The sequence below is a fragment of the Luteimonas sp. e5 genome, assembly GCF_054031035.1.
In genome coordinates, this window is record NZ_JBSTRX010000003.1 from 378,997 (window position 1) to 489,068 (window position 110,072).

Genomic DNA, 110,072 nt, shown 5'->3' on the forward strand with positions numbered 1-110,072 from the left:
AACTGCGGCAGCTCACTCACACGGCATCTCCGTAATAGGCGCGGCACCATTCGACCACTGCCGGCATGCCGTGTTCAATCCCGATCCCGGGTGCGAAGCCGAAGGCCTCGCGGGCGCGCTCGATGTCGGCCATGGTCTCGAGCATGTCGCCCGGCTGCATCGGACGGTAGAAGCGCTCGACACGGCGCCCGGCGGCGGCCTCGATCACCTCGATGAAGTGCTCCAGCGGCACCGGCACGTGATGACCGAGGTTGAACACCCGATGCGGCGGGACAAGTCCGTCCGGCGGCGCATCCAGTGCGCCGAGCACGCCGGCGACGATGTCGTCGACATGGGTGAAGTCGCGGCGCATGCGGCCATGGTTGAACACCTCGATCGGGCGACCGGCCAGCGCCGCACGCGAGAACAGCAACGGCGCCATGTCCGGCCGGCCCCACGGCCCGTACACGGTGAAGAAGCGCAAACCGGTGGCGGCCAGGCCATGCACGCTGGCCTGGCTGTAGGCCATCGCCTCGTTGGCGACCTTGGTCGCGGCATACAGCGAGCGCGGGCGATCGATGCGCTGCGCCTCGGAAAATGGCGGGCTGGCGGCATCGCCGTATACCGAGGACGAGCTGGCATAAACCAGATGCGCCACCGCGTGCCGCCGGCATTGCTCGAGCACGTGGCCGAAGCCGACCAGATTGCTCTGCACGTAGTCCTCGGGATGGGTCAGCGAGTGGCGCACCCCGGCCTGTGCGGCGAGGTGGATCACGCGCGCGGGCTTCACTTCCTCGAACAGGGCAGCCAGCGCCTGGCCATCGGCGATGTCGAGCACGCGGATGTCGGCCTGCGCGCACAGTGCGGCGACGCGATCGCGCTTGAGTTGCGGCGGGTAGTACGCGTTGTAGCTGTCCACGCCGAGCACGTGCTCGCCGCGCGCGAGCAGCGCGCGCATCACGTACGCACCGATGAAGCCGGCGGCGCCGGTGAGCAGAATCGGGCCAGAGTTCATGCGTGGATTATCGCGCCTTGTCGTGGCCGGCGAATGCCTGCGCACGTGCCTGCGCCGGCCTCAGGGCGCCTTGCGCAAGCGCTCCAGCACGCCGTCCAGCGCATCCAGTGAACCGTAGTGGATCACCAGCTTGCCGCGGCCACCGCGTCCATGCTGCACCGCGACCTTGCTGGCGAGCAGTTCCGAAAGCTCGTTCTCCAGTGCCGCGATATCGGCCGATGGCAGCACACGGCTGCGCTTCCTCGTCGTGCCGGTGGGCAACGTGCCGGCGGCCAGTTGCTGAACGCGATGTTCCACTTCGCGCACGCTCCAGCCTTCGTCGGCCGCCTGCCGCGCCAGCGCGATCGCCGCCTGCGGGGTCAGCGACAGCAGGGCGCGGGCATGCCCCATCTCGATCGCCCGGGCCTGCACCAGGGCGCGGATTTCCTCCGGCAGCTCCAGCAGTCGCAGCAGGTTGGACACCGCCGCGCGCGAGCGCCCCACCGCCTCCGCCGCCTGCGCGTGGGTCAGGTCGAATTCGTCGATCAGGCGCTGCAGGGCCTGCGCCTCTTCCAGCGGATTGAGGTCCTCGCGCTGGATGTTCTCGATCAGCGCCATGGCGACCACGGTGCGGTCGTCCAGCTCGCGTACCACCGCCGGGATTTCGGTCAGGCCGGCGAGGCGACTGGCGCGCCAGCGGCGTTCGCCGGCCACGATCTCGTACTTGTCCTTACCGATCGCGCGCACCACCACCGGCTGCACCACGCCCTGCGCCTTGATCGATTCGGCCAGCTCCGCCAGCTTGGCATCATCCATGGTCTGCCGCGGCTGGTACTTGCCCGGCTGCAAGTGCTTCAGCGGCAACCGCTTGAGCCGGTCGCCGGGCTGCGCCTCCAGTGCTTCGCGCGGCGCAGCGGCATTCGGCCCGAGCAGCGCGTCAAGTCCGCGGCCCAGCCCACGCTTGCGTGCCGCCGCCTTGGCGGGTGCCTTCTTGACCGGGGGCTTGGCGGCGGGACTCATGCGGCATGCTCCTTGGCTTCACTGGCCGTGCGTTCACGCTGGCGGCGCAGCACTTCGCCGGCCAGCCCGAGGTAGGCCACGCCGCCACGCGAGGCGCGGTCGTAGCTGACGATGCTCTGCCCGTGGCTGGGTGCTTCGGCCACGCGCACATTGCGCGGGATGATGGTGCGGAAGACCTGCTCGCCGAAGTGCTGCACCAGCTCGGCCGACACCGCATTGGACAGGTTGTTGCGCACATCGAACATGGTGCGCAGCACGCCCTCGATCTCCAGCTTCGGGTTGAGCCGCTGGCGCAGCGCATCGATGGTGCGCAACAGCGCGGTCAGGCCTTCCAGCGCGTAGTACTCGCACTGCATCGGCACCAGCACCGAATCGGCCGCGGTCAGTGCATTGAGGGTCAGCAGGGACAGCGCCGGCGGGCAGTCGATGAGGATGAAGTCGTATTCGTCACGCAGGTCTTCCAGCGCGCGCTTGAGCCGCTGCTCGCGGCCCTCCTCGTCCATCAACGCGATCTCGGCTGCGGTGAGGTCGGTATTGCCCGGCATCAGGTCGTAGCCTTCCTCGCTGGCCATGATCGCGGCTGCGGCGCGGATCTCCTCCAGCAGCACGTCGCAGGTGGAATGCGCCACCTCGTGCTTGTCGATGCCGCTGCCCATGGTCGCATTGCCCTGCGAATCGAGGTCGACCAGCAACACGCGACGATTGCTGGCCGCCAGCGCGGCGGCCAGATTGACCGAGGTGGTGGTCTTGCCCACGCCCCCCTTCTGGTTGGCAATCGCGATCACTCGCGCCATGTGCGGGATTCCGTCATCGCGGCCGCCGGTGCGGCCACAGGACGCTCCATTATGCCCGCGCCGTGCCGGGCGTACCCGCAGCGCGTGCCACCACCGCCAGACGCCGGGTCGCGGCCAGGCCCGGCACCTGCAATTCGTGCGTCTCGCGCAGCACCCAGCCCGGTGGCAGCTGCGCGGCCTCGGCCTCGATGCTGCCGGCCTTGAGTGCCAGCAGCACCCCGTCCTCGGCCAGCAGGTGGCCACCGACCTCGATGATCCCGGCCAGCGTCGCCAGCGCGCGCGCGGTGATCGCCGCATAGGCTCCCGGGCGCTGCAGCCGCTCGGCGCGGCATTCGGCCACCTCGGCATTGCTCAGCTGCAAGCGGCGCAACGCCTCGCGCAGGAAGCGCGCCTTCTTGCCGTTGGACTCGACCAGGGTCACCTGGCAGCCCGGCCGCGCAATGGCCAGCGGGATCCCCGGCAGCCCGGGCCCGGTGCCCAGATCAGCCAGCGCGGCATCGGGCACGAAGCGCGCCATCGCCAACGAATCGAGGATGTGGCGGCTGACCATCTCGCGCACGTCGCGCACCGCGGTCAGGTTGTAGGTGGCGTTCCAGCGTTGCAGCAGCGCCAGATACTGCAGAAGCGGGGGCGCCAGCGTGGACGACAGGCCGAGTTCGGCCAGGCCCGAGCGCAGCAGGGGCTCGATGTCGGCTGGCAGGGCATGCGCATTCATGGCGGCAGTATCGCAGCCTGCGGCGCCGGCAGGCGGTGCCAAGCCAGTGCCGCGTGGAAGCCGGGGCGCGGGCTCCATTCATGCAGCTGCCAGTTGCCCGCACAACCAAGCCGCGGGTCGCAGTCCGCCAGCTCCAGGCCGTGCGCACCCTCGATCAGGCGCAGCCGCTGCAGACCGAATGCCAGCCCGCGGCCATAGGCTTTCAGCAGCGCCTCCTTGGCGCACCACAGGCGCAGGAAGGTGCGCTCCGCCTGTTCCTGCGGCAAGCGATCCAGCCACGCGGCTTCATCGGCATGGAAGAAGCGCTGTGCCAGCGCGCGCGCGTTGGGCCGTGGGCGCACATGCTCCAGGTCGCAGCCCAGACGCAGGCCCTCGCCGCCGGCGAGCAGCAGCCAGCCGCCGCTGTGGCTCCAGCCCAGGTCCAATCCGTCCAGCGGTGCCGCCAGGCGCGGGCGACCATGCGCATCGCGCCTGACCGGCACTGCTTCTGCCGCCCGCCCGACGCGTGCGGCGAACCATTCGCGCGCCAGGCGCTCGGCATCCGCGGCCACCGGCAGCGGCAACAGGGCATGGTCGGGTACATCGGGCATCCCTTCAGCTTAGCCGCCCGCGGCACTGGCTAACATGGGCGCCCCGCCGCCCTGATGCCCTGCCCCGGATGAGTGTCGACGCCCCACCCCTGCTGCCCGGTGACGACAATCACCTGCTGTTCTGCGGTCCGCAGGCGATGACCCGTGGCGAGTTCCGCGCACGCGTGGCGGCGCTGGCCATGCGCCTGCCCGCGGCACCGGCGGCGATCAACCTGTGCGAGCGGCGCGACCATTTCATGCTCGGCTTCTGTGCCGCCCTGCTGCGCGGACAGGCCACGCTGATGCCGCCCTCGCGTGCACCCGAAGCCGTTGCCGAAGTCGCCGCTCGCCACCCCGGCAGCCACGTGCTCGGCGATGCCGATGGCGAAGGCGTGTTGCGCGTGGACCTGGCCGGCGGCGAAGCCGACCTGCAGGCTTTTGATTGGCATATCCCCGCACAGCGCGTCGCGCTGATCGCCTACACCTCCGGCTCCACCGGCGCGCCCTCGGCCAATGCCAAGTCGTGGGGTTCGCTGCAGATGACCGATGCCGGCAACCGCCACGCGCTCGGCACGCTGTTCCCGCAGGCTGGCGGCATCCTCGCCACGGTGCCGCCGCAGCACATGTACGGCATGGAGATGTCGGTGCTGATGCCGCTGCTCGGCAGCTGGCAGGTGCATCCGGGGCGGCCGTTCTTCCCTGAGGACATCGTGCGCATGCTGGCCGAAACCACGATGCCGCGCCTGCTGGTGACCACCCCGGTGCATTTGCGCGCGCTGCTGCAGGCCGGCGTCGAGCTGCCGCGGCTGCAGGCCATCGTCACCGCCACCGCGCCCCTGCCGCGCGAACTCGCCATCGCCGCGGAGGCGCGCTTCGGCTGCGAACTGCATGAACTGTTCGGCGCCACCGAAGTCTGCGTGTTCGCCCATCGGCGCAGCGCCCGCGAAACGCATTGGCGGCTGTACCCGGACACCCGGCTGCAGCCGCTGGCCGATGGCACGCGCGTGCATCGCCCCTCGCTGGTGCAGCCCAGGGAGCTTGCCGACATCGTCGGACTGGTCGATTACGGGCGCGGCTTCATCCTGCGCGGACGGCAGTCGGACTTGCTGGAAATCGCCGGCAAGCGCGCCTCGCTGGCGGATCTTGGCCGTCGCCTGCTGGCGATCCCCGGCATCCGCGATGCGGCGATGCTGCAACTGGATGCCGACGACAGCGGCATCGGCCGGCTGCTGGCACTGGTGTTCGCCGATCCCGCGCTGGAGGATGCCGCCATCCTCGCCGCGTTGCGCCGCGGTTGCGACCCGGTATTCCTGCCACGCCGGATCCTGCGCGTGGACGCGCTGCCACGCAACGAAACCGGCAAGCTGCCGCGCGAGGCCCTGCTCGCCCTGGTCGAAACTGCGGAAGCGGCGCAGCCGCCGCGCGCCTGAGCCGCCGCGCGGCGGCATTTTCGTCCTGCAAATCCCGGCATCGGCGTGCATCGAGGCCACATCGATGCGCCATTCACGCTGCATCGCAATATTCACATGATGCGCAACTTGCTGAATTGATTAAGGTTTTCTGATGGCTCTATGACGGTGCCATCACGGACCACTGCGCAGACTGCAGACGCTCCCGGCGACACGGGGAAGCGCCAAACCCAAACTCCCAAAGGTTCGGAGAACTGCATGAACATCATCATCTGGTTGATCGTCGGCGGCCTCATCGGCTGGCTGGCCAGCATCATCATGAAGCGCGACGCGCAACAGGGCATCCTGCTCAACATCATCGTCGGCATCGTCGGCTCCTTCCTTGGTGGCTTCCTGATTGCCCCCTTGCTGGGTTCGGGCACCGCCAACACCGGCGACTTCAGTGTCATGGGCCTCCTGGCTTCGCTGATCGGCGCGATCATCCTGCTCGCGATCGTGAACCTGTTCACCCGCGGGCGCGCGCGCTGAGCGAGGCTCCGCACACCCCGTGCGGCACAGGGACGTGCCGCTCCCGAGGCCCGGCGCATGCCGGGCCTTGTCATTTTCCGCGCCCCGCCTCGGTCTGGCGGTGCATGCACCGCGCTGCGTCGACCTGCCTTCAGGCCTCGAGCCTGACCCAGGCCGGCGCGTGGTCGCTGGGCCGCTCCCAGGTGCGCGGTTCGCGGTCGATGCCGGCCTCGGCCAGCTGCGGCTTTAGTGCCTCGGAAACCAGAGTCAGGTCGATGCGCAGGCCCATGTCGCGGCGGAACGCGGCCTGGCGGTAATCCCACCAGCTGAAGATGCCGCCTTCGTCGGTATGCAGGCGGAAGGCATCGTGCAGACCCAGTGCCTGCAGCCGCTGCAGCGCGGCACGCTCCGCGGTCGAGGTCAGGATGTGGTCCTCGTTCCAGATCGCCGGGTCGTGCACGTCGCGCGCATCCGGCGCGATGTTGAAGTCGCCCATCACCACCATCCGCGGATGGTGCACCAGCTCGGCCTCGATCCACGCATGCACGGCGTCGAGCCAGCGCAGCTTGTAGGCGTACTTGTCGCTGCCCACCGACTGGCCATTGACCACGTACAGATTGACGATGCGGATGCCATCGACGGTGGCCGCGATCACCCGCCGCTGGTCGTCCTCGAAACCGGGGATGCCCATCTGCACGTCGTCGATCTCGCGCCCGCGCGCCAGGATCGCGACCCCGTTGTAGGTCTTCTGCCCGTGGAAGGCGCAGCGGTAGCCGGCCTCGACCAGCGCCTCGGCGGGAAAGCGGTGATCCTCCAGCTTGGTTTCCTGCAGCCCGACCACATCCGGCGCCGCCGCCTGCAGCCATTGCAGCAGATGCGGCAGCCGCACATTGAGTGAATTGACGTTCCAGCTGGCGATTTTCATGCCCGCGAGTGTACCCGCGTACACTGCGCGCATGAATGCGATCCGTCCCTATCTGGATCACCTGCCGCAGCTCGGCGAGCGGGTGTATGTCGATGAGGCCGCGCGGGTGATCGGCGATGTGGTGCTGGGCGATGACGTCTCGGTGTGGCCGTTCACCGTGATCCGCGGCGATGTCAATTTCGTGCGCATCGGCGCGCGCACCAATGTGCAGGACGGCACCGTGGTCCACGTCAGCCACGACGGCCCGCATGCCAAGCTCGGCGGTTTCGCCACCGTGATCGGCGAGGACGTGACCATCGGCCATCAGGCCATCGTGCATGCCTGCCGGATCGAGGACGCCAGCCTGGTCGGAATGGGCGCGCGGGTGCTGGATGGCGCGGTGATCGAGCGCCACGGCTTCCTCGGCGCGGGCGCGCTGCTGGCACCGGGCAAGGTGCTCGGCAGCGGTGAGATGTGGCTGGGCAGCCCGGCGCGCTTCGCACGCAAGCTGTCCGATGCCGAAATCGAGGCGTTGTTCTATTCCGCCGGCCACTACGTGCGACTGAAGGACGAGTACCTCAGCGGCAAGCGCCGCGAGCCCTGAGCGGGCCGCTGGCGTTTCAGGCCTGGCCGGGGGTCAGCCGCAGCTGCGCGTAGATCGGGTCGGTGTCGGGGCGCTGCCCGTGCCAGATTTCGAATGCATCGGCCGCCTGTTCCACCAGCATGCCGAGGCCGTCGAACGCGTGCTGGCAGCCATGCGCATGTGCCCAGGCGAGGAAGCCCATCGCCGCGGCGCCATAGTTGAGGTCGACGCAGACCGTGTCCGCGCCCGGCACGAAGCCGGGCAGTGCCGGTGCCTCGCCCTGATGCCCGGCGGACGTGGCCTGCACGACGAGGTCGAATTCGCCCATCGCGGCCACTTCGTGCAGCACGCAGGCGCGGGTGCGCGTGTCGTCCTGCAGCCGGTCCATCAGGTCGACCGCACGACTGCGACTGCGGTTGGCGATGACCAGCTGGGCGATGCCCGCTTCCAGCAGCGCCGGTGCCACGCCCTGCGCGGCACCGCCGGCGCCGATCAGCAGCACCCGACTCTGATACAGCTCCAGCCCGCGACGCTGACGCAGGTCGCGCAGCAAGCCGCTGCCATCGGTGTTCTCCCCCAGCCAGCGGCCGTTGTGCAGGCTCAGGGTATTGACCACCCCGGCGCGACGCGCGCGATGCCCCAGGGTATGACACAGGGCCGCGGCCTCGGCCTTGTGCGGCACGGTGACGTTCGCACCCACGCCACCGGCGGCGGCGAAGCGCTGCAGGGTCGCGGCGAAGCCGACTGTGCCGGTGTCCAGCGCCAGGTAGGTCAGCGCGATGCCGCACTCACGGGCGAACGCCGCGTGGATGCGCGGCGAGAGCGAATGAGCGACCGGATGGCCGAGGACGGCGTAATGCGGCAGTGCCATTGGCACATGCTACCTGCAGCACGAACGCCGCAGCAGCCGATCGACCGCGACGCGCTCTGCTGCCGGCCGTGCGTTCAGCCTTCGCGCAGCCAGCGCGCGGCGTCCAGCGCGTAATAGGTGAGGATGGCGTCGGCGCCGGCGCGCTTGATGCCGAGCAGCGCTTCCATCGCGGTGGCGCGCTCGTCCAGCCAGCCATGGCCGGCGGCGGCCTTGAGCATCGCGTACTCGCCGCTGACCTGATAGACGAAGGTGGGCACGCCGAACTCGTCCTTGACCCGGCGCACGATGTCCAGGTACGGCATGCCGGGCTTGACCATGACCATGTCGGCACCCTCGCCGATGTCGGCATCGACCTCGCGCAGGGCTTCGTCGGAATTGGCCGGGTCCATCTGGTAGGTGAACTTGTCGGCCTTGCCCAGCGCCGCGGCCGAGCCGACCGCGTCGCGGAACGGGCCGTAGAAGGCGCTGGCGTATTTCGCGCTGTAGGCGAGGATGCGGGTGTGGATCAGGCCCTCGGCCTCCAGCTCGCCGCGGATCGCGCCGATGCGCCCGTCCATCATGTCGCTGGGCGCGACCACGTCGGCGCCGGCGCGGGCATGCGACAGCGCCTGCTTGACCAGCACTTCGACGGTTTCGTCGTTGAGCACGTGGCCAGCCTCGTCCAGCAGCCCGTCCTGGCCATGCGAGGTATACGGATCGAGCGCGACGTCGGTGATCACGCCAAGCGCGGGGAAGCGCTGCTTGAGCGCACGCACCGCGCGCTGGGCAAGGCCCTCCTCGTCCCAGGCGGCAGCGGCATCCAGCGACTTGGCTTCCGGCGCAGTGACCGGGAACAACGCGATCGCGGGGATGCCCGCCTCGCACAACGCCTCGCCGACCTTGAGCAATTCGTCGATCGACAGGCGCTCGATGCCGGGCATCGAACCCACCGGCGCGCGCCCGGCATGTTCGTGCACGAACACCGGATAGATCAGGTCATCGGTGGTGAGGACGTTCTCGCGCATCAGGCGGCGCGAAAACACGTCGCGGCGCATGCGCCGCGGGCGGGCGAAGGGATAACTGCTCATGCCGCCATTGTAGGCGCGCCGCTGCGCGTCGTCGGTGGTGCACGACCGGACGTCGCGCCGAGGCGCGGGCCTCAGCCGTGCACGCCGTCGATTTCCACCGCCAGCTCGCGACGGCAGATCGCCGCATGCAGCAGCAGCCGCGGCACGCTGGGCCCGAAACGCTCGTCCAGCGCCTGCGCCACCAGCGGCAGGTCGGCGGCATCACGCACGTAGACCTTGAGCCGGGTGCCGTCGCCGAAGTGCTGCGGCAATGCCGGCTGGCGCATGCGCGCGACCGCCAGCAGCGCATCGAAATTGGCGAAGGTTTCGTCCAGCTGCTTGAGCAGTTCGCCCTCATGCTGCGAGGCATGGCCGACCACGGCGGCCGTGCCCGAAAGCAGCAGCGGCATGGTGCGCGCGCTCGGCGGCAGCATCGCGCGGGCGAAGCTGGGCGATTGCGGGCCGTATTGGCGCGGATAGCGGTAGGCGGCGACCTGGCGCGGGTTTTCCAATGGCTGCCCCGGGCTGCGTGCGGCAAGCCAGTACACCTGCAGCACGCGTTCGCCGTCGCAGCGGCCGATCGCGGTGGCCGCGGGCAGCGCGCCGACATCGAAATCACCCAGGCCCGCGGCGCGGCCGATGCAGAATTCGCGGTAGCGCTCCGCATCGCCCTCACCCAGGGTGATGTCGTCGAGGTAGTTCCAGACCCGCAGCAGATGCGGGAATCCGCGCGCCCGGACGAACTCGCTCATCGCCGCGTAGGCCTGCCGCGCCGCCTCGCGGATGTCACCCTCGCCCTCGGCCACCTCCACCGCACCGAACAGCAGCGCGCCATCACTGGCGTACTGGATGGCGCCGTCGCGGCCCGTTTCCACCGGCCCGTGCGCGCGCCAGATTTCCACCTGCGGCGTGCCCCACGGCGCCAGCGGCACGCGCAGCCAGCGCGCATCGCCCCGCCGTGGCGCGCCGGGGCCGAAGCCGAAGGCGGCCAGCAGGTCGGGGCGCGCCAGCCACTCGTCCAGCGCGTCGACATCGACGTATTCCACGTGCAACTGCGGCGGATGCTGCTCCTGCATGACTGCTGCCATCATTCCTGCAAAGTCTCCTCGCGCATTTCGATCGCCACCTGGCGCCGGCGCCGGCGCCACGCGCGCCACGCGTCCGGCGCCATGCCCAGCGCGGTCAGCGCGTAGATCACGCGGAACACGCGCAGCCGGCGCCGCACCTGGCGACCACTGAAGATATCGCCGATCAGCATCGACACGATCGCCCGCTCCACCCCGAGCACGTTGCGCGGTTGCGCGAACAGCGCACGCATCGCCGGTGAAGTGAAGCGGTAGATGAACCACTTGAATTCGTCCAGTCCGGAGTCGAACTCGCGCTGGAAGCGCCGCTGCAGGGCGGCTTCGCGCGCGGGCTCGCACAGCGCGGCATCGACCATGTGCGCGGCCTGCTCGGCACTGTGCATGGCGAGGTAGACGCCGGAGGAAAACATCGGATCGACGAAGGCATAGGCATCGCCGATCAGGGTCCATCCCGGGCCGTGCATGCGCCGGCATTCATAGGTGTAATTGCCGGTGACATGCACCGGCGCGACGCGTCGCGCACCCTGCATGCGCTGCGCCACGTCGGGCACCGTGGCCAGGGTCTGCATCAGGAACTCCTCCATGCCGCCACGACGCGTCTTGAGGTAATCCGGCCAGCACACCGCGCCGACGCTGGTGGTGCCGTCACGCAGCGGAATCATCCAGATCCAGCCATGCGCATGGCGGCAGATGCTGACATTGCCGGCATCGCGCCCCGGCCGGCGCGCCACGCCCTCGAAATGGCTGAACACCGCTGCCGAGGCGTGCTTGGGATTCTTGCGCTTGAGCTTGAGCTTGTTGCCGAGGAAGGTGTCGCGGCCACTGGCATCGAGCACATGCCGCGCCAGCCACGCGCGGCCCTGGTCGTCGAACACGCACAGGCGGCCATCGGCGCCTTCCTCCGCCCGCACCACGCGTACGCCGTCATGCGCATCGGCACCGCATTCGCGCGCATGCTCGAACAGCACCTGGTCGAACTCCGAGCGCCGCACCTGGAACGCGAAACCGGGGTTGGGCCGCAACGCGCGGCGGAAGTCGAACACGTTGTAGCCGCCGTCCACGCCGGGGAAATCCGCGCCCAGCTTGAGCAGGCCCACTTCGCGCACCTTCTCCAGCGCACCGATGCGCTCGAGGATCGGGATGTTCATCGGCAGCAGCGATTCGCCGATGTGGAAGCGCGGGTGGCGATCCTTTTCCAGCATCGTCACCTGCCAGCCGCGCGCGGCGAGGATGCTGGCCGCGCAACTGCCGGCCGGGCCGCCGCCGATCACCAGCACATCGGTGCGGATCGGCTCGGTGTGGACGGCGGGGACGGAGGCAGGCGACATGGCGGCAAACTGAAAACATTCGGATGCGAATGGCGGAAGCGCCCGCATCGGGGTGGCGCGGATGATAGCGCGGGCTTACTCTAGCCGGCTCGGGCGTGCGCGGCAGCGCGCGCCGCCGTCATTTTCAAGGATTCCAATGATGTCCGAGCAAACCCCAGCCGAACGTGAACTGGCCGAACTCCTGGTCGAGAGCCTGAACCTGGAGGACGTCAGCGCCGCCGAGATCGATCCCGAGGCGCCGCTGTTCAATACCGGGCTGGGTCTGGATTCGATCGACGCACTGGAACTGGCACTGGCGATTTCGCAGAAGTACGGTTTCCAGCTGCGCTCGGACAACGAGGACAACCGACGCATCTTCGCCTCGCTGCGCGCGTTGTCGGCGCACATCGAGGAACACCGGAGCGCCGCCTGAGCCTTGCAACGCCGCCAGATGAGGCCCCGTCCGCCGGCCTCAGCGCCGCCCTGCGCCTGGGACTGATGCTGGTCTATCCGTTGCTGGCGCAGCTTGCCAGCATGCGCCAGAGCGGCGTGCTGGCAGCGCTGGCGGGGCTGGACATGCTGCTGTTCGTGCAGCTCGATTCCTTGCTGCGTGGTCGCCTGCGCGACTGGCTGTTGCTGGCGCTGGCCTGCGCCGGGCTGGCGTGGCTGGCGAGCTCGCGCTTCGCCCTGCTGCCACTGCTGCTGGCGCCGCCGCTGTTCATGGCGATGATCGGCTGGCTGTTCGCGCGCAGCCTGCGCGCCGGTCACACGCCGTTGATCACGCGCATCGTGGCGGCGATGGATGGCAGCACGCCGGCCACCCTGGAACCGGCGCTGTACCGCTATTCGCAGGCCCTGACCCGGCTCTGGGCCGGCGCCTTGCTGCTGCTGACGCTGCTCAACCTCGGCCTTGCGATGATCGCGGTACCGCGCGGAATCCTTGCCAGTTTCGACATCCGAAGCCCGCTCGCGATCACCGATGCGCAATGGTCCTGGTTCGCCAACTGGTGCACTTACGGTCTGATCGGCCTGCTGTTCGTGGCCGAATACCTGTACCGCAAGCGGCGCTTCCCTGGGCGCTACCGCAATGCGCTGGATTTCGGCCGCAAACTGGTCGCGCTGGGACCGGGTTTCTGGCGCGACCTGCTGCGGTAAACGTTCGATCATGTTCAGATGCAGGCGTTATGCTGCGGGGCACCACATGGAATGAGCGCGACACGGATGCCTCCGGCTTTCAATTACGCACGCCCGGAAACGGGCTGGACCCTGTTCGGCGGCTTGCAGTTCGCTTTCGTGATGCTGTGGACGGCGTCCTGGATCAGCCTAGCACTGCTGGTGCGGCTGCTCACCGGCAGCGCGCACTGGCCGCTGCGCATGGGCGCGCGGCTGTGGGCTCCGGGCCTGATCCATGGTGCCGGCGCGCGGCTGCGGGTGGAGGGTGCCGACGCGATCGACTGGTCGCAGCCCTACCTGGTGGTCAGCAACCACCAGTCGATGATCGACATCTGCGCGCTGTTCCGGGCGCTGCCGGTGGCGCTGCGTTTCGTGCTGAAGAAGGAAATGACCCGGGTGCCGTTCGTCAGCGCCTATGCCCGTGCCACCGACATGCTGTTCATCGACCGCGACAACCCGCGCAGCGCGCCGTTGATGCTGCGCGGCGCGGCGCAACTGCTGCGCGAGGGTCATTCGGTATGCATTTTTCCCGAGGGCACGCGCAGCCGCGACGGGCGCATGGACGAGTTCAAGGCCGGCCCGTTCCAGTCCGCGGTCATGGCCGGGGTGCAGGTGCTACCGGTGGCCTTGCAGGGCACCGGTGCGGTGCTGCCGCCGACGCCGTGGTTTCGCGCCTGGCCGGGCACCATCCGCGTGCAGCTGGGCACGCCGATCGACAGCCAGGGCCTCGACCGCCAGGCGTTGGCGCAACGCGCACATGACGCCGTGCGTGCCATGCTGCCAGCGGAATGACTGCCCGCATCTTCTCCATTCCCGCCGATCACCCCGCCCTGCCCGGTCACTTTCCCGGGCATCCTGTGGTGCCGGGAGTGATGCTGCTGGACGCGGTGCTGCAGGCGATCGAGGCCGAACATGGCCCGCAGCCGCCGCTGTGCCTGCCGCAGGTCAAGTTCGTGCAGCCGCTGCTGCCCGGCGAAGAGGCCGAAATCTCGCTCGAATCCCCGGTCCGCGGCCGCTGGCGTTTCCGCGTGCACCGCGGCGAGACGTTGCTGGCCAGTGGCGAGATGGCCACGCCATGACGCAGGCGCGGGACTGGAAGGCGCGCCCCGAGGGCGGCGGCTATGCGGCGCTGTGGCTGCTGCGCGCGATCGCGCGCGGCTTCGGGCGCCCGGTGGCGCGCCTGCTGCTGTGGCCGATCACGCTGTATTTCCTGTTCAAGCGCGGCCCGGAGCGACGCGCCTCGATGGCCTACCTCGAGCGTGTGCTGGATCGCCCGTCGCGGCTGCGCGATGGCGCGCGCCACGTGCATGCCTTCGCCTCGACCATCCTCGATCGCGTGTTCCTGCTCGGCGGCGACCTGGAGCGCTTCGACGTGCGCGTGCATGGGCTGGAGGAATTGCACCAGTTGCTCGACCAGGGCCGCGGCCTGCTGCTGTTCGGCTCGCATCTGGGCAGCTTCGACGTGCTGCGGGTGCTGGCGACGCGGCGCCCGGACTACATCATCCGCGTGGTGCTGGACAAATCACAGAGCCCGGCACTGATGCGCCTGCTCGATGCGCTCAATCCGACCATCGCCGCCAGCGTGATCGACGCCGCCGATGACGGCCCGGCGGTGGCGATCGCGATCAAGCAGGCGCTGGACGAAGGCGCGCTGGTGGCGATGCTGGTCGATCGCGCGCGCCCGGGCGAGCCGGCACTGCCGGCGCCGTTCCTCGGTGCGCCGGCACGCTTCCCGACCTCGCCGTGGCTGATCGCCGCGGCGGTCAAGACCCCGATCGCGCTGGGCTTCGGCCTGTACCGCGGCGGACGCCGCTACGACCTGCACTTCGAAACCTTCTCCGCGCAGCCGCTGGAGATCCCGCGGCGCAACCGTGCCGCCGCGCTCGCCCTGCTCATCCGCCGTTACGCATCGCGGCTGGAAACTATGACCCGCCATGCACCCTACAACTGGTTCAATTTCTATGATTTCTGGGCAACGCCCCCCGCGGACGCGGAAGCCCGGCTGGACGATGCGGCTGTGCAGCGTCGCACTGCTGTGCGCGGCGGCACTGCCGGCGCTGGCGCAGAGCGCGAACACGGTTGACGCCGCCTGGATCCTGTCGCGGCTGGCGCAACCGGCGCCGATGCGCACCGATTTCGTCGAGGTGCGCGAGTCGCCGCTGCTGAAGAACCCGCTGCGCATCAGCGGCGAATACCGCCGCCCCGATGCCGATACCCTGGTGCGCGAAGTGCGCGTGCCGTATGCCGAAACCACCACCATCCGCGGCGGGCAGGCGCGCATCGAGCGCCCCGGGCGCGCGGCACGCAACTTCGCCCTTGCGCGCGCACCGCAGCTGGCCAGCATCGAGGCCGGCTTCGGCGCCTTGTTGCGCGGTGACCAGCGCGGCATCGAACGCGATTTCGAAGTGCAGGTCGAAGGCAGCCGCAACGACTGGCGCATGCGGCTGAATCCGCGCCAGGAGGCCTTGCGCGCGCAATTGCGCGACATCACCCTGTACGGGCGCGGCAGCGAACTGCGCTGCATCGAAACCCGCATCGCGCGCGGTGGCGAAGTCCAGCGCACGCTGCTGGCCAGCGCCGCGCGCGCGCTGGCAGCCGATGCCGATGCCGCACGGCTGGAGGCGGCCTGCCGCGGCAGCCGCGCCTGAGCCGGGCGCCGCGGCGGCTACCATGGCCGCTTCGCCGCCCCCACGCTGCACCGGATGACCCCTCCCCGCCGTTCCGCCCGCATCGCGCTCGCCCTGGCCTGGCTCGGCCTGCTGGTGCTGGGCGCGCTGTGGCTGTCGACGCGGCTGGTGGTCAGCGGCGATCTGCGCAAGTTCATGCCCGCGCCACAAACCGACGAACAGCGTCTGCTGATCGACGAGCTGGGCGAAGGCCCGGGCTCGCGCCTGTTGCTGATCGCGCTCGAAGGCGCGCCGCCCGCCGAGCTTGCCCGGCAGTCGCAGGCACTGGCCGATGCGCTGGCCGCCCAGCCCGACTTTGCACTGGTATCCAATGGCCGGCCACAGGAACTGGACGCGATTCCCGAACGCCTGCGGCCCTGGCGTTACCTGCTCACTTCAAGCTTCGACCATGCGCCGCTGGATCGCGAGTACCTCGCCGCGGAACTCGCCGCCCGGGTGAGCGATCTCGGTTCGCCCGCCGCAAGCCTGCTGGAGCCGCTGATCGGCGCCGATCCCACGCTGGAAACCCTGAAGCTGGTCGAAGCCTGGCAGCCGCCCGGCGGGCCGCAACTGCTGCACGAGGTGTGGTTCGATCGCGCCGACAAGGCTGCGCTGCTGGTGGCCGAGACCCGCGCCGCCGGCTTCGATCCGCAGGGCCAGGCACGCGCGGTGGCCGGCATCCACGCCGCGTTCGCCAACGTGCGTGGTGACAGCGGCTCACGAATGTCGCTGGGCGGGCCGGGTGCGATTTCGGTCGAGATCAGTCAGCGCACCGCCGGCGAAGCCAGCCGCCTCGGCCTCATCGCCGGCATCGGCGTGCTGCTGGTACTGCTGCTGGCCTACCGCAGCTGGCGCCACCCGTTGGTGGGTGCGCTGCCCTTGGCCAGCGCGGGTGTGGTCGGCCTCGCCACGGTGAGCCTGCTGTTCGCCGACATCCACGGCATCACCATCGCCTTCGGCTTCACCCTGCTCGGCGTGGCACAGGACTATCCGGTGCACCTGTTCTCGCAGCAGCGCCCGGGCCTCGCGCCGCGCCTGGCCGCACGCGCGATCTGGCCGACGCTGGCCACCGGCGTCGTCTCCACCTGCATCGGCTACCTCGCCTTCCTCGCCTCCGGCGTGGACGGCCTGAAACAATTGGCCGCGTTCACCGTCAGCGGCCTGCTCACCGCGGCGCTGACCACGCGCTTCCTGCTGCCGCTGCTGCTGACCGAGCCACGCCACGACCTCGCCACGCAGCCGATGCTCGGGCGCCTGCAAGGCGCGGTGACGCGATTGCCGCGCCTGCCCGGCGTGGCGCTGGCCGTGCTCGCGCTGGCCGCCATCGCCGTCGCCATGCTGGCGCCCGGGCCGTTCTGGGAAAACGATCTTTCGCGCCTGACCCCGGCGCCGGCCGATCTGATCAGCCGCGACGTGCGCCTGCGCGACGAACTGGGCGCACCCGACGTGCGCTACCTGCTGGCACTGGATGGCGCCGACGTGGAAGCCGTGCTGGAAGCCGGCGAAGCCCTGCAGCCGAAGCTGGAAGAACTGCGCGAAGCGGGCGTGATCGGCGGCTGGGACATGGCCGCGCGTTACCTGCCCTCGGCGGCACTGCAGCGCGCGCGGCAGGCGCGCCTGCCTGCACCCGCGCAGTTGCGCACGGAACTGGACGCCGCACTCGCCGACAGCCCGTTCCGTGCCGATGCCTTCGATGACTTCCTCGCCGATGTCGAGACCGCGCGCACCGCGCGTCCGCTGACCCTGGCCGACCTGCGCGACACCGCGCTCGGCCCGCTGCTGGACGGCCTGCTGCGCGAGGGCGATGGCCGTGCCACCGCGCTGGTATCGCTGTCGGCGATCAGCGACGACGCACGCTTCCTCGAAGCCGCGCACGCGGCCGGCCTGCATCCGCTGGATCTGAAGACCACCTCCGAATCGCTGGTCGCACAGTACCGCGAACGGGTGCTGTGGTCGCTGCTGGTCGCTGCGGTGCTGCTTGCCGGCATGGTCGCGCTGATGCTGCGCGATGCCCGCCGCAGCGTGGCGGTGCTGCTGCCGATGCTGTTGACCACGCTGCTGGTGGTGGCGCTGCTGCGCGCGTTCGGCGTCGAGCTCAACCTGTTCCACCTCGTCGCGCTGATCCTCGCCGCGGGGCTGGGCCTGGATTACGCGCTGTTCTTCAACCACGCCGGCGATGACGGGCGCCAGCAGCGCCGCACCCTGCATGCGCTGCTGGTATGCGCGGTGACCACGCTGCTGGTATTCGCCCTGCTGGCGCTGTCGGCGATCCCGGTGCTGCGCGCGATCGGGCTGACGGTGAGCCTGGGCGTGGTGTGCAACTTCATGCTCGGCCTTCTGCTCACGCGCCGACCGGCCAGCACCATGGAGCCGGGCAGTGCCTGAACCCGTTCCCCTCGACCGGCTCGACATCCGCCGCCTGGTGCCGCATCAGGGCGCGATGTGCCTGTGGCAGCGCGTACTCGCCTTCGATGCCGAACATGTGCGCGTGGCCACCGATTCGCATCGCGACCCCGGCAACCCCTTGCGCCGTGGCGCGCTGCTGCCGGCCCTGGCACTGGTCGAGTACGGCGCGCAGGCGATGGCGGTGCATGGCGGTCTGCTCGCGCAGCCCCTGCATGCCGCCACCGGCACGCCGCGGCGCGGCATGCTGGTGGCGCTGCGCGAGGTCGAGCTGCAGTGCACGCGGCTGGATACGCTGGCGGGCGAGATCGAAGGCCATGCCGTGTGCCTCGCCGCCGGTGCCGACAGCCAGCAATACCGCTTCCGCATCGAGCATGCCGGCCGGGTGATCGCCCACGGCCGGGCGACGGTGCTGTTGCAGCCGGCGGGCGAGTGAACCCGGCACGGATGGATTGGGAATCGCACACGCATCGGCCACAATGCGTGCACTCCATCCGGCTGCAGGTGCTGAAGTGATCAAACGCGCGCTCGTTACCGGCGGCAGCGGCGACATCGGCGGCGCGATCTGCCGTGCGCTGGCCGCCGATGGCCACCACGTGATCGTGCATGCCAACAGCGCGCCGGCGCGCGCCGAAGCCGTGGTCGAGGCGATCCGCGCCGAAGGCGGCCACGCCGAAGCCTGCAGCTTCGATCTGTGCGATGCCGATGCCGCGCGCGCGGCGATCGAGGGCCTGCTGCATGCCGGGCCGGTGCAGATCCTGGTCAACAACGCCGGCATCCATGACGATGCCCCGTTGGCCGGGATGAGTCCGGCGCAGTGGCACCGGGTGATCGATGTCTCGCTGCACGGCTTTTTCCATGCCACCCAGCCGCTGCTGCTGCCGATGGCGCGTGCGCGCTGGGGCCGCATCGTCAGCATTTCCAGCGTCGCCGCCGTGCTCGGCAATCGCGGCCAGGCCAATTACGCGGCGGCCAAGGCGGCGCTGCACGGCGCCAGCAAGTCGCTGGCGCGGGAGATGGGCAGTCGCGGCATCACCGTGAACGTGGTCGCCCCCGGCGTGATCGCCGGACGCATGACCGACACCCTGTTCGATGCCGCGCAACTCAAGGCGATGGTGCCGGCGGCACGGGCCGGCTCGCCGCGCGAGGTGGCCGCGCTGGTGGCCTTCCTGTGTTCGGACGCGGCCGGCTACATCAACGGCCAAGTGATCGGCGTGGATGGCGGCATGAGCTGAGGCTCAGGCGATCGGCTCGGGGAACCATGCCTCGGGCAACAGGCGTTCCGCCGGCGCGGCGACGCCTTCCAGCAACGCCTGCAACGCGCCGATGCCGAGACGCGGATGGCGCCGCCGCACCTGCTGCACGATTTCCGCCGCCAGCACCTGCATCAATTCGACGTTCGCACCGATCCGCGCGGCGAACGCATCCTCCACCTCGACGTCGGCCAGTGCCCGGTTCAACTCATGGAACCAGGGCAGCCGGTACTGGTCGAGCAGGCGGCCATCCTCCGGCGTGCCGTAGGTGGAGCATTCGCCCCAGGCGCGCAGCAACGGCTGCATCGCCGCATTGAGCGCGGCGGCGCGCTCCATCGCCGGGCGCAGCCGGGCCAGCATCGACAGTGCGGCGATGCGCCCGGAGATGTACAGCGGCGCCAGCAACCCCCAGTAGAAGGTGTAATCCCAGATCACCTTGACCGGCATCACCGCGGCATTGCCGAACAGCCGGTACTGGTCGCGGTACAGCGACATGGTGTTGTCGTAGAAGCCGCGATACAGCTGCTGGTACAGCGCCGCCTGCATGGTGATCGATTGCCCGGCACGCTCGGCCAGCACCAGTTCGGTGACGTAGTGGTTGGAGATCGCGATCAGGTCGCTGCCCGGCGAATAGAACGGATCGGCGAAGTAGCCCGACTCCCCGGTCAGCGCCCAGCGCCGCGGCGAGAACACCTCTTCGCATTCGTAGGAGAAGTGGCGCAGGAAGCGGAAATCCATGCGCTCGTGGCGCGGCTGCGCGAGCGCCGCGGCCAGCGCCGGCTGGTGTTCCTGCAGCCATGCCGCGACCTGCTCCGGCGACTTGAGCGAGGCCAGCGGGTGCACCGCTTCGTCGGCGACGATGCCGATGGAATGCGCATCCGAGGACAGCGGGATCATCCACAGCCAGTAGCCCTCGCCGCACAGATGGTTGGTGGAGCGCCAGCGCTCGGGTGGGTCACAGCGGTCGAGCCAGGACGCGTCGTCACTCCAGGCATTGGGATCGACATGGCCGCGCACCCGCCACCAGACCGCATTGATGTCGTGATCGTTGTCGCGGGCAAGGCCGAGCTGACGCTTGAGCACGCCGGCGCGGCCGCTGGCATCGACCAGCCAGCGCGCCTCGAGCTGATGCTTATTGCCGCCGCGCACATAGTCGATGCGGTGCGCACCCTCGCCCTCGGCCAGCTCGATGCGGCGCACCGCGGCATCGTCGATGAACTCGATGCCGCGCTCGGCCAACCGCTGGCCAAGGAAGTTCTCGAAACGGCCACGGTCGATCTGCCAGGACGGCGTGGGCAGCTTGCGGCTGACACCCAGCTCGGTGCTGCGTGCGAAATCCCGTGCCCCGTCGGAAAAGAAAAAGCGGAATCCGAACTTGCGGATGTGCTCGCCATCCAGGTGCTCGCGCAGGCCCAGCACGTTGGCGAAATAATGCGCGCCGATTTCCACCGTCGATTCGCCGACCTTGTGCGCGGCCTCCGGCACCGGATGCGCGCGGCGCTCGAGCACGCGGATGTCGAGCTGCGGATCGCGCTGGCGCAACTGCAGGGCCAGGGTCAGGCCGGCAAGTCCGCCGCCGACAATGGCGACATCGCAATGCGCCGTGCTCATGCCACCCGCTCCCGCGCTGCATGCGGCACGGCGGCATCACCGTCGTCGATCCGCGGGGGGTTCGCGCGGGTACGCCGGTATTCACCCACGATGTCGCCACGTGACCACACCTGACGCACCACGTGCGAGGTGATGCGCCACAGGTCGCGCAGCGGGCGGAAATGACTGCGGCGGAACTCCTCGCCGGAGTGCACGCTTTTGTAGCGCGCCTCGATCGGCACCGACACCACGCGCATGCCGAGCTGGCGCGCGCAGGAAATCAGCATCTGCGCTTCGTACACGAAGTCCTCGCCCGGGATGTCGCCCAGCGCGCAGGCCGCGGCCGGGTACAGGCGCTGGCCGCTCTGCGTGTCGCGGATGCGGAAACCGCAGCCCCAGCTGATGCCCCAGTCGCCGAAGTCGTTGCCGATGCGGCGGTAGAACGGCTGCTGCTGGCGACGACGGATGCGCGCGCCATTGATCACGCAGCGCGGATGACGATTGGCCGCGGCGATCAGGCGCGGCACGTCGCTGGCCACATGCTGTCCGTCGCCGTCCATGGTCACCACCGCGGCCTTGCCCTGGCGCAGCGCCTCGGCGAAGCCATCGCGCAGCGAGGCGCCCTTGCCCATGCGTCGCTCGTGGCGCAGCAGGGTCAGCGGCAGGTCGCGCAGGCAGTCGCTGGTGCCGTCATCGGAACCGTCATCGACCACGATCACGCAATCGACCACCGCCAGCGCACCTTCCACCACTTCGCGGATGCGCAGGCGCTCGTTGAGCGCGGGGATCACGATGGCAGTGTTGTGGCGGTCGTACTGCATGGCTCAGGCGATCTCCACGCGCAGCACGCGCCCGCTGCCGGCCTTGAGCGTGCACGTGCCATGTCCCTCGGCCAACTGCTCGAACAGCGGCAGCATCGGTGCCATCGCATTGCCCGCCTCGCGCGTCGCCAGCGCGCCGCCAGCGCTGATGGCCTCGCCGTCTTCCAGCCGCGCGCGCAGGCGCGGGCCCTTGCCGGTGCGCGCCAGCAACAGCGCGCCACCAAGCAGGCCCCGGCTTGGCGATATCTCTGCCAGCGGGCCGGGAGCGTCGGCGTCGTAGGCCACCAGCAGCACCGCTTCGGTGCCGGTGGCCAGTTGCACCAAGGCCTCGATCAGACCCTGCGCGAAGCTCGCATCGAGCGCCGACAGCGCAGTGGCCGGATGCAGGCAGCCGGCGCCGATGGTCCAGTACCCCGCAGCCGCGTTGTGCACCGAATTGTGGAAGCGGGTCGGCGAAATCGAGGCCGGATCCGGCCCGGCCAGGGTCCGACTCATGTAATCGGTGATGCCGAGGTCGCCGTGGGTCGAGGTGAATACCGAGGGCAGCGTGGCCGGATCGCGTCCGGCCATGTCGCAGGCCGCCAGCGCCACTTCCAGTGCCACCGCCACTGAAGACGGCGCACGGCGGCGCTCGTTCGGTGCCAACAGGCGCGGTGCGGGCCGCTTCGGCGCGTCCTCCACCGCCACTGCGTCGTGCAGCCAGCGGCATGCCTCGGCCCAGCCGGGCAAACCCGGGGACCAGTAGCCGATACCCTCGACGTGCGCCTCGAGCACGCTCATGCGGCGCGCCCGAACAACAGCGAGCAGTTGTTGCCGCCGAAACCGAAGGAGTTGTTCATCGCATGCCGCAGCGGGCGCTGCTCGACATCGAAGCGGATCTGCGGGCCGCAGGCGGGATCGGGCTGATCGCTGTTGAGCGTGCCGGGCAACAGGCCGTGCTCCAGCGCCAGCAGCGCGATCACCGATTCGACGATGCCCGCGGCACCCAGCGTGTGCCCGGTCCAGCCCTTGCTGGAGCCGGCATGCAGCGCCGCGGGGAACAGCGCGGCCACCGCGCGCGCCTCGACACTGTCGTTGGCCGGGGTCGAGGTGCCATGCAGATTGAGGTAATCGACCTGGTCCGCGGCCACGCCGGCGCGCGCCAAAGCATCGCGCATCGCCAGCCGCGCACCGAGCCCTTCGGGGTGTGGCGCGGACATGTGATGGGCATCGCTGGATTCGCCATAGCCGAGCAGGTGCAGCGGTGCATCCACTGCATCCTGCGGGCACTGCAGCAGGGCGAAGCCGCCGGCCTCGCCCAGCGACAAGCCGTCGCGACGCGCATCGAACGGCCGGCACGGCTCGCCCGAGACCAGCCCCAGCGCGTTGAAGCCGTAGAGGATGCTGCCGCACAGGCTGTCCACACCACCGACCAGTGCGGCATCGACCACGCCAGCGTGGATCAGCCGCGCAGCCTGGGCGAACACCTTGGCGCTGGAGGAACAGGCGGTGGCCACGGTCACGCACGGCCCGCGCAGACCGGTCGCGGCCTCGAGGAAGCCGCCCAGCGAATGCGGGGTATGCACCTGCGAGCGGGCGAGATCCGGCGGGAAACGGCCATCGACCAGCCGCGCGTAGGCCTCCTCGGTGGCGCCGATGCTGGAGGTCGAGGTGCCGACCACGATCGCCACCCGTGCCGCGCCGTGACGTTCTCGCGCCGCCGCGACTGCCTCGGCCATGCCGTCCTGCTGCAATGCCAGCCAGGCCAGGCGGTTGTTGCGGCAGTCCCATTGCGCCAGTTCCGCGGGCAGGGCAAGGTCTTCCAGCCCGTCGACGCGGCCGATCCAGGTTGCCAGCGGCGCACCCTCGTGCAGCGGGCCGAAATCATTGCGGCGCAGGCCGCTGCGGCGCTCGCGCAAGGCCTTGAGATGCGCCTCGCGACCACGCCCCAGGGCACTGCTCGCGGTGCAGATGGATATGGCCAGCGGCGGCATCGGGGCAGGCGGTGGAAGCGGGGATTCGGGCACGGACAGGGGTCGGGCAGGGGTGGCGGGAAGTGGCTGCAGTATATCCAGCGAAGCTGAAGCCCCGGTCATCGCAAACCCTTACAATTCAGCTCCATGGGGAGTCGCACGGCCCATCGCCTCCGGCTTGCGCTCGATCGCGACGTGCTGCACGTGGCGGCCGTGGCGTTGACCGTGTGCACGCTCAGCGCCGGGCTGGTCTACGTGGCGTATTTCGCCCATGTGCTGCGCATCGCGCGGCGCGCCGACTGCCAGCCACAGGAAGCACGCTGCCTGCTGCTGTTCGGCAAGCACGCGCCGGGCGGACGCATGGATGCGGACTTCACCGCGCGCATCGAGCGCGCCAGCCTGGTATGGACCCAGCATGCGCCGGAGCGGATGTTCCTGCTCGGTGGCGGCCCCGCCGACGCGCCCAGCGAAGCTGAACTTGCACGCGAGGCGCTGCGCCTGCGTGTCACGCTGGATGAATCACGCCTGCATCTGGAGCGCGAATCACGCGACACCCTGCAGAATCTGCGCAATGCACGGGCGCTTCTGCAGCAGGCGGCCCATCGCGGCCCGGTGCTGCTGCTCAGCAGCCGCTACCACCTCGCCCGCTGCGCGCTGTTTGCGCGCCAGCTCGGCCTGCAGGCCGAGTTGTGCGCCGCCGAGCCGCACCTGCCCTGTAACGCGCGCACCCTGCTGCGCCTGATCGGTGAAGCCGGCTATGTCTGCCTGGCCGATGTCGGTGCGCGCTGGGCGCGCCTGATCGGCTCGCGGCGGATGCTGGCACGCCTGAAGTGAGCGCGCCCTCGCACTCCACGCCTGCCGACGCGCTAGCATCCCCGGCAAGCCTGCCTGCCCGGAGTCCTGCATGCCCTTCCGCCGTCGCCTGCCTGCACTGCTCGCGCTCGCCCTGCTGCCGGCCATGAGCCACGCCGCACCGCCGCGCCACGCGCCCGCCGAACTCACCACGGCGGACTATGCACGCGCCGAGGCGACCCTGGCGCACCGGGTCAATCCGCTGGTCGATGGCGCCGCCGAGGCGCTGGCCTGGCAGGACGATGGCCGCGTGTTGTGGGTGGAAAGCCGGCATGGCCAGTCACGCCTGCGCGGCTTCGACCCGGCCGGTGGCGGCCAGTTCGAGGTGATCGACGGCGCAACCCTGCGCACGGCGCTGGCAGCGGCTTCTGGCACGACCATCGACGGCGATGCCTTCCTCGCCCGCCTGCGCGGCGTGCGTCTGGAACAAGGCCGCTTGCATTTCACCCATGCCGGGCGCGACTACCAGTGCAGCCTGCCCGAAGGCGAATGTCGTCTGGCCGATGCCGCGGAAGGCAAGGCCGCAGGCGCACCAACGGTGAAGTCGCCCGATGGCCGCCGCGAGGTGTTCATCCGCGACTGGAACCTGTGGCTGCGCGAAATCGCCAGCGGCAAGGAGACGCCGCTCACCCGCGATGGCATGCAGGACTACGGCTACGCCACCGACAACGCCGGCTGGGTGCACAGCGACCGCCCGATCGTGCTGTGGTCGCCGAACTCGGACAAGATCGCCACCTTCCGCCACGATGGCCGGCGGGTGAACACCATGACCATGGTCGGCACCAATGTCGGCGCGCCAAGCGCGCAGGCATGGAAATACCCGTTCGTCGGCGACGAACACGTGTTCATGATCGAACGCGTGGTAATCGACCTCGGCGGCGAGCAGCCACGCCTGATCCCGCTGCGCATGGCGCCGGACGTGCACCGCTCGACCAGTTGCGACCACGTCAGCTGCAAGGGGGGCTGGGAAGACGTGCAATGGGCGCCGGATGGGCGCAGCCTCGCCTTCGTCAGCACCGACCGCGGCCACAAGTCGGCGCAGCTGCGCGTGGCCGATGCCACTGATGGCAGCGTGCGTGACGTGTACCTGGAACGCGTCGCCACCCAGTTCGAAAGCGGCATCGGCGGCGTGGTCAACTGGCGTTACCTGCCCGAAAGCGGCGAGTTCCTGTGGTGGACGCAGAAATCGGACTGGGGCCATCTGTACCTGCATGACCTCGCCGATGGCCGGCTCAAGCGCGCGGTGACCAGCGGCGAATGGAACGTCAGCGAACTGCTGCGGCTGGATCCGCAATCGCGCACTGTCTGGTTTTACGGCGTCGGCCGCGAAGCCGGTCGCGATCCGTATTTCCGCCATTTCTACCGCGTCGGGCTGGACGATGGTCAGGTGCGCCTGCTGACTCCGGAGGACGCCGACCACCGGGTGCAGGTATCACCCGATGGCCGTCATTTCGTCGATACCCATTCCACCACCTCGACGCCACCGGTGACGCGACTGCGGGCGATGGACGATGGCCGTGAAATCGCCACCCTGGCGCGCGCCGACATCAGTCGCCTGCTCGCCAGCGGTTGGCACGCGCCGGAGAAGTTCACCGCCAAGGCACGCGACGGGCGCAGCGAGGTCCATGGCATGCTGTGGAAGCCCTCGCACTTCGACCCGAAGCGGCGCTACCCGATCGTCAACTACATCTATCCCGGCCCGCAGACCGGCTCGATCCGCAGCCGCGGCTTTGCCGCCGCACATGGCGACCACCAGGCATTGGCGGAGCTGGGCTTCATCGTGGTCGCGATCGACGGCATGGGCACGCCCTGGCGCAGCAAGACGTTCCAGGACGCCTATTACGGCAACATGATCGACAACACCCTGCCCGACCAGGTCGCGGCAATGCGCGAGCTGGCCGCACGGCATGCCTGGATCGACCTCGGGCGCGCCGGCATCTGGGGCCATTCCGGCGGCGGCAACGCCACCGCCACCGCGATGTTCCGTTACCCCGAGCTGTTCAAGGTCGGCGTGGCGCAAGCCGGCAACCACAACAACCTGAGCTACGAGGACGACTGGGCCGAGCGCTACCACGGGCTGCGCGAGGTGCGTGCCGACGGCACCAGCAATTACGACGGCCAGGACAACGCCAGCCATGCCGCGGGACTGCAGGGCAAGCTGCTGCTGGTGCACGGCATGCTCGATGACAACGTGCCGGTGCAGAACACGCTGCTGGTGGTCGATGCGCTGGTCAAGGCGAACAAGGATTTCGACCTGCTGCTGCTGCCGCATGGCCGCCACGGCTTCGGCACCGGCGCGGACGGCATGTACGTGATGCGCCGGCGCTGGGATTATTTCGTGCGCCACCTGCTCGGCGCCACGCCACCGCCGCAGTACACGATTTCCCCGCCCGATCCGTGAGCGGCTCCTCGCCCGCGCATGCGCGTTTGCGCGCGGCCACGGCACACGACCATGCACGGGTCGATGCCTGTTTTCCCGATGGCCTCGCCGATGCCGCCAGCTACCGTCGCTACCTGCGCGGCATGCAGGTGCTGCTGGCCACCCTGGGCGAAGCCGACCCCGGACTCGCCGAGGATTTTGCCGGCCTGCTCGAGGCGCTGCGGCAGGACCTCGGCCATTCCGTGCCTGCATCCTTGCCGCCGGCACCGCGCATCCCGTGCGCGATGGCACGGCTCGGAGTGCGTTACGTGATCGACGGCTCGGCGCTCGGCGCGCGCCTGCTGCTGCGTCAGGTGCACGCGCTGGGGCCGAACGCCGGCGCGGGCACCGCATTCCTCGCCTATCATGTCGAACGCAGCCAACAGGCTTGGCCCGCGCTGCAACACGCCCTGGCCTCGCAGGATCCCGCCAGCCCCCCGTTCACCGTGCTGCTGGACAGCGCCCGCAACACCTTTGCACTGGCCGCGGATTGCTTCAGGCGCGAACAGGCAGAACCTCCCGGAGGGCCATCGTGCTGATCAACCCGCCCCCTGAAAACGCACTGGAACAGGCCCTGGCGGCGTGCGCCGACGAGCCGATCCGCTTCAGCGCCGCAGTCCAGCCACACGGCTACCTGCTCAGCTGCGATGCCGACAGCGGCATCGTGCGCCATGCCTCGGCGAACTGCGAGGAACTGTTCGAGGTCGCTGCACAGGAATTGATCGGCCAGCCGCTCGATCAACTGATCCACATCGATCTGGCCGGACTGCTGGCAAGCCCGGATGCCGCACGCTTCCGCCGCCTGGCGCAGTACGTGGCCAGCCTCAACATCGGCCCGCAGGCGCGCTTCTGCGACCTCAGCCTGCATCTTGCCCAAGGCCTGGCACATCTGGAGATCGAGCCACAGGTGCATGCCGGGGCGCAGCTGTCCGCCGCCGAGCTGGCGCACGACATGATCGCGCGCATCGCACTGGACGGCGACGATGACGACGGTGCACGGCTGCACGCGACGATGGCCGAACAGGTGCGCCGCCTGACCGGCTTCGACCGGGTGATGATCTACCGCTTTCTCGACGACGACAGTGGCGAGGTGATCGCCGAGTCGCTGGCCGATGGCGTGCCCTCCTATCTCGGCCTGCGCTACCCGGCCTCGGACATCCCGCCGCAGGCGCGTGCGCTGTATCTGGTCAACCGCGTGCGCGTGATCGCCGACACCGGTTACGCGCCGACCCCGATCCTGCCGCCACGGCATCACGACGGCCACGCGCTGGATCTTTCCCTGCACGGCCTGCGCAGTGTCTCGCCGGTGCATCTGGAATACATGCGCAACATGGGCATGGCCGCTTCGATGTCGATCTCGATCGTGGTCGATGACCGCCTGTGGGGCCTGGTCGCCTGCCACCACCGCCGGCCGCGGCAACTGCCGCCACGGCATCGCACCGCGGCCGACCTGCTGGGCATGTTCTATTCGTTGCGCGTGGCCTCGATGCAGCATCTGGCCACTGCCGCACGCAAGAGCTATGCGCGCTCGATGCGCAACCGCATGATCCGCGCGCTGGACGCTGCGCGCGATCCGGCCACGGTGATCGCCGAACTGCTGCCCGACCTGCGCGAAGTGATCGGCGCCGATGCCGCGCTGTACCTCGGCCCCGACGGCATTCATGCCGATGGCGATGCGGTGGAAGGCGCCACCCTCGACGCCGCATTGGCATGGCTGGCCACGCAGTCCACGCCGATCGCCGCCAGCGACGAGGCGCGGCAGTGGCGCGGCGCCGATGCCGATGCCGCGGGCGGCCATGCCGGCGTGCTCGGCCTGCAGCTCTCACCGCAGCACCGCGTGCTGCTGCTGCGCCGGGAACAGGTCGACGAAGTGCGCTGGGCCGGCGAGCCGCTCAAGGACCTGATCAAGACCGACGACGGCATGCGCCTGGCGCCACGTCGCAGCTTCAATACCTGGCGCGAAACCATGCGCGGCCATTCACTGCGCTGGAGCGCCGACGACCTCGACGAGGCCGAGGCCAGCACCATCGTGTTGCGGCGCGCACTGGCCGGGCATCGCCCGCCGACAAGCGACTGAGGCAAGCCGCCGAACGCGTGGTTCAGCCCGGGCGCGGGCCGAACAGGATGCGTCGCGCGGCCTCGCTCATCGGCCCGGAAGGTCGCTCCACCTCATCGGCACGCGCATACGCCCGCGCGGTGGCCGGGCGCTGCGCGATCGCCTCGTGCCAGCGCGCCAGTGCGCGATAGGCGCTGCGGTCGATCGGCGCCTTGGCATACACGTCGATCCACGGATAGCAGGCCATGTCGGCGATGCCGTACGCACCGCCGGAAAGAAACTCGACCTGCTGCAGGCGCCCGTCGAGCACGCGCAGCAGGCGATCGGCCTCGCGCGCGTAACGCTCGCGCGCATAAGCGATCGGTTCCGGTGCATAGACATGGAAATGGCCGTACTGCCCGGTCATCGGCCCGAGGCCCGCCATCTGCCAGAACAGCCATTGCAAGGTGTCCGCGCGCCCACGCAGATCGCGCGGCAGGAAGCGGCCGGTTTTTTCCGCCAGATACAGCAGGATCGCGCCGGACTCGAACAACGGCAGCGGCGCACCGCCATCGGCCGGCGCATGGTCGATGATCGCCGGGATCTTGTTGTTCGGCGAAATGGCGAGAAAGTCGGGCTCGAACTGTGCCCCGCTGCCGATATCCACCGGATGCAGGCGGTAGTCCAGCCCGGCCTCTTCCAGCAACAGGGTGATCTTGTGGCCGTTGGGCGTGGGCCAGTAGTACAGGTCGATCATGCGCGGATCTCCATCGACAAGCGGTTCTGCTCGGTATCGCCGTGCAGGCGCCACCGGCGGGAATGACGGTGTGCGGGCACGCGCAGCCTGCCCGTTACACTAGCGCACATGGATGTTTCCCACCTGCTCGACGGCCTCAACGCCGCCCAGCGCGAGGCGGTGAGCGCGCCACCGGGCCACCTGCTGGTGCTGGCCGGGGCGGGGTCGGGCAAGACCCGGGTGCTGACCCATCGCATCGCCTGGCTGAACGAAGTCCACCAGGTACCGGCGCACGGGATTTTCGCGGTGACCTTCACCAACAAGGCCGCCGGCGAGATGCGCCAGCGCGCCGATGCCCTGCTGCGCCACGGCGCGCGCGGCATGTGGATCGGCACCTTCCACGGCCTGGCTCACCGCCTGCTGCGGCTGCACTGGCAGGATGCGCGCCTGCCCGAAGGCTTCCAGATCCTCGACAGCGACGACCAGTTGCGTCTGGTCAAGCGCGTGTTGCAGCAACTGGAGTTCGACGACGCGCGCTTTCCGCCCAAGCAGGTGATGTGGTGGATCAATGCGCAGAAGGACGAGGGCCGACGGCCGGCGCACATCCAGCCCGGCGGCGACGAATGGGGCGAGGTGATGCTGAACAGCTACACCCTGTACCAGGAGCGCTGCGAGCAGGCCGGGCTGGTCGATTTCGCCGAGATCCTGCTGCGCGCGCACGAGCTGCTGCGTGACACGCCGGCACTGCTGGCGCATTACCGGCAGCGCTTCGGCCACCTCCTGATCGACGAGTTCCAGGACACCAACGCGATCCAGTACGGCTTCGTGCGTCTGCTTGCCGGCGATACCGGGAACGTCTTCGTGGTCGGCGACGACGACCAGGCGATCTACGGCTGGCGCGGCGCGCGGGTGGAGAACGTGCAGCACTTCCTGCGCGACTTCCCCGCGGCGCGCACCCTGCGCCTGGAGCAGAACTACCGCTCCACCGCCAACATCCTCAACGCCGCCAATGCGGTCATCTCGCACAATCCCGAGCGCCTCGGCAAGCAGCTGTGGACCGATGCCGGCGCCGGCGAGCTGATTGATTTTTACACCGCCTACAACGAGGTCGACGAAGCCCGCCACGTGGTCGGCCGCATCCGCCAGTGGGTCAGCGACGGCGGCAGCTGGGGCGATTGCGCCATCCTCTACCGCAGCAATGCGCAATCGCGCATGTTCGAAGAAGAACTGCTCGCCGCGCAGATCCCCTATCGGGTGTACGGCGGCATGCGCTTTTTCGAGCGCATGGAGATCAAGGACACCCTGGCCTATCTGCGCCTGATCGCCTCGCGCGCCGACGACGCGGCGTTCGAGCGCGCGGTCAACACCCCCAGCCGCGGCATCGGCGAACGCACCCTGGACGAGGTGCGGCGCAGCGCGCGCGGCGCCGGAGTGCCGCTGTGGCAGGGCGCGCGTCTGGCGATCGACGGCGGCGGCCTCAATCCGCGCGGACGCAATGCACTGGCCGGCTTCCTGCAGTTGATCGAGCAACTGCAGGAGGAAACCGCCTCGCTGTCGCTGCAGGACAAGATCGACCACGTGCTGGCACGCTCCGGCCTGCGTGCGCATTACGAACGCGAATCACGCGGCAGCATCGATTCGCGGGTGGACAACCTGGACGAGCTGGTCAGCGTGGCGGCGCGCTTCGTGCGTGGCGATGACGAAGCCTCGGCGCAGCTTTCCGAGCTGGTCGAATTCCTTGCCTATGCCTCGCTCGAAGCCGGCGAAGGCCAGGCCGATGCCGGCGAGGACGGGGTGCAGCTGATGACCCTGCACAGCGCCAAGGGGCTGGAGTTCCCGCTGGTGTTCCTGGTCGGGCTGGAGGAAGGCCTGTTCCCCAGCGCGCGCAGCATCGAGGAATCCGGGCGGCTGGAAGAAGAGCGCCGCCTGGCCTATGTCGGCATCACCCGCGCCCGGCAGCGGCTGGTGCTGTCGCATGCCGAATCGCGCCGCCTGCACGGGCAGGAGATGTTCGGCATGCCCTCGCGCTTCCTGCGCGAGATTCCCTCCGAACTGCTCAACGAAGTCCGTCCCCGCGTGCGTACCGCACGCGCATTTCCGACCGCGCGCCCGCGCATGCATGGGCATGCACCGCTGGAAGAGCCGGGCATCGCGCTCGGTGCCCAGGTACGGCATGCACGCTTCGGCACCGGCACGGTGACCGATGTCGAGGGCAGTGGCGCGCATGCGCGGGTGCAGGTCAATTTCGACCAGGTCGGCAGCAAGTGGCTGGTGCTTGCCTATGCCGGCCTGGAGCAGGTCTGAGCGCGACGCGTTCACCCGCCCGTGCCGCGCCTGCGCGCACCATCGAACGCCCGCCTGGAGCACGAACGATGAAATGCGACGTCTGCGGCAATGACTACGACAAGGCTTTCAGCATCGAGATGGCCGGCAAGCGCGGCGTGTTCGATTCCTTCGAATGCGCGATCCACGCCATGGCGCCGACCTGCGCACATTGCCAGTGCCGCGTGATCGGGCACGGCATGGAAGCCGGTGGCGTGTTCTATTGCTGCGCCCATTGCGCGCGCTGCGCCGGCGTCAAGGGGCTGGACGACCGCGTCTGATGCGCCATCGGCAACCGCCGTGCGCGGCGCGCTACCAGCTGTAGAGCTTGTAATACACCGCCGGCAGGTCGTGCGGCCGCTGATCCAGGCGGCCATCGCCATTGCGATCGACAAGGTAATACGGCACTCCGCGCACCGGGGTGATCTTGACCATGCGCAACACGCCGCCGACGCGGTATTCCTCGATCACGTCGCCATTGGCTTCGGTGCGCACCGCCAGCTCCGCGCCCTCCGGCGGTTGCGGTGGATGGCTGGCGCAGGCGGCCAGCAGGACGAGTGGCAACAATCGCGGCAACAGCTTCATCACGGTCCTCCTCGGGGCCTTGGCGCATTACACCACAGGGCGGAATCACCCCGGGCGTAGAATCGCGGCATGAAGAAGCTCGTGCTGATCGATGGTTCGTCCTATCTGTATCGCGCCTTCCACGCGCTGCCGCCGCTGACCAATGCGGCGGGTGAACCCACCGGCGCGCTGTTCGGCGTGGTCAACATGCTGCGCGCGCATATCAAGCAGGCACCGGACTACATCGCCTTCGTGATGGATGCCAGCGGGCCGACCTTCCGCGACGAACTGGACCCCGAATACAAGGCCAACCGACCGCCGATGCCGGACGAGTTGCGCGCGCAGGTCGAGCCGTTGATGCAGATCGTCGCCGCGCTCGGCCTGCCGATCCTGCGCGAGCCGGGGGTCGAAGCCGATGACGTGATCGGCACCCTCGCGCTGCAGGCCGCGCAGGCCGGGGTGGAAGTGATCGTCTCCACCAGCGACAAGGACATGGCGCAACTGGTGCGCCCGGGTGTCACCCTGGTCAACACCATGAGCGGCAGCCGCCTGGACAGTGCCGCGGCGGTGCAGGAAAAGTTCGGCGTGCCACCCGAGCGCATCGTCGATTACCTGTCGCTGGTCGGCGACAAGGTCGACAACATCCCCGGGGTGGACAAATGCGGGCCGAAGACCGCGGCCAAGTGGCTGCACCAGTACGGTTCGCTGCAGGGCGTGATCGAGAACGCGGAGGCGATCAAGGGCAAGGTCGGCGACAACCTGCGCGCGGTGCTGCAGCGCCTGCCACTGAACCGGGAACTGGCCACCATCCGCACCGATCTTGCGCTCGACGAGGATCACGCCAGCCTCGCCCCGCGCGAGCGTGACGAGGACGCCTTGCGCGCGCTGTACCGGCATTACGGTTTCAACCAGGCCCTGCGCGAACTCGATGGCGACGACGCTGCGCCTGCCGCACGCGTCCCGACGCCCGCGCGCGGTTTCGTCGCCGCCCCGGCCACCACCGCAGAGGCCGACATCGATCCCGCGCTCGCCGTCGCCGGCGAGTACGAAGCCGTGCTCGAGCGCGCGCAGCTCGATGCCTGGCTGCAGCGCCTGCAGGCGGCCGAAGCCTTCGCCTTCGATACCGAAACCGACAGCCTCGATCCGCTGCGCGCGACCCTGGTCGGCATCAGCCTCGCGCTCGAGCCCGGCCACGGCTGCTACATCCCGCTCGGTCATGACTACCCGGGTGCGCCGGCGCAACTGCCGCTGGACGAGGTGATCGCCGCCCTGCAACCGCTGTTCGCCGATCCCGGCAAGACGCGCATCGCGCAGAACGGCAAGTACGACCTGCACGTGCTGCAGCGCCACGGCCTCGATGTGCATGGCGTGGAGCAGGACACCTTGCTGCAGAGTTTCGTGCTCGATTCGAGCCAACGCCACGACATGGATTCGCAGGCCAAGCGCCTGCTCGGCATCGACACCGTGCGCTACAGCGACGTCGCCGGCAAAGGCGCCAAACAGATTCCGTTCACCCAGGTCGCGCTGGAGGATGCCACCGGCTATGCCGGCCAGGACGCCGACATCACCCTGCGCCTGGATCGCGTGCAGCGGCCGCGGCTGGCTGCCGAACCTTCCCTGCAGCGCATCTATGACGAAATCGAGATGCCGCTGCTGCCGGTGCTGGCGCGGATCGAGGCCAACGGCGTGCTGATCGATGCCGAGGAGCTGCGGCGGCAGTCCGCCGATCTCGGCAAACGCATGCTCGAGGCGCAGCAGCAGGCCACGCGGCTGGCCGGACGCAGCATCAATCTGGATTCGCCCAAGCAACTGGCGGCCCTGCTGTACGACGAGCTCGGCCTCGAAGCGCGGGTGAAGACCCCGGGCGGCGCACCCTCCACCAACGAGGAAGCGCTCGAAGCGATCGCCGACGAGCACGAGCTGCCGCGCACCATTCTCGACTACCGTGCACTGGCCAAGCTGCGCAGCACCTATACCGAGAAATTGCCGGAAATGATCAATCCGGATACCGGTCGGCTGCATACCAGCTACCACCAGGCCGGTGCCGCAACCGGCCGCCTGGCCTCCTCCGATCCCAATCTGCAGAACATCCCGATCCGCAGCGAGGATGGCCGACGCATCCGCCGCGCCTTCATCGCCCCGCCCGGCCGCGTGCTGCTGGCCTGCGACTATTCGCAGATCGAGCTGCGCATCATGGCCCACCTGTCGCAGGACCCGGCACTGATCAGCGCCTTCGAACGCGGCGAGGACATCCACCGCGCCACCGCCGCGGAAGTGTTCGCCACGCCGCTGGCCGAGATCGATGCCAACCAGCGGCGCGCGGCCAAGGCGATCAACTTCGGGCTGATCTACGGCATGGGGGCATTCGGCCTGGCGCGTCAGCTCGGCATCAGCCGCGGCGAGGCACAGGACTACATCTCGCTGTATTTCTCGCGCTATCCCGGTGTGCACGACTACATGGAGCGCACCCGCGCGCAGGCACGCGAGCAGGGATACGTCGAAACCGTGTTCGGCCGCCGCCTGTACCTGCCCTACATCCACGCGCGCAGCCAGGCGCAGCGTGCCGGCGCCGAGCGCGCCGCGATCAATGCGCCGATGCAGGGCACCGCCGCGGACATCATCAAGCGCGCCATGATCACCATCGATGCCTGGCTCGGGGCGCACCGGGAGCAGGCACGCATGCTGCTGCAGGTGCATGACGAACTGGTGTTCGAAGCCGATGCCGGGTTCGTCGACGAACTGCAGCAGGCGGTCAGCGCACGCATGGTCGAGGCCGCACAGCTGCGCGTGCCATTGCTGGTCGACAGCGGAACCGGAGCCAACTGGGACGAAGCGCACTGAGTCGGGCCATGGCGTGCGCCGTCAGCTAAACAGAAGGTGAATATTCCCCGGAAACAACACTTTCTTAACGGCCCGGTTCAGGAACTATCCATCTAGAAAATGCTCAACTAACACCCGTGGCAGGTGCAACGCCTGCCACCGATCGCTCCCCTCCCCTGGAGTCGATCCCGGGACACGGCATCCCTCCCCAGATCCGTTCCCAACCCCGCCCCGCCGGTCCCCCCTCCGGCGGGGTTTTTATTGCTCCTTTTCCGGCTCCGGCGCCCAGCGTGGCAGCAGCGCCAGCACCATCAGGGCCAACACCGTGGAGATCAGCGCCAGCAGGTTCTGGCCAAGCCCCGCGCTCATGCCGATGGCGGCGGCCAGCCAGATGCCGGCCGCCGTGGTCAGACCGTGCACGCGCTCGCCGTGCCGGCTCTTGAGGATGGCACCGGCACCGAGGAAGCCGATGCCCTGCACGATGCCCTGCATGACACGGGTCACCGGCGCGCCATCCACGCCCATCAACAGCGGCGCCATCACGAACAGCGCCGAGCCCATCGCCACCAGCATGTGCGTGCGGAAGCCGGCGGGGTGACCGCCCCGCTCGCGCTCCCAGCCGATCAGCCCACCGAGCACCATCGCACTCAACAGCCGCACCAGCACCCGGGTCAGACTGTCCGCATCCGGCAGCGAGAACTCCTCCGCCAGTACCTCGATGACTTCGTGCACCATGTCCATGGCCCGATCATGCCATGGCGCTTTCCTGCGTCAGGTGGAGGCCGCTGGGCCGGGTGCGCATCTCACAATGCGCCCTCGTGGATCGGTGATTGCATGCGCACGATCGCGGTGCTTTCGATCGGCAGGCGGAAGGTGGCACTGGACCATGGGCTCCAGTTCCGTTTCAGCGAGTTGTCCGCAGTCAATTCCGTGGGCGGGATCAGGCTGTCGGAGCGGATCACCCTGGACAAGCCGGCCAGCACGCGGTCCACGAACGGAACGATCAGCGGATATTCGTAGGTGACCTTGATCTTCAGGATGTTCGCGTCCTGCACGTTCATCCCGCTGGCGCTGCCCACGCTGCGCGAACGGAAGGCGAGATTGTCATTGGGCAGTGCCCAGCGACCGTCATGCTGGCGTTCGCGGTGGTCGTTCCAGGCGGCGCGCGTCGGGCTGATCACTTCGATGCGCGGCTTGTGCAGCAGGAAGTCCTGTTCCAGCGCCAGGCGTGCCTTGGCCAGCCCCGCCGCGCCCTTGCTGGTGGTGTACAGCGGCATCAAGCCCTGCTTCAGCCCCTTGTGCATTTCATCCATGCGCGCACCGTGCACCGCGCCGGCACGCGCCGCTTCCAGCGCGGCATAGTCCAGCGTCGCCTTGGCGCGATACAGCAGCACCATCTGCACGATGCCCAGGATCAGCAGCAGCAGCACGGGAACCACGACGAGGAATTCGGTGGCCGACTGGCCCCGCTGGCGATACGCGGACGGCGTGCGGAGCCGACCCGGCGCGGTGCGATGGCGAATCATGCGAAATGCTCCTTTCGGGATTGCCAATGCCACGGATGGCCGATGCCCGGCTGCAGCCGATCAAGGGCCCCGGCATTGAACTCGATGACATGGCGTGCCTTGCGACAGGCGGCGAATCGTCCCGGGCGCACCCGCTCGCGCCAGCCGCATACGCGCCGTTCGCGGTCGAGGAACACCAGGTCAAGCGCATAGCCCATGCCGAAGGTATGCACCGAGCCGCACGGGTGGATCCACAGCGCCTCGCGCGCCTCGGTGTGCAGCGGTCGGCGACCGAGCAGGCCGCGCATGCGCGAATGCCAGCGGTCGGCCAGCCACGCCGTCGGCACGATCACGCGGCCCCCATCGCCGGCAGTGATCGCCCCGACCTTCACAGGATGCCTTCCTGCAGCATCTTCAGATAGATGAAGTAGCCGATGAACAGGAAGATCAGCGGGAAGAAAAACATCACCAGTGGCAGCATCATCTTCACCGGTGCCTCCAGCGCGAGCTTCTCGGCACGCAGGAAGCGCTCCTCGCGTCGCTGCGTGGCCTGCGCGCGCAGCGTGTCGCTCAGATTCGCGCCGACCTTGTCCGCCTGGATCAATGCGCTGGTGAAATTGGTCACCTGCGGCACATCCATGCGCGCGGCCATGCGCTTGAGCGCTTCGGCCCGCGGCAGGCCGGCACGCAAGTCGCGCAGCATGCGCGAGAACTCGTCACCCATCGGCCCCGGCGGCCCTTTTTCCACCGATTTCTCGATCGCGCCGGTGATGTTGAGTCCGGCTTCCACCGCCATGGTGATGAAGTCCAGATACACCGGCAGTTCGCGCACCACCCGCCGCTCGCGCACCTTGCGCCGGTCGCGGACCCAGATCAGCGGGTAGCTGACCCCCAGCACGGTACCGAACAACACGCAGAACAACACCGTGACAAACGACCACTTGCCCAGCATCAACACGCAGAACAGCAGCATCAGCACGGCGATGATGGCGCTGACGATGCGCATGCCGTACAGCTCCTCGGGCGTGAGCAGGTAGTCCTGCCCGGAGGCCTGCAGCAGGCGGTGGGTCTTTTCCAGTTGCGTGGTCTTCAGCCGCGGTGCGACGAAGCGGGTGGCCATGGTCACCAGTGGCCACAGCATGCGCAGCGGTGCCGGCAGCGGGTCCTGATAGCTGCGGTCGTCAAGCTCGACCTCGCGCACGATCCCGCGTGAAGCAGCGAGGATCAGGAACACCGCGATTCCGACCAGCAGCGCAACGACGATGGGCAGTACGGTCATCATGTCAGACGTCGATGGTCATGATCTTGCGGCACAGGCGATAGCCGAGGTACTCCATCACCGCGCAGATGCCGATCACCAGCCAGCCATGCCAGGAATCGAACATCGGCTGCATGGTGTCGGAGTACATCAGGGTCAGGTAGGCGATCAGCATCACCGGCAGCAGTGCCATCACGATGCCCTGCAGTCGGCCTTGCGCGGTCAGCGCCTTGACCTTGTTTTCCATGATCAGGCGCCGCCTCAGCGTCTCGGCCAGGGTGGACAGGCTCTCGGCCAGATTGCCGCCGATCTCGCGCGAGATGTTCACCGCCGAAACGAACAGCTTGGCGTCGACGATCGGCACGCGCTCGCTGAAGTGCTCCAGTGCCTCCTCGGTACGCACGCCCATGTGCTGCTCGCGCAGCACCAGCGCCAGTTCCTGTGCCAGCGGTGCCTGACCATCCTTGACCAGCACTTCCAGCGCCGGGGCAAACCCCACCCCCGCGCGCATGCTGCCGGCCAGCATCTGCAGCGCATCGGGCAACTGCTCCTGGATCTTGTTCAACCGCCGCTGGCGCATCCACACGTACAGCTTCTTCGGCAGCACCAGCAGCAGCACCAGCGCGATGCCGGCAAAAAGCAGGCTGCCGGTGAACAACAGCACCAGCAACGGCACCACCAGCAGGGCGACGCCATTGAAGATGAACAGCTGCGTGGTATCCATGAACATGAACATGTCGGCGAGGTTCAGCCGCGCCTGGTCCATGAAGTTCTCGCGGTAGCGCGCCATGAAGGTTTCACTGGCGCGCGCCACCAGGAACATCGCCAGTGCGATGCAGACGAACACCGCGATGCCGATGACCCAGGGCGACATCAGCGTTCCTCCACCTGGTTCTTGAAGATGTCGAGGTTGACCGCCACGCCGCGCTGGGCCAGGTCTTCGTAGAACTCCGGCACCGCGCCGGTGGCGATGAAGCGGCCTTCGACCTTGCCGTTCTGCCCGTGATAGGTGCTGGGCTTGAACAGGAACACGTCCTGCATCTGGATGGTGCCGCTTTCCACCCCGGTGATCTCGGTGATGTGGCTCACCTTGCGCGAGCCGCAGGGATAACGCCGCTGGTGCACGATCAGGTCGACCGCCGAGGCGATCTGCTCGCGCACCACCACCATCGGCAACTCCATCCCCGCCATCATCACCATCACCTCCAGACGGGACAGCGTTTCCCGCGGATTGTTGGCGTGCGCGGTGGTCAACGAGCCTTCGTGGCCGGTGTTCATCGCCTGCAGCATGTCCAGCGCCTCGCCGCCGCGACACTCGCCGACCACGATGCGGTCGGGGCGCATGCGCAGGGCATTCTTGACCAGGTCGCGGATGGTGATCTGGCCGCGCCCTTCCATGTTCGCCGGGCGCGCTTCCAGCGCGACCAGATTGGGCTGCACCAGTTTCAGTTCGGCGGCATCCTCGATCGTCACCACGCGTTCGTGCTCGGGGATGAAGTTCGACAGGATGTTGAGCAAGGTGGTCTTGCCCGAGCCGGTACCGCCGGACACCACGATGTTCTTGCGCTCGCGCACGGCGATGATGAGGAACTCCAGCATCTGCCGGTTCAGCGAATCGAACTTGATCAGGTCCTCGCCGACCAGCTTGCGCTTGGCGAACTTGCGGATGCTGATGCTCGGCCCGCGCAGCGCCACCGGCGGAATCACCGCGTTGACGCGCGAGCCGTCCTTCAGGCGCGCATCGACCAGCGGCGAACTTTCGTCGATGCGCCGGCCCAGCGGCGTCACGATGCGCTCGATCGCGGCCAGCGCGGCACGCTCGGTGGTGAACGTCACTTCTGAACGCTGGATGCGTCCATCACGCTCGACGAAGATCTGGTCATGCGCGTTGACCATGATCTCGGTCACCGTCGGATCTTCGATCAGGTCTTCCAGCGGCCCCAGCCCGATCGCCTCGTCCAGCACTTCCTTGGCCAGCTTGCGCGGGTTGATGCTCTTGGGCAGGTCGGCGAAATCCTGTTGCAGGATCTCGCTGATCAGGTTGATGGTGGTATCGCGCAGCGATTCCTCGCTCATGCTGCGCACGTCCACCCGGCGCAGGTCCATCTGTCGCACCAGCGCCGCATGCACGCGGCTGCGCCACAGGTTGACCTCCGCCTCATCCACGCCGGCCTTGGTCAATGCGATGGCACCCCCCGCAGCCGGCTCCTGGCCGGACGCCGCCACGGCCGCATCGGCCACCGCGGGCTGCGCCGCCGGAGGCGCTGCTGCAGGTGGCCGTTGCTCGCGCGTGCGCTCGCTGTTGCTGCTCACGCTCAGACGGTAATCGCCGATCTGGATCAGGTCGTTGGCCGAGATCGGTCCATGCCGTTTCACCACCCGCGTGCCATTGATCAGGATCGGTGCCTTGCCCCCCAACGGCAGCAGGTAGACGCCGGTTTCGTCCTTGCTCAGCGTGGCGTGCTTGGCGGCGATGGTCCAGCCTTGCAGGATCACCAGATTGGCATCGTCACGCCCGATGCCGCACTCGGCATGCATGCATTCGATCCTTCGCCCCTCGCCACCGGGCACCTGGATGTCGATCTTGAACATCTCAGCGCTGCCTCTGGATCATGCGCTGCTGGCGCCGGCTGGTGCTTTCTTCCAGGCTGCGGCGGATCTCCTCGCCACGCTGCAGTCCGTCCTGGTTCTCCTGCGATCCGGGCATCACCACCCGCGGGGTGACGAACACCACCATTTCGGTGCGGCTGCCGCGGAAACCGTCGGAGCGGAACAGGCGGCCGAGGATCGGAATGTCACCGAGGAACGGGAACTTGTCCGCCGACTTCGCCGCATTGGTATCGACGAGGCCGGACACCACGATGGTTTCACCTTCGCGCACGTTCAGGTGGGATTCGGTGCGCCGGGTCAGCAGCCCGGGCACGCCCTGCACCGTCACCGAGGGATCGATGCGGCTGACCTCGGCCATGATCCCGGTGGAGATCTCTCCACGCTCGTTGACCACCGGCTGGATTTCAAGGCGCACGCCGTATTCCTTGAACATGATCGTGTTCTGGCCAAACGGCCCCGGAACCGGAATCGGCACCTCGCCACCGGCAAGGAACTTGGCCGACTCGCCGCTCTTGGAACTCAGCTGCGGCTCGGCCAGGATCCATGCCTTGCCCTGGCTCATCAGCAGGTTGATGCTGGAGGCGATCGAGGTGGCGATACCGAAGTAGGCCTGGGTGCCGGGCAAGCGCGTGGGCAAGGTGTCCTTGAGGTCCTGGAAGGTGTCATCGCCCTTCGGCATCACGCGGAAATACGGGTTGGTGGTGGTGTCCTTGATCAACGCGCCCAGCGGCCCGGCAATGGCGGTGTCCCAGCGGATGCCCAGCTCTTCCAGTGCATTGCGGTTGAACTCCATGATCTTGACGTCGAGCCGCACCATCGGCTTCATCGCCACCGGATCGGTGGTGCCGAGATTCACGATCTGCGGATACAGCTTGCGCAAGGCGTCAACACGTTCGACCAGACCCTGATCCAGATCGCGGCCCGACACCACCACGTTGGCGCCGATCGCCGCGACCGTGACCCGCTCGTCCGCCAGCAGTTCGCGCACGGTCCGCGCCAGCTGGCTGGCACTGCCGGTGGACACGCTGACCGTGATCGAGCGCTGGCTGCCATCGGCCATCCACAGGTGCATGTTGGTTTCACCCGCGGAGGTGCCGATCATCACCACTTCGTTGCGACCGACGGTATGCACCGCCAACACGTCGCCATTGCCGATCGCCACGCGGCGAATGGTGCCGCTCACGCGATGCACCCGCGCTTCGCCGGCATACAGGTCCACGTGGTCGGGCATCATGCTGGCCTGCGAGGCCACGGCCTCGCCTGCAACTGTCCGCGAGCTGCGCGCGGGAAGCTCCTGGATCATCGGCTGGCCGATGTTGCGCAAGGCCTCGCCCAGCTTCTGCTCGGCCGAAGCCGCGGCCTGTGCTTCCGGTGGCGCCTGCTCGGGACCGGCATACGGCATTTCCGCCGCCCACACCGGGAGCGGCAACGCAAGCAACGCGATCAGGCATGCGCTGCGCAAACGGCGACGCGTCCGCGCACGTGCGGCACGGGATTCAACGTGTTTCATGTTCAACCTTTGGAACTTCCGATGATGAATTCAACGCTGCGCACCGCACGGCTGCCGGCACTGCGCCCGGGCATGCCCTCGCCCAGCGAGTGCAGCAGATCGCGCTCGGTCAGGCCGTTGGCGGTACCGGGCGAGTCGTCGTCGAGCTTGCGCAACAGCACGCGCAGCGCACCGGCCTTGCTGGCCACGGCCAGTTGCTTGGCCTGGTACTGGTCAAGTTCGAGCGTGAGCGTGGAATAACCGTCCTGCTCCTCGTCGCTGCCGCTGCCGTGCACCGCGTCCCTCACCTTGACGCCGGTGGCGAGCACGCGGATTTTCTGCAACAGCGGGAACAGCCGTGCGCCACGCCTGTCATCGGCACCGGCGCTGCCATCCTTGAGGAAGAAGATGTCGATCCAGTCGCCGGGGGCGACCATGCCGGAGATCGAGTTGTTCTCGTCGACGCTCAGGTTGTAGGCAACCTTGCCCTCGGGGATCAGACTGGAAAACGTTTCGTAAAGCGGTACCAGCGCACCGCTGCTGATCGGCACCCCGCCGCGGATGTCCGCACGCAACATGCGCCCGGTGAAGCGATCGTAGTTCTCGGGTGTCAGTGCGTTGCTCGGCACCAGGTCGGCCGGAACACTGCGCAGGGAAAGCATCTCCGCGGTCAGCACGGTGCCGGCCGGCAGGTCGTCGTTGGGTACCGCCACGTCGACGGTCACGGTGTCGTCGCGGGTTTTCTCGGCCACCGTTTTCTGCACATAGGTCATCGCCAGCATGGAGGCGATCCCGGCCAGCACGACGGCGCCGATGATGTACAGCAGGTTGCGGCTTATCTTGGGTTTCTGCATGGAAGTCAGCGGATCAGGTGAACGGGATGGAAGAAAGGGAAATGGCGTAGACGAAGGCCTCGTAAACCGACTTCATGGCCTCGACCAGTTCGGTGATCACGTCCGGCCGCGCCAGCAGCACGATCACGACGGCCGCCAGCACCACGGTGTATTCGACGACCGCCTGACCGGTCTGCCGCCTGTTCGAACTTTTCATGCATTCAGTCCTTGCGGATCACCATGACCATGGTTTCCCGCTCGTTGCGGATGGTGGTCACCGATGCCTGTCGGTCGCCTTTCTGGTAATGCGCGACACAGGTTTCGCTGCTCACGCTGCAGCGCGCACCGGCACTCGCGTCGGCATAGCCTTCGCGCAGGTACTTGCGCCGATAGAACTGCTGGTTCTGGTACGGCGAAAGGCGGTTGCCCATGCGCAGGGTGGCCGGATGACCGGCAATGTCGCGGTACACGATTTCCTCGTACACGCGGGTATCACCCGGCTTTTCGAAGCCCTGGCCGGCAGGCCTGGGCTGGCGCGCGGGCATCTTCATGATCCCGATCTGGCCTTCGGTGCGCCCGGCAAGCGCCGACAATTCCACGGTGACGAAGTGCGAACCCTGCATGTAGCCGAGCACGGTCTTCTTGCCGATGCGGTTTTCCACCAGCTTGTCGCCACGACGGCGCCGATAGAAGTCGAGCACTTCGGCCAGCGGTTGCTGCAGACGAACGCGATAGGCCTGCATCTGCAGCCCGTTGTAGCGCATGTCGCTGGACACCCATTGCACGCGCGCCCCTTCCGGCAGCGGCACGTCGACCCAGCCACTGGCCGCCAGCGCCGACGGCATGGCAGCCAGCATGCCGAGCGTGACCAGCACCGCGGCGGCGGCTGATTCAAGGCGAGCGCGGCGCATAACGCTTCAGCCTGTCTTCGGGCACGATGTCCGGCTCGACATAGCCGAGGTCAAGGTCATCGAGCCTGCCGATGATCGGCAGCGGGATGCTGCCGATGGCATCCAGGCCGCGGTTGATCTCGCGCAGGTTGCTCGCCGGCACCAGGGTGTCAACCTGGCGCATCACGCTGCGCCGATGGTTGCTGCCGGTCTGCCCGACGCCGCTGCCGGCTGCGTTCCAGGCATCCACGAACAGCACTTGCCGCCCGTTCATCTGCAGGCCGAGGTTGTCGAACGGCGCCAGATAGCGTGCCGGCTGACCGTCTCGGCCTTGCAGATTGCGCACATCGATGCGCGTGGTGACCTCCACGTAACCGTTGCGGTTGGGCGGGAACTCGCCGGGCAACTGGCTGGGCAGTGCCCCGAAAATCCGCGCCAACAGACCGGGCCCTTGCCGTTCACTGGCACCGGTCACGTGCAGGTCTTCGCGCAACACCAGCTTGCGCCCGGAGAAGGTGTTGAGCATGAGCGACTCGAACTCGTCGCCCTGATCCTGCTCCGGCGTGCTCCTGATCGGCCGGTCGGCACGCGCAAAGTTGCGATCCACCGCCTGCGCCCGCAGTTGCTGCGCGCTTTCCAGCGAATGCGAATCGCTGGCGGTCATCGCCCATGCGGCGTTGCGCGTGGCCTGTTGCGACTGTTGGCGGATATGGCCGTACTTGGCGACGATCGGAATCAGCAGGAACAGCGGCACCAGCACCACGCAGGCGACCGCGAACTCGGCCATCGCCTGACCGCGCTGGCGATAACGGGTATTGGCGGGCGCTTTCATTCGGCCCCCCTCGCCGCTGCCTGCCATTGCGAGGCATCCAGCGGCTGACCGAGCTCGATCGATTCGACCTTGAATTCGCAATGTCGCTTCTCCTCGGCCTGGACGTGCTCCAGGGCCAACGTCGCTTCGACGCCGGCATCGCCGGTCATGGCGCAGTTCTCATGCACGCGCACGTCGTCCACGAACCCGAGCTGCGGGGCGTCCAGCAGGCAAAGCCGGTTTCCACCCTTCACCCAGACCACGCAGGGCTGGCCCAGCACGGTCTTGACGCCCTCCCGGGTCCAGCCCGCGGCGATGTTCTGCTGGTGGATCGATGCCAGCGTGTCGGCAGCAACGGGATGGATCTCCCAGCTCGCATCCAGTCCATCGACGGTCTTTTTCTCCTGCAGGGAGAACTGGCAGGACGCCGCAAGGCTGTCGCCCGGTGCCGATGCCAGTTCCCAGCCATGGGTCACGACCACGTTGCGCTGCGCGTCCATCCAGCGCTCGTAGTGCTGCTTGCCGAGCTTTTCGACGTCACTGTCCGAAAGCGGCTTGACCCCGAGGCCGGCGGCCTGACAGATGCGCACCCTTTCGTTGTAGCTGCGGATCGCGTCAGGGTCGCCATCGGCACGTACCCAGCGACCCCAGTACACCGCATGCAGGCTGTTGCCCTTGCCGGAGTTTTTCCCCGTGCCCGTATCCGTGCCGCTGGCGATATCGGCATCGACAGCTGCCGCAGGCGCCTGCGCCGAGCAGGCGGCCAGCGCGGCAGCCGCCGCAATCAACGGACCGAAGATCCGCGCCTGTCCTGCAGTCATGGCATCACCCCGCCGACCAGGTTGAATTCGTTCTTGATCGCGTCGGGCGTATCCACCAGCCGCGCCTGCCAGTAGGGGCTGAACAGGCTGCCCATCTCGTAACGATCATCGCGCCGACCGCGCACGAAGCGCTGGAACATGCGGCCATCGCGGAAGTGCAGCGGACGGTTGAAATAGACCTGTGCGCTGGACAGCGCCTTCAACCGGTTGCCGCGGCTGCCGTCGGGCATCTCCATTCGCCCCGCAGGCATGCCCTCGATGCGATCGCTGGTGCGCACCTGGCTGCTCCGGGTCTCCACTTCGACGGTGAACACGGGACCTTCGCCCGGCGTCGTGGCCCGGTCGCGGCGCAGGTCGTGGTAGTCGTGTGCGATGCCGTTGTTGTAGCCGGTGAAATACGCATGCTGGCGCTGGCCGCCGACCAGCGAACCGCCGGGATCCCTTTCCGCCAGGCGTGCGGCCACATCCCGGCTCCGCAAGCCGCCATAGGCAGGCAAACGCCGGCGCTGGAAGTCCGAATACCAGCCGCGGCCATTGTCCATGCCGGGGAAAAACGGTGTCGTGGTACCCCAGTTCCTTGGCAGAGCCTGCGCGCCCGCCCAGCCAACCGGAATCTTGAAATCGATCACCCACAGATCGACTTCGAAATTGTTGGTGTCCACCGCCGACCAGCGCCGGTAGTCCACCATGTCGGTGCCGCCATAGGCGCGGAAGCCGAAAATGCCGAACAGCATCGCATCATCACGCCGGGAAACGGTGAATCGGTCGCGCGATTCCATCACCAGATTGCGGTAGCGCTCGCCGCCGGTGGAAACCGCACCCCGGGTACCGGGGACCTTGAACTCTTCCAGCCAGTCGGATTTCGAGGCTTGGACCTGCTGCATCAGTCTGGCCATCGAGTGCGTGGATACCTGCGCCTGGGGCGAGTTCCTCTCCACCACGTCATTCGCCACGAACAGGGCATCGGCGGTGGAAACGTAGTCGATCGCGATTTCCGCGGTATGCGCGTAACCGCTGTTGAGTTGATCCAGAAGCGTGATCAACGGGTCGGACCCTTCACGCAGGACCTGGCGCAACGGGCGCATCACCTGGCGATCGGCGATCCTGGCCACGCGCGCCAAGGCACGGAAAGCGGCCCCCACATAGGGCACCGTGCTCAATATGTTGGAGACCAGCTCCACGTTGTAGGCGGTGACGTTGATCTGCGTCGCCCACGAATTGAGGCTGACCAGCTGCGCCACGGTGACTTCATTGGCGATGCGACCGCGATTCATGTACGCCGCCGTGTTCCAGGCGCGCGCCTGCTGCACGGCGACGCTGTAGGCGGCGGCATCCGCGGTATTAGTCAGCTCGACCTTCTTGTTGACGATCTGGCCGGTGTTGAATACCACCAGCAAGCCGATGCACAGCACCAGCAGGAAGATCAGCACCAGAGGCAGGGACTGGCCCCGCTGCTGGCGGCGATGCACGCACGTTGTGTTCATGGCAAGCCCCGGGGGAAAGGCTCGCGCCCGGGGCCGGCATCCTGCCGACCCCGGGGCGGGGGTATTACTTGGCTTCGTTGCCGTTGTAGCTGTTCAGGCCCTTCTTGGCATCGGACTGGGCCTGCGCCTCGCCCGCCTGATTCTTGGCACGGTTGATCTGCTGCTGGGTCTTGCTGGTTTCACCCGCCAGTTCCTGGGACATGCCCGACATCTGCGCACGGATGGTGCCGCCGAACGCGGTGAACACACCGATCGCGGCGATCGCGATCAGCGCCACGATGATGATGTACTCGGTCATGCCCTGGCCGCGTTGCCGGCGGCCGCCAATGATGCGGAAGTTGGTTTTCATGATGAGTCCTCGAGGAGCAGTATTGGGGGATCTGTGCCAATCGCGCACAGGCCTCGGACTCTAAGCAGCTGTTGTGACAGTTCGATTTATCCGTTGACAGCACCGTGCCGGCTTGCGGCACGAAGCGCCAACGACGTGCCGCAGAACGTGCAGGTCAAGGCATGCCCTGACCTGCACGGGCACTTCTGCGCGATCAGCGCTTGACCAGTTCGACCCGGCGGTTCTTCGCCTTGCCTTCCGCGCTGGTGTTGTCGGCCACCGGCTGGCGATCACCGAAACCCTCGGCGGACAGGCGCCCCTCATCGATGCCGCGCTCGACCAGCAAGGCCACCACCGCGCGCGCGCGGCCTTCGGACAGCTGCTGGTTGTGCGCCGCATCGCCGCTGGCATCGGTATGCCCATGCACGCCCAGACGCAGCTGCGGATCGTCCTTGAGCAAGGTGGCGACCTGCTCGATCTGCGGCATGGAATCGGGCAGCACCTCGGTCTTGTCGGTGGCGAAGTTCACCTGCAGCGCGACCTTGCCCTGGGCATCGATCTGCTTCTTCAACTCCGATGCCGGCAACAGCTGCGCGCTCTGCCGGAACGTGCATTCCTGGCCCACGATGAAGCCGCCGCTGCGCGCATCCACCGCCAGGTGCAGCCAGATGTTGCCGTCTTCGCGGCGCACCAGGTAGGTGCGCACCGGATCGCTGTAGACCGGGCCGAGGCCGTGGATGAAGCCTTGCGTGATTTCATCGCCCCAGGTGTCGATTTCCTGCGCCGGCACCCGGCCCTCGGAAACCTTCACCCCGCCCATCTGCTCGATCAGCGCATCGAAGTTGCGCACCACTTCCAGTGCGGAGAATTCACGCCCGTCTTCGGCATAGAAGGTCTGGCCGTGGAAGCGCCCTTCGACCCAATGCGCCTTGCCATCGATCCAGAACGGGAAGCGGGCAAACTCCTTGTCGGTGCGGCCATAGCGTTCGTTGCTGTAACCCGCAGGCAAGGTCACGTGGGGGAAGTCGCCCAGCGCAACCGTCGACACCGGCACCTTTTCGATATCGAAGCCGGCGGCGGCGGTTTCCGCTTCGCTCGGGGTCGCCGCTTCGGTCGTGGCGACGGGCGGGGCCTCGACCGCATCATCGGCCTTGTTGCAACCGGCCAGCAAGGACAGGGCCACGGCGGTGGCGCTCAGGAGGGGAATCGGTTTCATCATCTTTCCTCGGCATGGGCCGGTCGGCGAGCACCGACCGGCTGGAACAACCCGGTACGGGCGCTGACTCAGCGACCCTGCGCCTTGAGCTTGGCTTCGAGCTCGGCGGCGGCTTGCTGCAACTTCTTGATCTGATCGGGATCACCCAATTGCCGCATTTGTGCGCAGCTCTTCTGTGCCTTCGCCGGATCGCGGCTTGCACGTGCCTTGGCTTCTTCCAGGCTGCCGCGATAGACCTGCTCGACCTCGGCTGCGGAACCACCCTGCGTGGTCGCTTCCCTTTTCAGACTTTCCAATGCGGCATCGGTTTCACCCGACTTGGCGAGGCCACAGAATTCGGTCATCGCCGTCATCGCCGCGGCCAGCTTGACCATTTCCCGCGCCTGCGGCGGCAACGCCACCTCGGTGTCCGCCGGGTCGGTGGTGTCCTGTGCACCGGGGGTTTGTGCGACAGCCGGCGCCTCAGCCGCGGCTGCGACCGGATTGACGGCGGGGGCGGAGTCGGCCTGCTGGCAGGCCATCAGCATCAGCGGGGAGAGCAACAACAGCATCGATCGCATGGGAGTCAGGCTCCGGTTCGGGGGAGCGCGGAGTCTAGCAAGCGACCATGGCAGTCCGATGGCGTCAGCTGCGCATGCCGGTGCCGCGTTTGAGCAGCCACAGGCCATAGCCGCCAAGCAGCACGATGAACACGCCCATCAGCACGAACGCCTTCCACACCGCCACGTCGGATATGCCCAGAAGACCGTAGCGGAACGCGTTGACCATGTAGAAGATCGGATTGAGCATGGTCGCGGTCTGCGCCCATTCGGGCAGCAACTTGACCGAATAGAACACGCCGCCGAGATAGGTCAGCGGGGTCAGGATGAAGGTCGGGATGATGGCGATGTCGTCGAACTTCTTGGCATACACCGCGTTGACGAAGCCGGCCAGCGCGAAGATGATCGCGCCCAGCAGCACCGAGGCGATCATCACCAGCGGATGCGGCACCCGCACCGGGGTGAACAGCATGGCGATGCCCATCACGATCGCGCCCACCATCAGCCCGCGCAGCACCGCACCGGCGACATAACCGGTGAGGATGACCCAGTTCGGCATCGGGCTGACCAGCAGTTCCTCGACGTGGCGGCCGAACTTGGCACCGAAGAAACTGGAGCTGATGTTGCCGTAGCTGTTCTGGATGATCGACATCATCACCAGCCCCGGGACGATGAACGCCATGTAGTCCACGCCATCCATCTGCCCCACGCGCGAACCGATCAGGCCACCGAAGATGAGGAAATACAGCGTCATGGTGATCGCCGGCGGAATCAGGGTCTGCGTCCAGATGCGCAGGATGCGCATCACCTCGCGGCGTGCGACGGTGCCCAGCGCGACCAGGTCGGCATTGCTCATCCCCGTGCCTCCGACGGTTCGGCGACCATGCGCACGAACAGTTCTTCCAGCCGGTTGCTGCGCGTGCGCATCGAGCGCACGCGGATGCCGGCAGCGTCGAGCGCGGCGAATACCCGGTTCAGATCCATCGCGCGCGGCATGTCCAGCTCCAGGGTGTGGTCATCGCGCGCGGCGAGCTGCGCGCCTTCGATCAGCGGCAGCGTCGGCGGCAGCGTGTTCTCCACGTCGAGCACGAAACCCTCCACGTCCAGCCGCGCCAGCATCGATTTCATGCTGCCTTCGGCGACGATCTCGCCGTGGTCGATGATCGCCAGATTGCGGCACAACGCCTCGGCCTCTTCCAGGTAATGCGTGGTGAGGATGATGGTGGTGCCCTCGGCATTGATGCGACGCAGGCTGTGCCACATGCCGCGGCGGATCTCGATGTCCACGCCCGCGGTCGGCTCGTCCAGGATCAGCAGGCGCGGCCGGGTCATCATCGCGCGGGCGATCATCAGCCGCCGCTTCATGCCGCCGGACAGGGTGCGGCTCATCACCTCGGCCTTGTCCCACAACTGCGCCTCGCGCAGCACCTCTTCGGCACGTGCCAGTGCCTCGCTGCGCGGCATGCCGTAGAACCCCGCGTAATTGACGCAGATGTCCAGCGGCTTTTCGAACATGTTGAAGTTGATTTCCTGCGGCACCAGGCCAAGCTGGCGCATCGCCGCGCTGCGCTCGCGTCCGATGTCGATGCCGAACACCGCGACTTCGCCCGAGGTCTTGTTGACCAGCGAGGAGACGATGCCGATCAGGGTCGATTTGCCGGCGCCGTTGGGCCCGAGCAGGGCGTGGAAGTCGCCCGGCTCGACATCGAGGTCGATGCCCTTGAGGGCTTCGACACCATTGTCGTAGGTCTTGCGCAGGTTGCGTACGCGCAGCGCAGGCAGCGGGACGGAGTCGGACATGAACGGGACGGAATCGGCGAAGCCGCTAGTATAAGCATCCGTTTTTCACCGGCCGTCCGCGGCCGCGCGCCGCATGTCCTCAATGTTCCCCATCCGCCTGACTGCACGCCGCCTGGCGGCCCCGGGCGTGCTGCACCTGTCGTTCGTGCGTGACGATGGCCAGCCGCTGGACTACACCCCGGGCCAGTTCATCCAGATCCACTTCACCCTGGCCGATGGCAGCCCGGCACGGCGCAGCTATTCCTGCGCCACCCGGCATGACCACCATATCGAGGTCGGTGAAGCGGTCGAGTTCATCGCCAGCTGCGTGCCCGGCGGCGCGGCCACCGCGCTGTTCCAGGGCATGGCAGTGGGCGAATGCCTGCAGGCGACCGGCCCGCTCGGCCTGTTCACGCTCAAGCCCGAGGATGCCAATTCGCGCTACCTGCTGGTTGCCACCGGCACCGGCATCGCCAGCTACCGCTCGATGCTGCCGCAGCTCGATGCCCGCCTCGCCGCCGACGCCGAACTGCGCATCGTGGTGCTGCACGGCGTGCGCAGCCCGCAGGACCTGCTGTTCGGCGACGAGTTTGCCGAGTTCGCCCGCCGCCATGGCGCGCGCTTCCGCTACCTGCCCTGCTTCTCGCGGCAGATGCCGGAGGCCGACTGGCCCCTGGCCGATGCCGCCGAGGCGCACCAGGGCTATGTGCAGAGCGTGCTGCCCGAGCTGGCGCCCGATGCCACCGGCGACATCGCCTATCTGTGCGGCAACCCGCAGATGGTCGATGCCGGCGTCGCCGTGCTCAAGGAGTTCGACCTGCCGATGAAGCACATCCGCCGCGAGAAATACGTCAGCCTGAAATAGCGGATTGCGAAGCCGACCGGCAATGTCAAGGATGCTTGACACCCAAGTGCATGCGGCGTATCTTCGATGTCAAGCTCACTTGACACCGGGATGCGTCATGGAACAACGATCACGAAAACCGGCCAAGGGCGCAGGCGCCGGCCTGCTGGCCGTCGGCATCGCCTTCATGGTGCTCGCCTTCAGCGGACAGCCCGCCATGCTCGGGGTCGGCCTCGTCTTCCTCACCCTGGGCGTGGTGTTCCTCGCCCGGTCGCACAAGGAACCGTAACCGGTGACCCTGCGCCGCTTCATGTGGATCTTCGCCGCCATCGGCCTCGGTTCGCTGCTGCTGGCCGCGGCCGGCCAGTGGTGGCTCGGCTGGGGCCGCAACGGGGTCCACACCTGGCTCGCAATCGGCGCGGGCTATCTGCTCGGTGCCTTCATGTTCCTGCTGATGCCTCGCTGGTGGCGCGAGCACTGCGACGAAAGCTATGCGACGCCCGCCGGCCGCCGCTACGTGCGCGCGCTGCTGCCGATCCTGCTGCTGTATTCGCTCACCCTGTTCGCCTCGCTGTGGCTGATCAGGCGCGGCATCGAATCCCTGCCCCTGCGCGCGCTCATCGCCATCGTGCCGGCGCTCAGCATCGCCGGCTTGATGTGGGCCGGCTTGCGCTACCTGCGCGAGATCGACGAACTCGAACGTCGGATCGAAACCGAGGCGATCGGCGCCGCCGCGCTGCTGGTGTCTTTCGTGTATTTCGCCGGCGGGCTGCTGGAAAAGGCCAAGGTGATCGCGATGGATGCCGCGGTGGTCATGCTGTGGGTGTTCCCGCTGCTGATGCTGGCCTACGGCATCGCCAAGTTCCTCGCCGTGCGACGCTACCGATGAACAACCGCCTGCGTGAGCTGCGCGAAGCGCAGGGCTGGTCACAGGCAGCGCTGGCCGAGCGGCTCCAGGTGTCGCGGCAGACCGTCAATGCGCTGGAAACCGGCAAGTACGATCCATCGCTGCCGCTCGCCTTCCGCATCGCCCGCCTGTTCGGCCTGACCATCGAATCCATCTTCATCGACGAGGAATGACCACATGCACATGCCTGCACACCGGCGCGGCGCCATGCTGCACCTGATCCACGGAGACTACCGATGACCCGCCTGCTGCTCACCCTGCCATTCACCGTGATGCTGCTCGCCGGCTGCGGGCAAGCCGACCAGACCACGCGTGATACCCGACTCATGCTCGGCCAGCTTGCGTTCGAGCCGTGCTCGCTGGATGCGCCGCTGGGCCGCCCAACCGCGATCGAGGCGCAATGCACCACCTTCGAGGTGCCGGAAGACCGCGCCAATCCCGATGGCCGCAGGATCGGGCTCAACATCGCCTGGATCCCGGCGGAGAACCATGCCGACCCGGCGCCGGACCCGGTGGTGTTCCTTGCCGGCGGCCCGGGCCAGGCCGCAGTGGCGACCTTCCCCACCGTGTTGCCGGCATTCAAGGACGTGATGAAGGATCGCGGCATCCTGCTGATTGACCAGCGCGGCACCGGCAAGTCCAATCTGCTCAACTGCAAGCGCCCCGAACAGGAATCGCCAGCCGACGACCTCGCCGCCTACCGCGCCTACATCCAGGCCTGCATCGAGGAACTTTCGACCCGCGCCGACCTGCGTCACTACACCACCACCGATGCCGTCGCCGACCTCGAGGCCGTGCGTGAAGCCATCGGTGCCGACCAGCTCAACCTGATCGGGGTCAGCTACGGCACGCGCATGGCGCAGCAATATGCGCTGCGCCATCCCGGGCGCGTGCGCACCCTGACCCTGGATTCGCCGGTGCCGAACACGCTCGGCCTCGGCAACATCTTCGCGCGCAACCTCGACAATGCGCTGCAAGCCCAGTTCGCGCTGTGTGGCAAGGACCCCGTGTGCAGCGAACGCGTCGGCGATCCGCGCGCGGAGCTGCAATCGTTGCTGGCGCGCCTGCGCGCCAACCCGGTCGAGGTGACCTATCACGATGCCAATACCGGCGAACAGAAAGTCGGCACCCTCGATGGCGACAGCGTGGCCGGCCTGGTGCGCATGTACGCCTACATGCCGATGGCCGGTGCGCTGCTGCCGCAGCTGATCCACGAAGCCGGCCAGGGGCGCTACTCGGGATTGATGGCGCTGGTGGAAATGCTCAAGCAGGACATGGCCGATGCGATGGCGATGGGGATGCAGATGTCGGTCGTCTGCAGTGAGGACGAGGGCAGCTTCATGGCCCGCGCCGAGGACGCCGATACCGTGCTCGGCAACCGCCTGACCGAAGCCATGGGCAGTGCCTGCGAGTTGTGGCCCCGGGGTGCCAAGCCGGCCGATTTCAACACCCCGCTGACGGGCGAACTGCCGACACTGGTGCTGACCGGCGAATTCGACCCGATCACGCCGCCGGCCTACGGCGAGGAAATCGCCGCCACCCTGCCCAGGGCGCGTTGGTTCAACCTCAAGGGCCAGGGCCACAACGTGATCGGCGCCGGCTGCATGCCCAAGCTGTTCGCGCAGTTCATCGAAAAGGCCGATGCCACGGCGCTGGATGGCGCCTGCCTGGACCAGCTCGCCTACGTGCCGCCGTTCACCAGCCTCAATGGCTGGGAACCGTGAGCGCCCGCACCCACAAGGAACCCACTCCATGATCCTCGCCGAACACCTGCGCAAGACCTTTCCCGGCAAGGGCAGGAAGGCCGCCCCCGTGATCGCGGTGGACGATGTCAGCTTCACCGCCCACGACGGCCAGATCACCGGCCTGCTCGGCCCCAATGGCGCCGGCAAGACCACCTGCATGCGCATGCTTTACACGCTGATGAAACCCGAAACCGGCCGCGTGCTGGTCGATGGCATGGACGTGGCCCGCGAAGCCAATGCGGTGCGCCGCGCGCTGGGCGTGCTGCCGGATGCGCGCGGGGTGTACAAGCGCCTGACCGCACGCGAGAACATCACCTATTTCGGCGAGCTGCACGGGCTGTCCGCGGCCACCATCGCCGAACGCACCGCGCTGCTTGCCGACGCGCTGCAGATGGAGGACTTCCTCGACCGGCAGACCGAAGGCTTCAGCCAGGGCCAGCGCACCAAGACCGCGATCGCGCGCGCGCTGGTGCATGACCCGAAGAACGTGATTCTCGACGAACCCACCAACGGCCTGGACGTGATGACCACCCGCGGCCTGCGCCAGTTCCTGCGCCAGCTGCGTGCCGAAGGCCGCTGCGTGATCTTCTCCAGCCACATCATGCAGGAGGTCGCCGCACTGTGCGACCGCATCGTGATCATCGCCCAGGGCCGGGTCATGGCCGAGGGCACGCCGGAGGAACTGCGCGCGCTGGCCGGCATCGACAACCTCGAGGACGCTTTCGTGCGCCTCATCGGCAGCGAGGAGGGCCTGCACGCATGAACATGGACCTGCGCACCGTGTTCACGGTGATGAAAAAAGAGCTGCGCGACTTCCAGCGCGACCGCAAGACCTTCCTCATGACCATGCTGCTGGCGCCGCTGATGTACCCGCTGCTGATGCTGGGCATCGGCAAACTGGCCGAAGCGCGCACCACCACGCAGCTGGAAAAGGCGCTGACCATCCCGGTGGCCGGCGGCGAACATGCACCCAACCTGCTCGCGCACCTGGCCAGCCAGGGCATCTCCGTGCGCGCCGCCAGCGAAGCCGAGGTGGAAGCCGCGGTACGCAACCAGGACGAGGAGGTCGGCCTGGTCATCGACGCCGACTTCCGCCAGGACTGGCATGGCGGCAAACCGGCGCGGGTCGACGTGGTCACCGACTCCACGCGACGCAATTCCGATGTGCCCGCAGGACGCGTGCGCACGGCGGTGCAGGCCTATGCGCAGCAGGTCGGCGGTTTGCGCCTGCTCGCACGCGGGGTGAATCCGATGGTCGGCATGCCGGTCATGGTCGGCAACCGCGACATGGCCACGCCCGAAGCCAAGCGCGGCATCCTGCTGACCATGATCATGCCGATCATCCTGATGATCTTCGCCTTCATCGGCGGCGCGCATCTGGCCATGGACACCACCGCCGGCGAGCGCGAGCGGCAGTCGCTGGAGCCGCTGCTGGCCACGCCCGCCTCGCGCGGCGCGATCGTCAGCGGCAAGATGCTTTCGGCCGCGGTGATCGGCATCAGCGTGATGGTGCTGATCATGCTCAGCTTCAAGCTCAGCGCGGCGCTGACACCGGGCATCGGGCGCATGCTCGACGTCAGTCTCAGTGCCATCGGCAGCCTGCTGCTGGCCTTGCTGCCGCTGGCGCTGATCGGCACCGCCCTGCTCACCCTGCTCGCCGCCGGCTCCAAGAGCATGAAGGAAGCGCAGGTGCACATGACCTGGCTGATGTTCCTGCCGATGCTGCCGGCCTATGCGCTGATGGTGTATCCGATCAAGGACACCGCGCTGTGGCAGTACGCGGTACCGTTCCTGTCGCAGAACCAGTTGATCCAGAAGATCACCCGCGGCGAAGCGCCACTGGCGTCGCAATGGGCCGTGTACCTGGCCTGCTCGCTGGCGCTGGCGTTGGTGCTGTGGCTGCTGGCGGTGTGGCGCTATCGACAGGAGAAGCTGGCGATCTCGTCCTGAGCGCCTCGCGCAGGCCATGAACGAAACGCCCGGCCATGGCCGGGTGTTTCACTTTGCGCACGCGCTCGCGGCGCGATCAATTGTCCGGCGAGAAGCTGATGGTGCGGCGGCTGGTCACCGGCGCGGCCACCGGCTGGAAGCGCCAGCGCCGGACCGCGTTCAGGGTTTCGTTGTTGAACACCCGCGGCGGACTGGCATTGACCACCCGCGCCGAGGTCACCCGGCCATCCACGCCGACGGTGAACTCCACCTGCACCGTTCCGGACTGGCCGTTGCGCAACGCTTCCACCGGATACCGCGGCTGCGGTGTGCTGATCGCCACCAGCTCGCTGCTGGCGCGTGCAGGGGCGGGCGCCGGGGCCGGCTCCGCCGGGCGCGGGGCGGCAGCGGCGCGGCGCGCGGCTTCTTCCTGCTGGCGCTGGCGTTCGCGCTCGGCTGCCTCGCGCTGCGCCTGCCGCTCGCGCTCTTCCTCGGCGGCGCGCAAGTCGGCCACACGCTGCTCTTCGATGCGGCGCGCCTCCAGTTGCTGCGCCGCCTGCTGCTGCATGCGTTGCTGCTCCTGCTGACGCTGACGTTCCAGTTCCGCCTGGCGCGCGGCATTCTGCTCGGCATTGGCGGCATCGGCGCGGCGCTGCGCCAGGGTGTTTTCGGCATCGGCGATGCCCTGCTTCAGGCGCGGCAACGCAGGTGCGTTGGCATCGGTCTTTTCCAGCAATGCATACAGGCGCCGCGCCTCGGCGAAGTCATCGCGGGTGATCGCCTGCTCGGTGGCGATCAGGGTGTAAGGCTGCAGATCGACCAGCGCGCCGGTGACCCCGGCATCACCCGGCGCCTTGTCGCGCAGCGCCAAGTAATACTCCATCGCATTGTCACCGGCCGGCGCGTACAGGCGCTGTTCGCTGACGGCCTTGCCGGCCGCTTCGCGCAGCTGCTCCGGCGACATCGCCGCGACCTCATCGGACACGGCCTGTGCCGGCGTTTCCACCACCGGCTGCGGGGTGTCGGCACCCGCTTGCGGTGCCTCCTTCTTGCCGCAGGCCAGCAAGGCACAGGCCAGCGCGGCAGTCAGCGTCAGTCGCCCGAGGCGACGGCTCGAAGAAACGCGGTACGACATCGATTTTCCCCTGGGCAGCATCAGACGTGCATCATGCCGCATATGCGCCGACCATGTCTGCAGTTTGTCAACCTCCGGCACGCCCGGGTCGCCGCTTTTGTGACGCCGGCCTAACCCGTGCGGCGCCCGCGCGGCACGTCCTCGGCCCAGCCATGCGCGATGCGCCCGAGCTGGGCCGCATCCAGCAGTTCGAGCTGGCGGCCATGCACGTCGATCAGGCCATCGTCCTCGAGCCGGGTGAAGCCTCGGCTGACCGTTTCCAGCGCCAGACCGAGGTAATTGGCGATGTCGATGCGGCTCATCGGCAGGCGGAAGCGCAGCGGGTCGCGCCCGATCGCCTTCAGTCGCTCGGAAAGTCCGTGCAGGAACAGCGCGATGCGCTCGTTGGCCTGGCGCCGCACGAGGATTTCCTTGTGGTCCTGATCGCGATCGACGCTCATGCCGATCACCCGCATCAACTGCTGCTGCAGACCGGGAATCCCGGCGGCGATCTCGCCCAGGCGCTCGAAGGGGATTTCACACAGGCTGGTCGCGGTCAGCGCCACGGCCTCGCAGCGGTGCTCGCCATTGGCCAGCGCGTCCAGGCCGATCAATTCGCCGGGCAGGTGGAAGCCGACGATCTGCTCGTCTCCCGCCTCGCTGTAGGTGACCGTTTTCACCGCGCCGTCGCGGGTGACGAACACGGAATCCATCGCATCGCCCATGCGGAACAGGTGCGCGCCTGCCTCCAGTGGCCGGCGTACGCGGATGATTTCGTCCAGCCGGCGCAGATCGCTTTCACTCATCCCGCCGGCCAGGCACAGTTGCTGCAGCGAGCATTGCGCGCAACTGCGGCGCAGGCCCGGCAGGTCGATGACGGTGGCAGCATCCATGGGCGGCATTATGCAGCATGCGCCCAGCCACCGACCGGGTTCAGGTCATGCTGCGGCAGCCAAGTGCCCCGAGCAGGCCGTGCAGCACCGGCACCTGCATCAGCCACGGCGCCGCCAGGGTGACGAGCCCGGCCAGCAGGACCAGCACGCCCAGTGCGGGACGCAAACCGCGACGCCTGAGCAGGGCACTCACGCGCGTGCCCGACCAGGTCAGCGGCACCATCAGTGGCAGCGTGCCAAGGCCGAAGGCGAGCATGGTCAGCCCGCCATGCCAGGCCGATGCCTGCAACCACGCCGCCGCCAGCATGGTGGTGCTGAGCCCGCAGGGCAGCCAGCCCCACAGCATGCCCAGGGCGAAGCGTTTGGGCACGCTGTCGGCCGGCATCAGCCGCTGCTGCAAGGGCTGCAGCCAGCGCCACAGGCCCTGGCCCGGACGGGCCAGGAAGCCGAGGCGTCCCGCCGGCAACAGCAGGCGCAGCGCAGCCACGACCAGCACCGCACCGACCAGCATGCGTGCGCCGCTGGCCAGCCAGTCGATGCGCGCGGCCGCGAGAATGCCGCCACCGATGCCGCCGGCGATCACCCCGGCCAGCGCGTACCCGGCGACACGCCCGCCATTGACCAGGAACGCATCCACGAGGCCGCGTCGCGCGCCCACCCCGAAGCCGGTGGCGATGCCGCCGCACATGGCGACGCAATGCACCCCGCCGAGCAATCCGGTGAGCCAGGCCGAACCCAGCACCAGCCAGTCAAGCGGCATCGTCGTCGCGATCCTCGTCCGCCGCGGGCATCTCCTGCGGCGGGCGACGTTCATGCGGGTCGTCGCGCAGGATGTCCAACGCCGGGGTATCCAGATCCTCGAACTGGCCGCGCTTGACCGCCCACACGAAGGCGGCCACCGCCAGACCCATCAGGATCAGGCTGATCGGCACCAATACCAGCAGGATGCTCATGGGCGCGGGGTCCTCGTCAGGCGCAAGGCATTGAGGGTCACCAGCAGCGAGGAAGCGGCCATGCCCAGCGCCGCCATCCACGGCGTGACATGGCCGGTCGCCGCCAGTGGCAAGGCGATCAGATTGTAGCCTGCGGCCCAGGCCAGGTTTTGGCGCACGATGGCGCGCGTGCGCCGCGCGATGTGCAGCGCCTGCGGCACCCGCGACAGGCTCGGCGAAGTGATCACCAGGTCGGCCGCGCGCTGCGCCAGCGCCGCGCCCTCGCCCATCGCCAGCGAGACGTCGGCCGCGGCCAGCACCGGCGCATCATTGATGCCATCGCCGACCATCGCCACGCGATTGCCTTCGGCCTGCAACGCGCGCGCGCGAGCCAGCTTGTCCTCCGGCGACTGCCGTGCGGAATGGCGGGCGATGCCGAGGCGCCCGGCCAGCGCGCCGACCGCGGTGGCGCCATCGCCACTGGCCAATTCCACTTCGACCCCGGCCGCGCGCAGCGCCGCAAGCGCCTCGGCGGCATCACTGCGCAGGGTCTCGGCCAGCGCGAAACGTGCATGCGGCTGCTCGCCATCGCCGAGCCACAGCGCATGCCCCTCATCGCTGGCATTCGACGCGGCGAAATCGGCACGCCCGAGCTTCCACGCTCGCCCTTCGACCATGCCCTCGATGCCCTGCCCGGGAATCTGTCGGACTTCGCTGGCCTCGAGCCGCGGTCCCGGCGGCAAGGCATCGAAGGCGCGTGCCAGTGGATGCCGACTGTCGCGTTCGAGCGCACGTGCAATGGCGATCGCGTCCTCGCCGCTCAGCCCGTTCATGGTGTCGATCGCCTCGATGCGCGGACGCCCGTCGGTCAGGGTGCCGGTCTTGTCGAACACCACGGTGTCGATCGACGCCAGCCGATCCAGCGCATCGCCGGCCACGCCGAGCACGCCGATCTTCGACAGCGCGCCATGTGCCGCCGCCAGTGCGGAGGGAATCGCCAGCGACAGCGCGCAGGGACAACTCACCACCAGCACCGCGAGGGTGACCTCGAAGGCCCGCGCCGGGTCATGCACGCGCCACCACAGGTACACACCCACGGCCGAGAGCAGCAGCACCACGACGAAGACATGCGCGATGCGATCGGCCACCCGCGCCAGCCGCGGCTTGCGCGCCTGCGCCTCCTCGACCAGCCGCGCCAGCTCCGACAACCGGGTGTCGGCACCGATGCGTGTCACCCGCACCCGTGCCGGAATCTCGGCGCACAGGCTGCCGGCATACACCGTCTCGCCCGGCTGCTTGCGCGCGGGGGTGGATTCGCCGGTGAGCAGCGCTTCATCGAAGGCCCCGGGCTCGTCCAGCAGGATGCCATCGCCCGGCGCCGGCTCGCCTGGCGCGATGCGCACCACGTCGTCCACCGCCAACTGGGCGATCGGCACCTGTTCGCGCTCGCCCGCGGCATCCTCGCGCGTGGCGAGGATCGGCCGTGCACGTGCCAGCGCATCGACCTGGGCGCTGGCCGCCTTGCGCGCGCCCTGTTCGATCATGCGTGCGGCAAGCAGGAAGAACACGAACATCACCGCGGCGTCGAACCACACGTGCACGCCATGGCGCACGGTTTCCACGATGCTGGCCGACCATGCCAGCAGCACCGAGGTCGCGATCAGGGTGTCCATGCCCAGGCGGCGATGGCGCAGTTCGCGCCACATGCCCTCGAGGAACGGCCAGCCGGAATAGAACACCACCGGCGCGGAAACCGCCGCGGTGATCCAGCGGAAGAAATCGCGCGTGGGCGGCGGCATCTCGCCGGCGGTGTCCAGATACAGCGCCTCGGCGAACATCATTGCCTGCATCGCGCCCAGCGCGGCGATGCCCATGCGCAGGATCCAGCGGTTGCGCTCGCGCCGGCGCGCGTCCTCGCGCTCCAGCCCGGTGGCAAGGTACGGGCGATAGCCGAGTGCGGCCATGCGCGCCAGCGGCTGCGACAAGGGCGTGGCCGCGCCGCGCCAGCGGATGCGCACGCGGCCGGTGACCGCGTTGGCGATCACCTCCTCCACCCCGTCGTGCTGGCGCAGCGCCTTGTCGATCAGCCAGGCACAGGCCGCGCAGCGCATGCCGTCGGTGAGCACGGTGATTTCGTCCAGTCCGTCCTCGCCATGACGCACATGCCCGGCGACGATGTCCTGGCGATCCCAGATCGCGAAATCACCCAGTTCCTCGCCGACCTTTTCCCCGGCTTCGCTGCGCAGACGGTAGTAATCCCCCAGCTCGGCTTCACCGATCCACTGCGCCGCGGCGCGGCAGCCATCGCAGCAGAAGGCTTCGTCACGCCCTTCGATGCGCGCCCGCACCGGGTTTGCAGGCAGGGGTTCGGCGCAATGGAAACAGGCAGCCGGCGAGCCGGCGCGGGACACGCTGGCGATGGCCTCAATCCTCCCCGAGCGCCGGCGCCAGCACCACCGAGCGTTGGCCGCGGGTCAGGCGTCCGCGCAGGCGCCAACTCTGGTCGCCGGGGCCGAGGCTGAATTTCCAGTCGTGCTGGTCAAGTTCGCTGAACGGCTGCTGCGAGACCCAGCCCGCGCCGCCGGGCGGCAGGCTCAGGCTGCGGTCCTGCGCGCTGTCGGTGGGGTGTTCGGCCAGCAATTGCAGTGCGCGCTGGCGCGAGATCTTGCCGGCCATCGGCAGCACTTCGAGGTGACCATCGTGCTCGCGCAGCAGCACGCGCAGGCCCAGCGCATGTGCACGCTGGTCGGGGCCGAGGTCGGCCTGCTGGATTTGCCCCATGCGCCAGCCGGGGTTGGTGACCGAGCCGCCACCGCTGTTGGTGATGGCCAGGTACAGGGTGATGAAACCGGCCACCACCACCAGTGCCGGCAAGCCGACCACCAGCCATACCATCGGCTCGCGCCAGGCCTTGCGTGCGGGCGTGTTCATGCCGGCCCCTGCGACATCGGCAAACCCGGTTGCCGCATCAGGTCGGCCCGAAGAAGCGACTTTCGGTGCGCACTTCGACGCTGCCATCCTCGGCCTGCACGCTGAAGCTGACCGGATGGCCACCGCGCACCGAATCGGGCGCGCGCAGCAGCACCGGCAGGGTCAGCACTTCCTCGGGTGCGACCTCGACCCGCACCGGGCCGCGCAGCATGCGGATGCCGCCACTGCCCTGGACGTCGACGATGAAGGTCTTCGCCACACGATCCTTGTTGACCACGCGCAGGGTGTAGCCATTCTCGACCTCGCCCCCGTCCACCATCTGGTACAGGGCATTGCGATCGCGCATCGCCTCCACGATCAGCGGCGTGCGATGGGTCACGCCCCACAACCAGGCGGTGAAAATCCCGCCCAGCAGCAGACCGTAGAGGATCACCCGCGGGCGCAGCACGCGCGTGCTCTGGTTGTCGATGGCATTCTGCGTGGAATAGCGGATCAAGCCCCGCGGGTAGCCCATCTTGTCCATCACCTCGTCGCAGGCATCGATGCACGCGCCGCAGGCGATGCACTCGTACTGCAGGCCGTTGCGGATGTCGATGCCGGTCGGGCACACCTGCACGCAGATGGTGCAGTCGATGCAGTCGCCCAGCGCATCGGGCGGGAACTTCGGCAATGGCTCGCGCTCCTGCACCCGCTCGAGCACGGCAAGGCCATGCTCGCCATGGGCCTGCGCCGCGGCATCGGCGGCCACTGCATGGCCGGAGGCGCGGAACACGTAATCGTAGGCGGCGATCTTGTCCAGCAGGCCGCGGCCGCGCTCCAGCACGCTGCCGAGGCCGCGCCGGCGCGGGCCACGCGGCTCGCCGCGCATCGGGTCGTAGGCGATAATCAGCGTGTTGCGGTCGAACATCGCGCTCTGGAAGCGCGCGTACGGGCACATGTACTTGCACACCTGCTCGCGCATGAAGCCGGCAAAGCCCCAGGTGGCGAGTGCATAGAAGAACACCCAGAAGGTTTCCCAGCCGCCCCATTGCCAGCCCGACGCGATCAGCGGCGCGCGTGCGAACAGATCGCGGATCGGGGTGAAGAAGCCGACGAAGGTGAACCCGGTCCACAGCGCGAACAGGGCCCAGGCCAGGTGCTTGCCGCCCTTCTTCAGCACCTTCTCGCGGTTCCACGGCATCTTGTCGAGCTTCATGCGCTTGCCGCGATCGCCCTCGATCGCGTTCTCGATCCACATGAAGATCTCGGTCCATACCGTCTGCGGGCAGGCGTAGCCGCACCACAGGCGGCCGGCCAGCGCGGTGACGAAGAACAGGGTCAGGCCGGCCATGATCAGCAGCATGGCCAGGAAGATGAAATCCTGCGGCCAGAACGCCAGGCCGAACACGTAGAACTTGCGCGCCGGCAGGTCGAACAGCACCGACTGCCGCCCGTCCCAGTTCAGCCACGGGAACACGTAGAACATGCCCAGCAGTACCCACACCGCGATCTTGCGCAGGGTCTGGAAGCGGCCGGAAATCTCGCGCGCGTAAATCTTGCGCTCGCTGACGTAATACGAGTTGCCGACCTCGTCGACGACGTCCAGCGGGATCTTCTTGCTCATCCGCTCGCCCTCATTCGCGCGGCAGCGCGCGGTTGAAGCGGCTGCCCGGTCGCAGCAGGATCCAGGTGAACAGGCTGGACGAAGCGGTCGCCAGCCAGAACATGAAGAAGCCGATGCTGTAGCCCATCGCGCGGCTGATCTCCATGTCGGGGAAGGTCATGTCGCGCAGGGTCAGCGGATCGACGAAGGCGAAGAACACCAGCGTCGCCACGCAGGCGGCGAAGAAGCTCGGCCACAGGATCGCGCCGATCCGCTGGCTCAGCGGACGCGGCGGATGATCGAACTGCGGCTGGGTGAAGTCGGGCATTACTGCGCGCCGGTGGCCGGTGGTGCGGCCGCGGCCTGGCCATGCGACAACGACCAGACATAGGCACCGACCAGGCGTGTGCGGGTGTCGCCGAGCAGCTCCAGGTGCGCGGGCATCACGCCATGGCGGCCATTGGTGATGGTCTCGCGCAGCGACTCGGTGCTGCTGCCGTACATCCAGTAGCCGTCGGTGAGGTCGGGCGCGCCGAGCAGCGCGTTGCCCTTGCCATCGACACCGTGGCAGGCCACGCAGACGCCGTCATACAGCTTCTTGCCCTGGCTGGCCATGAAGTCGCCCTGCAAGTTGGCATTGGCCTGCGCCAGGCTGCGCACGTAGGCGATCACCTGGTCCACCGCCTGCTCGCCGCCGCTGCTGGTGAGCACGTCACCCCACGGCGCCATCACGCCCTCGCGGCCGTTCTGGATCGAAGTCAGGATGTCACTCGGGCTGCCACCCCAGTGCCAGATCTGGTCGGTGAGGTTGGGATAGCCGATCGCACCCTGGCCGCTCGAGCCATGGCACACCGCGCAGGTGTTGTTGAAGATGCCGCGACCGAGCGCCACCGCCCTGGGATCGCCGGCGAGCTGGTCGATCGGCTTGCCGGCGAACGGGGCAAACGTGGCCTCGAGCTTCTCGTTCTCGACGGCCTGCTCCTTGCGCATCTCGTCGGCCGAGGTCCACTTCGAGGTGCCGGCAAACGCGCCGAAGCCCGGATACCAGATCAGGTAGCCGATCGAGAACACGATGGTCAGCCAGAACAGGTTGATCCACCACTTCGGCATCGGCTTGTTGTATTCGGTCAGGTCGCCATCCCAGACGTGGCTGGTTTCCTCCGGCGCCGGGTCGCCCGGATGGCGCTTGGAGTTGTGCCACAGCAGCCAGACGCAGCCGACGATGTTGATGACGACCAGGGCGATGATCCAGAGCGACCATCCGCTGGTGATGGAAGAGGTCCAGTCGTTCACGGGGTGTGCTCCTTGTTGCGGTCGCCGGCCTCGGGCCCGGCATCGGGTTCTTGGTCATCAAGCGGAAGTCGCGCAGCGGCATCGAAGCTGCGCTTGCGCTTCGGGCTCCAGGCCCAGATCCAGCCGGCCACGAACAGCACCAGCAGGATCGCGGTGACGATGCCGGAAAACACGCCGGCGCTCATCTCAGCCTCCCTTCGGCGCGGCCTTGCCCAGGCCTTGCAGATAGGCGACGACCGCATCCATTTCGGTCTTGCCGGTGACCTCCGCGGGCGCGGCGTCGATTTCTTCCTGGCTGTAATACGGCGTGGAGCGCATCTTGTTCAGGGTGCGCATGTTGGCCTGGATCACGTCCGGGTTGATGGTGGCGTCGTTCAACCACGGGAACGAGGGCATGTTCGATTCCGGCACCACGTCGCGCGGGTTGGTCAGGTGCGCGCGGTGCCAGTCGTCGCTGTAGCGACCGCCCACGCGTGCCAGATCCGGCCCGGTGCGCTTGGAGCCCCACTGGAACGGATGGTCGTAGACCGACTCGCCGGCCAGCGAGTAGTGGCCGTAGCGCTCGGTCTCGAAGCGCAGCGTGCGCACCATCTGCGAGTGGCAGTTGTAGCAGCCCTCGCGCACGTAGACATCACGCCCGGCCAGCTCCAGTGCCGGGTACGGCTTGACCCCCGGCAGCGGCTTGACCGCCTCGGCCTGGAACATCAGCGGCACGATCTGCGCCAGGCCACCGAAGGACACCGCCACGGTGATCAGGATCGCCATCAGCGCGACGTTCTTCTCGATCTTCTCGTGGGTGAAGCCGCTGTTCTGGTTCTCGTTGCTCATGGTGAGGTCCTCAGGCGCGGGCTTCGGAAGCATGCGGCGGCAGCACCGGGTTCGGCGCGGTGGCCTTGGCCGACTGCAGGGTCTTGACCACGTTCCAGATCATCACGCCCATGCCGACCAGCACCAGCAGGCCACCGAGCAGACGGCCCAGGTAGTACGGATAGGTCGCGTTGAGCGATTCGACGAAGCTGTAGGTCAGCGTGCCGTCGGCATTGGTCGCACGCCACATCAGGCCCTGCATCACGCCGGCGATCCACATCGAGGCGATGTAGAACACCACGCCGATGGTGTGCAGCCAGAAGTGCAGGTCGATCGCCTTCACCGAGTGCATGGTCTTCTGCTGGGTCAGCCACGGCAGCAGCGCGTAGATCGAGCCGAGCGAGATCATCGCCACCCAGCCCAACGCGCCGGCGTGGACGTGGCCCACGGTCCAGTCGGTGTAGTGCGAGAGCGAGTTGACCGTCTTGATCGACATCATCGGCCCCTCGAAGGTCGACATCATGTAGAAGCTGATGGAGACGATCAGGAACTTGAGGATCGGGTCGGTGCGCAGTTTGTGCCAGGCACCGGACAGGGTCATGATGCCGTTGATCGCGCCACCCCAGGACGGCGCCAGCAGGATCAGCGAGAACACCATGCCCAGCGACTGCGCCCAGTCGGGCAGCGCGGTGTACTGCAGATGGTGCGGGCCGGCCCACATGTAGATCGAGATCAGCGCCCAGAAGTGCACGATCGACAGGCGGTAGGAATACACCGGGCGGCCGGCGACCTTGGGCACGAAGTAGTACATCATGCCGAGGAAGCCCGCGGTCAGGAAGAAGCCCACCGCGTTGTGCCCGTACCACCACTGCACCATCGCATCCACCGCGCCGGAATAGACCGGATAGGAGTGCGTCCACGAGCTCGGGATGTGCAGGCTGTTGACGATGTGCAGCAGCGCCACGGCGAGGATGAAGCCGCCGTAGAACCAGTTCGCCACGTAGATGTGCTTGACCTTGCGGATGGCGATGGTGCCGAAGAACAGGATCGCGTAGGACACCCAGACCACCGCGATCGCGATGTCGATCGGCCAGATCAGTTCGGCGTATTCCTTGCTCTGGGTGAGGCCCAGCGGCAAGGTGATGACCGCGGCGACGATGATCGCCTGCCAACCCCAGAACACGAATGCCGCCAGCTTGTCCGACAACAGTCGCACGTGGCTGGTGCGTTGCACGCACCACAGGCTGGTGGCGAACAGCGCCGAGCCGCCGAAGGCGAAGATCACCGCATTGGTATGCAGCGGGCGCAGGCGGCCGTACTGCAACCACGGAATGCCATCGGTCATCGTCGGCCAGTACAGCTGCGCGGCGATGATCACGCCGACCAGCATCCCGACGAAGCCCCAGATCACGGTCGCGATGGCGAACTGCATCACGACCTTGTCGTTGTAATAACCCTTGGAAGTCGTATCCATTGCGGTGTCCTTGCAGGCGCTTGGCATTTTTGGCTAGGGCATCGGCCGCGACATTGATCGAAGTCAATTCGCGCGAATCCATCCCACAGGCATGCATAGTGTACGCCGGCGGCCGGGGCTTGTCCCTTCCGCCGTGGCTACTTGCCGACGCAGAAGGTGGCGAAAATCGCGCCAAGCAGGTCGTCGGGCAAAGTGGGTCCGGTGATCCCGCCCAACGCGTCATGCGCCAGGCGCAGGGATTCGGCGGCCAGTTCCGGAGCCTGCATCGCGAGCGCCTGTGCCGCTTCGCCAAGATGCCGCGCGGCCTCGTCGAGCGCGGCCACGTGGCGTGCGCGTGCGGTGAAGGTGCCCTCCCCCGCCGCCAGTTCGGCCCCGGCGATGCGCTGGATCGCCGCCTCCAGCTGCGCCAGGCCTGTTCCTTCGCGCGCCGACACGCGCAAGGCACCCTCCGTCGCGGGCGGCGCGTGCGCCGGCAGCATGTCGGCCTTGTTGTGCAGCACGATGTGCCGTGGCACCGCGGCCAGCGCCTCGCGCAAGGCGGGTTCGAGATCCGGCTGGCGCGCATCGACCACCACCAGCGCAAGGTCGGCATGGGCCAGCTCGGCATGCGCGCGGCGGATGCCCTCGCGCTCGATGCGGTCCTCGGTTTCGCGCAGCCCGGCGGTATCGACCAGGGTCAGCTCGATGTCGCCCACGCGCACGGTCTCGCGCAACAGATCGCGGGTGGTGCCGGCCACGTCGGTGACGATCGCCCGCTCGCTGCGCGCCAGGGCATTGAGCAGCGAGCTCTTGCCGGCATTGGGCGGGCCCACGATCACCGCATGCAGGCCGTCGCGCAGACGCTGCCCGGCCTCGGCGCGCGTGCGCAGATCGCTCAGATCCGCCTCGATTCCGGCCAGGGTTGCGCCAAGGCGGGCTTCGGACAGGGTTTCCAGCGGCTCGTCGGCGAAATCGATCGCCGCCTCGGCCTGCACCCGCAGCGCCAGCAGCCGCGCGGCGATGGCTTCCACCTCGCGCGAGAAGCCGCCTTCCAGCGCACGGCGTGCGGCACGCGCGGCCTGCTCGCTGCCGGCGGCGATGAGGTCGGCGATCGCTTCGGCCTGGGCCAGATCGAGCTTGCCGTTTTCATACGCGCGCTGGCTGAACTCGCCCGCCAGTGCCTGGCGCGCGCCCAGCGCGAGGGTCGCTTCCAGCACACGGCGCAGCAGCAACGGACTGCCATGGCCCTGCAATTCAGCCACGTCCTCGCCGGTGAAGCTGGCCGGCGCGGGAAACGCGATCGCGATGCCGTCATCGAGCACCTCGCCATCGGCGCCGCGGAAACGCGCGTAGCGCGCCTGCCGCGGCAGCAACTCGCACCCGCACAGGGCTTGCGCGATCGCGATCGCACGCGGTCCGGACAGACGCACGATGCCGACCCCGCCGGCACCGGCGGGCGTGGCGATCGCGGCAATGGTGTCAGGCATCACAGCGAGGAACGAGTGCAGAGGAACGAGAAGTGAGAGGGAAAAGCGGGATACGAACAAGTGTGGCGGGGGCATTGTGATTGCCCGGTATCTTGACGGGGACTGATCGCCCCGCTGCTGCGCGGCGTCGCTCTTCTCTCACTCCTCACTCCTCTGCACTCACTCCTCGCCCACACTCGTTCCTCGTTCCTCTGCACTCGTTCCTAGCTCTTCTCCCCGTAACGCTTCAGCATCCACCACTGCTGCAGCAGGCCGAGGCCGCCGTTGGCCACCTGGTACAGCACCAGGCCCGCGGGCAGGAACGCCAGCAGCACGCCGAACACCACCGGCATCGCCTTCATCATGCGCTGCTGCATCGGGTCCATGCCCGGCGCGGTCGGCATCAGTTGCTGGGTGGCGAACATGATCGCCGCGTTCAGCACCGGCAGGATGAAGTACGGATCGCGCGCGGTGAGGTCGTGGATCCAGCCGATCCATGGCGCATGGCGCAGTTCCACCGCCTCGGCCAGCATCCAGTACAGCGTCATGAAGATGATGATCTGCGGGATGATCGGCAGACAGCCGCCCACCGGGTTGATCTTCTCGCTGCGATACAGCTCCATCATCGCCTGCTGGAACTTCTGCTTGTCGTCGCCGTAGCGTTCCTTGAGCTGCTGCAGGCGCGGCTGGAACTTGCGCATCTTCGCCGCCGACTTGTACTGCGCATTGGACAGCGGGAACAGCGCGATCTTCAGCAGCACCACCAGGCCGATGATCGCCCAGCCCCAGTTGCCGATCAGGCCATGCAGCCTGGACAGCACCCAGAACAGGCCCTCGCCGAGCAGGGCGAAGATCGAAAAGCGGCTGTAATCGACCGCACGCTCGAGCTTGGGCACTTGCGTGGCCTGGATCAGCTCCACCCGCTTGGGTCCGACCCACAGCCGCGCGCTGGTGCGGGCGTCCTGCCCCGGGGCGAGGCTGAATTGCGGCCCGGTGGCGGCGATCGAGGCGACCTGGCCCTGCTGGTCCAGACTGTACAGCGCGGGCTGGTCGGCTTCGGGAACCCAGGCGCTGAAGAAGTGATGCTGCAGCATCGCCAGCCAGCCGCCTTCGATGGTGCGGTTCAGGCGGCCATCCTTGAGGTACTTTTCGCCATCGAAGCGGCGGCGCTCGTAACCTTCTTCACGGCTGTACCAGGTCACCCCGCGGAAGGAATAGGACTCGGGCTGGAACATGCTCGCCTTGACTTCATGCGGCACCCGCTGCAGCTGGCGGTAGACATAGCCCGACCACGGCGCGCTGCCGCCGTTGTGCACGCGATCACGCACGTCGATGACGTAGCTGCCGCGCTGCAGCACGTATTCGCGTTCGATCACCACCCCGTCGGGACCGCGCCAGATGAACGGAATGCGCAGGCTGTCGCTGCCTTCGGCGAGGCGGTAGACCTGCTCCGGCTGCAGCGGCACGAAGCCATGCGTGGCATCCGGCGCGGCACTGCCGCCCTGCCCGACCCAGCCGCTCTGCGCCACGTAATGGCGCGCCGGATCGGTATCGAACAGGCGTACCGGAGCACTGCCCGGCTCCAGGGTCTGCGGGTAGAGCAGCAGGTCGGCCTGGCGCACGCCGCCGCCATCGAGCACCAGCTTGAGCACATCGGTCTGGACCTGGACCGAACCGGCGACCTCGGGCACGGCGACCGCCGTGGGCGCCTGGCCCGGGGCAGCCGGCACCGCCGCGGACGGAGCCGCCGGCACATTGGCCGCGCCCGGCGGGCCCGGGACGGTGCTGGCCGGCGGCGCCATCACCGGCTGCTCCACGGCGGCCGGCTGGCGCAGCGCCTGCTGCTCCTTGCCCCATTCCATCCACAGCAACATGGCCAGCATCAGCCAGGCAAAGATCAGGAACAGGCGGGTTTGGTTCATTGCGGCATGCTCGGCTCGGGCCGCTCGGGCGACCGCGGGAGAGAGGAAGGGGATTGGGCGCGCATTGTGCCGGCTGCGTCGGTTGCCGGCAACGCGCCGCAGCGTTGCAACAGCTCGGTGAACGCCCGAGACAGTTGCGCATTGGCCAACGTGGCGGCGGGTGCGCGCGCCACCACCACCAGATCCAGCGGGGCCAACTGCGGCTGCAGTCGGCGGAAGGTTTCACGCAGCACGCGCTTGATCCGGTTCCGCACGCGGGCGCGCGGGTCGACCTTGCGCGAAACCGCCAGGCCCAGCCGCGGCCGGCCAGCGGGCGCGGGCGCGCGATGCAGGACCAGCGCCGGATGCGTGGTGCGCCGGCGTTGGGCAAATACGCGCGCGTAATCGGCAGACGAACGCACCCGCGCCGTTTTCGGGAAACGGGCGGGTGCGGGACGTTTCATCAGCATTGCGGGATGCCGCTGGGCATCCCCGGCCGGCGGCTGCCGGCGCCGCTGCTCAGGCGGACAGGACCTTGCGGCCCTTGGCGCGGCGGCGGGCGATGATCTTGCGGCCGCTGGCGGTCCTCATGCGCGCACGAAAGCCGTGATCGCGCTTGCGCTTGAGGTTGCTGGGCTGGTAGGTGCGCTTGGTGGCCATGACGGACGACTCTGGCGTGGTTTGATGAACGGAACCCGTAACTGTACCTCCAATCGAGCGTTCGGGTCAAGCCTGCCTTGGCTGGGCCGCCGCCATCGCGCGCGGGTGCTAACCTGATCGGTCCCGTTGCCCGCTTCCGTCCGCGTGAGGTTGTCGCCTGTCCATGAATGCCCCCGTTGCCCCGCCCCTGCCCGCTTCCGATGCCTGGCCGCAGTGCATGCAACGGCTGAGCGCGGAGTTGCCGCTGGAAGACGTGCACATGTGGCTGAAACCGCTGCAGGCGAGCCCGCAGGCCGACGGCATGGTGCTGTATGCGCCCAATGCCTTCGTGGTCGAGGCGGTGCGCGAACACTACCTGCCGCGCATCCGCGAACTGCTGGCGCACTATGCCGGCAACCCGGCGGTGCAGCTGGAGATCGGCACCCTGCCCGAGCCGACGCCAGCCCCGGCCGCGACGGCCAGCACCACGCGCAACGCGCCGGCAACGCCCGCCGAGGCTCCCTTCCACGGCAATATCGACAGCCATTACAGCTTCGAGAACTTCGTCGAAGGACGCAGCAACCAGATGGCGCGCGCGGCGGCCTGGCAAGCCGCGCACAAGCCCGGCGAACGGCTGCACAACCCGTTGTTGCTGTATGGCGGCACCGGGCTGGGCAAGACCCATCTGATGTTTGCCGCCGGCAACGAGATGCGTCGCCTGAACCCGGGCGCACGGGTGCTGTACATGCGCTCGAACGAGTTCTACAACGAGTTCTTCCGCGCCCTGCAGGAGCGCACCGCGGACCAGTTCAAGCGCCGCTTCCAGCAGATCGACGCGCTGCTGCTCGACGACATCCAGTTCTTCGCCGGCAAGGAACGCACCCAGGAGGAGTTCTTCCACACCTTCAATGCGCTGTTCGACAGCAAGCAGCAGATCATCCTCACCTGCGACCGCTACCCGCGCGAAGTCGAGGGCCTGGAAGCGCGGCTGAAATCGCGTCTGGCCTGGGGCCTGTCGGTGGCCATCGATCCGCCGGACTTCGAGACCCGCGCGCAGATCGTGCTGGCCAAGGCGCAGGAGCGCGGCATCCAGATGCCCGAGGACGTCGCCTTCCTGCTGGCCAAGCGCATGCATTCGAACGTGCGCGACCTCGAGGGTGCGCTCAACACGCTGGTCGCCCAGGCCAACTTCACCGGGCGTCCGATCACCACCGAATTCGCCCAGGAAACCCTGCGTGACCTGCTGCGCGCGCAGCAGGCACTGGTATCGATCCCCAACATCCAGAAGACCGTGGCAGACTACTACGGTCTGCCGTTGCGCGACCTGCTGTCCAAACGCCGCACCCGCTCCCTGGCGCGCCCGCGTCAGGTGGCGATGGCGCTGTCCAAGGAGTTGACCGACCACAGCCTGCCGGAAATCGGGGATGCGTTTGCCGGCCGCGACCACACCACCGTGCTGCATGCCTGCAAGCAGGTGCGCAGCCTGATCGAAAGTGATGCCAAGCTGCACGAGGATTGGGACAAGCTGCTGCGCAAATTGACTGAATAACACCGTGGAGCACCCTGTGCCAGGGCTGTGGACAACATGGGGATGGATTGGATGCGAAAACTTGTCCACAGCTTGTCCGCTGCTTGCACGCCACTTTCACACCTGCTTTCGTTTCAGAAATATCCTTTCATATCAACAACTTGGGTTAGTTATACCGGCAATCCCCTGCCCCCAACACCACCGCCTTTGATGTATTTATCCACTTAAGAGCTTTACTGCCCGACGATCCGAGGAACCCACTCCATGCGCTTCTCCCTGCAACGCGAAGCCCTGCTCAAACCCCTGTCGCAAGTCGTCAACGTGGTCGAACGTCGACAGACCCTGCCGGTGCTGGCCAATCTGCTGTTGCAGGTGGAAGACGGTCGGATTTCCCTGACCGGTACCGACCTCGAAGTGGAAATGATCGCGCGGGCCGAAGCCGCGGACACCGAAGCGGGGGAAACCACCATCCCCGCACGCAAGTTCTTCGACATCGTGCGCGCCCTGCCCGATGGCAGCAAGGTCTCGGTGAGCCAGGGCGGCGACAAGATCACGGTGCAGGCCGGACGCAGCCGTTTCAGCCTGGCCAGTCTGCCGGCCAACGATTTCCCCTCGATCGACGAGGTCGATGCGACCGAGCACGTGCAGGTCGCGGAGTCCGCGCTCAAGGAACTGATCGACCGCACCGCCTTCGCCATGGCTCAGCAGGACGTGCGTTACTACCTCAACGGCCTGTTGTTCGACCTGCGCGAGGGCCAGTTGCGTTGCGTGGCCACCGATGGTCATCGCCTGGCGCTGTGCGAGGCCGAACTAGACCAGGGCGGCCAGAAGCGGCAGATCATCGTGCCGCGCAAGGGCGTGCAGGAACTGCAGCGCCTGCTGGAAGGGGGCGAGCGGGTGCTGGATCTCGAACTCGGGCGCAGCCACATCCGGGTCAAGCGCGATGATGTGACCTTCACTTCGAAGCTGATCGACGGGCGCTTCCCGGACTACGAAGCGGTGATTCCAATCGGTGCCGACAAGCAGGTCAGCGTGGACCGCGAAGCCCTGCGTGCGGCATTGCAGCGTGCGGCGATCCTGTCCAACGAGAAATACCGCGGCGTGCGCATCGAGGTGCAGCCGGATCTGTTGCGCATCCAGAGCCACAACCCCGAGCAGGAAGAGGCCCAGGAAGAGCTGGAGGCACAGACCCCGGTCAGCGATCTGGCGATCGGGTTCAACGTGAATTACCTGCTCGAAGCGCTGGCCGCGTTGCGCGACGAACGCGTGGTGCTGTCGATGCGCGACGCCAATTCTTCCGCATTGGTGCAGGAAGCCGGCAACCAGCGCAGCCGCCATGTGGTGATGCCGCTGCGCCTGTGACCGGATGGCTGCAACCCATGCAATGGAATCCGGGCCGGGATGGCCTGTTCCACGTGAAACACGACCGCCCGGCCTGCCCGGGCGGTTACTTTTGGCGATCCGTTGAATGCGCATCGAGCGACTGAAGCTGACGGCGGTGCGCTCGATCGCGCACGCCGAGCTGTGCCCCGGTGCGGGGCTCAATCTGTTGACCGGCGAGAACGGTGCCGGCAAGACCAGTGTGCTGGAAGCCTTGCACCTGCTGGGCTACGGACGCAGCTTCCTCGGCCGGGTGCGTGACGGGCTGATCCGCGAGGGCGAGCCGGCGCTTGAGGTGTACGCGGAATGGCAGGTGGGGGACGGGCGCCGCCAGCGTGCCGGCTTGCGCCATGCGGGCAGCGAATGGCAGGCACGCCTGAACGGCGAGCCGGTGGCGCAGCTGGGCGATCTGTGCGCGGCGTTCGCGGTGGTCACTTTCGAGCCGGGTAGCCATGCCTTGCTTGGTGGCAGTGGCGATCCCCGCCGCCGCTTCCTCGATTGGGGCTTGTTCCACGTGGAACCGGATTACCTGCCGCTGTGGCGGCGCTACATGCGCGCCTTGCGTCAGCGCAACCGTCTGCTCAAGCTGCGCCAGGCCGGGGCGCAACTGGAAGCCTGGGATCAGGAGCTGGTGGCGGCGGCCGAACCGCTGCAGCGGCATCGGCAGGCCTATGTCGCGGCGCTGTTGCCGCATCTGCAGGCAGCGTGTGAGCGCCTGCTGCCGGATTTCGGCCTGGTGGCGCTGGAGCTGCAGCCGGGCTGGAAGCAGGAGGCCATGAGCCTCGCGGATGCGGTGTTGCTGGGCCGCGAACGCGATCTCGCGCTCGGACATACCGGCGTCGGCCCGCATCGCGCCGATTGGCGCGTGGCCTTCGTGGCACGCCCGCAGCGCCAGGCGTATTCGCGCGGGCAGGCCAAACTGGTGGCCCTGGCCTGCCTGCTGGCCCAGGCACGCCACCTGGCCGAGGTCCGCGGTGAGTGGCCGCTGGTGCTGCTGGATGATTTCGCCTCGGAACTGGATGCACGGCACCGGCGGCGCGTGCTGGATGAATTGCGCGCTGCCGAGGCACAAGTATTCATGACCGGAACCGACCTTCCTGCGGAACTGGACGGTGTCCCGGCGACGTTGTTCCACGTGGAACATGGCACGATCACGGTGTCGGCATATTCCTGATGGCGGAGCAGGGCGGCAAAGGGGCTGTCGGCCCCGCGCGGGGATTAGCATCGGCCGCGGCGGGGCGCCATGCGTGCCGATGCCATCAAGGCGAATCGATTTCCCCACCGCGCAGCGTATTCAGCTTTCTTCCGCAGGGAACCGGCTGCGTGCCGCCGCCGCGGGCGCCGGGATCACGAAGAACAGCGTAAAAGCGCTGAAAATGCTATGATTTAGTGTTGACTTTTCGCCCGGCGCGCTGTCTTCGCGCCACACAGGAGTGCCCATCGGGATGACCGACGCGAGCCAGGCTGTCCAGCAGCCGACCAAGGATTACGATTCCAGCAAGATCACCGTGTTGCGTGGCCTGGAGGCCGTGCGCAAACGGCCCGGGATGTACATCGGCGACGTGCACGATGGCACCGGCCTGCACCACATGGTGTTCGAGGTGGTGGACAACGGCGTCGACGAGGCGCTGGCCGGGCATGCCGACGAAATCACCGTCACCATCCACGCCGATGGCTCGGTATCGGTGCGCGACAACGGTCGCGGCATCCCGGTGGACATCCACCACGAGGAAAACCGCAGCGCGGCCGAAGTGATCATGACCGTGCTGCATGCCGGCGGCAAGTTCGACGACAACAGCTACAAGGTCTCCGGCGGCCTGCACGGCGTCGGTGTGTCCGTGGTCAACGCGCTGTCGGAAAAGCTGACCCTGGACATCTGGCGCGATGGCGGCCATCACCATCTGGAGTTCCGCGGCGGCGAGCCGGTGGCACCGCTGGCGCGGATCGGCGAGCAGGGCGAGAACCGTGGCACCCTGGTGCGTTTCTGGCCGTCGGAGGAAATCTTCACCGACACCGAGTTCCATTTCGACATCCTCGCGCGGCGCCTGCGCGAACTGTCCTTCCTCAATTCGGGCGTGCGCATTGCCCTGATCGATGAGCGCGGCGAGGGCGAAAGCACGGTATTCCAGTACGAAGGCGGCATCGCCAGCTTCGTCGAGCACCTGGCGCAGCTGAAAACTCCGCTGCATCCGCAGGTGATCTCGGTTTCCGGCGAAGCCAACGGCATCACCGTCGAGGTGGCGCTGCAATGGACCGACGCCTACCAGGAAACCATGTTCTGCTTCACCAACAACATTCCGCAGAAGGATGGCGGCACCCATTTGCAGGGCTTCCGTGCGGCACTGACCCGCACCCTGAGCAATTACGTCGAGCAGTCCGGCATTGCCAAACAGGCCAAGGTGCAGCTGTCCGGCGATGACATGCGCGAAGGCCTGATCGCGGTGCTCTCGGTCAAGGTGCCGGATCCGAGCTTCTCCAGCCAGACCAAGGAAAAACTCGTTTCATCGGATGTGAGACCGGTGGTGGAGAGCACCTTCGGCACGCGCCTGCAGGAGTTCCTGCAGGAACATCCCAACGAAGCCCGTGCCATCACCGGCAAGATCGTCGATGCCGCGCGTGCCCGTGAGGCCGCGCGCAAGGCGCGCGACCTGACCCGGCGCAAGGGCGCGCTGGACATCGCCGGGTTGCCCGGCAAGCTGGCCGATTGCCAGGAAAAGGACCCGGCGCTGTCCGAACTGTTCATCGTCGAGGGTGACTCGGCCGGTGGCAGTGCCAAACAGGGCCGCAACCGCAAGACCCAGGCGATCCTGCCGCTGAAGGGCAAGATCCTCAACGTCGAGCGCGCGCGCTTCGACCGCATGCTCTCCAGCGCCGAAGTCGGCACCCTGATCACCGCGCTGGGCACCGGCATCGGCAAGGACGAGTACGACCCGGACAAGCTGCGCTATCACCGCATCATCCTGATGACCGACGCCGACGTCGACGGCTCGCACATCCGCACCCTGCTGCTGACCTTCTTCTACCGGCAGATGCCGGAACTGATCGAGCGTGGCCACGTCTACATCGGTCTGCCGCCGCTGTACAAGATCAAGCAGGGCAAGAACGAGCTGTACCTGAAGGACGATGCCGCGCTGGATGCCTACCTCGCCAACAACGCGGTCGAGGGCGCATCGCTGATTCCCGCCGAAGGCGAGCCGGCGATCGAGGGCGAGGCGCTGGAGCGCCTGCTGGTGGCCTATGCCGGCGCACGCGCCGCGATCGCGCGCAATGCGCATCGCTACGACCCGAAGGTGCTCGAGGCGCTGATCGATTTCACCCCGCTGGATGCGGCCAGCCTGGCCGACAACACCGACGAGCGGCATGAGCTTGAAGCCCTGGCCGCGCGGCTCAACCGCGGCGGGCTGGGTCAGCCGCGCTATCGGCTGGAGTTCCAGCCGGCGCAGGACAATCGTCCGCCGGCATTGCTGATCACCCGCGCGCACATGGGCGAGGAGCTGATCCAGGCGTTGCCGTTGTCGATCTTCGAACATGGCGAACTCAAGCCGCTGCGCGAGGCCGCGGCGCTGTTGCACGGGCTGGTGCGCGACGGCGCGCAGATCGTGCGCGGCAGCCGTTCCAGTGCGGTGGCCAGCTTTTCCGAAGCGCAGGCGTGGTTGCTCGACGAAGCGCGTCGTGGCCGCCAGATCCAGCGCTTCAAGGGCCTGGGTGAAATGAACCCGGAACAGTTGTGGGAAACCACGGTCAATCCGGAGACCCGGCGCCTGCTGCAGGTGCGCATCGAAGACGCGGTCGCCGCCGATCAGATCTTCACCACGCTGATGGGTGATGTGGTCGAGCCGCGTCGCGAGTTCATTGAGGATAACGCGCTCAAGGCCGGCAACCTCGACATCTGACCGGGAAGCACGCGGGTGATGAACGAAGTTCGTTCCACTGCTTCACCGCCGCCTGCGCCGGAGGTTGACATGGCCGGCGCGGCAACCATGCCGCCGAGGTGGTCGCAGCGCCATCCGTACTGGGCGATGTGGCTGGACTTCGCTCTGGCCATGGTGCTGATGCTGTTCCTCACCTTCCTCGCCATGGCGGGGTGGGGCGCCTGGCGCGCGATCACCGTGTTGCGTTCCGCTGACGTGTCGGCCGCCGACTCCGCGGAGCTGATGCAGCGGGTCGGCGAGCCGGGTGCGGCGGTTCTGATGGTCAGTGGCAGCGTGGCGATGGCATTGGCCGCATGGGGGGTGTACCTGTTGCGGCGTCGGGCCAGCGCCGCGGAGATCGCCACCGTGCGTTCGCGTCTGCGTCAGGCACGCCCGTGGCTGGAATCGACCGGGCTCGGGCTCGGATTCTTCCTGTTCAGCACGGCCTTGCTGTGGACGTTGGACCAGTGGCAGATGGCGCCGACGCCGACCAACCTGCCGATGATCCTCGCGGTGCAGGCGAGCAGCCCGTGGCTGCTGCTGTGGCTGGTGGTGCTGGTCGCCCCGTTGGGCGAGGAACTGCTGTTCCGGCGGGTGATGTTCGCTCGCCTGTGGGCTGCCGGCCATGCCCGCCGCGGCATGTGGCTGACCGGCGCGGTGTTCGCGTTGATGCACGAATTCCCGACGCCGGGCGATGAGCAGTGGCAGGGCACTCTGATCCTGTTGCTGTTCTATGCTGCGATGGGTGCCGCGTTCGCGTGGATTTACCACCGCCATCAGGCCTGGTGGACCGCGGTGGTGGCGCATGCAACCAACAATGCCTGCGCCAGCGCCATGCTGCTGGCCGGATACGCCAGCTGAACGGGGGGCCGGGTTTGACGCCGGCTTCAACCCGGCACGGGTAAACAAGGACTCTCACCCTGCCGATCCGGAGTCCGTGATGCGCCCGTCCTTTCCCCGTTCCGTGGTGCTTGCCGCCGCCATCGCCACCGCTTTGGCGGCCTGCGCCACCACCACCTCGCCGACCGGGCGCACGCAGATGGTCGGTGCGGTTTCGCAGCAGCAGCTCGACCAGATGGGCGAGCAGGCCTTCGCCCAGCTCAAGGCGCAGAAGGCACAGACCAGCGATGCGCGGCAGCGCGCCTATGTCAGCTGCGTGGTGAACAGCATCGTGCAGCAGCTGCCCGCCGACTGGCAGCGCTACCGCTGGGAGTCGGCGGTGTTCAACGACAACAATCCCAATGCCTTCGCCCTGCCGGGCGGCAAGGTCGGCCTGTACACCGGCATCTTCAGCGTGGCGCGCAATCAGGACCAACTGGCGGCGGTGATCGCGCATGAAGTGGGGCACGTGGTGTCCAACCACCACAACGAGCGCATCACGCGACAACTGGGCGCGCAGGGCGCCTTGCAGGTGGTCGGCGCGATCCTCGGCTCGCGCTACGGCCAAGGCATCGGCGAGGCCGCGATGCAAGGCGGCAGCATCCTGGCGCAGACCGGCTTCCTGCTGCCGGGTTCGCGTGATCAGGAGACCGAAGCGGACGTGGTCGGCCAGCAACTGATGGCACGCGCCGGGTATGACCCGCGGCAGGCGGTCAACCTGTGGCAGAACATGATCCAGGCCGGCGGCAGCCGCCCGCCGCAATGGCTGTCCACGCACCCCGATCCGAACTCGCGCCTGTCCGAGATGAGCCAGCGCGCCAGCGGCTTGATGAGCACCTACGAACAGGCCCGCGCCAGCGGCCGGCGGCCGGCCTGCGGCTGAACGCCCGGCACGTCATGCACGGGATTTTGTGCGGGTGCAAGCTGCGCAGGCTGGTCGCAATCTGCTAGGTTTGTCGCCACACAGGCGCGCAGTCGGCGCCCCCACAGGAGATCCCCACATGAACTTCGCTCCCCGCATCCTTGTTTCCGCGATCGCACTCACGCTCGCCGGCCTGATCGCCGCGCCCGATGCGTCGGCGCAGTTGGCGGGCAAGCGCGAGCGCCGCAGCAGCAGTGCCAAGGCGCAAGCCAACAAGCCGGCACCCGAGTTCCCCAACGCCACGCGTGAGGAACCCAAGGCACAGACCACCGAGAAGGGCGCCAAGCAGCTGCAGGCGCTCGGCAAGCTGTACGACGAAGACAAGTTCGCCGAGCTGCTGGAGAAGGCCGAAGCGTTCTCCGGCAATGCCGGCAATGCCTACGAAAAGGCCTTCGCCCTGCAATTGGCTGCCGTGGCCGCCACCGAGCTGGAGCAGGGCGAGAAGGCGATCGCGCTGTACCAGGCGGCGCTGGATGCCGATGGCCTGGACAACAACAGCCACTACCGCATGATGAGCAACCTCGCGGTGCTGCAGTCGCAGCAGGAGCAGTGGGATGCGGCGATCGCCACCATCGACCGCTTCCTGTCCGAAACCCGCAGCGAGGATCCCAAGTACCTGACCATGAAGGGCAGCCTGCTGGCCGCCGCCAACCGCCATGCCGAAGCGGCGGCCCTGTTCCAGCAACTGCTGGCCAAGAGCCCTGACGACAAGAAGCTGCTGATGAACGCGGTCGCCACGCTGCAGCAGGCGGACAAGTTCTCCGAGGCCAATGCGTTGCTGATGGACGCGCACAAGCGTGGCCTGCTGGACGAGGAGCGCGAGTACCGCGCGCTGTACTCGGGCCTGCTCAATGACGAGAAGTGGCGCGAGGCGGCACAGGTGATCGAGGACGGCGTGGCCAAGGGCGTGCTGCCGAAGAACGAGGACCTCGGCAAGGCGTGGTCGGTGACCGCCAATCGCGCCTATTTCGACGAGGACATGGAAGCCGCGGCCCGCTACTACGCCGAGGCCGCGCCGCTGCTGAGCGATGGCGAAGGCTGGCTCAACCTGGCCAAGATCTACAGTCAGCAGCAGGACAAGGCCAAGGCGCGTGAAGCCGCCAAGCAGGCGCTGGCGAAGGGCGTGAAAAATCGTGCCGAAGCCGAGCGGCTGTCGAATCTGAAATAATTCCGACCCACAATGCATGCCCGGTCCCTGTCACCGGGCATGCGCATGATCGGTTTCTTGGGGTAAGCTAAACGGTTCCTGCCCCTGAAATGCAGGTCGAGATTTCCCGGCGCCACGGCGTCACAAGCAATGAGCTCCGACGAATGACGGATACCACCGCCCGCTACGTGTACATCCCCGAAAAAGACGAGGACGAAGGTCTGAGTTGGGCCCGCATTGCGGGCATCACCGTCGCCATTGCGGTCCATGTCGGTGCGCTGCTGCTGATGTTGGCCCCGGTCACCCCGCCGGCCAAGGAAGTGGTGGAGAAGGACCGCGTCGCGGTCAACTTCATCGATCCGCCGCCACCGCCGCCGCCGCCGCCGCCGCCGCCGAAGGAGCCGCCGAAGGAGATCAAGCTGACGCCGCAGCCGCAGCCGCCGCAGCCGCGTCCGCAGATCCAGCCGCCGCCGGTCGAGGCCCCGCCGATCATCACCGACACCCCGCGTGCGGTGGACGTGCAGGCACCGCCGCCGGCGCCGCCGGCGCCGCCGGCCCCGGCACCCGCGCCACCGAGCCCGCCCTCGGGCGATCTCACCGCGAGCATCTGCTCGCGCGTGGATCCGCAGTACCCGCGTGAAGCCCTGCGCGCCGGCATCACCGGCAACGTGCGGGTGAACGTCAGCTACAACAACTCAGGTGCCATCACCAACGTTTCGGTGGGCCGTGGCAGTGGCAACCGCGACCTCGACCGCGCCGCGGTCAGCGCGGTGCGCCGCTGGAAACTGTGCCCCGGCTCGGGTGATGGCAGTGGCTTCATCGACATCGCCTTCAACCTGAACTGACTTTCTTCTCCCATCCGCGTTATAAACTCGGCCTTCGGGTCCTTTCATCCACTAGAAAAGGTAAGCGTCATGCTGCAGCAAACTCCCGCGCCCACCGGCGGTTCCAATGCCGAAGCCTTCAAGTCCATGGGCTTCCAGGACCTGATCCAGCAGTTCGACTTGCTGCTTTGGGTCGTGTTCCTGAGCCTGGTCCTGCTCTCCGTCCTCTGCATCTACTACCTGGTCGTGAAGTCGGTGAAGTACGCGCAATTGCGTGGCAGCGCCGATCGCGTCGTCGGCACCTTCTGGCAGACGCCCAATGCCCAGGACGCCCTGCGTTACATGGAAGAGCAGCCGCCGGGCGAGCCGTTCTCCAAGATCGCCCTGGATGCGGCGCAGGCTGCCGCCCTGCACCAGCGTCAGGACGAAAGCCGCCTGACCGGCACCATGAGCCGTTCGGAACTGATCGACCGCGCCCTGCGCCAGGCCGTGACCCGCGAAAGCTCGCGCCTGGAAAACGGCATGACGCTGCTGGCCTCGGCCGGTGCGACCGCGCCGTTCATCGGTCTGCTGGGTACGGTGTGGGGCATCTACCACGCGCTGATCGCGATGGGCGCCAGCGGCGATGCCTCGATCTCCGCCGTCGCCGGCCCGGTGGGTGAAGCCCTGATCATGACCGCGATCGGCCTGTTCGTGGCGATTCCGGCGGTGATCATCTACAACTTCTTCAGCCGCCAGAACCGCGACATCGTGGCCAAGTTCGATGCCTTCGCGCACGACCTGCACGACTTCTTCGCCACGGGTTCGCGCAAGAGCGAGGTGGCGCGCTGATTGCGCGCCTCCCCTCAGCGGCCTGGTTCCAGCGAGGATTTGAACAATGGCAATGAGTAGTGCGGGTCCGACCAGCGGGCCGATGAACGAGATCAACGTCACGCCCCTGGTGGACGTGATGCTGGTGCTGCTGATCATCTTCATGGTGACCACGCCGCTGATGAACCACAAGACCCAGGTGGAACTGCCGCGTGCGGATCTTGCCAACAAGCCGGAAGCAGGCCCGGGCCCGAGTCCGATCACGTTGTCGGTGACCGAATCCGGTGACCTGTTCTGGAACGACGAGCCGATCACCCGCGACCTGCTGGAAAGCCGTCTTTCCAGCGCCGCGCAGCAGCAGCCGCAGCCCAAGCTGAACGTGCGCGGCGACCGCACCACCAAGCTCGGCGTGATCAACGACGTGACCCGCATCGCCCAGGCACAGGGCATGCTGGACATCGGCTACGTCGCCATCGCCGAACGACACTGACGAGGAACGCCCGATGGCATTTGCTTCGCAATCCAGCGGCCCGATGAACAACATCAACGTCACCCCCCTGGTGGACGTGATGCTGGTGCTGTTGATCATCTTCATGGTCACCATGCCGATCCAGTCGTACCCGATCCAGATCGACCTGCCGCAGAAGACCGACAACCCGCCGGAACCGCCCGCGGATCCGCCGGAACCGATCAAGCTGCGCATCGATGCCGGCGGCCAGGTGTTCTGGAACGATACCCTGACCCCGGTCAGCGCCCTGCAGAACATGATGACCACCGAGGTGCAGAAGGATCCGACCAACCAGCCGCAGCTGCAGATCCAGACCAGCGACAACGCCGAGTACGAAGTGCTTGCGCGGGTGCTGGCCGCGGCCAAGAACGCGGACATGCAGAAGATCGGCTTCATGCAGCCGACCGACTGAGCACCGATCAGGCCGAATGCCGCGGCGGCCGCATGACCCGCCCCGGCTTCGGCACATTGGATGACGCCGCCCTCAATGGGCGGCGTTTTTTATGATCTCGAGGTAGCGCCGCACGGTGGTGTCGAGCCCGGCGTACAGCGCTTCGCCGATCAAGGCGTGGCCGATCGAGACCTCGACCACTGCGGGGACGGCGCGCAGGAAATCGCCGAGGTTGTGCTGCGACAGGTCATGGCCGGCATTGACCTCGAGCCCCGCGTCTTGCGCGGCCCGCGCCGCGCGGATGCAGGCCTGCAGCGGTGCGCTGTCACCGCGCGCATGGCCTTCGGCGTACGGACCGGTGTAGAGCTCGACGCGCTGGGCGCCACATTCGCCCGCGCGCGCCAGCGCCGGATGGGTGGTGTCGGCGAACAGGCTGACGCGGCAGCCCCATTCGCGCAGGCGCTGCACCACGGGCGTCAGGCGCGGCAGGTCACGGTCGAAGTCGAAGCCGTGGTCGGAGGTCAGCTGGCCATCGGTGTCGGGCACCAGGGTGGCCTGTGCCGGGCGCACGGCTTCGCACAGGGCGAGGAAACCCGGATAGCCGGGGCGCGGCGCGGCGAAGGGGTTGCCTTCCAGATTGAACTCGACCTCGTACTCGCCGCACAGCGCGGCCAGGCGGTGCACGTCGGGTGTGCGGACATGGCGGCCATCGGGACGCGGATGCACGGTGATGCCATGCGCGCCGGCATCCAGACAGGTGCGCGCGGCGCGCACCACATCCGGATCGTCGCCGCCACGCGAATTGCGCAGCAGTGCGATCTTGTTGACGTTGACGCTGAGTCGGGTCATGCAACGCGTGCGCCGTGCGGTTCAGCGCTGCGCGCGGTCATCGGGCTCGATCACGCCCAGCGGGCGCGGAGGCTCATCGGGCAGGGTGAACACCGCGCGCCCGCGCGGCGGTTCGGCTTCGCCGGCGACGGGAAGGGCGGACGGCGCGTCCGATGGCGCCGGCGGCTGTGCGGACGCGGCAACCGGGGCGGGCGGTGCGGATGCGGCCGGCGTGGCGGCCGGGATGCCCAGCACGGTGGTGCGCGAGCGGCCCTGTTCACGCATGCGCGCCAGCTCCGCCTCATCCAGCGGGGTGATCCCCAGCACGGTGTTGCGCGGCGGGAACAGTGCGCGGTAACGCAACCACAGCCACAAGCCGATCAATGCCGCGGCCAGCAGCAACCAGGCACTCATCGCCGCCAGCGAATTGGTACGCAAGGCGGCCCACAGTGCGAAGGCGGCGACGGGCAGTGGCAGCCAGTGCATGGCAGGCTCCGGACGGGGCGTCGTTGCCAGTGTAGCCGTTCGCGGCACGCACGCGCAGCCGCTCGCGTCGCGCAAACCGCCTTCCGGCGGGTTACAGCAGTGGCGACATCAGGCGTGCCACCGCCTCGGGCAGGCGCGAGCGCAGGCTGCGCCGTTCGGTGGGCGCGTGCACCCGCGGGGCATGCGCGAACTCGCTCTGGATCTGCTGCTCGAGCAGGGTGCATATGCCGGCATCCTCGATCATGGCATGCACCTCGAAATTGAGGCGGAAGCTGCGGTGATCGAAGTTGGCACTGCCGATCAGGGCGAGGTCATCGTCGATCAGCAGCGACTTGCTGTGCAGCAGGCGCGGTCCGTATTCGTACACCTTGACCCCGGCGGCAAGCAACGCATCGTAGTAGGAGCGCGCCGCCAGCGTGACCAGGCGGCTGTCGCTCATGCGCGGCACCAGCAAGCGCACATCGAGCCCGCCCAGCGCGGCCGAGGTCAGCGCCATCATCGCCGCTTCGCCGGGCACGAAGTAGGGCGTGGTCATCCACACCCGGCGCTGCGCGGCATGGATCGCGCTGACGTGGGTGCGATGGATCGCTTCCCAGCGCGAATCCGGCCCCGAGGACACGATCTGCACCGCGATCGCGCCTTCCTCGCGTGGCGGCAGGTTGGCGACCACCTCGCCGATCACCTCGCGTCCGGCACCGGCATAGATCCAGTCTTCGACGAATACCTGCTGCAGTTCGCGTACCACGTCGCCTTCGATGCGCAGATGCAGATCGCGGTAGGCATCCTCGCGCAGGCGCTCGTCCTGCTCGTCGGTGATGTTGATGCCGCCGGTGTAGCCGATGCGGCTGTCGATCACCACGATCTTGCGGTGCGTGCGCAGGTTGAGCCACGGCCGCTGCCAGAAGCGCAGCATGCGGCCGAAGCGCAACGGATGGAACCACTGCACTTCGCCGCCGGCATCGAGCAGCGGCTGGAAGAAACGGCGGCTGGATTTCTTCGCGCCGACGGCGTCCAGCAGCAGGCGCACGCGCACCCCGCGCGTGGCGGCCGCAACCAGCGCATCGCGCAACTCGGTGCCGGTGCGGTCCGGGTTGTAGATGTAGTACTCCAGATGCACCGCGTGGCGGGCCGCGGCGATGTCGGCGAGCAGGCGCGGATACTTGCCGCCGCCGTCGACCAGCAGCTCCAGCCGCGTGGCGGAGGAGGGCGGGAAGCCGGCGCAGGCGGCGACCATGCGCTGCAGCTCGGCGTATTCGGGCCGTTCGCTGTGCGCATCGAGCGCATCCAGCGCGACCCGGCGACGGGCCCGGCGCAGGCGATGGCGTTCGATCTTCTGCGGGCCGAACAGGTAGTAGATGAGGAAGCCGAGATAGGGCAGCAGGGCCAGCGACAGCAGCCAACTCAGCGTGGCCGCCGGCTCGCGCTTCTGCAGCACGATCCACATGCCCAGCCCGATGAGGTAGGCCACCCAGCCCACGGTCAGCCAGGTCGTGATGTAGGGGATGTTCCACAATGCCTGCCACCCCTCGCTGACCGCGTTCAGGATTCCAGCCTCCATCATCGTCTCCGGTCGCAGCCTGCGCGACCCCCGGAGGCTAGGCTAACCGCATGGCTGCACACGACAAAATCCGCCTGCCGGCGAGCGCGCCGATCAAGGGGCGGGGTGCCGCGTCGCGCACCGTCGGACGTTTCGAGAAAAGCGTGGACATCGCGGTGGACGATGGCTGGGGCTCGTTGCATGCGCATGACGATACCGATCCGCAGGCGGCGCCGCGCACCGAGGTGCGCATCGAGCGTGCGCGTCGCATCATCAGCCGCAACCAGTCGCCGGACGTGGGCTTCTCGCAGTCGGTCAACCCGTATCGCGGTTGCGAGCATGGCTGCGTGTACTGCTTCGCGCGGCCCTCCCATGCCTATCTGGATCTCTCGCCGGGGCTGGATTTCGAAACCCGGCTGAGCGCCAAGACCAATGCCGCCGAGCGCCTGCGGGCGGAACTGGCCAGGCCCGGCTACGTGCCGCGGCCGATCGCGCTGGGCATCAATACCGATGGCTGGCAGCCGATCGAGCGCGAATACCGCATCAGCCGCGAGTGTCTCCAGGTGTTGCTGGAGGCACGGCATCCGCTGTCGATCGTGACCAAGTCGGCCTCGATCCTGCGCGACCTTGACCTGTTGTCGGAACTGGCACGGCGGCGTCTGGTGCAGGTGATGATCTCGGTGACCACGCTGGACAACCGGCTTTCGGCGCGGCTCGAGCCACGTGCGGCCGCGCCGCACACGCGCCTGGCCAACATCCGCGCGTTGCGCGCCGCCGGGGTACCGGTGGGGGCGATGCTGGCGCCGGTGATCCCGCTGATCACCGACCACGAACTGGAGGCCATCCTGCAAGCGGTGCACGAGGCCGGTGCGCAAAGCGCGGGCTACGTGCTGCTGCGCCTGCCGCACGAGCTCAAGGAAATCTGGCGCGAATGGCTTGAGTTGCATTACCCCGAACGTGCCGCACACGTGATGAGCGTGATGCGGCAGATGCGTGGCGGCAAGGACTATGACAGCGCGTTCGGCAGCCGCATGCGCGGCCAGGGCCCGTTCGCCGAGCTCATCGCGCAGCGCTTTGCCAAGGCGCGACGCAAGCTCGGTTTTCCCGGCATCCCGGAACTGGATGCTTCCGCCTTCGTCGCACCGCGTCCGGATTCAGCGCAGGGCGAGTTGTTCTGAGCATCACGTGGCCGGGCGCGGCGTCGCTCAACCGAACCAGTCCGGCCACAGCGGCCCACCCATCCACAGCCACCGCGCCATCCATGCGCTGACCAACGCGATCAGCACAGTCAGAGGCAGGCCGATCTTGAGGAAATCACCGAAGGTATAACGCCCGGGGCCGAGGATCAGCAGGTTGCCGTGGTGGCCGATGGGGGTGAGGAAGGCGACCACCGCGCCGAGCGCGGTGCACACCACGAACGGCGTGATCGGCTGGCCCAGTGCCTGTGCCAGCGAAATCGCGATCGGCGCCAGCAGCGCGGTGGTGGCGGCATCGGACATCACCTGGGTCAGGAACGCGGCCACGGTGAACATCACCAGCAGGATCGCCAGCGCCGGCCAGTCCTCGATCACGTGCAGCAGGCCGCCGGCAAGCAGATCCGCGGTGCCGGTCTTTTCCATCGCGATGCCGAGCGGGATCACCCCGGCGATCATCACGAAGATGCGCACGTCGATGCCGCGGTAGGCGCGCTCGATGTCCACGCAACGGGTGACCACCATCGCCACCGCGCCCATCAGGAACGCCAGCGGCGGCGACAGCCATTCGGTGGCGGCGGCGAGCACGGTGGCGACCAGGATCGCCAGTGCCAGCGGCGCGCGCACCCGGCGCCGGGTCTCGCCGGAGAACGGCACCAGCATCAGGAAGCCGTGGTGCTGCGCCAGTTCGGCGAAGCGCGCCGGTTTGCTCCACAGCACCAGGAGGTCGCCCTCGCGCAGGCGCGCGTCCGACAGCCGCGGCGCGATCGAGCCTTCACGCCGCCACAGGCCGGCGATGATCGCGTTGAACTGTTTGGAGAAGTCCAGCTCCTGGATTGAACGACCGATGAACTCCGAGCCCGGCGCGACCACTGCCTGCACGAATTCGGAGTCGCCCTCGCCGGTCACCGTGTCGGCATGCCGGTTGAGGGCGTACAGATCCAGCCCGCCGTCATCGTGCATCGACTTCAACTCGTCGGCGGGGGCTTCCACCAGCAGGATGTCGCCCGACAGCAGCGGACTGTCGGCGTTGAGGTCGTCGCGCCGCTGGCGGTCGCGGATCCAGCCCAGCACGCGCACGTTGAACGCCTTCTGCAGTTCGGACAGTGGGCGCGTGGCCCAGCGCGAGTCCTTCAGCACCAGCAGTTCGGTGCGATAGCGCTCCATGCGCAGGTAGTCGTCGGCCTGCTCGCCGCTGCGCTTGGGGATCAGCCAGCGCGCCAGCAGCATGTAGACCACCCCGACCAGCACCAGCGCGATGCCGATCGGGGTGATCGAGAAGATGCCGAGCCCCTTGCTGCCGTCGGCGCGCGAAATCATGTTGTCGGCCAGCAGGAACGCCGGTGCGCTGACCAGGGTCAGGGTGGTGCCGAGCGAGGCCGCGAGCGACATCGGCATCAGCAGGCGCGAGGCCGACAGGCGGTTTTCCCGCGCATGCCGCAGCAGGATCGGCAGCATCATCGCGGTGACCATCACGTGGTGGGTGAAGGCCGAGAGCGCGGCCACCGCCGGCATGGTCACGGCGATGGTGCGTGCCTCGCTGCGACCGGCGGCACGGCCGATCCACTGGCCGAGTTTCTCGGTGATGCCGGTGGCGGCCAGCCCGCCGGAGATCACGAATACCGCGGCGACGATGATCGCCGGCTCGCTGGCGAAGCCCGACAATGCTTCCCGCGGGTCCAGCACCCGCGTCAGCACCAGCGCCAGCAGGATCAGCATCGCGGTCACGTCCACGCGCAGCCGTTCGCTGACGAACAGGTACAGCCCGCCGGCGAGGATGACCAGGAACAGGATCTGCTGGAGCGCCATGGCGGCAATTCTGCCAGCGATGCCGTTCACGCGGTCTAGACGCCGCCCCCGCCGTTTCTGGCTAGTCTGGGTACTCGTTCCCGCAAACCCTTGCACATGAGCCAAGCCGTGCCTGCCGAGCCGGAGGATCCCCGTCGCGATGCCACGCCGACAGCGGCGGATGGGCTTGAACGGCGGCTGGAAATCCTGCAGCGGCGCCAGGCCACGCTGTTGCAGGGCATCTCGCATGACTTGCGCGGCCCGTTGCGCACCATCGATGCCATGGCCTGGCGTCTGCAGCAGGCCGAACCCGACGCCGAGGCTTCGCCGCTGGCAACGCGCATCCGCGACAGTGCGGCGCGCATGGGGGGACTGATCGATGCGCTGCTCGAATATGCGCGCATCGATCCGCTCGGCACGCGCGGGGACGATGTGGATATCGGTTTCGTCGCCGACTGGGCCTGGATGGATGCACAGGTGTTGCGGCCGGCGGAGGGCGCGCAGCTGGAGGTGCAGCCGGGGCTTCAGGCGCGCGGCGACGAGAGTCGCCTGAAACAGATGCTGGACAAGGTGTTCGACAACAGCCTGAAGTTCGCCGATCCGCAGCGGCCGTTACGCGTGCGCATCGAGGGCGAGCGCGACGGGGCGATGCTGGCATTGCGCATCAGCGACAACGGCGTGGGCATGGAATTGCGCGATGGCCAGCAGCCGTTCGCCCCGTTCCTGCGCCTGCATCCGGAAAGCCGCGGCGGTGGCGTCGGCCTCGGCCTGGCCATTGCCGAGGCGATCGTCGAGCAGCAGGGCGGCTCGATTCATGCCGAATCCGCTCCCGGGCAGGGCACCACCTTGCACCTGCGTCTGCCGGCAGGCACGCACGAGGACTGAGGCTCACGCCGCACTGTGGCGGCGGGGTTCACTTCGGCAGCTGGTCGTGCTCGTGGTGATAGCGGACCGCGGCTTCGACCTCGTTCTTCGAGCCGAGGAACACCGGGACGCGCTGGTGCAGGGCGGTGGGTTGCACTTCGAGCATGCGTTGGCGGCCGGTGCTGGCGGCGCCACCGGCCTGCTCGACCAGCAGGGCCATCGGGTTGGCCTCGTACATCAGCCGCAGCTTGCCGCCCTTGGCCGCGCACTTGGCATCCAGCGGATAGGTGAAGATGCCGCCGCGGGTCATGATGCGGTGCACGTCGGCGACCATGCTGGCGACCCAGCGCATGTTGAAATCCTTGCCGCGCGGGCCTTCCTTGCCGGCCAGCAGGTCGGCGACGTAGCGCTGCACCGGGGCCTCCCAGTGGCGCTGGTTGCTGGCATTGATCGCGTATTCGCGGGTGTCCTCGGGGATGCGCATGTCGCGGCTGGTCAGCATGAAGCTGCCGATCTCGCGGTCCAGGGTGAAGGCGTGGGTGCCATGACCGACGGTCAGAACCAGCAGGGTGCTCGGCCCGTACACGGTATAGCCGGCGGCGACCTGTGCGGTGCCCGGCTGCAGGAAGTGCTCGTCATCCGGCTCGGTGACGCCTTCCGGGCAGCGCAGCACCGAGAAGATGGTGCCGACCGAGACGTTGACATCGATGTTGGAGGAGCCGTCCAGCGGATCGAACAGCAGCAGGTAATTGCCGCGCGGGTAGGCATCGGGGATGCGCTGGCTGTGGTCCATTTCCTCCGAGGCCAGCCCGGCCAGATGCCCGCCCCAGGCATTGGCATCGAGCAGCACGTCGTTGGCGATCACGTCGAGTTTCTTCTGTGCCTCGCCCTGGATGTTGCCGGTGCCGGCATCGCCCAGCACCCCGCCCAGCGCACCCTTGGCCACTTCCACCGAAATCCGCTTGCAGGCGCGGGCGACGACTTCGATCAGCAGGCGCAATTCGGCGTTGACGTGGCCGGCGCGCTCCTCCTCGATCAGGAAACGGGTGAGGGATACCGGGCTGTCGGCATGCGGCATGGCGGAACTCCATCGAACGGGTGCGATATTGTCGCCCACTCGCGCGCCGATTGCCTTTCGGGCTCACTCGCCTCCGGGCAGGCGCAGCCACACCGCATTGTCCGCCGCCGGTCCTGCCAGGCGGCGGTCTTCGGCATCCGCCTCCTCGCTGCGCAGCACCGTGATGCCCTGGTTGCGCGCCAATTCGGCCACGTCGGCGGCTCGCTGCCGCGCGGTGTCCGCCTCGCGGGCGAAGCCGATCACTTCGATCCCGGCCACCTGCCAGCGGCGCAGCGCCCACAACTGGGTATCCAGCGCCTGCGCGCTGGCCTGCTCCAGGCGGCCGCGCGGATCCAGGTTCCAGGCCAGCGGCGGCAGGCTTTGCAATGGTGGCACCACGCGGATCGCGGCCTCGCGCTCGCTCAGTGCCATTGCCAGTTGCCGTTCCAGTGCCTGCGCGGTGGTCAGGGAGAAGCCGCTGCCCGCATTCAGTCGCAGGGTCATGCTCATTTCGCCCGGCACCTGTTCCACCGTGCCGATGCGTGCCGCCAGCGCGCGCACCACGATGTCCTGTGCTTCCTGCGCCGCCTGCCGCGCCTGGCTGCGACTGCTTTCGGCCTGCTGCAGCTTGGCGATGGACTGACTCAGTTCCGACAGCGTGGCCTGCTGGCGGGCGATGTCGGCATCGTCGGCGGTCAGTACTTCACGCAACTGCAGGTCGATCGGCCGGCCCAGCTGCTCGCCGATGCGCGCGGCCAGCGCGTCTTCCATGCCCTCGACATGGCGCGGGGTCATCAACACCGCGTCCACGCGCAGTGCCTCGCCACTGGTTTCCACGCGCAGCGCCGAGATGCGGCCGTTGATCGCCGCCGCCTCCGCATCCAGCAGGCTGCGGATGCTGATCTCGGCCTGGGTGCGCTCGGCGATGCGATGCAGGGACAGTCCCAGCGGGATCGACAGCAGCACGAAGGTGCCGACGATCAGCGCCGCCTGCCACGCGGTCTGCTTGGGCGTGTCCGAGCCGCCGAAGCCGTACAGCCGCGCCACCACTGTCACCGACAGCGCGATCGCCAGCAGGTTGGTCATCAGCAACAACGCCGCGCCGCCGGCGATGCTCCAGTTCATCAGCACCAGCCCGTAGGCGACCACTGCCAGCGGCGGCATCAGCGCAGTGGCGATGGCCACCCCGACGATCGCCTCGCCGCGGCGGGTGATGGTGGCGTAGGCACCGGCCAAGCCCGAGAAGATCGCCACCAAGAGGTCGAAGAAGGTCGGCTCGGTGCGGCTGAGGATTTCCTGGGTGGCTTGCTTCAAGGGCGAGAGCCACACGATCAGCATCGCCATCGCCAGCGCGAACGCGACCCCGACCGCCAACGTCTTCAGCGCCGAGCGGATCGAACGGAAATCGAAGGTCGCAAGCCCCATGCCCAGCTCGATGATCGGCCCCATCAACGGCGCGATCAGCATCGCGCCGATGATCACCGCCGCCGAGTTCTGCAACAGCCCGAGCATGGCGATGCCGACCGACATCAGCGTCATGAACACATAGCGCGGTCCCAGCGCCCCGGCCTCGTCCACGTGCGAAAGCACCGCCACCCGGTCGGTCGGATCGACCAGGTTGAGCTTGCGCCACTGACGCAACCACCGCCACAGCACGCGCGGCGTCGGAATGTCCTGCAGGATGCTGCTGTTCATGCGGCGATTCTGGCGTGAAAGCGGGGAGCGAGAAGTGAGTGCAGAGGAGTGAGAGAAAGCGGTTTGGCTTGCCGGTGCTTGCGGACTTCGCGGCTGAAGATGGAGCGAAGCTCCGGAAAATCACATCGGAAATCCGTTCACTGACTCTGTAAACGGTGCGCTGTTAAGAGAAAAACAAAGGCTTGTGACGGAGTGCCGATTCAAGACGCGTCGGTCTCGCCGTGACGGATGAACGTCTGTAATCGACTGATGGAAAAGAGGAGTGATAGCGGCGGAGCCGCTCCCCTCTCACTTCTCACTCCTCTGCACTCACTCCTCGCCCTCACACATCCGCATCCTCCGGCCAGCCTTCGCCGCTGCCGCGGTGGATCACGTCGTCGCCGTCGAGCACCTCGCCGGCGGGGATGGCTTCCTGGCTGGCGACACGCTGGTAGATCGGGGTGAAGTCGGGGCGGGTGGCGTCCATCAGCTGTTCGAAGCTGTCGATGACGAAGTAGGTCTTCTGGTAGCTGTCGATGCGGTAGCGGGTGCGCATGATCCGCTCGAGGTCGAAGGCGATGCGGTTGGGGGCATCCGATTCCAGCGAATAGATCGATTCGCCCTTGGAGGAGACGATGCCGCTGCCGTAGATGCGCAGGCCGTCTTTCTGCCGGATCAGGCCGAACTCGACCGTGTACCAGTACAGCCGGGTCAGCTGCACCAGCGCTTCGGGGTCGATGCCGTGGGCCTTGACGCCGCCGCGGCCGTAGGCGGCCATGTAATCGGCGAATGCCGGCAGCATCAGCAGCGGGACATGGCCGAACAGGTCGTGGAACAGGTCCGGCTCCTCGATGTAGTCGAGCTGGTCGGGACGGCGAATCCACCAAGTCACCGGGAAGCGGCGGTTGGCCAGATGATCGAAGAAGTCCAGTTCCGGCAGCAGGCCCTCGACGCCGATGATCTGCCAGCCGGTGGCCTCGCCCAGCACCTTGTTCAGCTCGGCAAACTTCGGGATCAGGTCCTCGGTCATGCCCATCGCGTCCTGCGCGGCGAGGAACTCGTCACAGGCGCGCCCGACCAGCAGTTCGCGTTGACGGCGGTACAGCGCGGCCCAGACCCCGTGGTCTTTCTCGCTGTAGCTGTCCCAGGGCTGTTCGACCACACCGGTGGCATAGACCGGCACTTTGCCCTTGTCGGTGTGGATGTTTTCGATCCGGCGCGGCGTGCTGTTCATGCCCCGATTCTAAGCCCGTGCCGACGGCGTGCCGTCAAACGGCCGTTGGGTCCGCCTGCAGCATGAATGGCGCGCAAGGAAATGGCCGCGCATGGCGGCCATTTCCGGGGGCTGTCGCAGTGGCGATCAGAAGCGGTATTCGAACCCGGCCGCCAGAGTGCGCGCGTTGTAGCGCAGCTTCTCCGAGGTGGTCGGGACGCGCACGTCGCCGCGGAAGTAGTCGTAATTGACGCTCACGCCCATGTTCGGGGTGAAGTCGTAGCCCACGCCCACGCCGACATAGGGCTGGGTGCTGTGGGTGGTACGCGAGTTGCGCACGTCCACGCCATCGACCGTACCGGTCACGGTGGCGTCGTAGCTGGAGCGCATCACGCCGACGCGGCCCGAGCCGAACCAGCCGGTATCGGCGGCCTGGTCGCCGAAGCGTACCTTGCCGACCGCGCCGACGCCGAAGCCGTCGATCGAGTTGTCATTGTCGAACACGCCGACACGGTGGGTCTTGCCGTAGTAGCGGCCGTAGAAACCCTCGATGCCGACGTTCGGGGTGAACATGTAGCCGCCGCGCAGGACGACGGAATTGTCCTTCAGCTTGCCGCTGTCATCGCGGTTGCTGAGGTGGGTGCGGCCCATTTCGCCGCGCACGAAGATCTGGCCGGTGCTCTGCGCGAAGGCGCCGGTGGAAGCGGTGGCGGCCACGAGTGCGGTGGTGGCCAAGGCGAGGGTCAGTTTCTTGTTGTGAAGTTTCATCGGGGAATCCATCGAGTGAACGCTCCGGGGACTGGAGCGGTGAGCGCATCCTGCCGCAGTGGCGAGGAAGAAGGAACGAATCAGGCATTCGTGTAAATGGCGGGTTAAACAAGCTTCACGCCACCTGTATGGATGGCTTCGGATCAGGCGAAAGCCAGCCTTTGTTCAGCTTGTTCGTGAAACCTGAATGGGGCGCTGCCTGCGCCGTTCGTGGCTGCGATCAGGGCAGCACGCGCAGATGGAAGTCGCGTGAGCCTTCCAGCGTGCAGTGGCCGGGCGCGGTCTGCCGGCAATGCACTTCGACCCGGCTGCCAAGTTCCGGCTGCCCGCGCGATTCGCCCCAGACCGGGATCGGCATGCGCTGGCCGCTCATGGTGATGACTTCGATCCCGGCCACGTGCACGCTGCAGATGCCGTCGAAGAAACAGTCGTCACGCCGCGCCTCGACGATGCCGGAAAAGCGCAGCTCGCCCCGGGCATCGGCGTGTGGCGGTGCCGTGGGTGTGGTCACGCATCCCGCCGGCAGCACGCTGCCCAGGGCCAGGACGAGGCCCACCATGCGCAAGCGGCCGGCGACGGGGGTCAGTCGTTCCTGCATTTTCCGCTGCGTCCGATCAGGCGACCGAGGCGGTCGAGCGTGCCCGGTTCACAGGCGGGTTGGCTGGGCGCGGTGACTGGTGCCGGTCGTGCCGCCGCCGCGCGCTGACGCTGCAGCGTGGCGATGGCCTGCCGGATTTGCGGCATTGCCGCCTGCGCGGCGCGCTCGCCTTCCATGATCGCGACGTTCTTCTGGTCGAAGTCGGCGGCGCCGATCTGGCCCACGCGCGGGCGCAACACGATGTCGGCGCGCGCCAGCTCCTGTTCGCCCAGGCGCTGGCCCATGATGGTGATCGACTGGTTGACGATGCCGAGCATGCTGCCCGGACGGTTGCCCTGCGCCTTGCTGGAGATGTCCACCGCGATCACGATGTCCGCGCCCAGGCCGCGCGCGGCATCCACCGGCACCGGGCTGACCACACCACCATCGACATAGCGCTTGCCGGCGATCGGCGCCGGCTGGAACACGCCGGGAATGCTGCACGAGGCGCGCACCGCCTGGCCGGTATTGCCGCGTGCGAACACCGTGCGCGCGCCGCTGTCCAGGTCGGTGGCGACCGCGGCGAAGGGCTTGTCCAGTTGCTGCATCGGGCGGTTGCCGAGCAGCTGGTTGACGTAGTCCTGCAGCTTCTCGCCCTTGAGCATGCCGCCGGAAAAGAGGCTGACATCGCGGATCGCCCTTTCGTCCAGTGCGAAGGCATGTTCCTGCAACTGGTAGGGCGTCATGCCGCCGGCATACAGTGCGCCGACCACGCTGCCGGCGCTGGTGCCGGCGATGACGTCGGCGTGGATGCCGTTGGCTTCCAGCATTTTGATCACGCCGATGTGGGCGAAGCCCTTGGCCGCGCCGCCGCCCAGCGCAAGTCCGACCTTGACCGGAGGCGGTGGCGGCGCGGGAGGCGTGACCACCGGTGCCGGATCAGCTGGCTTCACGGCCTCGCCACCGCCACAGGCGGCCAGCAACAGCGCGCAGGCCAGCGCGATGAGCGGAGCGACACGCGGATGGGAGACAGCCGGTTTCATTCCTGCATTGTGGCCAAGCGAAGATGTGCGTGCACGCGGTGGCGGCCGCCATTCATGCCGCGTTGCGGCTCACGATGCGGATGGCCCGCCATTGCGAGGCCGGAATGGCAGCACGTTGTCGCGCTCATCTTCGGGCGCCGTGCCCTGGCGCTGCCAGATCACCGGCACCTCGCCCGGACGCGGCGGTTCCAGCGCCTCGGCCTCGGCGGCGCGCCGGGCTTCCTCTTCTTCCTCGATTTCCCAGCTGTAGCGGCGGCGCGGCAATGGCGGGTCGGCATGGCGCCACAGCCAGGCGGCGAGCATCCCGAACAGTGCGCCGCCGAGATGCGACTGCCAGCTCACGCCCGGCTCCTGCGGCAGGATCGACAGCAGCATGCCGCCATAGAACAGGAAGGCGAGCATGCCGGCGGCGACCGCGGCGCGGTCACGCCGCAACAAGCCGAGGCCGAACACCAGAAAGCCCAGCCCATGGGTCACCCCGCTGGCGCCGAGGTGGTGCTCGCCGGGTCCGCCGAGCAGCCATGCGACAAGACCCGAGCCGAGCCAGATCAACGGCAGCGCACGCGCGGTGGCGCGCGGATACACGCTGCCGGCAAGGGTGCCGAGCATCAGGATCGCGATGCTGTTCATCGCCAGGTGGGCGAGGTCGCCATGCAGCAGTGGTGCGCTCAACAACCCGGTCAGGCCGCCGAGACTGCGTGGGCCGACGGCGAAGATGCGCACATCGAAGTGGCCCTGCGCGAAGAACACCATCGTCAGCAGCAAGACCGTCGCCAGGCTGATGTTGAACGCGCGCAGCAGGCGCCGGCGGTCGGCGGCGCGCTGTGCCGGGCTGTCGGGGAGTTCGATCTGCGGCAGGTCCATGCAGCAGTAGTGGCGTCGCCGCACGCGGAATGCAAGCACTGGGCGTGCGCCGCGGGGCCGCCTGTAAAATGCAGGAATGAGCGAATCCCTGCCCGTGGTGCGGCTGAAGAACGCGTGGAAATCCACCCATCCGTGGATCTTCCAGCGGCTGGTGGAAAAGCCCGCGCAGCGGCCGCGTCCCGGCAGCCTGGTCGAAGTGCGCGGCGTGGACGGCGAATTCATCGGCACCGGCTTCTACAACGGCCACTCACGCATCGCCTTGCGCATCCTCGAAACCGATCCGCAGGCGACGGTGGATGCGGACTGGTTCGCGCGCAGGATCGGCGAAGCGGTGAGTCTGCGCCGTGAGGTGCTGAAGCTGGACGAGGTCGGCAATGCCTGGCGCGTGTTCCACAGCGAAGGCGATGGCATCAGCGGGCTGGTGGTGGATCGTTACGATGACCTGCTGGTGGTCGGCTTTTTCAGCGCCGGTGCCTGGCGGCATCGCGACATCATCTTCGAAGCGCTGCGCCGCGAGTTTCCCGGCTGCCGCTTCCACAGCTTTGCCGACGAACACGTGCAGAAGCAGGAGAGCTTCGACTGGCGCGCCACCCTCGGCACCGAACCGGCGGTGATCGAGGAACACGGCGTGCGCTTCCGCGCCGACCCGGCCGATGCGCACAAGACCGGCTTCTTCGCCGACCAGCGCGAGAACCGCCACTGGCTGGCCGCACATTGCCGCGACCAGCGCGTGCTCGACCTGTGCTGCAACACCGGCGGCTTCGGCATCTACGCTGCGGTCAACGGTGCGCGCGAAGTCATCGGCATCGACATCGACCCGGCGGTGCTGGAAATCGCGCGCGGCAATGCGCGGCTCAACGGCCTGCACGGCAAGGCCATGCCGCGCTTCGTGCAGGCCGACATCTTCCCGTGGCTGCGCGATGCCGATGCCAATGGCGAGCGCTTCGACGTGGTGGTGCTGGATCCGGCCAAGATGACCCGCGACCGCAGCCAGGTGATTCCGGCGCTGAAGAAATACCTCGACATGAACAAGGCTGCGCTGGCGGTGGTCAAGCCCGGTGGGTTGTTTGCCACCTTCAGTTGCACCGGCCTGGTCAGCGAGGAGCAGTTCCTCGACATGCTGCGCCGCGCCGCGTTCTATGCCGGGCGCAGCGTGCAGGTGCTGAAAGTGGCCGGCGCCGGTCCCGACCACCCGTGGCTGGCGCAGGTGCCGGAGAGCCGTTACCTGAAAGCCGCGTTCTGCCGGGTGCTGGATTGAGCAGGCAGCATGCCGGCCTGAGCGGAGGGCGCGCGCCGACGCACTTGCACCGACCAGATTGAGCCGGCCAGACTGAGCCGGCCCGACCGGGCAGGAGGCCGCATGACCGCACCCATCGCCACCCCGCATCACGAGCGGCATCGCACCGAACACATCGGCTGGCTGCGCGCTGCCGTGCTGGGCGCCAACGACGGCCTGATCTCGACCAGTTCGCTGCTGGTTGGCGTCGCCGCCGCCGCAGCCTCGCCACAGGCCATCCTGATGACCGGCGTGGCCGCGCTCAGCGCCGGTGCGTTGTCGATGGCCGCCGGCGAATATGTTTCGGTCAGCTCGCAGGCTGATACCGAGCAGGCCGACATCACCCGCGAGCGCGAGGAGCTGGCGCGCAATCCCGAAGCCGAACTGGTCGAGCTGACCCATATCTACATGCAGCGCGGCCTGCCCGCACCGTTGGCCGCCGAAGTGGCCAAGGCACTGACCGCGCATGATGCGCTGGACGCTCATCTGCGCGACGAGTTGGGCATCAGCGAACAGCTTGCTGCGCGCCCGGTGCAGGCCGCCCTGTCATCGGCTGCCGCATTCGCAGTGGGCGCATTGCCGCCGCTGCTGCTGGCTTGGCTGTGGCGCGGCACCGGGCTGGGCATGGCCATCACCGTGAGCACCCTGTTGTTGCTGGCATTGCTTGGCGCGCTCGCCGGCTGGCTTGGCGGTGCGTCGATGACCAGGGGCGCCGCGCGGGTGCTGTTCTGGGGCGCCTTGGCGATGGCCGCCACCGCCGCGATCGGCAAGCTGTTCGGCGCGACCGTCGCCTGAGGTCGCAACCCCTGAGACTGGCATCGCTACACTGGACGGATGCCTGATTCGTCCGTCCTGTTGCTGATTCTCGTGGTCGCGGTGGCGCTGGCCATCGTGCTGTTGCTGGTGTTGCTGCTGCGCCGGCCGGATGCGGCGCTGGCGCAGATGCGCGAGCGGCTGGAGGCGAGCCTGCGCGACGAGCAGCGCGATGGGCGCAGCGAGCTGCGCGAGCTGATCGCGGCGATGGAGCAGGCGCAGGCGACGCGGATCGAGCAGTTCGCGCAGCGGCTGGCCGAGTTCGATGCGCATACCGGCGAGCAGATCGGGCGCCTGCGTGAAACGCTGGGCGCGGAGGCGCGCCAGGCACGCAGCGAATCCGGCGAGTTGCAGGCGCGGCACAACAAGGCGCTGGGCGACCGCGTGGATGCGCTGACCACGCGCACCGATGCACGGCTGGACGAGTTCCGCATCGCCATCGGCGAGGACGCGCGCAAGATGCGCAGCGAGGGCGCCGAGGCACAGCAGCGGCTAGCCGAGTCGATCGGCCAGCGCATGCGCGAGCTGACCGAGCGCAACGCGCGCAGCATCGGCGAGTTGCGTGCGCAGGTGGAGTCGCAACTGAAGGCGCTGCAGGACGACAATGCGCAGAAGCTCGAGCAGATGCGGGCGACCGTTGATGAAAAACTGCAATCGACGCTGGAAACCCGGCTCGGCGAATCCTTCCGCCTGGTGTCGGAGCGGCTGGAGGCGCTGCAGCGCGGCCTCGGCGAGATGCAGCAACTGGCCGCCGACGTGGGCAGCCTGCAACGGGTGCTGACCAATGTGAAGACCCGCGGCACGTTCGGTGAAGTGCAGTTGGCGGCCTTGCTGGAACAGGTGCTGGTGGCCGGGCAATACGCGAGCAACGTCGCCACCGTGCCCGGTTCGGCGGAGCGGGTCGAGTACGCGGTGCGCCTGCCCGGTGCGGATGACGATTCGCCGGTATGGCTGCCGATCGATGCCAAGTTCCCGCGCGAGGATTACGAACGCCTGCTCGATGCGGTCGATCGTGCCGACGGCGAGGCGGTGGCCGCAGCCGGCACCGCACTGGAACGGCAGGTGCGCATCGAGGCCAAGCGCATCCGCGAGAAATACCTCTCGCCGCCGCAGACCACCGATTTCGCGCTGCTGTTCCTGCCCACCGAAGGCCTGTACGCGGAAGTGATCCGCCGACCCGGCCTGTTCGAGGCATTGCAGCGCGATTACCGGGTGACCCTGGTCGGCCCGACCACGCTGCTGGCCCTGCTCAATTCATTGCAGATGGGCTTTCGCACCCTGGCCATCGAGAAGCGCAGCAGCGAGGTGTGGCAGCTGTTGGGCGTGGTCAAGACCGAGTTCGGCAAGTTCGCCGGAGTGCTCGAGCGCGCCACCAACCAGCTGGGCACGGTGCAGAACTCGATCCAGGCTGCCGGCGTGCGCACCCGTGCCATCGAGCGCCAGTTGCGTGGGGTGGAAGCGCTGCCGCTGGAAGGCGAGAACGCGAAACTGTTGCAGGATCCGGGCGAGGAACTGCCCGACGAGGACGCCTGAAACGCGTCCGGCGCGCTCAGTTGGGAATCGGGATCGGAATCACGTCCACCGGCATGCTCGGGTTTTCTTCTTCTTCCTGCAGGTAGTCGGGCAGGCCTTCGTCCGCCTGTGTCTGCTGGCTGCGCAGGCCGCTCATGATCTGGTAGTTCCTGCGCTGCAGCCAGGCATCGCGGTACAGGGCGTATTCGTCCACGGCGCCCTCGCGCATCGCATCCACCGAGAACAGGCGCGTGCGGATGTCCACCACCTGCAGCGTCTGCAGCGCGGCGCGTTGGGCGTTGTCCTTGACGTGCGGCAGGGGTGAAAGCGGCGCATCGCCGGCCATGCCGAACACGTCGCGCAGGGTGCGCGGGCCGAACAGCGGCAATTCGAGGTAACGCGACTGGCGCCAGCCCCATACCGCCAGGGTCTGGCCGAAGTCCTCGTCGCGGTACGGAATCTTCATGCGGCTGGCGGGGTCGAACAGGCCGCCGATGCCGAGCGTGGTATTGACCGAAAAGCGCAGCAGGGCGATCGCGGCATCCTTCGGTCGGCCCTGCAGCAGGGCATTGAGCGCACTGACCGGCTGGCCGAGGTTGTTGAAGAAGTTGCTCACGCCAAGGCGCAGCGGGCGCGGCACCACCGCCATGTAGGCGCGCGCGACAGGGCGCAACACGATGCGATCCAGGCCGTTGTTGAAGGCATGCACGCGGCGGTTCATCGGCTCCCACGGGTCGTAGCTGGCCGGCAGTTGCACCGCCGCCGGCAGGGTGGGATCGGCCAGCGGGTCGTACTCGGCCTGGCCATACAGCAGGATGAAATCGTCCTCGGCTTCGGTGCGCTGCGCATCCGCCGGATCGGTCTGGCTGCCGTCCGCGGCCGGCGGTGGGTGGCTGGCCGTCGCGGCGTCGGTGTCCGTGGACGGGCTGTCTTCGATCGCCGTCACGACGAGCGTCGAGGCCGCGGGCGCCATGTCGCCCGCGGAGCCCTCCTGCGCTTCGATTGGCTGTACCGCGCCCGTGTCGGTATCGATGTCGACGGCGTGGTCGACCACCGGCGGCGGGGATTGCGGCGCACGCGGCGCCGGCCCGGCACAGGCCGAAAGCAGCAACGCAAGGGCAAGCGAGGGCAGCAGGCGGCGCGGGAGCTTCATCGGGGAGCCGGTGGACGGTGCGCGGATCGCGCGGCGGAAGGAAAGGTCAGCGGGTGACCCAGGCCAGGGTCGGGTCGAGGCGGTAGGCGGTGCGCAATTCGGCATAGCCCGGCGGCTCGCCCTCGATCAGCGGCCGACCGTCAAGCTTGCCGGCGAGCGTCGCCAGCAAGGCCAGGCCGGCACTGTCGATCTCCTCGAGTGCGCCGAGTGCAAAGCGCTCGATGCCGGCAAGCAGCGGCTGTGCCTGGCGCCAGATCGCGGCCACGGCGGGCCGGGTCAGGTGGCCATGGAACACCAGCGTCGCCGCATCGCGGCTGACGCTGGCGCCGCGCGCATCAGTTGCCGGCATCGGCCTGCATCCGGCCGGTGCGCAATTCGCCGGCCACGGCGCGGATGCCGCGCTGCGAAAGCGGCGAGTCGAACTGGTTGCGGAAGGTCTGCACGAAGGACACGCCTTCGACCATCACGTCGAACACCTTCCACTGGCCACCGACGCGGCGCATCAGGTAGTCCACCGGGATCGGCTCGCCGCCGGAGCGCAGCAGCTCGCTGGACACGCGCACGCCACGGTTGCCCGGCAGCGCGGTTTCCGACTTGATGCGCACCCGCAGACGGGTATTGAAGTCGAGCAGCGAGGAGCCATAGCGCGACATCAGGTTGTCGGCCAGCGCATCGGCGAACAGCTTGACGTCGGCATCGTTGGCGCCGCGCGCATGCCGACCCAGCACCAGACGCGCCGCATAGTCGCGGTCGAACATCTGGTTGAACTCGCTGTTGACGAAGGCGTGCAGCGCCTTGCGGTCGCGGGTGAACTCGGCACGGCGGCTTTCCAGCACGCCCAGCACGCGCGTGCTGTTGTCGAGCACCAGCTTGCTCGGGGTGGCGGCCGCCGTCTGGCTGCTGGCGGCGGCCTGTGCGTTGGCGGACACGGGGGCGCCGAACGCAAGCGCGGCGGCGATGGCGAGGGGGAGGACGTGGATGTGCTTCATGGGGTGGGTTCTGCCTCGATCTCGATGTAGTCGGGTTCGTTGCCGCCGTCGCCGGCGTCGGACGACGGGCCGGGGCCGAACATGTACTTGCCGGCCAGCTGCAGCAGGTCGACGGCGGGCTGGGTGAAGACGATCTCCTCGCCCGGTTGCAGGGTTTCCGGATCGCCGCCGGGTTGCAGGCCGATGTAGGCTTCGCCCAGCAGGCCGCTGGTGAAAATGCCGGCGCTGGTGTCGGCGGGCAGATCCTTGTAGCGGTTGTCGATCGACAGGGTGACGATGGATTCGTATTTAACCGGGTCAAGCTGAATGTTGGCCACACTGCCGACCGTCACCCCGCCGATTTTCACCGGGCCGGAGGTGCGCAGCTGGCCGATGCTGGTGAAGCGCGCCTTGAGCGGATAGCTGCCGCCACCACCCAGACTGAAGCGGCCACTGGTCGAGGCCAGCGCCAGCACCAGCAGGGTGGCCAGGGCGAGCAGCAGGAAGGTACCGACGGCGAATTCGAGACGCGGGCCACGGATACTCATGGGAACTCCTTGTGGAAACGGGCACCGGTGCCGCGGGCGCGGGCCGACCGATGACACATGCGTGACGGGCGGATCCGGGTGTTCATCGGAACATCAACGCCGACAGCACGAAGTTGAACATCAACACCAGCAGCGAGGCGTTGACCACCGCGCGCGTGGTCGCCACCGAGGTGCCCTCGATGGTGGGCTCGGAATGGAAGCCGACCCAGGCCGCGACCAGCGCCGAGATGGCGCCGAACACGCCGGCCTTAACGAAGGCGCCGAGGAAGTCCTCGCGGAAGTCCACCGCGTCCTTCATCGCCTGCCAGAAGGTGCCATCGTCCAGGCCGATCACCCGCACCGCCTCGAACCAGCCGGCGAGGATGGCGAAGCTGATGAAGAAGCCGGTCAGCAGCGGCACGCAGATCACCGCTGCCCAGAAGCGCGGCGCGACCACCTTGGCCAGCGGGTCGATCGCCATCAGCCCCAGCGCGGTGATCTGGTCGGTGGCGCGCATCAGCGCCAGTTCGGCGGCGATCGAGGAGCCGGCGCGGCCGATGAACAGCAGCGCGGTCAGCACCGGGGCCAGCTCGCGGTACAGGCCGAGGCCGAGCATCACGCTGACCTGGTCGCTGGCGCCGTAGGTGTCCAGCGCGCGGTAGCCGAGCAGGATCACCGACAGGCCGACGAAGGCGCCGCCGACGGCGATGATCGGCAGCGAGCGCGCGCCGATCTTGTAGATCTCGCGGATCAGCTCGGCGAACAGGTCGCCAGTGGGGCGCGAGGCGCGCAATACGGCAAGGGCGAACAGGCCGGCCTGGCCGATGGCGCGCACGATGGAGGCGAGCGGGGTCATGCGGCGCTGCGCTCCACGCTGTCCAGGGCGATCGGGCCCTCGGCCTTGCCATCCATGAACTGGCGCAGCAGCGGGTCGTCGCTGGCATCGAGTTCGGCCGGGCTGCCGTCGAACACGATGCCACCGTTGGCGATCACCACCACCTGGTCGCAGATCGGCAGGGTTTCGCGAATGTGGTGGCTGACCAGGATGCTGGTCAGGCCCAGAGTGCGGTTGAGACGCTCGATCAGGCTGACGATCATCGCCGCGCCGATCGGGTCGAGGCCGGTCAGCGGCTCGTCGTACAGCATCAACGGCGGATCCAGCGCCAGCGCACGTGCCAGTGCCACGCGCCGCGCCATGCCGCCGGAGAGCTCGCGCGGATACAGGTCGGCGGCGGCGCGCAAGCCGACCGCATGCAGCTTCATCCGCACCAGTTGTTCGATCACCGGCGGCGGCAGGTCGGTATGCGTGGTCAGCGGCAGGGCCACGTTTTCGGCGGCGGTGAGGTCGCTGAGCAGGCCGTTGCCCTGCAGCAACACGCCCAGGCGCTTGCGCAGCTCCAGCAATTCGCGGTGGCGCGATGGCAAGGGCGCGCCGAACAGGCGCACCTCGCCGGCGGCCGGCACCAGTTCGCCGGTCAGTGCCGAGAGCAGGGTGGATTTGCCGCTGCCGGAAGGGCCGAGGATGGTGGTGATGCTGCCGCGCGGCACACCCAGGCGGATGTCGCGCAGGATGCTGCGTGTGCCGCGCACCAGGTGCACGTCGTCCAGTTGAACGGCGGGGGCGGGGGAGGCATCCAAGGCAGTGGTGTGCATCAGGGCGTGCCTTCGGCACGGCAAGCCCATGATGATGCGACATCGCACCTGAATGGAGGGCAGCGACGGGCCTGCGATCGTGGCCCCGGCGCGCGATACGGGTCTGGTGGTGTGCCACGCACGCTACCATGGAGTGCTTTCCTGCCAGGTCCGACTCCATGAGCGACGATCCTTCCCGTGACACCGACGACGTCCAGCACGGCGTGCATCGCGACGAAGCCGAAGCGGCGGTACGCACCCTGCTGCGCTGGGCCGGCGAGGATCCGGCGCGCGAAGGCCTGCTGGACACGCCCAAGCGGGTGGTCAAGGCCTATGGCGACTGGTTCAGCGGCTACGCCATCGACCCGGATGCCTACCTGCGCCGCACCTTCGAGGAGGTGGCCGGTTACGACGAGATGATCGTGCTGCGCGACATCGAATACGAAAGCCATTGCGAGCACCACATGGCGCCGATCATCGGCAAGGCGCATGTCGGCTACATCCCGCGTGGGCGGGTGGTCGGCATCAGCAAGCTGGCGCGGGTGGTCGAAGCCTATGCGCGCCGCTTCCAGGTGCAGGAGAAGATGACCGCGCAGATCGCCGATTGCATCCAACGCGTGCTCGATCCGCTGGGCGTGGGCGTGGTGATCGAGGGCGCCCACGAATGCATGACCACCCGCGGCGTGCACAAGCGCGGAGTGAGCATGGTCACCTCCAGCATGCTCGGCAGCTTCCGCGACGATGCGCGCACGCGCCAGGAGTTCCTGCGCTTCATCGAGCCCGGACGTCGCGGCGTCTGATGGCTGCCTTCGGGCTCGCGGGGCCGGTGAGCCCGGATACCCGCTGCACGGCTTTCCTTGGCGAGCGGCGCATCGCCGCCGGTGAACTGCGCCATGTCGCCTTGCATGCGGCGCATGCGCTGGAAGCCGAACCCGGCGCCCGGCTGCGGATTTTCGATGACCTGGAGGGCCGCGAGCTGGAGCTCGATCTGCGTGGCGGCGCGGCGCAGGTGGTGCGCCTGCTCAATCGCGGGCAGGTGCCACTCGACGACACGCGGGCGAAGCCCCGGCCACGCGGCCGCGGACGGCCGCGACTGGGCGTGGTGGCGCGCGAAGTGACCTTGCTGCCACGGCATTGGCAGTGGTTGAACGCGCAGCCGGGCGGGGCGTCGCTGGCGCTGCGCAGCCTGCTGGACGCGGCGACCGGCGAAAGCGTGGAGCACACCGGCCCGGCGCAGGCCGCGCGGCAGCGCGCGTGGCGTTTCATTCACGCGATGGCGTCCGCGCAGCCCGGCTTCGAGGACGCCGCGCGCGCCCTGTTCGCCGGAGATGCGCATCGTTTCGATGCGGAAACCGCAGCCTGGCCGGACGATTTGCGCGAACATGCGGCGATGCTCGCCGCCGACGCCTGGCCGCACTGAGCCCGGCGACTCCTTCCCTTCCGCCCAGCCGGTGCCGATGCCGATGCCGATGAATGTCCCGTCCCCGCCGACCGCACGCCGCGCGACGCTGGCCTTCATCTTCCTGGTGGTGCTGATCGACATCCTCGCCTTCGGCCTGATCATCCCGGTGCTGCCGCATCTGGTGGAAGGCTTCGTCGGTGGCGATACCGCCGATGCCGCACGCTGGGTGGGCATCTTCGGCACCGTGTTCGCGGCGATCCAGTTCGTCTGCGCGCCGCTGCTGGGCGCGTTGTCCGATCGCTTCGGAAGGCGCCCGGTGATCCTGCTGTCCTGCCTCGGTCTGGGGCTGGACTTCGTGCTGATGGCGCTGGCGCCCAGCCTCGGCTGGCTGCTCGTGGCACGGATGATCTCGGCGATGACGTCGGCCAGTTTCAGCACCGCGAACGCCTATATCGCCGATGTCACCACGCCGGCCGAGCGTGCCGGTGCCTTCGGCATGGTCGGGATGGCGTTCGGGCTCGGCTTCGTGGTCGGGCCGATGCTGGGCGGCTGGCTCGGGCATTACGACCTGCGCCTGCCGTTCTGGGTCGCGGCCGGGCTGGCGCTGCTGAACTTCCTGTACGGTCTGTTCGTGCTGCCCGAGTCGTTGCCGCCGTCGCGGCGCGCGCACCGGGTGCGCTGGCGGCAGGCCAATCCGCTGGGCTCGCTGAAGCTGATCGGCGAATATCCGCAACTGTTCGCGCTGGTGGCGGTGATCCTGTTTGCCAACCTGGCGCATTACGTGCTGCCGAGCGTGTTCGTGCTGTATGGCGAGTACCGCTATGGCTGGGGGCCGCTGGCGGTGGGCCAGGTGCTGGCGGTGGTCGGGGTGTGTTCGGCCTTGGTACAGGGCGTGCTGGTCAAGCGCGTGACCCCGCGCATTGGTGAGCACGGCGCGATGCTGCTGGGCCTGTCCGCCGGCGTGCTCGGCTTCCTCGGTTACGGGCTTGCCGCCAGCGGCTGGGTGTTCCTCGCGGTGATTCCGCTGATGGCGCTGTGGGGGCTGGCCGGGCCGGCGGCGCAATCCCTGATCACCCGCGAAGTGGGCGCCGAAGTGCAGGGCCGCATCCAGGGTGCGCTGGCCAGCCTGGTGGCGCTGGCCGGGATCATCGGGCCGACGCTGTACACGCGCGCGTTTGCCGCGTTCATCGGCGAGGGTGCGCCGCTGGAGCTGCCGGGCATGCCGTGGTTCATCGCGGCGGCGTTGCTTGCCGCCGCCCTTGCATTGGCACGATGGCACCGCCGCGTGCATGGTGCGCCGCGAGATGCGCTCGAACCGGGCGCGCGCGGATGAGGCCGCCTCAGCGCACGCAGCGGAAGCCGAGGTTGCCGGTAACGCCTTCGGGACCGAGCGAGGACAGCATCGCCACCCGCATCATCAACGGGTAGTCGCTGGTATCGCCGACCGAAAGCGCGCCGGCACCGCAGAACTGGGTGGCATCGCCATCGAATTGCAGCGAGCCGGAATCGCCGGTCCACTCCCAGACCAGGCCGTGCAGGTCGCGCAGCCCGTACGCATTCTTCGCCTGCAGGCCGACCCGCGGCAGGACGCCGGTGGAAGGCCGCGAGTACCAGCGCAGGATGCGCTCGCGCCAGGCCGGGTCGGCGCGCGCGTCGCGGCGGGTTTCATCGGCGGCCGAGGCGTATTCCCATTCGTTCCATTCCGGCAGCCGCGCGCCTTGTGCCCGGCAATAGGCATCGGCGGCGAACCAGCTGACATTGACCACCGGCTGCTGCGGCAGCGCGTCGCCGAGCGTGGTCGGCCCGTCCCAGTGCTGCAGGTAACGGGCTTCGGCGAACGAGGCCGGTGCCCGGCCGCGCTGCCAGTCCGGATGTTTGCGCACGAACGCCAGGAACTGGGCGTTGGTGACCGGCGAAACCATCATCTCGAAGCTCGCCACGCGCACCGCTTCGGTGTTCGGCCGCTGCAGCGAGGAGCGGAAGCTGCCGGCGGGCAGGCGCACCCAGCCGGCCTCCGTGGCCAGCGCCGCCAACGGCACGCTGACCAGGAGCAGGGCGAGAGGCAGGCGCCGCCACACGTCGCTCGCCTCAGTGGCCTTCCGAGGCGTTGTCGGGCTTGTCGGCACGCGCGGCCTTGGCCTGCTCGCGGGTAATCTGGCCGCCCGGGTTGCCCCAGCTGTTGAGCACGTAGGTGGAGATGTTGGCCACTTCGTCATCGGTGAGCTGTGCCATCGGCGGCATGATCGAGTTGTAATCCTTGCCGTTCACGCGCACCGGGCCCTGCATGCCGTGCAGGATGATCTGCGGCAGGCGAGAGGGGTTGTCCTTGATGTAGTCCGAATTCGCCAGCGGCGGGAAGATGCCTTCCATGCCGCTGCCATCGGGCTGGTGGCAGGTCGAGCAGGTGCCGGCGAACAACACCTTGCCGGCGGCGATCTGCTCCTCGCGCGTGAGCGTGCCGGCCTGCGCCGAAGCGGCGGCGGCGGTGATCGCCTCGCGGCTGGTGCCGGCGACCTGATCGCCCAGGTACATTTCGTCGACTTCAAGCCCGGAATAGATGTCCTTGCGCTCTGGCCCCTCGGCCTGCAGGATCGCCAGCGCGCCCTTGTTGAAGGCGCGGAAGATCGAGTGGTCGACCAGCACGTAGCTGCCCGGCACTTCCATGTGGAACTCCATCATCGCCGCGCCGCCGGACGGGATCAGCGTGGTCTGCACGTTTTCCTGGTAGTGCTTGCCACCCTCGTACCAGACCTTGTCGAAGATCTCGCCGATCACGTGGAAGCTCGACACCAGGTTCGGCCCGCCGTTGCCCACGTACAGGCGTACCGTCTCGTTGGTCTTCGCCTTGAGCGCCTTGTCGCCGGTCAGCGCGCCTTCCATGCCGTTGAACAGCACGTAGGTGGGGTTCTCGTCGATGGCCTTTTCCATGTCGAACGGCTGGTGGCCCTTCTCGCGGTACTTGCCGGTGGTGTAGAAGTCGCCCTGCATCACGTAGAACTCGCGGTCGACCTCGGGCAGGCCTTCCGGCGGCTCGACCAGGATCAGTCCGTACATGCCGTTGGCCACGTGCATGCCGACCGGCGCGGTGGCGCAGTGATAGACGTAGAGGCCGGCATTGAGCGCCTTGAAGGTGAACTGCGTGCGGTGGCCGGGTGCGGTGAAGCTGGACGCCGCGCCGCCACCGGGGCCGGTCACGCCGTGCAGGTCGA

116 protein-coding genes (2 of these 116 only partly in view) are annotated in these 110,072 nt (G+C 67.9%); 45 read left to right on the top strand and 71 right to left on the bottom strand.

Features of this window, described 5'->3' with window-relative positions; translation table 11 throughout:
• The 6 genes in view from ACW11F_RS10830 to ACW11F_RS10855 are tightly spaced (at most 60 nt apart) and all read right to left on the bottom strand, a layout consistent with a single transcriptional unit that may run on beyond the window.
• Positions 1 to 50 carry the start of a glycosyltransferase family 2 protein gene (locus ACW11F_RS10830; RefSeq protein ID WP_456996919.1) on the bottom strand. Its footprint begins 724 nt before the window's first position, so the window shows 50 of its 774 coding nt (coding positions 1-50); the start codon lies at positions 48 to 50; its stop codon lies beyond the left edge, outside the window.
• Positions 17 to 994: an NAD-dependent epimerase/dehydratase family protein gene (locus ACW11F_RS10835; protein WP_456996920.1), complete on the bottom strand. Its 978-nt coding sequence runs from the start codon at positions 992 to 994 to the stop codon at positions 17 to 19. The genes ACW11F_RS10830 and ACW11F_RS10835 overlap by 34 nt, the downstream gene beginning before the upstream one ends.
• 60 nt (positions 995 to 1,054) lie before the next feature.
• Positions 1,055 to 1,993 (bottom strand): ParB/RepB/Spo0J family partition protein, encoded by a 939-nt coding sequence (locus ACW11F_RS10840; protein WP_456996921.1) that lies wholly within the window; start codon positions 1,991 to 1,993, stop codon positions 1,055 to 1,057.
• Entirely contained in the window at positions 1,990 to 2,787 is a 798-nt protein-coding gene (locus ACW11F_RS10845) for a ParA family protein (RefSeq protein ID WP_456996922.1), read from the bottom strand. Before ACW11F_RS10845 ends, ACW11F_RS10840 begins: the two co-directional genes overlap by 4 nt.
• 49 nt (positions 2,788 to 2,836) lie before the next feature.
• The gene (gene rsmG, locus ACW11F_RS10850) at positions 2,837 to 3,502 is read right to left on the bottom strand and encodes a 16S rRNA (guanine(527)-N(7))-methyltransferase RsmG (protein WP_456996923.1); all 666 of its coding nucleotides are present in this window, start codon (positions 3,500 to 3,502) and stop codon (positions 2,837 to 2,839) included.
• A complete protein-coding gene (locus tag ACW11F_RS10855; protein ID WP_456996924.1) occupies positions 3,499 to 4,092 on the bottom strand; it encodes a 4'-phosphopantetheinyl transferase family protein in 594 nt (197 codons plus the stop codon). Before ACW11F_RS10855 ends, rsmG begins: the two co-directional genes overlap by 4 nt.
• A 68-nt stretch (positions 4,093 to 4,160) precedes the next feature.
• Here ACW11F_RS10855 and ACW11F_RS10860 point away from each other — a divergent pair, with 68 nt between their 5' ends.
• A complete protein-coding gene (locus ACW11F_RS10860; protein WP_456996925.1) occupies positions 4,161 to 5,501 on the top strand; it encodes an AMP-binding protein in 1,341 nt (446 codons plus the stop codon).
• Positions 5,502 to 5,738: 237 nt separating this feature from the next.
• Positions 5,739 to 6,008, top strand: coding sequence for a GlsB/YeaQ/YmgE family stress response membrane protein (locus ACW11F_RS10865; RefSeq protein ID WP_456996926.1), 270 nt, complete (start codon positions 5,739 to 5,741; stop codon positions 6,006 to 6,008).
• 130 nt (positions 6,009 to 6,138) lie between these two features.
• On the opposite strand, the gene xth is transcribed toward ACW11F_RS10865, so the two are convergent.
• A complete protein-coding gene (gene xth, locus ACW11F_RS10870) occupies positions 6,139 to 6,912 on the bottom strand; it encodes an exodeoxyribonuclease III (protein WP_456996927.1) in 774 nt (257 codons plus the stop codon).
• Positions 6,913 to 6,943: 31 nt separating this feature from the next.
• On the opposite strand from xth, the gene ACW11F_RS10875 reads away from it, so the two are divergent.
• Entirely contained in the window at positions 6,944 to 7,495 is a 552-nt protein-coding gene (locus ACW11F_RS10875) for a gamma carbonic anhydrase family protein (protein WP_456996928.1), read from the top strand.
• 16 nt (positions 7,496 to 7,511) lie between these two features.
• Here the strand turns inward: ACW11F_RS10875 and aroE are convergent, their stop codons facing one another.
• The 4 genes from aroE to ACW11F_RS10895 all read right to left on the bottom strand — a co-directional run bounded on the left by aroE (position 7,512) and on the right by ACW11F_RS10895 (position 11,804).
• Positions 7,512 to 8,345 (bottom strand): shikimate dehydrogenase, encoded by an 834-nt coding sequence (aroE, locus tag ACW11F_RS10880; protein ID WP_456996929.1) that lies wholly within the window; start codon positions 8,343 to 8,345, stop codon positions 7,512 to 7,514.
• Between the two features lie 74 nt (positions 8,346 to 8,419).
• Positions 8,420 to 9,412, bottom strand: coding sequence for a porphobilinogen synthase (gene hemB / locus ACW11F_RS10885; RefSeq protein ID WP_456996930.1), 993 nt, complete (start codon positions 9,410 to 9,412; stop codon positions 8,420 to 8,422).
• Between the two features lie 71 nt (positions 9,413 to 9,483).
• Positions 9,484 to 10,482: a chorismate transformation enzyme, FkbO/Hyg5 family gene (locus tag ACW11F_RS10890; RefSeq protein WP_456996931.1), complete on the bottom strand. Its 999-nt coding sequence runs from the start codon at positions 10,480 to 10,482 to the stop codon at positions 9,484 to 9,486.
• Positions 10,479 to 11,804, bottom strand: coding sequence for an NAD(P)/FAD-dependent oxidoreductase (locus ACW11F_RS10895; protein WP_456996932.1), 1,326 nt, complete (start codon positions 11,802 to 11,804; stop codon positions 10,479 to 10,481). Before ACW11F_RS10895 ends, ACW11F_RS10890 begins: the two co-directional genes overlap by 4 nt.
• 139 nt (positions 11,805 to 11,943) lie before the next feature.
• Between ACW11F_RS10895 and ACW11F_RS10900 the strand changes: the two genes are divergently transcribed.
• From ACW11F_RS10900 to fabG, 9 genes are all read left to right on the top strand, one after another.
• Entirely contained in the window at positions 11,944 to 12,216 is a 273-nt protein-coding gene (locus ACW11F_RS10900; RefSeq protein ID WP_456996933.1) for a phosphopantetheine-binding protein, read from the top strand.
• A 65-nt stretch (positions 12,217 to 12,281) separates the two neighbouring features.
• Positions 12,282 to 12,938 (top strand): ketosynthase, encoded by a 657-nt coding sequence (locus tag ACW11F_RS10905; RefSeq protein WP_456996934.1) that lies wholly within the window; start codon positions 12,282 to 12,284, stop codon positions 12,936 to 12,938.
• Between the two features lie 66 nt (positions 12,939 to 13,004).
• Complete coding sequence (locus tag ACW11F_RS10910; RefSeq protein ID WP_456996935.1) at positions 13,005 to 13,748, top strand: lysophospholipid acyltransferase family protein; 744 nt, start codon at positions 13,005 to 13,007, stop codon at positions 13,746 to 13,748.
• On the top strand, positions 13,745 to 14,035 hold the full coding sequence (locus ACW11F_RS10915; RefSeq protein WP_456996936.1) for a hypothetical protein: 291 nt from the start codon (positions 13,745 to 13,747) through the stop codon (positions 14,033 to 14,035). The genes ACW11F_RS10910 and ACW11F_RS10915 overlap by 4 nt, the downstream gene beginning before the upstream one ends.
• Positions 14,032 to 15,039, top strand: coding sequence for an LpxL/LpxP family acyltransferase (locus ACW11F_RS10920; RefSeq protein ID WP_456996937.1), 1,008 nt, complete (start codon positions 14,032 to 14,034; stop codon positions 15,037 to 15,039). The genes ACW11F_RS10915 and ACW11F_RS10920 overlap by 4 nt, the downstream gene beginning before the upstream one ends.
• Positions 14,966 to 15,604: a LolA-related protein gene (locus tag ACW11F_RS10925; RefSeq protein WP_456996938.1), complete on the top strand. Its 639-nt coding sequence runs from the start codon at positions 14,966 to 14,968 to the stop codon at positions 15,602 to 15,604. The genes ACW11F_RS10920 and ACW11F_RS10925 overlap by 74 nt, the downstream gene beginning before the upstream one ends.
• A 54-nt stretch (positions 15,605 to 15,658) precedes the next feature.
• On the top strand, positions 15,659 to 18,007 hold the full coding sequence (locus ACW11F_RS10930; RefSeq protein WP_456996939.1) for an MMPL family transporter: 2,349 nt from the start codon (positions 15,659 to 15,661) through the stop codon (positions 18,005 to 18,007).
• Between the two features lie 55 nt (positions 18,008 to 18,062).
• Positions 18,063 to 18,461 (top strand): phosphotransferase, encoded by a 399-nt coding sequence (locus ACW11F_RS10935; protein ID WP_456997100.1) that lies wholly within the window; start codon positions 18,063 to 18,065, stop codon positions 18,459 to 18,461.
• Between the two features lie 43 nt (positions 18,462 to 18,504).
• Positions 18,505 to 19,260, top strand: a complete 756-nt coding sequence (fabG, locus tag ACW11F_RS10940) for a 3-oxoacyl-ACP reductase FabG (protein ID WP_456996940.1) — start codon at positions 18,505 to 18,507, stop codon at positions 19,258 to 19,260.
• Between the two features lie 3 nt (positions 19,261 to 19,263).
• On the opposite strand, the gene ACW11F_RS10945 is transcribed toward fabG, so the two are convergent.
• Genes ACW11F_RS10945 through ACW11F_RS10960 form a run of 4 tightly spaced genes read right to left on the bottom strand, consistent with a single transcriptional unit; the run spans position 19,264 to position 23,662 of the window.
• A complete protein-coding gene (locus ACW11F_RS10945) occupies positions 19,264 to 20,889 on the bottom strand; it encodes an NAD(P)/FAD-dependent oxidoreductase (protein WP_456996941.1) in 1,626 nt (541 codons plus the stop codon).
• Positions 20,886 to 21,689, bottom strand: coding sequence for a glycosyltransferase family 2 protein (locus ACW11F_RS10950; RefSeq protein WP_456996942.1), 804 nt, complete (start codon positions 21,687 to 21,689; stop codon positions 20,886 to 20,888). The genes ACW11F_RS10945 and ACW11F_RS10950 overlap by 4 nt, the downstream gene beginning before the upstream one ends.
• A gap of 3 nt (positions 21,690 to 21,692) precedes the next feature.
• Complete coding sequence (locus ACW11F_RS10955; RefSeq protein ID WP_456997101.1) at positions 21,693 to 22,463, bottom strand: beta-ketoacyl synthase chain length factor; 771 nt, start codon at positions 22,461 to 22,463, stop codon at positions 21,693 to 21,695.
• 2 nt (positions 22,464 to 22,465) lie between these two features.
• Entirely contained in the window at positions 22,466 to 23,662 is a 1,197-nt protein-coding gene (locus tag ACW11F_RS10960; RefSeq protein ID WP_456996943.1) for a beta-ketoacyl-[acyl-carrier-protein] synthase family protein, read from the bottom strand.
• A gap of 126 nt (positions 23,663 to 23,788) precedes the next feature.
• On the opposite strand from ACW11F_RS10960, the gene ACW11F_RS10965 reads away from it, so the two are divergent.
• The 4 genes from ACW11F_RS10965 to ACW11F_RS10980 all read left to right on the top strand — a co-directional run bounded on the left by ACW11F_RS10965 (position 23,789) and on the right by ACW11F_RS10980 (position 28,989).
• On the top strand, positions 23,789 to 24,475 hold the full coding sequence (locus ACW11F_RS10965) for a YdcF family protein (protein ID WP_456996944.1): 687 nt from the start codon (positions 23,789 to 23,791) through the stop codon (positions 24,473 to 24,475).
• 70 nt (positions 24,476 to 24,545) lie between these two features.
• A complete protein-coding gene (locus ACW11F_RS10970) occupies positions 24,546 to 26,894 on the top strand; it encodes a DPP IV N-terminal domain-containing protein (protein ID WP_456996945.1) in 2,349 nt (782 codons plus the stop codon).
• The gene (locus tag ACW11F_RS10975) at positions 26,891 to 27,451 is read left to right on the top strand and encodes a biliverdin-producing heme oxygenase (protein WP_456996946.1); all 561 of its coding nucleotides are present in this window, start codon (positions 26,891 to 26,893) and stop codon (positions 27,449 to 27,451) included. Before ACW11F_RS10970 ends, ACW11F_RS10975 begins: the two co-directional genes overlap by 4 nt.
• Positions 27,445 to 28,989: a GAF domain-containing protein gene (locus tag ACW11F_RS10980; RefSeq protein WP_456996947.1), complete on the top strand. Its 1,545-nt coding sequence runs from the start codon at positions 27,445 to 27,447 to the stop codon at positions 28,987 to 28,989. Before ACW11F_RS10975 ends, ACW11F_RS10980 begins: the two co-directional genes overlap by 7 nt.
• 22 nt (positions 28,990 to 29,011) lie before the next feature.
• Here ACW11F_RS10980 and ACW11F_RS10985 read toward each other — a convergent pair whose 3' ends face one another.
• Positions 29,012 to 29,704, bottom strand: a complete 693-nt coding sequence (locus tag ACW11F_RS10985; RefSeq protein ID WP_456996948.1) for a glutathione S-transferase N-terminal domain-containing protein — start codon at positions 29,702 to 29,704, stop codon at positions 29,012 to 29,014.
• Between the two features lie 108 nt (positions 29,705 to 29,812).
• Here ACW11F_RS10985 and uvrD point away from each other — a divergent pair, with 108 nt between their 5' ends.
• Positions 29,813 to 31,987 (top strand): DNA helicase II, encoded by a 2,175-nt coding sequence (gene uvrD / locus ACW11F_RS10990; protein WP_456996949.1) that lies wholly within the window; start codon positions 29,813 to 29,815, stop codon positions 31,985 to 31,987.
• A gap of 68 nt (positions 31,988 to 32,055) precedes the next feature.
• A complete protein-coding gene (locus tag ACW11F_RS10995; protein ID WP_456996950.1) occupies positions 32,056 to 32,286 on the top strand; it encodes a hypothetical protein in 231 nt (76 codons plus the stop codon).
• A 31-nt stretch (positions 32,287 to 32,317) separates the two neighbouring features.
• Here the strand turns inward: ACW11F_RS10995 and ACW11F_RS11000 are convergent, their stop codons facing one another.
• The gene (locus ACW11F_RS11000; protein ID WP_456996951.1) at positions 32,318 to 32,590 is read right to left on the bottom strand and encodes a DUF2782 domain-containing protein; all 273 of its coding nucleotides are present in this window, start codon (positions 32,588 to 32,590) and stop codon (positions 32,318 to 32,320) included.
• A gap of 69 nt (positions 32,591 to 32,659) precedes the next feature.
• Between ACW11F_RS11000 and polA the strand changes: the two genes are divergently transcribed.
• Positions 32,660 to 35,410, top strand: coding sequence for a DNA polymerase I (gene polA / locus ACW11F_RS11005; RefSeq protein ID WP_456996952.1), 2,751 nt, complete (start codon positions 32,660 to 32,662; stop codon positions 35,408 to 35,410).
• Between the two features lie 237 nt (positions 35,411 to 35,647).
• On the opposite strand, the gene ACW11F_RS11010 is transcribed toward polA, so the two are convergent.
• The 18 genes from ACW11F_RS11010 to ACW11F_RS11095 form a co-directional block, all read right to left on the bottom strand.
• Positions 35,648 to 36,130 (bottom strand): MgtC/SapB family protein, encoded by a 483-nt coding sequence (locus ACW11F_RS11010; protein WP_456996953.1) that lies wholly within the window; start codon positions 36,128 to 36,130, stop codon positions 35,648 to 35,650.
• A gap of 62 nt (positions 36,131 to 36,192) precedes the next feature.
• Positions 36,193 to 36,915 carry a TadE/TadG family type IV pilus assembly protein gene (locus tag ACW11F_RS11015; RefSeq protein WP_456996954.1) on the bottom strand — a complete coding sequence of 241 codons (723 nt, stop codon included), beginning with the start codon at positions 36,913 to 36,915 and terminating at the stop codon, positions 36,193 to 36,195.
• Positions 36,912 to 37,286, bottom strand: coding sequence for a DUF192 domain-containing protein (locus ACW11F_RS11020; RefSeq protein ID WP_456996955.1), 375 nt, complete (start codon positions 37,284 to 37,286; stop codon positions 36,912 to 36,914). The genes ACW11F_RS11015 and ACW11F_RS11020 overlap by 4 nt, the downstream gene beginning before the upstream one ends.
• Positions 37,283 to 38,173, bottom strand: coding sequence for a type II secretion system F family protein (locus ACW11F_RS11025; RefSeq protein ID WP_456996956.1), 891 nt, complete (start codon positions 38,171 to 38,173; stop codon positions 37,283 to 37,285). Before ACW11F_RS11025 ends, ACW11F_RS11020 begins: the two co-directional genes overlap by 4 nt.
• A 4-nt stretch (positions 38,174 to 38,177) precedes the next feature.
• On the bottom strand, positions 38,178 to 39,026 hold the full coding sequence (locus ACW11F_RS11030) for a type II secretion system F family protein (RefSeq protein ID WP_456996957.1): 849 nt from the start codon (positions 39,024 to 39,026) through the stop codon (positions 38,178 to 38,180).
• Entirely contained in the window at positions 39,026 to 40,744 is a 1,719-nt protein-coding gene (locus ACW11F_RS11035) for an ATPase, T2SS/T4P/T4SS family (protein WP_456996958.1), read from the bottom strand. Before ACW11F_RS11035 ends, ACW11F_RS11030 begins: the two co-directional genes overlap by 1 nt.
• Before the next feature lies 1 nt (position 40,745).
• Positions 40,746 to 42,272, bottom strand: a complete 1,527-nt coding sequence (locus ACW11F_RS11040; protein WP_456996959.1) for a type II and III secretion system protein family protein — start codon at positions 42,270 to 42,272, stop codon at positions 40,746 to 40,748.
• 2 nt (positions 42,273 to 42,274) lie between these two features.
• Entirely contained in the window at positions 42,275 to 43,105 is an 831-nt protein-coding gene (cpaB, locus tag ACW11F_RS11045; protein WP_456996960.1) for a Flp pilus assembly protein CpaB, read from the bottom strand.
• Between the two features lie 13 nt (positions 43,106 to 43,118).
• Positions 43,119 to 43,301 (bottom strand): hypothetical protein, encoded by a 183-nt coding sequence (locus ACW11F_RS11050; protein ID WP_456996961.1) that lies wholly within the window; start codon positions 43,299 to 43,301, stop codon positions 43,119 to 43,121.
• Between the two features lie 4 nt (positions 43,302 to 43,305).
• Positions 43,306 to 43,995, bottom strand: coding sequence for a hypothetical protein (locus tag ACW11F_RS11055; RefSeq protein ID WP_456996962.1), 690 nt, complete (start codon positions 43,993 to 43,995; stop codon positions 43,306 to 43,308).
• Complete coding sequence (locus tag ACW11F_RS11060) at positions 43,976 to 44,806, bottom strand: TadE/TadG family type IV pilus assembly protein (protein ID WP_456996964.1); 831 nt, start codon at positions 44,804 to 44,806, stop codon at positions 43,976 to 43,978. Before ACW11F_RS11060 ends, ACW11F_RS11055 begins: the two co-directional genes overlap by 20 nt.
• Positions 44,803 to 45,606, bottom strand: coding sequence for a hypothetical protein (locus ACW11F_RS11065; protein WP_456996966.1), 804 nt, complete (start codon positions 45,604 to 45,606; stop codon positions 44,803 to 44,805). The genes ACW11F_RS11060 and ACW11F_RS11065 overlap by 4 nt, the downstream gene beginning before the upstream one ends.
• A complete protein-coding gene (locus ACW11F_RS11070; RefSeq protein WP_456996967.1) occupies positions 45,603 to 47,090 on the bottom strand; it encodes a TadE/TadG family type IV pilus assembly protein in 1,488 nt (495 codons plus the stop codon). The genes ACW11F_RS11065 and ACW11F_RS11070 overlap by 4 nt, the downstream gene beginning before the upstream one ends.
• A 64-nt stretch (positions 47,091 to 47,154) precedes the next feature.
• Positions 47,155 to 47,439, bottom strand: coding sequence for a pilus assembly protein (locus ACW11F_RS11075; RefSeq protein ID WP_456996968.1), 285 nt, complete (start codon positions 47,437 to 47,439; stop codon positions 47,155 to 47,157).
• A 193-nt stretch (positions 47,440 to 47,632) separates the two neighbouring features.
• Complete coding sequence (locus tag ACW11F_RS11080; RefSeq protein WP_456996970.1) at positions 47,633 to 48,634, bottom strand: OmpA family protein; 1,002 nt, start codon at positions 48,632 to 48,634, stop codon at positions 47,633 to 47,635.
• A gap of 68 nt (positions 48,635 to 48,702) precedes the next feature.
• Entirely contained in the window at positions 48,703 to 49,194 is a 492-nt protein-coding gene (locus tag ACW11F_RS11085) for a hypothetical protein (RefSeq protein ID WP_456996971.1), read from the bottom strand.
• 64 nt (positions 49,195 to 49,258) lie between these two features.
• Positions 49,259 to 50,029 (bottom strand): ABC transporter permease, encoded by a 771-nt coding sequence (locus ACW11F_RS11090; RefSeq protein WP_456996972.1) that lies wholly within the window; start codon positions 50,027 to 50,029, stop codon positions 49,259 to 49,261.
• Complete coding sequence (locus ACW11F_RS11095; protein WP_456996973.1) at positions 50,026 to 50,973, bottom strand: ABC transporter ATP-binding protein; 948 nt, start codon at positions 50,971 to 50,973, stop codon at positions 50,026 to 50,028. The genes ACW11F_RS11090 and ACW11F_RS11095 overlap by 4 nt, the downstream gene beginning before the upstream one ends.
• Before the next feature lie 112 nt (positions 50,974 to 51,085).
• On the opposite strand from ACW11F_RS11095, the gene ACW11F_RS11100 reads away from it, so the two are divergent.
• The 7 genes from ACW11F_RS11100 (at position 51,086) to ACW11F_RS11130 (ending at position 56,398) form a co-directional block, all read left to right on the top strand.
• Positions 51,086 to 51,817, top strand: coding sequence for an FAD-binding oxidoreductase (locus ACW11F_RS11100; protein ID WP_456997102.1), 732 nt, complete (start codon positions 51,086 to 51,088; stop codon positions 51,815 to 51,817).
• 97 nt (positions 51,818 to 51,914) lie between these two features.
• Entirely contained in the window at positions 51,915 to 52,085 is a 171-nt protein-coding gene (locus tag ACW11F_RS11105) for a hypothetical protein (RefSeq protein ID WP_456996975.1), read from the top strand.
• 3 nt (positions 52,086 to 52,088) lie between these two features.
• Entirely contained in the window at positions 52,089 to 52,685 is a 597-nt protein-coding gene (locus ACW11F_RS11110; RefSeq protein ID WP_456996976.1) for a hypothetical protein, read from the top strand.
• Positions 52,682 to 52,876, top strand: a complete 195-nt coding sequence (locus tag ACW11F_RS11115) for a helix-turn-helix transcriptional regulator (protein WP_456996977.1) — start codon at positions 52,682 to 52,684, stop codon at positions 52,874 to 52,876. Before ACW11F_RS11110 ends, ACW11F_RS11115 begins: the two co-directional genes overlap by 4 nt.
• A 63-nt stretch (positions 52,877 to 52,939) precedes the next feature.
• Positions 52,940 to 54,427 carry an alpha/beta fold hydrolase gene (locus ACW11F_RS11120; RefSeq protein WP_456996978.1) on the top strand — a complete coding sequence of 496 codons (1,488 nt, stop codon included), beginning with the start codon at positions 52,940 to 52,942 and terminating at the stop codon, positions 54,425 to 54,427.
• Positions 54,428 to 54,455: 28 nt separating this feature from the next.
• Entirely contained in the window at positions 54,456 to 55,211 is a 756-nt protein-coding gene (locus ACW11F_RS11125) for an ABC transporter ATP-binding protein (RefSeq protein ID WP_456996979.1), read from the top strand.
• Complete coding sequence (locus ACW11F_RS11130; protein ID WP_456996980.1) at positions 55,208 to 56,398, top strand: ABC transporter permease; 1,191 nt, start codon at positions 55,208 to 55,210, stop codon at positions 56,396 to 56,398. Before ACW11F_RS11125 ends, ACW11F_RS11130 begins: the two co-directional genes overlap by 4 nt.
• Positions 56,399 to 56,474: 76 nt before the next feature.
• On the opposite strand, the gene ACW11F_RS11135 is transcribed toward ACW11F_RS11130, so the two are convergent.
• The 16 genes from ACW11F_RS11135 to rpmH form a co-directional block, all read right to left on the bottom strand.
• Positions 56,475 to 57,512, bottom strand: a complete 1,038-nt coding sequence (locus ACW11F_RS11135; RefSeq protein WP_456996981.1) for an energy transducer TonB — start codon at positions 57,510 to 57,512, stop codon at positions 56,475 to 56,477.
• A 110-nt stretch (positions 57,513 to 57,622) separates the two neighbouring features.
• Positions 57,623 to 58,384, bottom strand: a complete 762-nt coding sequence (locus ACW11F_RS11140) for a cyclic nucleotide-binding domain-containing protein (protein ID WP_456996982.1) — start codon at positions 58,382 to 58,384, stop codon at positions 57,623 to 57,625.
• Between the two features lie 40 nt (positions 58,385 to 58,424).
• Entirely contained in the window at positions 58,425 to 59,144 is a 720-nt protein-coding gene (locus ACW11F_RS11145) for a sulfite exporter TauE/SafE family protein (RefSeq protein WP_456996983.1), read from the bottom strand.
• On the bottom strand, positions 59,134 to 59,337 hold the full coding sequence (gene ccoS, locus ACW11F_RS11150; protein WP_456996984.1) for a cbb3-type cytochrome oxidase assembly protein CcoS: 204 nt from the start codon (positions 59,335 to 59,337) through the stop codon (positions 59,134 to 59,136). The genes ACW11F_RS11145 and ccoS overlap by 11 nt, the downstream gene beginning before the upstream one ends.
• Entirely contained in the window at positions 59,334 to 61,727 is a 2,394-nt protein-coding gene (locus ACW11F_RS11155) for a heavy metal translocating P-type ATPase (RefSeq protein WP_456996985.1), read from the bottom strand. Before ACW11F_RS11155 ends, ccoS begins: the two co-directional genes overlap by 4 nt.
• Positions 61,728 to 61,740: 13 nt before the next feature.
• Complete coding sequence (locus tag ACW11F_RS11160) at positions 61,741 to 62,247, bottom strand: FixH family protein (protein ID WP_456996987.1); 507 nt, start codon at positions 62,245 to 62,247, stop codon at positions 61,741 to 61,743.
• A gap of 37 nt (positions 62,248 to 62,284) precedes the next feature.
• Positions 62,285 to 63,850: a 4Fe-4S dicluster domain-containing protein gene (locus ACW11F_RS11165; RefSeq protein WP_456996988.1), complete on the bottom strand. Its 1,566-nt coding sequence runs from the start codon at positions 63,848 to 63,850 to the stop codon at positions 62,285 to 62,287.
• A gap of 10 nt (positions 63,851 to 63,860) precedes the next feature.
• Positions 63,861 to 64,157, bottom strand: coding sequence for a hypothetical protein (locus ACW11F_RS11170; RefSeq protein WP_456996989.1), 297 nt, complete (start codon positions 64,155 to 64,157; stop codon positions 63,861 to 63,863).
• Positions 64,157 to 65,122, bottom strand: a complete 966-nt coding sequence (gene ccoP, locus ACW11F_RS11175; protein WP_456996990.1) for a cytochrome-c oxidase, cbb3-type subunit III — start codon at positions 65,120 to 65,122, stop codon at positions 64,157 to 64,159. The genes ACW11F_RS11170 and ccoP overlap by 1 nt, the downstream gene beginning before the upstream one ends.
• On the bottom strand, positions 65,119 to 65,307 hold the full coding sequence (locus ACW11F_RS11180; protein WP_456996992.1) for a cbb3-type cytochrome oxidase subunit 3: 189 nt from the start codon (positions 65,305 to 65,307) through the stop codon (positions 65,119 to 65,121). The genes ccoP and ACW11F_RS11180 overlap by 4 nt, the downstream gene beginning before the upstream one ends.
• Before the next feature lies 1 nt (position 65,308).
• Entirely contained in the window at positions 65,309 to 65,950 is a 642-nt protein-coding gene (ccoO, locus tag ACW11F_RS11185) for a cytochrome-c oxidase, cbb3-type subunit II (protein ID WP_456996993.1), read from the bottom strand.
• Positions 65,951 to 65,960: 10 nt separating this feature from the next.
• On the bottom strand, positions 65,961 to 67,403 hold the full coding sequence (gene ccoN, locus ACW11F_RS11190) for a cytochrome-c oxidase, cbb3-type subunit I (RefSeq protein WP_456996994.1): 1,443 nt from the start codon (positions 67,401 to 67,403) through the stop codon (positions 65,961 to 65,963).
• Between the two features lie 137 nt (positions 67,404 to 67,540).
• A complete protein-coding gene (gene mnmE / locus ACW11F_RS11195) occupies positions 67,541 to 68,869 on the bottom strand; it encodes a tRNA uridine-5-carboxymethylaminomethyl(34) synthesis GTPase MnmE (RefSeq protein ID WP_456996995.1) in 1,329 nt (442 codons plus the stop codon).
• Between the two features lie 203 nt (positions 68,870 to 69,072).
• Positions 69,073 to 70,770 (bottom strand): membrane protein insertase YidC, encoded by a 1,698-nt coding sequence (yidC, locus tag ACW11F_RS11200; protein ID WP_456996996.1) that lies wholly within the window; start codon positions 70,768 to 70,770, stop codon positions 69,073 to 69,075.
• Positions 70,767 to 71,213: a ribonuclease P protein component gene (gene rnpA / locus ACW11F_RS11205; RefSeq protein WP_456996997.1), complete on the bottom strand. Its 447-nt coding sequence runs from the start codon at positions 71,211 to 71,213 to the stop codon at positions 70,767 to 70,769. The genes yidC and rnpA overlap by 4 nt, the downstream gene beginning before the upstream one ends.
• 55 nt (positions 71,214 to 71,268) lie before the next feature.
• Complete coding sequence (gene rpmH, locus ACW11F_RS11210) at positions 71,269 to 71,409, bottom strand: 50S ribosomal protein L34 (protein ID WP_456996998.1); 141 nt, start codon at positions 71,407 to 71,409, stop codon at positions 71,269 to 71,271.
• A gap of 163 nt (positions 71,410 to 71,572) precedes the next feature.
• On the opposite strand from rpmH, the gene dnaA reads away from it, so the two are divergent.
• The 3 genes from dnaA (at position 71,573) to recF (ending at position 75,470) form a co-directional block, all read left to right on the top strand.
• Positions 71,573 to 72,937, top strand: coding sequence for a chromosomal replication initiator protein DnaA (gene dnaA / locus ACW11F_RS11215; protein WP_456996999.1), 1,365 nt, complete (start codon positions 71,573 to 71,575; stop codon positions 72,935 to 72,937).
• A gap of 243 nt (positions 72,938 to 73,180) precedes the next feature.
• Positions 73,181 to 74,278: a DNA polymerase III subunit beta gene (dnaN, locus tag ACW11F_RS11220; protein ID WP_456997000.1), complete on the top strand. Its 1,098-nt coding sequence runs from the start codon at positions 73,181 to 73,183 to the stop codon at positions 74,276 to 74,278.
• A 106-nt stretch (positions 74,279 to 74,384) separates the two neighbouring features.
• Positions 74,385 to 75,470, top strand: coding sequence for a DNA replication/repair protein RecF (gene recF, locus ACW11F_RS11225; protein ID WP_456997001.1), 1,086 nt, complete (start codon positions 74,385 to 74,387; stop codon positions 75,468 to 75,470).
• Between the two features lie 120 nt (positions 75,471 to 75,590).
• Here recF and ACW11F_RS11230 read toward each other — a convergent pair whose 3' ends face one another.
• Positions 75,591 to 75,737: a hypothetical protein gene (locus ACW11F_RS11230; RefSeq protein ID WP_456997002.1), complete on the bottom strand. Its 147-nt coding sequence runs from the start codon at positions 75,735 to 75,737 to the stop codon at positions 75,591 to 75,593.
• Between the two features lie 4 nt (positions 75,738 to 75,741).
• Here ACW11F_RS11230 and gyrB point away from each other — a divergent pair, with 4 nt between their 5' ends.
• The 8 genes from gyrB to ACW11F_RS11270 all read left to right on the top strand — a co-directional run bounded on the left by gyrB (position 75,742) and on the right by ACW11F_RS11270 (position 83,709).
• Positions 75,742 to 78,189, top strand: a complete 2,448-nt coding sequence (gene gyrB, locus ACW11F_RS11235; protein WP_456997003.1) for a DNA topoisomerase (ATP-hydrolyzing) subunit B — start codon at positions 75,742 to 75,744, stop codon at positions 78,187 to 78,189.
• 69 nt (positions 78,190 to 78,258) lie between these two features.
• Entirely contained in the window at positions 78,259 to 79,068 is an 810-nt protein-coding gene (locus tag ACW11F_RS11240) for a CPBP family intramembrane glutamic endopeptidase (protein ID WP_456997004.1), read from the top strand.
• A gap of 79 nt (positions 79,069 to 79,147) precedes the next feature.
• A complete protein-coding gene (locus ACW11F_RS11245) occupies positions 79,148 to 79,969 on the top strand; it encodes a M48 family metallopeptidase (protein WP_456997005.1) in 822 nt (273 codons plus the stop codon).
• A 118-nt stretch (positions 79,970 to 80,087) separates the two neighbouring features.
• The gene (locus ACW11F_RS11250) at positions 80,088 to 81,176 is read left to right on the top strand and encodes a tetratricopeptide repeat protein (protein ID WP_456997006.1); all 1,089 of its coding nucleotides are present in this window, start codon (positions 80,088 to 80,090) and stop codon (positions 81,174 to 81,176) included.
• Positions 81,177 to 81,319: 143 nt separating this feature from the next.
• On the top strand, positions 81,320 to 82,000 hold the full coding sequence (locus tag ACW11F_RS11255) for an energy transducer TonB (protein WP_456997007.1): 681 nt from the start codon (positions 81,320 to 81,322) through the stop codon (positions 81,998 to 82,000).
• A 69-nt stretch (positions 82,001 to 82,069) separates the two neighbouring features.
• Positions 82,070 to 82,810 (top strand): MotA/TolQ/ExbB proton channel family protein, encoded by a 741-nt coding sequence (locus ACW11F_RS11260; RefSeq protein ID WP_456997008.1) that lies wholly within the window; start codon positions 82,070 to 82,072, stop codon positions 82,808 to 82,810.
• 46 nt (positions 82,811 to 82,856) lie between these two features.
• Positions 82,857 to 83,279, top strand: coding sequence for an ExbD/TolR family protein (locus ACW11F_RS11265; RefSeq protein ID WP_456997010.1), 423 nt, complete (start codon positions 82,857 to 82,859; stop codon positions 83,277 to 83,279).
• A gap of 13 nt (positions 83,280 to 83,292) precedes the next feature.
• Entirely contained in the window at positions 83,293 to 83,709 is a 417-nt protein-coding gene (locus tag ACW11F_RS11270) for an ExbD/TolR family protein (RefSeq protein ID WP_456997011.1), read from the top strand.
• A gap of 72 nt (positions 83,710 to 83,781) precedes the next feature.
• On the opposite strand, the gene ACW11F_RS11275 is transcribed toward ACW11F_RS11270, so the two are convergent.
• The 3 genes from ACW11F_RS11275 to cls all read right to left on the bottom strand — a co-directional run bounded on the left by ACW11F_RS11275 (position 83,782) and on the right by cls (position 86,560).
• A complete protein-coding gene (locus ACW11F_RS11275; protein WP_456997012.1) occupies positions 83,782 to 84,537 on the bottom strand; it encodes a pyridoxine 5'-phosphate synthase in 756 nt (251 codons plus the stop codon).
• Positions 84,538 to 84,558: 21 nt separating this feature from the next.
• Complete coding sequence (locus ACW11F_RS11280) at positions 84,559 to 85,002, bottom strand: hypothetical protein (RefSeq protein WP_456997013.1); 444 nt, start codon at positions 85,000 to 85,002, stop codon at positions 84,559 to 84,561.
• A 91-nt stretch (positions 85,003 to 85,093) separates the two neighbouring features.
• The gene (cls, locus tag ACW11F_RS11285; protein WP_456997014.1) at positions 85,094 to 86,560 is read right to left on the bottom strand and encodes a cardiolipin synthase; all 1,467 of its coding nucleotides are present in this window, start codon (positions 86,558 to 86,560) and stop codon (positions 85,094 to 85,096) included.
• A 50-nt stretch (positions 86,561 to 86,610) separates the two neighbouring features.
• On the opposite strand from cls, the gene ACW11F_RS11290 reads away from it, so the two are divergent.
• On the top strand, positions 86,611 to 87,717 hold the full coding sequence (locus ACW11F_RS11290) for a PA0069 family radical SAM protein (RefSeq protein WP_456997015.1): 1,107 nt from the start codon (positions 86,611 to 86,613) through the stop codon (positions 87,715 to 87,717).
• Between the two features lie 27 nt (positions 87,718 to 87,744).
• Here the strand turns inward: ACW11F_RS11290 and ACW11F_RS11295 are convergent, their stop codons facing one another.
• Positions 87,745 to 89,541, bottom strand: a complete 1,797-nt coding sequence (locus ACW11F_RS11295) for an SLC13 family permease (RefSeq protein ID WP_456997016.1) — start codon at positions 89,539 to 89,541, stop codon at positions 87,745 to 87,747.
• A gap of 96 nt (positions 89,542 to 89,637) precedes the next feature.
• On the opposite strand from ACW11F_RS11295, the gene ACW11F_RS11300 reads away from it, so the two are divergent.
• Complete coding sequence (locus ACW11F_RS11300) at positions 89,638 to 90,405, top strand: sensor histidine kinase (protein WP_456997017.1); 768 nt, start codon at positions 89,638 to 89,640, stop codon at positions 90,403 to 90,405.
• 28 nt (positions 90,406 to 90,433) lie between these two features.
• On the opposite strand, the gene ACW11F_RS11305 is transcribed toward ACW11F_RS11300, so the two are convergent.
• The 7 genes from ACW11F_RS11305 to ACW11F_RS11335 all read right to left on the bottom strand — a co-directional run bounded on the left by ACW11F_RS11305 (position 90,434) and on the right by ACW11F_RS11335 (position 97,580).
• Complete coding sequence (locus tag ACW11F_RS11305; protein WP_456997018.1) at positions 90,434 to 91,462, bottom strand: class 1 fructose-bisphosphatase; 1,029 nt, start codon at positions 91,460 to 91,462, stop codon at positions 90,434 to 90,436.
• Between the two features lie 63 nt (positions 91,463 to 91,525).
• Complete coding sequence (locus tag ACW11F_RS11310; protein ID WP_456997019.1) at positions 91,526 to 93,136, bottom strand: DUF389 domain-containing protein; 1,611 nt, start codon at positions 93,134 to 93,136, stop codon at positions 91,526 to 91,528.
• A 322-nt stretch (positions 93,137 to 93,458) separates the two neighbouring features.
• Positions 93,459 to 94,349 carry a phenylalanine 4-monooxygenase gene (gene phhA / locus ACW11F_RS11315; RefSeq protein ID WP_456997021.1) on the bottom strand — a complete coding sequence of 297 codons (891 nt, stop codon included), beginning with the start codon at positions 94,347 to 94,349 and terminating at the stop codon, positions 93,459 to 93,461.
• 126 nt (positions 94,350 to 94,475) lie between these two features.
• Positions 94,476 to 95,096, bottom strand: a complete 621-nt coding sequence (locus ACW11F_RS11320; RefSeq protein ID WP_456997022.1) for an outer membrane beta-barrel protein — start codon at positions 95,094 to 95,096, stop codon at positions 94,476 to 94,478.
• Positions 95,097 to 95,316: 220 nt separating this feature from the next.
• Positions 95,317 to 95,694, bottom strand: coding sequence for a hypothetical protein (locus ACW11F_RS11325; protein ID WP_456997023.1), 378 nt, complete (start codon positions 95,692 to 95,694; stop codon positions 95,317 to 95,319).
• The gene (locus ACW11F_RS11330) at positions 95,679 to 96,716 is read right to left on the bottom strand and encodes a patatin-like phospholipase family protein (RefSeq protein ID WP_456997024.1); all 1,038 of its coding nucleotides are present in this window, start codon (positions 96,714 to 96,716) and stop codon (positions 95,679 to 95,681) included. The genes ACW11F_RS11325 and ACW11F_RS11330 overlap by 16 nt, the downstream gene beginning before the upstream one ends.
• Positions 96,717 to 96,785: 69 nt before the next feature.
• Positions 96,786 to 97,580, bottom strand: a complete 795-nt coding sequence (locus ACW11F_RS11335; protein WP_456997025.1) for a rhomboid family intramembrane serine protease — start codon at positions 97,578 to 97,580, stop codon at positions 96,786 to 96,788.
• 76 nt (positions 97,581 to 97,656) lie between these two features.
• Here ACW11F_RS11335 and ACW11F_RS11340 point away from each other — a divergent pair, with 76 nt between their 5' ends.
• The 3 genes from ACW11F_RS11340 to rmuC all read left to right on the top strand — a co-directional run bounded on the left by ACW11F_RS11340 (position 97,657) and on the right by rmuC (position 101,202).
• Complete coding sequence (locus tag ACW11F_RS11340) at positions 97,657 to 98,838, top strand: class I SAM-dependent rRNA methyltransferase (RefSeq protein WP_456997026.1); 1,182 nt, start codon at positions 97,657 to 97,659, stop codon at positions 98,836 to 98,838.
• A gap of 102 nt (positions 98,839 to 98,940) precedes the next feature.
• Positions 98,941 to 99,651: a VIT1/CCC1 transporter family protein gene (locus tag ACW11F_RS11345; RefSeq protein WP_456997027.1), complete on the top strand. Its 711-nt coding sequence runs from the start codon at positions 98,941 to 98,943 to the stop codon at positions 99,649 to 99,651.
• 39 nt (positions 99,652 to 99,690) lie between these two features.
• Positions 99,691 to 101,202, top strand: coding sequence for a DNA recombination protein RmuC (gene rmuC / locus ACW11F_RS11350; RefSeq protein WP_456997028.1), 1,512 nt, complete (start codon positions 99,691 to 99,693; stop codon positions 101,200 to 101,202).
• A 16-nt stretch (positions 101,203 to 101,218) separates the two neighbouring features.
• Here rmuC and ACW11F_RS11355 read toward each other — a convergent pair whose 3' ends face one another.
• From ACW11F_RS11355 to ACW11F_RS11380, 6 genes are all read right to left on the bottom strand, one after another.
• On the bottom strand, positions 101,219 to 102,334 hold the full coding sequence (locus ACW11F_RS11355; RefSeq protein WP_456997029.1) for an MlaA family lipoprotein: 1,116 nt from the start codon (positions 102,332 to 102,334) through the stop codon (positions 101,219 to 101,221).
• Positions 102,335 to 102,380: 46 nt separating this feature from the next.
• A complete protein-coding gene (locus ACW11F_RS11360) occupies positions 102,381 to 102,683 on the bottom strand; it encodes an STAS domain-containing protein (protein WP_456997030.1) in 303 nt (100 codons plus the stop codon).
• Positions 102,670 to 103,323 carry an MlaC/ttg2D family ABC transporter substrate-binding protein gene (locus tag ACW11F_RS11365; RefSeq protein WP_456997031.1) on the bottom strand — a complete coding sequence of 218 codons (654 nt, stop codon included), beginning with the start codon at positions 103,321 to 103,323 and terminating at the stop codon, positions 102,670 to 102,672. The genes ACW11F_RS11360 and ACW11F_RS11365 overlap by 14 nt, the downstream gene beginning before the upstream one ends.
• The gene (gene mlaD / locus ACW11F_RS11370) at positions 103,320 to 103,850 is read right to left on the bottom strand and encodes an outer membrane lipid asymmetry maintenance protein MlaD (RefSeq protein ID WP_456997032.1); all 531 of its coding nucleotides are present in this window, start codon (positions 103,848 to 103,850) and stop codon (positions 103,320 to 103,322) included. Before mlaD ends, ACW11F_RS11365 begins: the two co-directional genes overlap by 4 nt.
• A gap of 82 nt (positions 103,851 to 103,932) precedes the next feature.
• Positions 103,933 to 104,685, bottom strand: coding sequence for an MlaE family lipid ABC transporter permease subunit (locus ACW11F_RS11375; protein ID WP_456997033.1), 753 nt, complete (start codon positions 104,683 to 104,685; stop codon positions 103,933 to 103,935).
• The gene (locus ACW11F_RS11380; RefSeq protein ID WP_456997103.1) at positions 104,682 to 105,467 is read right to left on the bottom strand and encodes an ABC transporter ATP-binding protein; all 786 of its coding nucleotides are present in this window, start codon (positions 105,465 to 105,467) and stop codon (positions 104,682 to 104,684) included. The genes ACW11F_RS11375 and ACW11F_RS11380 overlap by 4 nt, the downstream gene beginning before the upstream one ends.
• A gap of 173 nt (positions 105,468 to 105,640) precedes the next feature.
• Between ACW11F_RS11380 and folE the strand changes: the two genes are divergently transcribed.
• The 3 genes from folE to ACW11F_RS11395 are packed head-to-tail and all read left to right on the top strand — an operon-like array spanning position 105,641 to position 108,196.
• Positions 105,641 to 106,261 (top strand): GTP cyclohydrolase I FolE, encoded by a 621-nt coding sequence (gene folE, locus ACW11F_RS11385; RefSeq protein ID WP_456997034.1) that lies wholly within the window; start codon positions 105,641 to 105,643, stop codon positions 106,259 to 106,261.
• A complete protein-coding gene (locus ACW11F_RS11390; RefSeq protein WP_456997035.1) occupies positions 106,261 to 106,881 on the top strand; it encodes a DUF2239 family protein in 621 nt (206 codons plus the stop codon). Before folE ends, ACW11F_RS11390 begins: the two co-directional genes overlap by 1 nt.
• 49 nt (positions 106,882 to 106,930) lie before the next feature.
• Positions 106,931 to 108,196 carry a TCR/Tet family MFS transporter gene (locus ACW11F_RS11395; RefSeq protein WP_456997036.1) on the top strand — a complete coding sequence of 422 codons (1,266 nt, stop codon included), beginning with the start codon at positions 106,931 to 106,933 and terminating at the stop codon, positions 108,194 to 108,196.
• Between the two features lie 7 nt (positions 108,197 to 108,203).
• Here the strand turns inward: ACW11F_RS11395 and ACW11F_RS11400 are convergent, their stop codons facing one another.
• Together ACW11F_RS11400 and nirK are read right to left on the bottom strand one after the other, a co-directional pair.
• Positions 108,204 to 108,941 carry a formylglycine-generating enzyme family protein gene (locus ACW11F_RS11400; protein WP_456997037.1) on the bottom strand — a complete coding sequence of 246 codons (738 nt, stop codon included), beginning with the start codon at positions 108,939 to 108,941 and terminating at the stop codon, positions 108,204 to 108,206.
• A 10-nt stretch (positions 108,942 to 108,951) separates the two neighbouring features.
• Positions 108,952 to 110,072: the 3' portion of a copper-containing nitrite reductase gene (gene nirK, locus ACW11F_RS11405; protein ID WP_456997038.1), read on the bottom strand. It continues 379 nt past the right edge of the window; 1,121 of the gene's 1,500 nt are visible here — the last part of the coding sequence; its start codon lies off the right edge, out of view — the gene reads right to left on this strand; it ends in the stop codon at positions 108,952 to 108,954.

Bases quoted from the DNA above. Each gene is read 5' to 3' on its own strand.
- ACW11F_RS10835 (WP_456996920.1), bottom strand. From the start codon at position 994: ATGAACTCTGGCCCGATTCTGCTCACCGGCGCCGCCGGCTTCATCGGT.
- ACW11F_RS10840 (WP_456996921.1), bottom strand. From the start codon at position 1,993: ATGAGTCCCGCCGCCAAGCCCCCGGTCAAGAAGGCACCCGCCAAGGCG.
- ACW11F_RS10845 (WP_456996922.1), bottom strand. From the start codon at position 2,787: ATGGCGCGAGTGATCGCGATTGCCAACCAGAAGGGGGGCGTGGGCAAG.
- rsmG (WP_456996923.1), bottom strand. From the start codon at position 3,502: ATGAATGCGCATGCCCTGCCAGCCGACATCGAGCCCCTGCTGCGCTCG.
- ACW11F_RS10855 (WP_456996924.1), bottom strand. From the start codon at position 4,092: ATGCCCGATGTACCCGACCATGCCCTGTTGCCGCTGCCGGTGGCCGCG.
- ACW11F_RS10860 (WP_456996925.1), top strand. From the start codon at position 4,161: ATGAGTGTCGACGCCCCACCCCTGCTGCCCGGTGACGACAATCACCTG.
- ACW11F_RS10865 (WP_456996926.1), top strand. From the start codon at position 5,739: ATGAACATCATCATCTGGTTGATCGTCGGCGGCCTCATCGGCTGGCTG.
- xth (WP_456996927.1), bottom strand. From the start codon at position 6,912: ATGAAAATCGCCAGCTGGAACGTCAATTCACTCAATGTGCGGCTGCCG.
- ACW11F_RS10875 (WP_456996928.1), top strand. From the start codon at position 6,944: ATGAATGCGATCCGTCCCTATCTGGATCACCTGCCGCAGCTCGGCGAG.
- aroE (WP_456996929.1), bottom strand. From the start codon at position 8,345: ATGGCACTGCCGCATTACGCCGTCCTCGGCCATCCGGTCGCTCATTCG.
- hemB (WP_456996930.1), bottom strand. From the start codon at position 9,412: ATGAGCAGTTATCCCTTCGCCCGCCCGCGGCGCATGCGCCGCGACGTG.
- ACW11F_RS10890 (WP_456996931.1), bottom strand. From the start codon at position 10,482: ATGATGGCAGCAGTCATGCAGGAGCAGCATCCGCCGCAGTTGCACGTG.
- ACW11F_RS10895 (WP_456996932.1), bottom strand. From the start codon at position 11,804: ATGTCGCCTGCCTCCGTCCCCGCCGTCCACACCGAGCCGATCCGCACC.
- ACW11F_RS10900 (WP_456996933.1), top strand. From the start codon at position 11,944: ATGTCCGAGCAAACCCCAGCCGAACGTGAACTGGCCGAACTCCTGGTC.
- ACW11F_RS10905 (WP_456996934.1), top strand. From the start codon at position 12,282: ATGCTGGTCTATCCGTTGCTGGCGCAGCTTGCCAGCATGCGCCAGAGC.
- ACW11F_RS10910 (WP_456996935.1), top strand. From the start codon at position 13,005: ATGCCTCCGGCTTTCAATTACGCACGCCCGGAAACGGGCTGGACCCTG.
- ACW11F_RS10915 (WP_456996936.1), top strand. From the start codon at position 13,745: ATGACTGCCCGCATCTTCTCCATTCCCGCCGATCACCCCGCCCTGCCC.
- ACW11F_RS10920 (WP_456996937.1), top strand. From the start codon at position 14,032: ATGACGCAGGCGCGGGACTGGAAGGCGCGCCCCGAGGGCGGCGGCTAT.
- ACW11F_RS10925 (WP_456996938.1), top strand. From the start codon at position 14,966: ATGCGGCTGTGCAGCGTCGCACTGCTGTGCGCGGCGGCACTGCCGGCG.
- ACW11F_RS10930 (WP_456996939.1), top strand. From the start codon at position 15,659: ATGACCCCTCCCCGCCGTTCCGCCCGCATCGCGCTCGCCCTGGCCTGG.
- ACW11F_RS10935 (WP_456997100.1), top strand. From the start codon at position 18,063: ATGTGCCTGTGGCAGCGCGTACTCGCCTTCGATGCCGAACATGTGCGC.
- fabG (WP_456996940.1), top strand. From the start codon at position 18,505: ATGCGTGCACTCCATCCGGCTGCAGGTGCTGAAGTGATCAAACGCGCG.
- ACW11F_RS10945 (WP_456996941.1), bottom strand. From the start codon at position 20,889: ATGAGCACGGCGCATTGCGATGTCGCCATTGTCGGCGGCGGACTTGCC.
- ACW11F_RS10950 (WP_456996942.1), bottom strand. From the start codon at position 21,689: ATGCAGTACGACCGCCACAACACTGCCATCGTGATCCCCGCGCTCAAC.
- ACW11F_RS10960 (WP_456996943.1), bottom strand. From the start codon at position 23,662: ATGCCGCCGCTGGCCATATCCATCTGCACCGCGAGCAGTGCCCTGGGG.
- ACW11F_RS10965 (WP_456996944.1), top strand. From the start codon at position 23,789: ATGGGGAGTCGCACGGCCCATCGCCTCCGGCTTGCGCTCGATCGCGAC.
- ACW11F_RS10970 (WP_456996945.1), top strand. From the start codon at position 24,546: ATGCCCTTCCGCCGTCGCCTGCCTGCACTGCTCGCGCTCGCCCTGCTG.
- ACW11F_RS10985 (WP_456996948.1), bottom strand. From the start codon at position 29,704: ATGATCGACCTGTACTACTGGCCCACGCCCAACGGCCACAAGATCACC.
- uvrD (WP_456996949.1), top strand. From the start codon at position 29,813: ATGGATGTTTCCCACCTGCTCGACGGCCTCAACGCCGCCCAGCGCGAG.
- ACW11F_RS10995 (WP_456996950.1), top strand. From the start codon at position 32,056: ATGAAATGCGACGTCTGCGGCAATGACTACGACAAGGCTTTCAGCATC.
- ACW11F_RS11000 (WP_456996951.1), bottom strand. From the start codon at position 32,590: ATGAAGCTGTTGCCGCGATTGTTGCCACTCGTCCTGCTGGCCGCCTGC.
- polA (WP_456996952.1), top strand. From the start codon at position 32,660: ATGAAGAAGCTCGTGCTGATCGATGGTTCGTCCTATCTGTATCGCGCC.
- ACW11F_RS11010 (WP_456996953.1), bottom strand. From the start codon at position 36,130: ATGGACATGGTGCACGAAGTCATCGAGGTACTGGCGGAGGAGTTCTCG.
- ACW11F_RS11015 (WP_456996954.1), bottom strand. From the start codon at position 36,915: ATGATTCGCCATCGCACCGCGCCGGGTCGGCTCCGCACGCCGTCCGCG.
- ACW11F_RS11025 (WP_456996956.1), bottom strand. From the start codon at position 38,173: ATGACCGTACTGCCCATCGTCGTTGCGCTGCTGGTCGGAATCGCGGTG.
- ACW11F_RS11030 (WP_456996957.1), bottom strand. From the start codon at position 39,026: ATGTCGCCCTGGGTCATCGGCATCGCGGTGTTCGTCTGCATCGCACTG.
- ACW11F_RS11035 (WP_456996958.1), bottom strand. From the start codon at position 40,744: ATGTTCAAGATCGACATCCAGGTGCCCGGTGGCGAGGGGCGAAGGATC.
- ACW11F_RS11040 (WP_456996959.1), bottom strand. From the start codon at position 42,272: ATGAAACACGTTGAATCCCGTGCCGCACGTGCGCGGACGCGTCGCCGT.
- cpaB (WP_456996960.1), bottom strand. From the start codon at position 43,105: ATGCAGAAACCCAAGATAAGCCGCAACCTGCTGTACATCATCGGCGCC.
- ACW11F_RS11050 (WP_456996961.1), bottom strand. From the start codon at position 43,301: ATGAAAAGTTCGAACAGGCGGCAGACCGGTCAGGCGGTCGTCGAATAC.
- ACW11F_RS11055 (WP_456996962.1), bottom strand. From the start codon at position 43,995: ATGCGCCGCGCTCGCCTTGAATCAGCCGCCGCCGCGGTGCTGGTCACG.
- ACW11F_RS11060 (WP_456996964.1), bottom strand. From the start codon at position 44,806: ATGAAAGCGCCCGCCAATACCCGTTATCGCCAGCGCGGTCAGGCGATG.
- ACW11F_RS11065 (WP_456996966.1), bottom strand. From the start codon at position 45,606: ATGACTGCAGGACAGGCGCGGATCTTCGGTCCGTTGATTGCGGCGGCT.
- ACW11F_RS11070 (WP_456996967.1), bottom strand. From the start codon at position 47,090: ATGAACACAACGTGCGTGCATCGCCGCCAGCAGCGGGGCCAGTCCCTG.
- ACW11F_RS11075 (WP_456996968.1), bottom strand. From the start codon at position 47,439: ATGAAAACCAACTTCCGCATCATTGGCGGCCGCCGGCAACGCGGCCAG.
- ACW11F_RS11080 (WP_456996970.1), bottom strand. From the start codon at position 48,634: ATGAAACCGATTCCCCTCCTGAGCGCCACCGCCGTGGCCCTGTCCTTG.
- ACW11F_RS11085 (WP_456996971.1), bottom strand. From the start codon at position 49,194: ATGCGATCGATGCTGTTGTTGCTCTCCCCGCTGATGCTGATGGCCTGC.
- ACW11F_RS11090 (WP_456996972.1), bottom strand. From the start codon at position 50,029: ATGAGCAATGCCGACCTGGTCGCGCTGGGCACCGTCGCACGCCGCGAG.
- ACW11F_RS11095 (WP_456996973.1), bottom strand. From the start codon at position 50,973: ATGTCCGACTCCGTCCCGCTGCCTGCGCTGCGCGTACGCAACCTGCGC.
- ACW11F_RS11105 (WP_456996975.1), top strand. From the start codon at position 51,915: ATGGAACAACGATCACGAAAACCGGCCAAGGGCGCAGGCGCCGGCCTG.
- ACW11F_RS11115 (WP_456996977.1), top strand. From the start codon at position 52,682: ATGAACAACCGCCTGCGTGAGCTGCGCGAAGCGCAGGGCTGGTCACAG.
- ACW11F_RS11120 (WP_456996978.1), top strand. From the start codon at position 52,940: ATGACCCGCCTGCTGCTCACCCTGCCATTCACCGTGATGCTGCTCGCC.
- ACW11F_RS11125 (WP_456996979.1), top strand. From the start codon at position 54,456: ATGATCCTCGCCGAACACCTGCGCAAGACCTTTCCCGGCAAGGGCAGG.
- ACW11F_RS11130 (WP_456996980.1), top strand. From the start codon at position 55,208: ATGAACATGGACCTGCGCACCGTGTTCACGGTGATGAAAAAAGAGCTG.
- ACW11F_RS11135 (WP_456996981.1), bottom strand. From the start codon at position 57,512: ATGTCGTACCGCGTTTCTTCGAGCCGTCGCCTCGGGCGACTGACGCTG.
- ACW11F_RS11140 (WP_456996982.1), bottom strand. From the start codon at position 58,384: ATGGATGCTGCCACCGTCATCGACCTGCCGGGCCTGCGCCGCAGTTGC.
- ACW11F_RS11145 (WP_456996983.1), bottom strand. From the start codon at position 59,144: ATGCCGCTTGACTGGCTGGTGCTGGGTTCGGCCTGGCTCACCGGATTG.
- ccoS (WP_456996984.1), bottom strand. From the start codon at position 59,337: ATGAGCATCCTGCTGGTATTGGTGCCGATCAGCCTGATCCTGATGGGT.
- ACW11F_RS11160 (WP_456996987.1), bottom strand. From the start codon at position 62,247: ATGAACACGCCCGCACGCAAGGCCTGGCGCGAGCCGATGGTATGGCTG.
- ACW11F_RS11165 (WP_456996988.1), bottom strand. From the start codon at position 63,850: ATGAGCAAGAAGATCCCGCTGGACGTCGTCGACGAGGTCGGCAACTCG.
- ACW11F_RS11170 (WP_456996989.1), bottom strand. From the start codon at position 64,157: ATGCCCGACTTCACCCAGCCGCAGTTCGATCATCCGCCGCGTCCGCTG.
- ACW11F_RS11180 (WP_456996992.1), bottom strand. From the start codon at position 65,307: ATGAGCGCCGGCGTGTTTTCCGGCATCGTCACCGCGATCCTGCTGGTG.
- ccoO (WP_456996993.1), bottom strand. From the start codon at position 65,950: ATGAGCAACGAGAACCAGAACAGCGGCTTCACCCACGAGAAGATCGAG.
- ccoN (WP_456996994.1), bottom strand. From the start codon at position 67,403: ATGGATACGACTTCCAAGGGTTATTACAACGACAAGGTCGTGATGCAG.
- mnmE (WP_456996995.1), bottom strand. From the start codon at position 68,869: ATGCCTGACACCATTGCCGCGATCGCCACGCCCGCCGGTGCCGGCGGG.
- yidC (WP_456996996.1), bottom strand. From the start codon at position 70,770: ATGAACCAAACCCGCCTGTTCCTGATCTTTGCCTGGCTGATGCTGGCC.
- rnpA (WP_456996997.1), bottom strand. From the start codon at position 71,213: ATGAAACGTCCCGCACCCGCCCGTTTCCCGAAAACGGCGCGGGTGCGT.
- rpmH (WP_456996998.1), bottom strand. From the start codon at position 71,409: ATGGCCACCAAGCGCACCTACCAGCCCAGCAACCTCAAGCGCAAGCGC.
- dnaA (WP_456996999.1), top strand. From the start codon at position 71,573: ATGAATGCCCCCGTTGCCCCGCCCCTGCCCGCTTCCGATGCCTGGCCG.
- dnaN (WP_456997000.1), top strand. From the start codon at position 73,181: ATGCGCTTCTCCCTGCAACGCGAAGCCCTGCTCAAACCCCTGTCGCAA.
- recF (WP_456997001.1), top strand. From the start codon at position 74,385: ATGCGCATCGAGCGACTGAAGCTGACGGCGGTGCGCTCGATCGCGCAC.
- ACW11F_RS11230 (WP_456997002.1), bottom strand. From the start codon at position 75,737: ATGGGCACTCCTGTGTGGCGCGAAGACAGCGCGCCGGGCGAAAAGTCA.
- gyrB (WP_456997003.1), top strand. From the start codon at position 75,742: ATGACCGACGCGAGCCAGGCTGTCCAGCAGCCGACCAAGGATTACGAT.
- ACW11F_RS11240 (WP_456997004.1), top strand. From the start codon at position 78,259: ATGGCCGGCGCGGCAACCATGCCGCCGAGGTGGTCGCAGCGCCATCCG.
- ACW11F_RS11245 (WP_456997005.1), top strand. From the start codon at position 79,148: ATGCGCCCGTCCTTTCCCCGTTCCGTGGTGCTTGCCGCCGCCATCGCC.
- ACW11F_RS11250 (WP_456997006.1), top strand. From the start codon at position 80,088: ATGAACTTCGCTCCCCGCATCCTTGTTTCCGCGATCGCACTCACGCTC.
- ACW11F_RS11255 (WP_456997007.1), top strand. From the start codon at position 81,320: ATGACGGATACCACCGCCCGCTACGTGTACATCCCCGAAAAAGACGAG.
- ACW11F_RS11260 (WP_456997008.1), top strand. From the start codon at position 82,070: ATGCTGCAGCAAACTCCCGCGCCCACCGGCGGTTCCAATGCCGAAGCC.
- ACW11F_RS11265 (WP_456997010.1), top strand. From the start codon at position 82,857: ATGGCAATGAGTAGTGCGGGTCCGACCAGCGGGCCGATGAACGAGATC.
- ACW11F_RS11270 (WP_456997011.1), top strand. From the start codon at position 83,293: ATGGCATTTGCTTCGCAATCCAGCGGCCCGATGAACAACATCAACGTC.
- ACW11F_RS11275 (WP_456997012.1), bottom strand. From the start codon at position 84,537: ATGACCCGACTCAGCGTCAACGTCAACAAGATCGCACTGCTGCGCAAT.
- ACW11F_RS11280 (WP_456997013.1), bottom strand. From the start codon at position 85,002: ATGCACTGGCTGCCACTGCCCGTCGCCGCCTTCGCACTGTGGGCCGCC.
- cls (WP_456997014.1), bottom strand. From the start codon at position 86,560: ATGGAGGCTGGAATCCTGAACGCGGTCAGCGAGGGGTGGCAGGCATTG.
- ACW11F_RS11290 (WP_456997015.1), top strand. From the start codon at position 86,611: ATGGCTGCACACGACAAAATCCGCCTGCCGGCGAGCGCGCCGATCAAG.
- ACW11F_RS11295 (WP_456997016.1), bottom strand. From the start codon at position 89,541: ATGGCGCTCCAGCAGATCCTGTTCCTGGTCATCCTCGCCGGCGGGCTG.
- ACW11F_RS11300 (WP_456997017.1), top strand. From the start codon at position 89,638: ATGAGCCAAGCCGTGCCTGCCGAGCCGGAGGATCCCCGTCGCGATGCC.
- ACW11F_RS11305 (WP_456997018.1), bottom strand. From the start codon at position 91,462: ATGCCGCATGCCGACAGCCCGGTATCCCTCACCCGTTTCCTGATCGAG.
- ACW11F_RS11310 (WP_456997019.1), bottom strand. From the start codon at position 93,136: ATGAACAGCAGCATCCTGCAGGACATTCCGACGCCGCGCGTGCTGTGG.
- phhA (WP_456997021.1), bottom strand. From the start codon at position 94,349: ATGAACAGCACGCCGCGCCGGATCGAAAACATCCACACCGACAAGGGC.
- ACW11F_RS11320 (WP_456997022.1), bottom strand. From the start codon at position 95,096: ATGAAACTTCACAACAAGAAACTGACCCTCGCCTTGGCCACCACCGCA.
- ACW11F_RS11325 (WP_456997023.1), bottom strand. From the start codon at position 95,694: ATGCAGGAACGACTGACCCCCGTCGCCGGCCGCTTGCGCATGGTGGGC.
- ACW11F_RS11330 (WP_456997024.1), bottom strand. From the start codon at position 96,716: ATGAAACCGGCTGTCTCCCATCCGCGTGTCGCTCCGCTCATCGCGCTG.
- ACW11F_RS11335 (WP_456997025.1), bottom strand. From the start codon at position 97,580: ATGGACCTGCCGCAGATCGAACTCCCCGACAGCCCGGCACAGCGCGCC.
- ACW11F_RS11340 (WP_456997026.1), top strand. From the start codon at position 97,657: ATGAGCGAATCCCTGCCCGTGGTGCGGCTGAAGAACGCGTGGAAATCC.
- ACW11F_RS11345 (WP_456997027.1), top strand. From the start codon at position 98,941: ATGACCGCACCCATCGCCACCCCGCATCACGAGCGGCATCGCACCGAA.
- rmuC (WP_456997028.1), top strand. From the start codon at position 99,691: ATGCCTGATTCGTCCGTCCTGTTGCTGATTCTCGTGGTCGCGGTGGCG.
- ACW11F_RS11355 (WP_456997029.1), bottom strand. From the start codon at position 102,334: ATGAAGCTCCCGCGCCGCCTGCTGCCCTCGCTTGCCCTTGCGTTGCTG.
- ACW11F_RS11360 (WP_456997030.1), bottom strand. From the start codon at position 102,683: ATGCCGGCAACTGATGCGCGCGGCGCCAGCGTCAGCCGCGATGCGGCG.
- ACW11F_RS11365 (WP_456997031.1), bottom strand. From the start codon at position 103,323: ATGAAGCACATCCACGTCCTCCCCCTCGCCATCGCCGCCGCGCTTGCG.
- mlaD (WP_456997032.1), bottom strand. From the start codon at position 103,850: ATGAGTATCCGTGGCCCGCGTCTCGAATTCGCCGTCGGTACCTTCCTG.
- ACW11F_RS11375 (WP_456997033.1), bottom strand. From the start codon at position 104,685: ATGACCCCGCTCGCCTCCATCGTGCGCGCCATCGGCCAGGCCGGCCTG.
- folE (WP_456997034.1), top strand. From the start codon at position 105,641: ATGAGCGACGATCCTTCCCGTGACACCGACGACGTCCAGCACGGCGTG.
- ACW11F_RS11390 (WP_456997035.1), top strand. From the start codon at position 106,261: ATGGCTGCCTTCGGGCTCGCGGGGCCGGTGAGCCCGGATACCCGCTGC.
- ACW11F_RS11395 (WP_456997036.1), top strand. From the start codon at position 106,931: ATGAATGTCCCGTCCCCGCCGACCGCACGCCGCGCGACGCTGGCCTTC.